The organism is Clostridium homopropionicum DSM 5847 (assembly GCF_001263795.1).
In the GTDB taxonomy this organism is placed as follows: Bacteria; Bacillota; Clostridia; order Clostridiales; family Clostridiaceae; genus Clostridium_H; species Clostridium_H homopropionicum.
The window spans coordinates 1-88,817 of record NZ_LHUR01000024.1 but is presented as its reverse complement, the minus strand read 5'-3'; the positions used below and the strand labels follow the sequence as shown (position 1 = coordinate 88,817).

Below are 88,817 nucleotides of genomic sequence, written 5' to 3'. Positions count from 1 at the left end.
GCCCACGTGTTACTCACCCGTCCGCCGCTAGGTTTGTTCCGAAGAACTCCCCTCGCTCGACTTGCATGTGTTAGGCACGCCGCCAGCGTTCGTCCTGAGCCAGGATCAAACTCTCAATTTAAAAGATTGCTAGAAATCTTTGATTTCGTGCAAGCTTTTACTCCTCAGCTTCACTGAGTGAGTTTCCTGTACTCTCAAATTTATTGACTGGCATTTATTTACCTTAATTCTGTTTAATTTTCAAAGACCAATAATAATTATGTTTTTCAACATTAGTTATTCTATAGTATTTTGTTCCTTATGTCAATATGACAAATTAATTAAATTTATTTCTAAATTTATTGCTTGTTTCAAAAGACATTTGCTATTTTAACAAATTATTCACAAAGCAATAAAATATCAACAGCTAAAAAATAAATTTAAATCACTATACTTAATTATTAGTTCTTTTTTCTACTCTTTTCTTATGCTGATACATGTGGCGATGTTGACGTTTATTTTCAATGTGTAGCTATTAATATAGCTACACATTTTTTAACAAAGTTTATAAATTAAAATATTCTGCTATTTGTTCTGAAGCATTCTCATCAAAATTACCGATAAATCTACTCATGCCTTCATGTGATTCAATATAAAATCCTTCTTCCTCAGTAACCATATCCATTTCTAATAATTCTTTTGCTGCATTACCGCTAAATACAGCATCCCACTCTTTTAGAGTAAAGAACTCTGAATAACTATCATAATCATCTTGATCTAATGTAGTATCAAATTCTCCATCATAAAAAACAACTAATTCATTATTAGTATTTGTTACTACTATTTTCTCCACTCTAGAAATAGCAGGTCCATCTAACTCATCAGTTACAATAAAAACCATAAGATCCTCTTTATCTCTAACTAGTTTGCAACATTGCACTTTCCATAGTCCTGTATCATTTTTTATCCACTTTTTATTTTTTATAATACTTTCTATTTTGCTATTCCAATCCATTTTATTACACTCCTTTATCAATTGTTCTTTTTCTCAAATTTATTATTACCCAATAATAAAAAAATAACTAAAAAGCTAATATTAAATTCTCAGCTTTTTAGTTATTTTAATTGTGAAGTCTGAATTAAAGTACATTGAAAATAAATAAAAGTAGCAAAATAATACCTATTAAAATTCTATACATAGCAAATACTCTCATTGGTCTCTTTTGTAAAAAACTTATAAATTTATCCACAACGATAAGTGCAACAATAAAGGAAACAATAAACCCAACTACTAGAGCTATAATCTGCACAGTAGCTAGAGCTGCTAAGTTAATGTCAACAAGTGATTTTAAAGTAACTCCAACCATTACAGGCAAGGCTAGAAAAAATGAAAATTCTGCAGCGGCAACTGTTGAAAGTCCTGCTATCCAAGCACCTATTATTGTTGAAGCAGATCTTGACATGCCTGGCCATATAGCTAAGCATTGAAAACACCCTATAAAGAATGCTTGCTTTATATTAACTTCATCAATTGTCTTAGTAGTAAACTTGCCTCTATATTTTTTTTCTGCAAATAACATCCAAAACGCACCTACTAGTAGTCCAGCAGTTACCGTTATAGGATTAAGCAAATTAGCTTCAATCCAATCATTAAAAGTTAATCCTAAAACGCCAGCTGGAATACATGCAATAAAGATGTTAAACCAAAACTTAAAGCCTGATTTAGGCTTTCTAGGTGAAAAGTTTTTAAAAGTACTTATAATCTTATTCCAATATAGAACAACTATAGCTAAAATAGCTCCCAGTTGAATTATAAATGTAAATGCATCTATATACTGCTTAGTATATAAGGCTGCTGGAGCCACTCCTGCTTTAAAATCAATCAAGTTTCCTACTATTATCATATGCCCTGTTGATGAAACTGGTAAGAATTCAGTGATACCTTCAACTATACCTATAATAATTGCTTTCAAAATAAATATTAAGTTTTCCATTTAACTTCACTCCCACTTCCCTACTGTCATAATAAACATAAAAAATCTATTTTAAATTATACTCTTCTTAAATGCCTCATGTCCATATTCATTAAATACTATTTATCCTTATACTCAAATATAACTTCTCTTAAAACCTTTTTACCATCTTCAGATAACTTAACACTATTGAATCCTGACTTTATATCTAAATTAAAATAGTTATTAACTAAATTAAAAGGACCATTGTTAATACTAATATAATATTTGTCTACCATAGCACTATCTTTAAAAACACCACCTAAAAGCTGCAATTTAACATCCTTATCTTTAACATTCTTTGAATTACCATTAGAAAATATCATTGTTGGTAATTTATCTTTATCTCGTTTGTTATTTTGTGCTTTAGGCGACATTTCAAATAGCTTTTTATCGTCAGTAAATATTATTGGATGTTTTAAAAGAACATTGATCGAAATTCCTTCATTTTTCCCTTTTGATAAATAGCACAAATAAGAATTACTGCTTTTGGTGCTGTAAATAGTATTATCTATTTGCATTGTGTACACCTGATAATATTTTTCCATCTTTTTATTATACTTTTTAATGTCATCTACAGAAATTATTTCTAACGAATCTAAGCCCTTATCTATTATTTCGGCTGCACTTAAAGGCGTTTTGTTATATGTAAGATATACTCCATTTGAAGGATCAATCATGACCCATTTGTTAAGTTTTGTACTCCAAATTTCGCAAATAGTAAATTGGCTTTTTCCTGAACTTGAAAACTTTTCAAATTCACCTAATTCTCCAATTCTAGAAATTATCCCAACAGAATGTGCAAAATCATTGAAAACTATGCTTATTTCCTTTTCAGAATATTCCCTTTGCTTTCTATTATCTTCTAAAATATCAAGTGCCCCTCTACTATCTTCTAGATCTTTAGAGCTCTCCTTGAATTTCATATTACTTCTTGTCCATTTCATCAACTTAACAGCTTTATCAAGTTCAGTATCAGCACCTGATACTATTTTATCTACTTTATACCTTGTTTTTATTTCATTTAATATTGCGTTATCCTCAGCACCATAATAAAGATGCAAATTACCCTCATTATACATGTTATCCCATATATTAAGATTTAATCCCACAGTTTTTTCCTTTTCTTTTAAATAAATTCCAATCATAAATCCAATAGTTATTATTAGTAATAATAAAATTATTTTTATTAACCTTCTTCTCACAGTTATCACCTACTTTTTATTAAATAAATCTTTTGTTAATAAAGTCATTTTATTCCCTGCTGTATACTACTTTTCCGTCAATTATTGTATAAAGAGTGCTAGTAAATACCTCTAAAGGGTTACCATCGAAAATAGCTAAGTCAGCATCCTTACCTTTTTCTATACTTCCAACACGATTTGAAATCCCACAAATTTCTGCTGCATTTATTGTGATTGCTTTTAGAGCCTCCTCAACTCCAAGACCCTCTTTTGCAGCAAGTCCTGCACATATAGGTAAATACTGTATTGGAATTACAGGATGATCAGTCATAATAGCTACTTTAACACCTTTTTTAGAAAGTACTCCTGAGGTTGAAAAACTTTTATTTTTAAGCTCAATTTTAGAGCGTGAAGTAAGACTAGGTCCTATTATTGCTGGTAATCTAGATTCCTTAACATAGTCTGCTATAAGGTGTCCCTCACTGCAATGATCTAAGGTTAAGTTTACATCAAATTCTTTGGCAATCCTTATGGCAGTCAAAATATCATCAGTTCTGTGGCAGTGAGCCTTCAAAGGAATTTCTTTATTTATTACTGGCATTAAAGCTTCAAGTTTGAAATTCTCTTCAAATTCTTTTCCTTCTAAAATAGCTTTATCTTTTTTAATTTTATAATTTTTAGCTCTCATCAAAATTTCTCTAAGTAAAGCAGCAGTTGCCATCCTAGTAGTAGGCATTTTTTTTCTATCTTTATAAACTCGCTTTGGATTTTCTCCGAAGGCTACCTTTACAGCAGCTGGAGAAAAAATAGTCATTTCATCTACATTTTTTCCATAAGTCTTCATTGCTACAAATTGTCCCCCTACAACATTAGCACTACCTGGTCCTGTCATTACGGTAGTTATACCTGCTTTAACAGCATCCTCAAATGCTGTATCCATAGGATTAATTGCATCAATAGCTCTTAGTTCAGGTGTAATAGGATCTGTTGCTTCATTAACATCTAATCCTTCAAATCCCATGTCCTGCTCGTACAATCCAATATGGCAATGAGACTCAATAATCCCAGGAATAACCCATCCACCACCTGCATCGATTACTGTCACTTCTCTATCTACTTTAATTTCTTCATTAACTTCTACAATCTTTCCATCATCTATAAGAATGCATCCATTTTCATAATTTTTTTCACTCATAGTAATAATCTTGCCGTTTTTTATTAATAACAATTTTATTCCCCCTTAGAGCCATCTTATTTATTACTCTTATCACATTATAATTTATTTGATTAAAAAAGACTATGTTTATAACATAATCTTTTAATAGTAGCTTTTATATTCTCTTTTTATTTCTATAAAATACAGCCAATATTATAATTAATAGAATAACTGGTAAAGAAAAAATAAATTTAAATACATTTAAAATTAGTCCTATTATTGCAAAAACAAAAGCTATTGAAAGGGCTATACCAGCTATAGGTAAAAAAATCACTCCAAATATGGCAAGCACTGCAATCATAATAATAATTGCAATCATAATCCCAAAAATTGTTCCCATAATATCTTCCCCCTATTAAATTAATTTTTTATGTATTATCAAAATTACCTTTTTATATATTCAAACAAAGGCTCCACATATACATCTTTTATCTTTGCTACTGGATAGCCTATTGATCTTGTACTTATAAACTTTCCATGAAAATCTGAACCAGCTGTTGAAATTAAATTTTTTTCTTTACAAAACTTTAAACATTCAGAAATGATTAACTGATTATGATTAGGGTGAAAACATTCAACTCCATGTATTCCAATTTCTAAAAAAATATTTAATTTTTTATCAACAGGGCTAATATCTTTTTCATAGTATGGATGAGCTAATATTGCAATTCCACCTGCTTTTTTTATAGTATTAATTACATTTTCCGTATCAGAAAATATAGGATAAAGAATATGCTTTTCTTCTGAATACAATCTATTAAAGTAATCATGTATATCTGTACATATCTTTTTATCTATCAGGTAGTTTAATGCTTTCCATCCTCCCCTTTTAGGATTATGCTTGTATTTTTCATAATCTGAAAAATCTATATCATAACCCTTATCTATTAAATATTTAATAGACTGGTTATTTCTATTCTCTAATAAATCTCTGTTGTATTCTAGTAACTTAATTAATTCAAAATTAGAATTATCAGTTCCATATGCTAATATATGATATAAGCTTCCATTTAATGTACTTGATATTTCAATTCCAGGCAAAAAGGCTATATTATTTTTTAAAGCAACCTTCTGAATTTCTTCAGTATTTTTCATTTCATCATGATCTGTCAAAGATATCAATTTTAATTCTCTATCTTTTGCTTCCTTTACTATTTCCTCCGGTGAAAGAGTACCATCAGATGCATTAGAATGTATGTGCAAATCTATTTTAGAGTCTTTATTTAAATTTATCATAATTATCCTCATTTCGTACTATTTGAGTAAACATAATATAAATTTAATAATATTTTACAAGCATTTTGTTGTAAAAAAGAATGACAATATTTTGCCATTCTTTATTATTTACTTATTTATTTCTTCGTATTCAACATCAACTATTTTTTCCATGCCTGTAAAGTTAAAGACTTGTTTTTCTGTTTCAAAGGTATCAATCTTTGAAGCTTTTTTAGAATTTAGATTCTTTATTTTGATATTTATATATCTATAAGCTTTATAGATACCTATAGATACTAAGGCAAAAGGTATTAGTATTAAAGCTCCTTTTAAGATAAGAATTAAAATAAAGAATATCCCTACAAAAGTAATCATGGATTTTAAGGTTCTTTTTATTGATAAATTGTGAGTTAAATAATCCATATTTATCCCCCTCTTAATATACAGGTTCTTTTCAGAAAATTATATCATACAAATGGGGATATATTACTTAATACTTTATTAATAAAGTATTAAATATTTATTAACGAACACATATTTATCTACAGCCTTCTGAAATACTCGTTTCTAAATCCATTTCCATTTTCAATTAAATTATCCAATTGAGCTAGAATTCTTTCTTTTTCTTCATTGAGATTGGCTGATAATGGAGCATAATTTGATGCATGATTGCTTCTGAATACACAATTTTTTACATTTAAATTTTTAATAAATTCCCTTGTTTCAACCATTACTTCCATAGGAGATAGCAGCTCTAGTTCTCCATTATTAACCTTATCATACATTGGAGTTCCAGGCTCTACTATTAAGGTTAATAAACCTAGATAATTTGGATTTATTTCACTTATTACTTTAGCTGATTCCTCAGCGTGTATTTTCCACTTTTCCTTACCACCTAATCCAGAAATTAATGTTACAGAAAGTAGAATCCCTATGTCCATAATTTTTTTTCCTGCTTCAGTTATTTCTTTTGCAGTAGCACCCTTATTTACATCTTTTAATATTTCATCACTTCCACTTTCTACCCCAAGATATATTATATCTAGTCCTTTATTCTTTAGTTTTATTAGGTCTTCTTTACTTTTTCTTAAAATATCTTGAGGAGTGCCATATATTCCAATTCTTTCGCACTCTGGAAATAGCTCTTTTATTTTAACAAGTATTTTCTCTAAATCATCAGTTTTTAATATTAAAGCATCTCCATCGGCTAAAAAAACTCTTTTAACTATTTTATAGTATTCTCTTGCCATGCTTAAATCTTCAAATATATCTTCAAGCTTTCTTATCTTAAATTTCTTATCCTTGAACATATTACAAAATGTGCACTCATTGTGGGAACACCCAAGAGTAACCTGAATTATCAAGCTATAGGCTTCACTGGGCGGTCTATAAACTGCTCCTTCATATCTCATTTGTAACAACTCCTTTAATGTTAGTCTTAAGCATACTTAATTATTAATAATAATGTTTATTTCTATGTTTGTCCATTGTAAATCATTTTAAAATTTTACTCTAAGCATTTAGGATATTTTTCTCTATCCCAAATATGGTCTTTAGAAATTATATTATCAGAAATATTAAAATAATCAAAACTCAATATATCTCTACCATCATTTGATATAGGATCATCCCATGTAGCATCTACATGATAAAGCTTTCCTTCGATATTAACTATATTCCAAGCATGAGGTATTATTTCATTACCATTATAAGCATCACCTGCAACGTAAATACATTCGATTCCCGCAGTATTTAAAAGTCTATACATTGCCTTTGCATAGCTATCACATACCCCGACTCCATTTATAAGAATTCCATAATCTAAATAGGATTCATTTGGCATATTACCACTAAATAATCTTGAATCATACTTCGAATTATTTACAATAAAATTATGAATCGCTAATTCTTTCTCTTTTTCCGTCATTTCATTCTTAATTATTTTGGATATGATTTCTTTTGATTTATCTTCAACTGTTTTCTTCATTTTTTCCATGTATTCTTTAGAATATTCATAATCCAAATTTATTATCATTGTTGCTGATTTTGAAAGATTATTAGTATAAATACTACCATTAGCTCCTTTATATCCATAGTCTAAGAGAGGATTTTCTAATAATATATCATTAATTACATCTAATTTATAGTCTTTTGTATTAAATGAAGGTATTTCTATACTAACTTCATTTTTAAAATTTGCAAGAGCATAGATTATAATATCTTTAAAGTCTTTTGTACTATTAGCAACACTACCTGGATCAACATAATTTTCTTTTAGTAAACTCTCAGACTTTTCTGTTGTAAATCTAAAGCTAACTGGTTGAGATAAGTTTTTATTGGTAACTGATTTTATATTATCATTAATAATCATAATATACTCAGTATCATATTTATAATTTTCTCTAGGTTTTACAATTATAGAATTATCATTATCTGTATATAATGTTTCTACGCTTACTTCTATTTCATTATCTTTTTCTATTACCTTTATATTATCTTTTATGGTGCTCATGTCAACAGATTTGTTAAACCTAATATTCCATATTTTATCAACAGATACATTATATTTACTTTCCCAAACTTTATAATTTGAATCTAAAGCAAAAATTGTTTGAGCTTTTAAAAAAAGAAAAACAAAAACAAAGAATATTTTAATATACTTTTTATACATTGACTCACTTCCTATCTCCACATAGTTACAAAGCTAAAATTTGAACGTATTATTATAATTATATTAACTTTAAAGGTAATTAACAATCTTTTTTAGCAGATGTAACTCATATTACAATTTTAACATCTGGTAATACCTCTTACCACATGTTAAAATTGATTCACAATACTTTTTAGGAGGAATTATAATGGCAAAAATCAAAGTTCCATACTCTAAGGAAATATGGGAAATAGAAATACCTGATAAAAACTTAGCTGGCATTTTAGAATCTAATGCACATACTTATAAGGCAAATAAATCTCAAGAAGAACTTGTAAATGAAGCTTTAGATAACTGTATAGGCAGCAAATCTCTTGAAGAGTTAGTTCATGGCAAAAAAAATATGGTTATAATAACAAGCGATCATACTCGACCTGTACCAAGCAAAATAACTCTTCCAATAATGCTTAAAAGAATACGAAAAATTAATCCTAATATTGAAGTAACAATATTAGTTTCAACGGGATTTCACCGTCCTACTACAAGGGAAGAATTAATTAATAAGATGGGAAAAGAGATTGTTGAAAAGGAAACTATAGTTAATCATATATCAACTAAGGATGAAGATATGACTTATCTAGGTAAACTTCCTTCTGGCGGAGATTTGAAAATAAATAAACTAGCTGTTGAGACAGAACTACTGATTGCAGAAGGTTTTATAGAGCCTCACTTTTTTGCAGGATTTTCAGGTGGTAGAAAGAGTATTCTTCCAGGAATTGCTTCAGCAAAAACCATAATGGCTAATCATTGTTCTGAATTTATTGCAAGTCCTTATGCAAGAACAGGAATACTTGAAAATAACCCAATTCATACTGACATGCTTTATGCTGCTAAAAAGGCTAAATTAGCATTTATTTTGAATGTTGTAATAGATTCAGATAAAAGAATAATAAAAGCCTTTGCCGGTGATAGTAAATTAGCTCATGAAGCAGGCTGCAAATTTGTATCAGAACTTGCAGGTGTAGATAATATAAAAACCGATATAGTAGTTACAACAAATGGCGGATATCCTTTAGATCAAAATGTTTATCAATCAGTTAAAGGAATGACTGCTGCTGAAGCATGCTGCAAAAAAGACGGTGTTATTATAATGATTTCTGCATGTAACGATGGACATGGTGGCAAATCTTTCTACGACAATTTGGCTAATACAAGCAGCCCAAAAGAAGTCCTTGAGAAGGTATTAAAAATACCTAGAAATGAAACTATGCCTGATCAATGGGAATTTCAAATATTAGCTAGAATCTTAGATAATTTTAAGGTTATTTTAGTTACAAATTCAATGGATCCTCAGATGGTTAAAAATATGCATATGGATCATGCTTATACCTTTAATGAAGCTCTTGAAAAAGCCTTTAAACTTAAAGGGAATGATGCAAAAATTACTGTAATACCTGATGGTGTATCCGTAATCGTTCATTAACGCTTAAGATTAATATTAACAAATTAATCTTATAGAGTTATTATTAAACTATTAGAATGATTTTATAATTAGCAGAGATAAATGTAAAGGGAGTTGGTATATTGAGGATATTTACTCTTGTAGAAAATACACTATTAGATAATTCAAATTTAATAAAAGAGCATGGATTATCAATGCTTATTGAAACTTCCAAGGGAAAAATTTTATTTGATACTGGACAAAGTGATGCATTTGTAAAAAATGCTGCTAAATTAAAAATAGACTTAAATACTATTACCCACATAGTTTTAAGTCATGCTCATTATGACCATTCTAATGGTTTAAAATTTTTATTAGAAAAAATCAATTCAAAACCTATTTTAATTGTAGCAAAAGATTTTTTTAACAATAGCAATAAGTTTTATAAATCTGTTAATACTAAAAATGGTATTGTTAATGAAGAATTAAGTTATATAGGAGTAAACTTTACTAAAGAATTTATTCAATCTAAAAAAATAGATATTAATTATGTTGAAAAGGATACACTAAACATCTCAAAAGCAATAACTGTTCACAGAAATTTCTTTACATCTAATGCCTTTGAGAGAATTAATGAAAATATGCAACTCAAATTAGGTGAAAATTTCATTGTAGACCCCTTTAAGGATGAAATTGCAATTGCAATAGAAACAAAAAAAGGTCTTCTACTTCTTGTTGGTTGTTCCCACTGTGGGATAATAAATACCATTGAAACTATTAAAAATCGTACAAATAAGAATATATATGGTGTTATAGGCGGTACACACCTTATTGAAGCTGATGAAGATAGAATTGACAAAACCTTAGAATATTTTAAAAATATTAATTTAAAATTCATAGGTTTATCACATTGCACAGGTAAAAAAGCCTTAGATATTCTTAAAATAAAATCAAACAATTATACTATTTGCAGTACAGGTAAAATATTAGATTTTACAGAAATTGAAATATCCTAAAACATGTTTTTTAAATAGATATTGCTAGTTACTATAATGTATTGTGTTTTATGAACATTTAATATATTATATATTTTATACAAAATATTATGTATATAAAGCTATAGGCATAGGGGCATCATTGTATTAATATTTTAATAAGGGGGTACATTATGAAATCCATAATAACAGTAATTGGCAAAGATAAAACCGGTATAATTGCATCAGTAAGTACTATTTTAGCTGACGCAAACGTAAATATTCTTGATATTAGTCAAACTATTCTTCAAGAATTTTTTACAATGATAATGTTAGTAGATTTATCTAAGTCATCAAAAACCTTTAATGAACTTAAAGAGATTCTTGAACAAAAGGGAAAAGAACTTGACTTATCTATTAGAATTCAACATGAAGATATTTTTAATTCAATGCACAACATTTAAAGGCAGGTGATAGCGTGATAAATCAAAATAAAATAATGGAAACAATTAAGATGATCGAAAAAGAGAAATTGGACATTAGAACTATTACTATGGGAATTTCTCTTAGGGATTGTTGCAGCTTTGATGGAGCAAAATCTCGTCAAAAGATATATGACAAGATTACTAAATATGCAGAAAATCTAGTTAAAGTTGGAAATGAAATAGAAGCTGAGTATGGAATTCCAATAATAAATAAAAGAATTTCTGTAACTCCTATAGCATTAATAGCTGAATCATGTGATGATAAGGATTATGTAGAATTTGCCAAAACCTTAGATAGAGCAGCTAGCACAGTTGGTGTAAACTTTATTGGCGGCTACTCAGCATTAGTACATAAAGGATACTCTAAAGGTGACAGAATTTTGATATCATCAATTCCTGAAGCTCTTAGTGTAACTGAGAAAGTATGCTCATCCATTAATGTTGCTACAAGCAAAAATGGTATAAATATGGATGCAGTAAAAGAGATGGGCCAAATTATTAAAAAAACTGCAGAACTAACTAAAGAACAAGATGGTCTTGGCTGTGCAAAATTTGTTGTGTTTGCAAATGCCGTTGAAGATAATCCATTTATGGCTGGAGCTTTTCATGGAATTGGAGAAGCAGAGTGTATCATAAATGTGGGAGTAAGTGGTCCTGGAACAGTAAAGTCTGCTTTAGAAACTGTTAAAGGAGAGAGTTTTAATATTGTAGCTGAAACAATAAAAAAGACTGCCTTTAAAATAACTAAAATGGGTCAATTAGTTGCTACAGAAGCTTCTAGAAGATTAAATGTACCTTTTGGAATTATTGATTTATCCCTAGCTCCTACTCCTGCAATTGGAGATAGCGTTGCTCATATATTAGAGGAAATGGGTATAGAAAGCTGCGGAGGCCACGGAACTACTGCTGCATTAGCATTGCTAAATGATGCAGTAAAAAAAGGCGGAGTTATGGCAGCTTCTCAGGTTGGAGGATTAAGTGGTGCTTTTATCCCTGTTAGTGAAGATGCAGGAATGATTGATGCAGTTTTAAAGGGTTCTTTAAATCTTGAAAAGCTTGAAGCTATGACTTGTGTTTGCTCCGTTGGTCTTGATATGATTGCAATTCCTGGAGATACAAGTGCTGAAACAATATCAGCGATAATTGCAGATGAAGCTGCAATTGGCGTAATAAATAATAAAACCACTGCTGTCAGACTAATACCAGTACCTGGTAAAGGCGTTGGAGAGATGGTTGAATTTGGTGGATTATTAGGAAGAGCTCCTATAATGCCAGTAAGTAAATACAGCAGTGCGGATTTTGTAAATAGAGGCGGTCAAATTCCTGCCCCAATTCATAGTTTTAAAAATTAATCATAAAATAGAAGCAAGCACCTTGTGTCTTGCTTCTATTTTCGTTAATAAAGTTTATTATTAATTTTTATTAAATAATAAAAATATTGAAATTTTTGGTGTTTTATTATTTATTTTTTATTTTTTAAAGGATTTTATTGTATTTCTATCGAATATGAATATAGTATTTAATATATAGTATATTTGTGGAGGTAAAATAATGCCTAATAATTATTTCGCAATTATTTATTTAATGAATATTAGTATTAATAAATACATTTATACTATATTAATAGCAATTATTTTGTCATTAATGTATTATATTATAAAATTCAAAAATATTTTTATGCATACCAATACAGGATATAATTCTAATATTAAAGAAACAAGTGAGGAAATATCTTTGTTTGATGATAAAAACAGCTTAGCAAATAGTATTCTAGATAATGCTAATTTAATCATATTAGTTTGGAAAGGTGCTGGTAACTTAATAAAATTTAATAATTATGCTGAAAAGCTTACAAATTTTAAAGAATCAGAAATGCTTGGTTCAGGCTGGGATGGTCGTTTAGTTGATAAACCTTTAAAAGCATCAATGATGTTAGGTTTTAAAGATTTAGCCAATGGAATTATTGTTGAACCTCATGAAACATATGTTTTAGATAGACTTGGTAAAAAGATAAGTGTGTTTTGGAATAATTCAGTAATTTATGAGGATAATAAACCTTCAATTTTTATAGCAATGGGAACTGATATTTCCGCACGAAAAAATGCTGAAGAAAAATTACTTAAAAGCTATAATACTTTAGAAATACTCAATGAAAAATTATACTCAGCTCAAGAAGAACTTAAAAGGCGATATAAGCAATTAGAAGAAAGTCAAAATTCCTTGAGAGAAATGGAAGAAAGGACCCGTTTAGCACTTGAAGGGTCTAAAGACGGCATATGGGATTGGAAAATAAAAGACAATATCTTTTCTTTATCTCTTCGTCTCAAAATAATGCTTGGTTTTACTGATAAAGATTTAGAAGATAAAATATCCAGCTGGATAAAACTTATTCATCCAGAAGATTTACAACTTTTTCAGCATGCAATGAAAAATCACTTAGATAGAAAAACTTCTTTTTTAAATATTAATGTAAGAATGAAAACAAAGGTTGGAATTTATAAATGGATCTTAGTTAGAGGTAAGGCTATTTTTGATGATAATAGCTCTCCTGTAAGAATAGCAGGCTCCACAACAGATATAACTAAGCGTAAAAAAAATGAAGAAACTATATACAACCTTGCTTATTATGATACTCTTACAAATCTACCTAATAGGACTTTGCTTAATAAAATGCTTGAAAAAGAGTTGACTAATTCAATATTAAACAGCAGCAAGCTTGCAATGCTATATATGGACTTAGATAACTTTAAATCTATAAATGATACCTTTGGTCATTCCTTTGGAGATAAGCTTTTAATTGAAGTTACGCGTTCTTTTAATAACCTACTTGAATATAACATGACTCTTTCCAGATTAGGTGGAGATGAGTTTATGATATTAATTCCTAAAATAAATAATAATCTTTCTGCTACTAGACTAGCTAATAAAATTTTAAAAACCCTTTATAGACCATTTAATATCAATGGCAATTCAGTTTTTGTAACCGCAAGTATCGGAATTGTAACTTATCCAGATGATGGAACTAATATCCAGTCACTGCTTATGAATGCAGATACTGCAATGTATCACGCTAAAGCTCAAGGGAAAAATAATTTTCAGTTTTTCTCAAAGGAACTTAATGATCAAATTGTAAAAAAGACAGAACTTGAGAAAACCTTAAGATTTGCCCTGCTTAATAAAAAAGAAAAGGAATTTACTGTTTATTATCAACCTCAGGTAAGAGCTGATAATAGTGAATTAATTGGTCTTGAAGCATTAGTTCGTTGGAATCATCCTAAGCTTGGCTTTATTCCGCCTAGTCAGTTTATACCTATTGCAGAGGAGACGGGTTTAATTAAAGAGATTGATGAGTATGTTCTAAGAACCGCCTGCAATCAATTAATAGAATGGCAAAGGAAGGGTTATAATATAGTACCAGTTTCAGTTAATATTTCAGCAAATCAATTTAAACATAAAAGCCTTTTTGAAAAAATACGTAATATTCTTAGCGAAACTAATTTATCTCCTCAGTGGCTTCATATTGAGATAACTGAGTCTGCTACAATAGATGATATAAACCAAACTATTAAAATTCTTAATAATTTTAAATCCATTGGTTTAAAAGTGCATTTGGACGATTTTGGTACAGGATATTCTTCTTTAAATCATTTAAAAAGCTTACCTATTAATACATTAAAAATCGATAAATCTTTTGTAGATCAAATTGCTTATCGTGAACAAGAAAAAGCAATTGCTCATACATTAATTCAATTAGCCCATAATCTAAACATGGAAGTAATTGCAGAAGGTGTAGAAACTCAAGAACAATTAGCTGTGCTACAAGCTCAGCATTGTGATGGAATACAAGGTTACTTTTTTAGTAAGCCTCTGCCTCCAGACCAACTAGAAAGTTTATTAAGCTTGCACTTTTTAGAAAGTGAAAAAAACATTGTATAATTCTATTAAATATTAATATTTTTAAATGAGAACAATTTGTTCTCATTTATTTTTTTCTATAAATTGTATAGTTTACTATGATAATGCAGATATGATAGAATATATTGATATTATAATAACATTATGGGGGTATAAAACATGACTAATGGAATTACTTTGAAATCTATAAAAATATCAAATGGAGAAACAATAGGTTATCGTGAATGCGGCACAGGTAATAAAATACTGCTATTAGTTCACGGTAACATGACATCTTCAAAGCACTGGGATGTTCTTATGGAAAATCTTCCAAACGACTATAAAATATATGCTCCAGATTTAAGGGGAATGGGAATTTCAACTTACAATAATCAAATAAATTCTATAAAAGATTTTACAGATGATATTAAAGCTTTTGCAGATGAATTGGGTTTAAAAAACTTTATTATTGCTGGATGGTCTACTGGTGGTTGTGTAGCAATGCAGCTTGCAGCAAGCTATCCTGATTATGTTAAAAAATTAATTTTAGTTGAATCTGGTGGAATTAAAGGATATCCAGTTTTCAAAAAAGATACTAAAGGTCAAATTATTCTTACAGAGTTAGTTACTACTAGGGAAGAGCTTTCAAAAGATCCATTGCAAGTTTTACCTATTTTAAACGCCTATGTGAAAAAAGATGAAGAATTTTTGAAAAATGTATGGAGGTCTACTATTTATACCCATAATGAACCATCGCCTGAAAAATTCCACGAATATATGCATGATATGATGACTCAGAGGAATCTAGTAGATTTAGATTATGCACTAATAACCTTTAATATTTCTCATGAACATAATGGTGTTGTACAAGGAACTGGAGAAGTAGATAACATTGTTGCCCCTACTCTTGTACTACAAGGAGAAAGAGATATAGTAGTACCAACTATAATGGGACAAGGAATTAAAGATGGTATAGGAGATAACGCTACTCTAGTTATGCTTCCATGTGGCCATTCTCCGCTAATTGATTGTTTAGATTTACTCATTGAAAATATTATAAACTTCACCAAATAGAGTAGAATCTATTACTTTTTTCATTAATCTTAAATACACCTTAATATTATCATAAAATTATATAAATATTTAGAAATATAACTATTTTATTCTTTACCATCTTATGTTATTATTTAATTGTTATTATTCAATTATAGGGGGTAAAGTTATGGGAAAAGACACTTTATTAAAATCAATGGAACTAGAAAATGGAGAAACTTTAGGCTATAGAGAAAGTAGCTCTGGAGAAAAAACTCTTGTTTTAGTTCACGGAAATATGACTTCTTCAAAGCATTGGGATGTATTGATTGAAGCATTACCTGAAGATATAAAAATATATGCAGTAGATCTAAGAGGCTTCGGTATATCAACTTACAATAATCCTATTAATTCTTTAAAAGATTTTTCTGAAGACTTAAAGCTTTTCGTGGATAAATTGAATTTAAAGAAATTTTTCTTAGCTGGTTGGTCTACTGGCGGTGGTGTTACAATGCAATTTACTGCAGATTATCCCGAATATGTTGAGAAATTAATTTTAGTTGAATCTGTTGGAATTAAAGGATATCCAATTTTACAAACAGACGAAACCGGTAACTTTATTGCAGGAAAGCCATATTTAAGCAAAGAAGCTTTAGGAAAGGATTTAGTTAGCATTAAGCCAATATTAGATGCTTACAACAGCAGAAATAAAGCTTTCTACAGAGGTCTATGGGATGCTGTAATCTATACTGAAAATAAGCCATCTGAAGAAAAATACGATGAGTATTTAGAGGACATGCTTACCCAAGTAAATACATTAGATGTATATTGGGCACTAATGACTTTTAATATTTCTAATGAACATAATGGTGTTGTTGAAGGAAGCGGAGACGTGGATAAGATTCAAGTTCCTACTCTAGTTTTCCAAGGAGAAAGAGATTTAGTTATACCACCTCCAACTGCTGATGAAATAACAAACGGAATTGGAGAAAATGCTTTACTTGTTAAATTACCCAGTGGACATTCTCCTTTAATTGATTGCTTAGATATACTAACAAATAATATAATAGATTTTATAAAGTAATATTTAGAGAAGCTGTAAATGCTTCTCTTCATTTTTGGTAAAAATCAACATAAAAATTGAATATTAATCTCTAATTAGGAAATAATACTTATATAAATTCATAATAGAGGTGTGATAAATTATGAGAGTTCCAAACCATATTGGTATTATTCCTGATGGTAATAGACGTTGGGCTGTTGATAAAGGTTTATCAAAGGAGAATGGATATTCTTCTGGACTAAATCCTGGCTTAATATTATATCATCTATGTAAGAAGTCTGGAGTTAAAGAGTTGACCTATTACGGTTTCACAACTGATAACACTAAGAGACCTGCTAACCAAAGGATAGCCTTTACAAAAGCTTGCATTGATGCAGTGGAGATGCTGAGTAAAGAAGATGCGGAACTGCTAGTGCTTGGAAATTACCAATCTCCAATGTTTCCAAAGGAACTTTTACCCTACACTAAAAGAAAAACTTTTGGTAAGGGAGGTATTAAAATAAACTTCTTGGTAAACTATGGTTGGGAATGGGATTTAGGAAGTCTTACCTCAAATAATAGTTCAAATAGAAAAATCATTTCCAATTGCTTAAAATCCTATGATATTTCTAGAGTAGATTTAATTATACGCTGGGGCGGCAGAAGGCGTTTAAGTGGCTTTCTTCCTGTTCAGTCTATATATTCAGACTTCTATATTATAGATGACTACTGGCCTGATTTTAATGAAGACCATTACTACAAGGCACTAGAATGGTATAATACTCAGGATATAACTCTCGGTGGATAAATTTCATATTAAAAAATTCAACCTTCATATAAAAATGAAGGTTGAATTTTTTACTCTGTTGGGATTATTTCCTATGATACCTTTTTAAAGTCTTCAATATGACTAAGAATAAATTCAATTCCCTTTTCAGTTATTGTGACTAACTTGTTTTCATTATCCTCATAAACTTCTATATAGCCTTTTTTAATTAATAAATTAAAATTAAATACTGATATTCTATTTTTATCATAATTGATACTACTTGTTCTATTTTCATATAAATATGCAAGATAGCTAATTCTATTATAAATTTCATTTAGAAATAATTCAGTAACCATTTTCATAATCTCACCCCAATTTACTGCAATGTTTATAAGATGTATTATATAATATTATTGTATTAAAAACAAGTAAATTATTTTACATAGATTTAACATAAATAAATATTGACATTTTTCTATTTAATATTAATGTATGATATTGTACTAAAAATACTCTTATTAAATTAATATGTAAAATAATGAAAGAAAATAATGAACAAAAAGATGAGAAGTATAAGTAATACTACTTCTACTTCTCATCTTTAATCATCTAAAATTTATAAATATCTATTAATAAGCTTTATCCATTCTTCAGCAAGTTTTGGTCTTACCTTAATAAGAACTATTAAAAATTTATCTAGTTGATTTTGTTTTTCTAAATACTTCAATAGAATATATGGAAATTTTACCCTTTTTGTGAAGCATTTCCTTGGATCTATAACCTTAATCCCCTCTCCATGTTGAACGAAAATATGTCTCGGAGCCATGTCTAGCCTTTTAAATCCTAATTTTTGAAATTCTTCTATTAGTTCTATTAAGTTAACAGCTAATTTTTCTGTTAGGGTATTTTTTTTTAAATAATCATCTAAGGATTTACCTCCTACATATTCTCGAAGCATATAATTATCTTTTGTTTCAATAATTTTGGGAAAATATTTACTTCCATCTACCTTTTTAAGTAAACTATGCTCATGGTAGCACTTTTTTCCATTATTAAATATTTTTAAAGCGTGTCCCTCTGGTGTTAAATAAACTTTTCCTTCACATCCTGCCCCTAAGAGTTTACATTTTTTTAAATCTATTTGAAAATATTTTTTGCTAATGTTACTCACCTCTTTAAGTGGATTGTTTAAAAATACTCTATAATATATACTATTAATCAAACTTTCTTAAGTGCTTCAATACAAAAATAAATCTGAGAGGGATAACCCTCTCAGATTTATTATGAGAATAGTGCTCTATCACTTATTAAATCATCTTCACTATTATTTTCAAATAGTTTAAATAATTTTTCTATGGTAAGTTCTTTTTTCTCTTTTCCGCTAATATCCAAAATAACATTACCATGATGAAGCATAATAAGTCTATTTCCAAGCCTTATTGCATGATTTAAGTTATGAGTAACCATTAATGTTGTAATTGATTTTTCTTTTATAATATTCTCCGTTAATTCAATTATCTTCTCTGAGGTTTTAGGGTCTAAAGCAGCTGTATGCTCGTCTAGAAGTAAAATTTCTGGATTTCCCATTACAGTCATTATTAATGATAAAGCTTGCCTTTGACCACCAGATAAAAGACCTACTTGAGTATATAACTTATCCTCAAGTCCAAGTTCCAGACTAGATAAAAGTTCCTTAAAATACGGTATATCTTTTTTATTTACAGCAAAACTTAGATCAAATTTCTTGCCTTTGTTGTATGCCATAGACATGTTTTCTAAAATAGTCATAGAAGGTGCTGTACCTTTAGTTGGATCCTGAAAAACTCTTCCTATAAATTTAGTACATTTATGCTCTGGTAATTTAGATATTTCCTTATCACCAAGCATTATCATTCCTCCGTCTACTGGTATTGTTCCTGATATTATATTTAATAAAGTAGATTTTCCAGCCCCATTACTACCTATTATTGTAATATAGTCCCCTTTATTAACTGTTAGATTAAGTTTATTAAATACTACATTCTCATTTACAGTGTTTTTATTGAATACCTTGTACAGATTTTGTATTTGAAGCAACTAGTTCATCCCCTTCTTTTTCTCTTTTCCTAAAGCTGCTAAGTTTAAAATTATTTGCCCCCAATACTGCAATAACTATTAGAGCTGTAACTAACTTTAAATCTGAAGGTGGAAGTCCTATTCTTAGAGCCCCTCCAATCGCTAATTTGTATAATATAGCTCCAATTACTGCCATAGTTGTAGCCTTAATGTATTTAATATTTTTTAGGACAGATCTTCCCAAAATTACAGCAGCAAGTCCGATAACTACTGTACCTGTTCCCATACCAACATCAGCGTATCCTTGGTGTTGAGCCATGATAGATCCGCCTAAAGCTGCTATACCATTAGAGATGCTTAGTCCTATCACTTTTATAACATCCTTATTTATTCCAAGAGAAGTAACTAACTGTTCATTATCTCCTACAGCATTTAACACAAAACCCATTTTTGTCTTCAAAAATATATCCAGTAACAGTTTAACACCAATAGCAATGATAGCAATTAATAATACAGATGGAAGTCCCTTTGTAATTGCAAACATAGTTTTAAATCCAAAGAACGGTATATTAGACTTACCCATTATTCTTAAATTTATTGAATATAAACCTATCATTACAAGTATTCCTGAAAGTAAATTGGAAATCTTAAGCTTTACGTGAAGTAAACCTGTTATAGTTCCCCCAATCATTCCAGCAAATACTGCTATTAAACAAGCTATAAATGGATTTATTCCTTTTGAGAGACATAGAGCAGTAATTGCTGCCCCTAAAGGAAAGGTTCCATCTACAGACATGTCTGGGAAATCTAATATTTTGTAAGTAATATATACTCCAAGAGACACTATAGCAAAGATAGATCCTTGTTCTAATATACTTACTAGAAAATTGATCATTATTCTACGCCCCCTGTAACCTTTACTGCCTTAGAATTAATATCATCTGGTACTTTTACACCTAACTTTTTAACTGCATCTTCATTAACAACTATTTGTCTTTCAGTAAGAATTGTAACTGGTATTTCTTCAGGCTTTTTACCGCCAAGCACTTCAACAGCCTTTAAACCTGTTTCATATCCAAGTTTATAATAGTCAATTCCTGCTGTTGCAACTGCTCCACCTTTTACTTGACCTTCTTCAGAACCAAAAACTGGTTTCTTCTTAGCATAAGCAATTTTTGTGATAGTTGGTGCTGCTGCTGCAATCATATTATCAGTTGGAATGTAAATTACATCAACTTTATCTAAAATAGAATTTAATACTTGTGGAATTTCATTACTAGTTGTAACACCTGAAGCTACAATTTCAAATCCAAAGCTAGGAGCTGCTTTTTTTGCATCCTCTACTTGAACGCCTGAATTAGCTTCACTTGTGTTATACATTATTCCTATCTTTTTTGCTGTTGGAACTAATTTTTTAATAAGTTCAAACTGTCCTTCTATTGGAAGAGCATCTGATGTACCTGTTACATTTGTTCCTGGCTTATCCATAGATTTAATTAATCCAGCCTTTACTGGGTCTGTTACTGCTGTAATTAAAATTGGAATATTTGAATTAGCCTTTTGAGTAGCATTATAACATGCTTGTGCAGATGGAGTAGCTATAGCTAAAATCATATCCACTTTATCATTTACAAACTTATCTGCAATTGTTTGAGTAGTTGGCATATCACCTTGAGCATTTTGGAAATCTATTTTTATATTTGTTCCATCTTTATAGTTTTTATCTTCTAATGCTTTAATAAAACCCTTTCTTGCTGAATCTAATGCTGCGTGTTCTACTATTTGAGTTATTCCTATTTTTACTACCTTGTCCTTTGATTCTCCTTGCTTTGAAGAAGAGCATCCTCCTAAAGCGCCTACTAATAATAATCCACTTAATAATACTGATAACTTCTTGACTACCATGCTACTTTCCCCCTTAATAAAATAAAAAACTCTCCATAAGGAGAGTTTATTTTTGTATATTTATTAAAGCAATATATAACTAATATAGTTACAAATTGCTCTTTTGCCCCTATCTCCTACTAAACTTCGATTCTACAATTTTTTTATTAAAATTTAATTCTACCTTCAACTACTTTTCTACAATATTGAAAAAATGTTTATATTATACTTTAATAAGTTATAAACTTATTAACTATAAAATTTCTTATATATTACATTAAAACATGAAATTTGTCAACTAGATATTATCCTGAGGGATTGACCTATGGCCTAGTCCAATGGCTACTTCGTTTAAGTGAAGAAGCCCTATATTCATAAATATGCATACAATTACATGGTCTCCTCCTCTTGCAATACCTATTTTACCACCTACACTTAATCCATTTGCTTTTACCGCAACCTGCATTATTGCTTCTCTTGCAGCTCCTACCACAGCTCCATCATGAATATGGCAGTCTTTAATAATATTCATTCTTTTGGATGCTACTAAAGCTCTTTCCATTATTTTATGAATAGAATCGTTGACATTTCCTCCTACATCCACAGCAGCAGTAAGTATATTTTCAGCTTTATATTTTTCATGGATAGTCTTTTCTTCATTTCTTTCTGAAGTTGCCATTTTAATAGCTGCCTTAGCCACGTCTATGCTATTTATCATAAAATTTCACCTCAATAGTACTATTTATTTTAGCTTAATTCCCTTTTCTATTTGTTCAATTTTTCCTTCTTTCATAAGTCTTCCTACAGCTCTTTTAAAAGAAGCTTTGCTAATTTTTAATCTATCCATTATCTGTTCTGGAGAACTTTTATCATTTAAAGGAAGTATTCCACCGTATCTCTCTATCTTATTAAGTATCATTTCAGCATCACTATCTATTTGCTTATATGCTACTTCTCTAAGAGATAAATCTAGCTTTCCGTCTTCTCGTTTCCTTATTACTCTACACTCAACTTCTTCACCTAATTTAAAATCTCTTGAAGCTTCACTTTTAGGTATCAGACCTTTATATTTATTGTCAACAGCAACTAATGCTCCTAATTCAGGATTTAAAGAATAAACCGTTCCCTTTACCCAATCATCTTTTTTATATGGATTATCAGTCTTTAAAAATCTTGAAATATAGGTTGTAGTAGTTAGTCTTCCTGTTTTATCTACATAAAGTCCAACTAAGTATTTTTGCCCTGGATTAACTTTATATTTCTGCTCTTTAAAAGGAAGTAATACATCTCTTTCAAGCCCCATATCTAAAAAGGCTCCAATTTTTGTAGTTTCCTTAACTTCTAATACAGCTAATTCATCAACCTGTATTAAAGGTTCTTTTCTAGTTGCTATTAGCCTATCCTCAGAATCTCTATATATAAATACATGTACCTCGTCACCAACTTTAATCTCTTCTGCAAGTTGATTATTGGGAAGCAGTATACTATCTGCATCATCACCAGTTTCTGCGTCCAAGTATGCTCCTATTTTTGAAATTTTTAGTACCTTTAAAGTTTGAACTTTTCCAATTTGGATCATGTTTATTTTTTCACCTCTGTTTATTAGTTTATGCTTTGTATTATTTCATTATAGCTATGTTACTAGTATACTACATAATTCATATAATAATATATATAATTAATTAGTAATATAAGAAAAATGCAACGCATTTTTCTTAGTCGCTAGGTTGTTGCAATAAGAGCTGATTTTTATTACACAAATCCTTTGGCGATTAGCCACTAGAGACTAGCGATTTATAAGAACTTTACGTTGTAAAATTCTTATATTATTGTATAATGAATATTAAAAAACCTTTATGGCCAAATATTGTAAATGAAAATCCGAAAGGAGGTTAGCAAATGACAAAGACAATCGCTGCTTTTTTTGATATAGATGGAACTTTATACAGAGAAGGTTTAATCACAGAAATATTTAAAAAATTTATAAAATCTGACATAATAGAATCAAAACGTTGGTACAATGAGGTTCGAAATTATTATTTGAAATGGGATAAAAGAATCGGAAACTATGATGATTATCTAATAAAGATGGCCGACATTTATACTGAAGCTGTAAAGGGGCTTCATAAAACTCAAGTAGAATTTATAGCTAAAAATGTAATTAAAGAAAAAGGTGATAGAGTATATACCTATACAAGAGATATGATATGCTGGCACAAGTCAAACGGTCATAAGGTTATAACTATTTCCGGAAGTCCTGCTGAATTAGTTCGTGAAATGTCTATAAAGCATGGTTTCCACGATTATATTGGAACTAATTATTTAATGGACGATAATGATCAATATACCGGTGAGTTAATTCCCATGTGGGATAGAGAAAATAAGCAAAGAGCTATCTCATCCTTTGTGGAAAAATATAATATTGATTTATCTAAAAGTTATGCCTACGGAGATACTGTTGGTGATTTTACAATGCTAAAAACTGTTGGAAATCCAAGAGCTATAAATCCTACCCGAGAGCTTATTAATGAACTCATGAATGATCCTTTAACAAGAGATAAAATAAAAATAATAGTTGAAAGAAAAGACGTAGTATATAAGTTAGATGCAGATAGTTTAAAAATATAACTTTATTAATTTTACTCTCTAACATATACTATTAATTAGGTGATTTTTATGTGTTATGTTTACATCCTAAAATGTTCAGATAATAGTTTATATACTGGATGGACCAATAATCTAACTAAAAGGGTAGATGTTCACTCTAAAGGGAAAGGCTCAAAGTATACAAGAGCAAGACTCCCAGTCACTCTAGTATATACTGAAGAATTTAGTGATAAAGTATCTGCTCAAAAAAGGGAATATGAAATAAAGCAATTGTCTAGAAAGGAAAAGTTGGAGCTTCTAGAAAATAATAATAAATGCAACAAAGAGATAGTAAAATAGTAGCTATCTCTTTAAATTTCACTTATTGTTTTTTAGGTCCTAATATCATTATCATATTATTTCCTTCAAGCTTGGCTGGTTTTTCCACAATACCTGAATCACCTACTTTAGAAAGAAATAACTGAAATACCTTCTCCCCTAAGTTAGTATAATTATTCTGTCTTCCCCTAAATCTTATAGTTACTTTAACTTTATTCTCATCCTCTAAAAACTTCCTAGCGTTTTTAGCCTTAACCTCTATGTCATGCTCTTCAATAGTTGGGCTAAGTCTTATTTCTTTTGTGTCAACGATCTTTTGGTTCTTCTTGTTTTCCTTTTGCTTTTTTGATTGCTCATATAGGAATTTATTATAATCCATTATTCTGCATACAGGCGGATTTGCTGTTGGAGAAATCATTACTAAATCTAATTCTCTCTCTTCTGCAAGCTTTAAAGCATCTTTTGTATTAACTATGCTGCTTTCTTCCCCATCTAACAATCTAATCTCTTTTTCCTTAATGTCTTCATTCATTGTAATTTGTTTATTAATAATGTTGCACCTCCAAATTTTTTAATTTATAATTCTATTTTTAGTATACTGTATTATGTTGAATTCTGAAACATAATTTTTCTAATTATAATATATTTTAATAGTTTTTATTACTTTTTCAATTAGTATCTACAAGGTTTATATCTTTTACTTCCCAATTTCATAGTATGATATAAAATCAAATTGTTATTTCCTTCTTGTTTTGCCTCTACTATCTCTTTTATTATTCTTTATGCTGCCTTGCTTAATATTTGATTTTCCATTAGTTTTGCTAGACTTAGCTGCTGCTTTACTATTGCGATTACTGCTGTCCTTACTTTGTTTAGTTGAAATTTTTTCTTTTCCTCTTGTATTTTTTATATTTCCTTTAACATTAGTTTTGAATTTAATGTTTTCACCACTTCGTTCTGTTCTTCTTTTTATTTCTCGCGGCTTTATTAAGCATTTTGATCCAAAACCAATAAGATCTTCTCTACCAGCTTTTATAAGTGCATCATATACTAAACTATATTTTTTAGGGTCCTTAAATTGAAGCAGTGCCCTTTGCATAGCCTTTTCTTCCTTAGTTTTTGGTACATATACTTCCTTCATAGTCATTGGATCTAATCCAGTATAAAACATAGTTGTTGAAAGCGTTCCTGGAGTTGGATAAAAATCTTGAACCTGCTCTGGCTGATAATTTGTATCTCTTAAATACTCAGCCAGCTCAATTGCAGCTGCAAGATCACTTCCAGGATGACTAGACATTAAGTATGGAATTATGTATTGTTCTTTTCTAGCCTTTTTAGTTATTCTAAAAAATTTCTCTCTAAACTTATCGTAGGTCTTTCCTGCAGGTTTACCCATATAGTGAAGTACCTTATGGGAAATATGCTCCGGTGCAACTTTAAGCTGACCACTTACATGGTGCTTAACTAGCTCATTAAAAAATGTATCATCCTTATCTTCCATAACATAATCGTATCTAATACCTGAGCGTACAAATACCTTTTTAACCTTAGGTAATTCTCTTAGCTTTCTCAAAAGTTGAAGATATTCTCTATGATTTACTTTCAAATTTTTGCAAGGACTCGGATGCAGGCATCTTTTGTTTTTACATGCACCTACTTTTAGCTGCTTTTCACAGGCAGGATATCTAAAATTTGCAGTTGGACCACCTACATCATGAATATACCCTTTAAAATCATCAAATGTTGTTATTTCTTTTGCTTCTTCAATTATTGATTCTTCACTTCTACTTTGAACTATTCTTCCTTGATGAAAGGTAATTGCGCAGAAGGAACAGCTTCCAAAGCATCCCCTAGAGCTTACAATACTAAATTTCACCTCTTCAATAGCAGGTATGCCGCCAAGTCTTTCATATATAGGATGGTAAGTCTTTGCATAAGGTAAAGAATAAACCTTATCTAATTCTTCTCTTGTCAAAGGCATTCCTGGTTTATTTTGTACAAGATACTTATCTCCATGCTTTTGCACTACAGCCTTCCCTCTAATAGGGTCTTGTTCTTCATATTGAATTCTGAAAGCTTCTGCATATTTTACTTTATCTTCAGAGACCTCTTTATAAGATGGTATTTCTATATAATCATATGCCTCATCAATATTATCTACTAAATAGCAGGTACCAGGTACATGTCTAATGTATTGTGCTTGAAATCCATCATTCATATATTTTGCTACTTCAACAATTTGTCTTTCGCTCATTCCATATACTAATAAGTCTGCTCCACTGTCAACTAAAATAGATTTCCTTACCTTATCGCTCCAATAATCATAATGAGCAAATCTTCTAAGGCTTGCTTCAATTCCTCCAATTATTATAGGTACATGCTTAAAGGCCTCTCGAATTTTATTACAATACACAATTGTTGCTCTATCTGGTCTTAAACCCATTTTTCCGCCTGGGGAATATAAGTCTTTTTCCCTTAGTTTTTTACTCACAGTGTAATGATTAACCATAGAATCCATATTGCCAGCATTAACTAAGAAACCAAGTCTAGGTCTACCCAGTTTTTTTAAATCTTCAGTATCCTTCCAATTTGGTTGAGGTATTATTCCTACTTTGTAGCCTTCACTTTCTAAAACCCTTGAAATGATTGCAGTTCCAAAGCTATGATGGTCTACATATGCATCCCCTGTTACAAATATAAAGTCAAGCTGTTCCCAGCCTCTATCTATCATATCTTCTTTACTTATTGGTAAAAAATTATTTTGCTTCATATAATACTCCTTCATTTTCTCTTAGCTGCATAAACTAAACACTAATCTATAATTATACCACTTATTATACTATAATTTCTAACTAATATTAAAAATAGATATACATAAATGAATACTCTATTAATAATTTACCAATCTTTTCAATTCCGATAATTCTTCCTCATAGAGATTTCGCCACTTACCAAGATCTATTCCATCAATTTTTATATTCAAAATTCTAATTCTCTTTAAAAAAATAACTTTATAACCTAGGGCTTTACTCATTTTGCGAATTTGTTTATTAATCCCCTGAGTTAAAATAATTCGGAATGTATCTTCGCTAATTCTACTGACAATACAAGGTCTTGTTTTAGCTTTAGAAATTTCTACTCCCTTGGACATATGTTCTATAAACAAATCATCAAAAGGCTTATCTACAGTTACAATATATTCCTTCTCATGCATATTTTCTGCTTTTGTAATTTTGTTTGACAAATCACCATCATTGGTCATAAGCATTAATCCTTGTGATGCTTTATCTAGCCTGCCAACAGGAAAAATGTAGTCTGAATGATTTACAAAACTAATAATATTGTTTTCTACTTTTTTTAATGCTGTGCAAGTAACGCCTACTGGCTTATTTAGAGCAATATAAATTTTATCCTTCACTGGAAGAGGTTTATTATCAATAAGAATAACATCTTCCAGTTCTACCCATTGACCTGGAGTACAACTTTGCCCATTTACCGTTACTCTATTTTCTGCAATTATTCTATTAGTTTCTTTCCTAGAACAAATACCTAAATTGCTAAAAAGCTTATTAATTCTCATCTAAATGTAATTTCCCTCTCATTTATAACTAAACCATATAGTCCGCTACCACTCTATCTTCCCTAACCTTACCTATAAATTCTCCAACTTTCACATGTTCAGGATGCTTTTGATATCTTTCTAAGGCATCCTCATCTTTAAACTCTGAATACAATACAACATCATAAGATTGTACTGAATCATTTATATTAATACCTACTTCTATTACCTGAATTTCATTAATTTTGCCCTTTAAATTTTCTAGCTTTGACTTAATTTCTTTTGCATTTTCAATTTTACCTTTATCTTCAGCAAATTCTTTTAATTTCCACATTACGATGTGCTTTAACATGATTTATCTTCTCCTTTTTTTGTTATATTCATGATTATAACACTAAACCCATATAAATTAGATCATAAAATTTTCCATTACTCATGAATTCTTTTCTTAAAATACCTTCTTGTTTAAATCCTAACTTTTTATAAAGATGTCTAGCACTTGTATTATCTATCCTTACCCTCAGATTAATCTTTTTTATAATCTTATTTTCCTTTGCCCACCGAATTAAGTGCTTAATTAGTTTCTTGCCTATTCCAAGGCCCCAATATTCTTTTAATACTTGAACTCCAAATTCTCCTGAATGTCTAAGTTTATTTGTGCCTCCTGCCCTAAAAGATAGGCTTCCAACAATTTTATCATTTAACAAAGCTACTAGCAAAACTGCATTATCTGTCATTGAATACATATTTATAGTATGTTCCTGAGTTTCAACACTAATATTAAATTCATCTGGTTCATATCCAAAATGCTCTGTTTCAGTGGTAACTGTTTCTAGTAACTTGTTCAGCTCCTCTGCATCTCCTATAATAGCCTCTCTAACTATAATATTCTCAATATTTTTCATTTTTATTTCCATATCCATACCCCTTTATTATTATTCTAATAAAAAGTATACTTAACAAATCATAATATTAATACTTTAAATCTTATTTATGTAAGATATTAAAAATGCCGCTCCACATAAGTGATAACGACATTGTAATTAATAATCCATTAAAATTTATTCCCCCTTATCACAATTCCCTTGTACAGCATATACGGGAGCTATATTTTTGAGCATTTCAAGAACTTCAATTTTTCCTATATCTCCTGCATGTATTATTAAGCCTGAGTCCTTAAGTGCTTCTTTAACTTCATCTCTTAGTAAGCCGTGGGTGTCAGAAATTAATCCTACTTTTATCATACTCATAATCTTGTTTTTGCCCATTCCTCAGCTTTTTTATCTATCTCTTTAATAAAACCATCCTTACCATTACAATACCCATCAATGTCATGTATAAACTTTATTGCTAGTTCTTTTTTTAATTCACTATAGCTCTTTGCTTCTTCCGGATGGGAAATCATATAATCTCTAAAATTTAAATGCCTTTTTATTTCACTATTACCCATTTCAAAAACATGTACATGATGAGTTCTATTAATTTCACCCTTAAGGAAAAATTTACGCCCTTCAATACCATATTCACCCTTTGGTATATACCCTATTTCCTTCATTTCTTCATTATAATTATCTACATCTCTAATGTTTTTCACTTCAACTAAAATATCTATTACAGGTTTAGCAGAAATTCCTGGAATTGCGGTGCTGCCAATATGATGAATTTTCACTAATTCATCAGCCATTATCTTTTTAACTTTTTCAGCTTCATCTAAGTACTTCTTTACCCAATTAAGATTATATGGTACAACTTCAATTGTTCTAATTTCACTTTGTGTACTCATTTATTGACCTCCACTTACTTTATAAAATCCTTAATTAAACTAAAATCCACATTTCTCATTAGTTACATACATGTTTATAACAATTTGGATATACTAGTTATTTTTTTAAAATATAATTTGCAATATTAAAACCGAAACTTCTATAGAAAGGCAGTGCCTCATCATTTCCATAAGCTACCCCAATACTAATATTTATTACCTGATGATCTTTAAACCACTTCAAGGATGATTTCATTAGCTTTCCACCTAGTCCAAGCTTACGGTAATTATTTTCAATATATATAGATTCTATTTCTCCTAAATTATCTTCAATTGAACTTAAACAGTATCCTATATAATTTTCTGTATCCTTATCTAAAAGCATATCAAGCTTTATGATGCCGGTTTGAGCTTTCTTATTAATTGATTCTATTCTTTGCTTAAAAGTGAATTTCTCATATTTACTCTTAAAATAAACAGATTTATCAAGATGCACTAAGTTAAGCTGTTCCCATAAGGGTTGAATAAGTCCTATTTCTGTGAAATCTTTTTCAACTAAAAATATGTTCATGAAAATTCCTCCTTGTAAAGTATGTTCTATTCTAATCATATGCACTGCACTTTACATTACTTTTTTCACTATAGCAATGAAAAAACCTTTAATTATATTATAAGTTATATTTTTACATTAAGCCATATATAAATCTGACGCTAGTTTCCTTAAACTCATCTCATCTATTATTTCATAGTAATTGTCTCTTTTTCTTATTATCCCCTTAATACAAAGGGTATTTATTGTCCTAAGTAGATGTCTATAGCTTGTACCTAAAAGCTCTGAAATCTCAGTTAAATTACCATTTAGAACTATGTTTTCTTTTGAATTATTGTCTTTCTTTTCTGCTGTAGCTAAAATATAGCTTGCTAGTCTATTTTCCAGTGGATATAGCAGATTAATAGAGCTATTCTTCGAACATCTATTTAATTTTGAACTTAAAGAACTGCATATAAATCTTAAAAATTTAGAATCTGTAAGCAAATATTTATTTACATTTTCTTTCGAGATTCCTATGCATAAACTTTCTTCAATTACCTGTACGTTTGTGGAAGCAGTTTCACAATCAATTATTTCCAAATCACCTAATATTTTGAAATTTTCATAAAAGCATAGCAATAAGGATTTACCATTACTTAGTGTTGTATACACCTTAGCTTTCCCTTTAACAAAGAAAAAAAGATACTCAATTACCTCACCATCCCTGCAAATATACTCATTTTTTTTGAAAATTATTAATTCCATAAACTGCTTCATATCATAGGTAAAAATTTCATTAATATTATATTTTGAAATATATATTTCCATTAATCTTAGACCATCTATTTTTTCCATAGCTTCTCCTATATATTAAAATTAATAATTCTTCTTGATTATGACATATGTCATAACTCCTATCAATTATTTTATGATAAATTTAATTGAAAGTTTTAAATACAAGGAGGAAATAAAATGGATAATTTACTTTCAGCCTTTATTGGGGCTTTAATAGCTATAATGATTATGATTAATGGTACTTTAGCAAATGCTTTTGGCAATTATACCTCCACTGTTGTAATTCATATTATTGGACTTATATCAATGATTTTTGTATTATTAATAAGCAAATTAAAATTTAAAAAAGTTAAAGAAATTCCCTTATATTTCTATAGTGCTGGTGCTGTAGGTGTTTTTACAGTTCTTTTTAACAATTTAAGTTTTGAAAAACTTGGAGTTTCTATTACTCTAGCTTTAGGTTTACTTGGACAATCTGTATCATCTATAATAATAGACCATTTTGGATTAATGGGAATGAAGGTCATGAAATTCGAAAAAAGAAAACTTTTTGGTCTTATATTAATTATATTAGGAATATTAGTTATGACTATTTTTTAGGAGGGCTTATGTAATGTTTTATATATTTATTTCAATATTAGCCGGTGTTTCTGTTGTAGTTTCTAGAATAATCAATTCAAACTTAGCAAAAATCATAGGAATTTTTCAAGGTACCTTTTTTAATTATGTAATTGGATTAATTTTTTCATTAATGTTTTTATTTATAAGTAAAGAAACTATACAAATATCTAATGTAAAACCACACTCAATACCTTCATGGGCTTACCTTGGAGGGCTTGTGGGTGTATTAGTTGTAGTTTTATCCAGCTATGTTACCCCTAAAATATCTGCCTTTTATTTAACTTTGCTCATTTTCATAGGACAATTATTTTTTGGAATAATTATCGATTTCCTTACATTAGAAAAATTATCTTTAGGAAAAATTATAGGAGGAATTCTAGTGTTACTGGGTTTAATTTATAATTTGATGCTTGATAAAAAGCAAGAACTGCCTTAATTCTCATATTACTTCATACCTTTCTTTTGTTAATGACTCTACAGCATTATCAATATCTTTGTCTTTAATAAGAATATAATCTGTATCATAAGTAGAAACAGCGAATATACTTATCCCCTTTTGGGCTAATATCGTGCTTATTGAAGAAAGAATTCCTATCAAAGAAAAATCCAATGGTCCTTGAATCTTTAGAATCCTCCAATCTTTTTCGCATTTTATTTCACTAGGTATATACTCTTCAGAGCATACTATTGATAACTCATCTGATGTTTTAGTTATAGAGAAAAAGTCACTCTCTTTTGCCCACTTTGGGATTGTTTCAGTATTATCCAATCTGCAAACTCCATAGCTTTCTTTTAATAATTTTAGTGTTAGTATTTTATCTGACATTTTTATTTTCTTCCTTTCCTTGTTACAAATGCTTAACCAAAACTTTTTATTAATTATTATATCAACTTTACATTTTAAATCAAATTGCATAAAAGAACAGCACAGTCAAAGCTAACTGTGCTATCCTTTTATAAATTGATTACTTCAAAGTCTTGTGAAAGCAAATCAACAACAAGCATTTTATTTCTTAAGGTATCTTTCTTATTAATTAATATTTTAACTGCTTCACTAACCTGAATAGAAGCAATTAATGCAGGTGTAAAAGAAGGATTCCCAAGAGTTTTTTCTATACCCTTTTGGTCTTTATCTTCATATATAACATCTAGAGTTCTATCTCCTGGAAATATGCTAGTAACTTGTCCATACCATCCACCTATAGCTCCGTGCACCAGTGGTATTCCTGCTTTCTCACAGGCATCTTGAAGTAGTAACCTGGTTTCTATATTATCAAGAGCATCAATAACCACATGATGACCTTCTATAATATCTAGAATATTGTCTTTGTTAATAAACTCAGGAACGGCTGTTACTTCAATTAAATCATTAACATCCTTCATTCTATCCCTTGCTGTCTCAGCTTTGTTTTTGCCCATAGTCTTATTACTACTAAGGATTTGTCTATTTAAATTAGACTCACAAAAATTATCTCCATCAACTGCAGTTATATGTCCGATACCAAGTCTCCCTAGCATTTCAATGACATATCCCCCAATGCCACCACAGCCAATTACACAAACGCGAAAATCCTTCAATCGTTCATTTTCTTCTACTGACAGTGTCTTAATATTTCTTTCATATCTACCCATATCAGCCACCTCCTACTGGTGGGAAAAGTGATACTACGTCTCCATCTTTCAAAATTGTAGTTGGCTTGCCATCTCTACCATTTATCAATAAGATAGCTACTTCGTTTTCATCAATATTAAGTTTATTAAATATATTTCTAGGAGTTACTTCATCTTCATTTATTTCTAAGAATAATTTTTTTTCTCTTCCCTCTCTAAAATATGCGAATAGCCGCACTTCTATTTTCAAGGTTTTCCCCCTCCCAATTATTCAATATATTCTTCAAGCCCTAACTTTTTCAATGTTTCTTCTGTTGGGATACCTTCCTTACTCCATCCTCTTACTTCATAATATTGTGGAAGTAATTCACTTAGTTTGTGAACATATCCCTTTGTAGGCCCTTCTGGAATAGGATCTTGAAGTAATCTCTTTGGAAGAGTATCTTGTGAACTATCTATTCCAGCTTTTAGGTTGAATATTTTTTCTAAAGTCCATATTCTATCTCCAGCAAGCATTAGAGAGTCTCCATCAAATACATCTCCTACAACTGAATTATACATATCTACATAGTCTTGTACTCCAAGACCAAAGGTAGTAAAAATACATAATCCTAAAGAATCTATTACTGCTGTCAAATCGTGGAAAACTCTTGCATAGGCTGCTTTGCCATCAAGAGATAATCTGTCAAGTTTTTCTGGGTATCCAAGTATTTCAGGATTTATCATATATCCTTTAATATGGCAGCCACCTCTGTTGTTAACTGCATAAGTTATACCATGTCCTTGAACTCCTCTTGGATCATATGCTGGAAGCTCTTGTTTCTTAACACTCATTGAAAGCTCAGGTACTCCATAAGATTCACATAATCTATAGGAACCATCTGCAAGTTTATCTCCAAAGCCTTCTCTCAATCCCATTTTTCTTGTCCATCCAACAACAGCTTCAGCATCTCCCCAATTTAGAGATAATCCATCAGCAGCTATATCCTCATCTTTTATATATCCTTTTTCATAAAGTTCCATAGCAGCTGCAATTGTTGCTCCTGCTGAAATTGTATCAAGTCCATATTCATTACATAACATGTTTGCTACATTTACTGCATTTATGTCATATACATCACAGTCTGATCCAAATGACCATAGAGTTTCATATTCGGGACCTCCACATTCAGTACCATCATCAAGCTTTACCCATCTTCCGCAAGCAATTGGACATCTGTAGCATGGATTCTTTCTCACAAGGCAATCCTTAGTAAGAGTTTCTCCACTAATCTTATCTGCTTCATCAGTATAAGCTTTCTGGAAATTTCTAACTGGGTGTATTCCATTTTCATTTATAATATTTACAAGTATTGCTGTTCCGTAAGTAGGAAGTCCTCCTCCTGCTACTGGATCATTTCTCAATGTTTTAATTTTTTCAGCTGATATCTTCTTAGCTTTTTCTTCATCAAATAAATTTACTTTTCCTGAGCCTTTAACTACTATCGCTTTTAGGTTTTTAGAACCCATTACAGCTCCTACTCCGCCTCTTCCAGCTGCTCTATCTACGTCATTCATAATAGCAGCCATAAGAGAAAGTCTTTCTCCAGCAGGTCCTATACACATTACTTTAGCTTTAGGGTCAGTTTCTTTTGTTAAAATTTCTGTAGTTTCTAAGGCAAGTTTACCCCAAACATGCTTTGCATCTCTGAATTCTATTTTGTCGTCAACTATGTTTAAGTAAACAGGTGTTTCTGATTTTCCTTCCAATATTATCATGTCAAAGCCTGTATTCTTAAACTCCGCTCCCCACTTACCTCCTGAGTTTGATATTCCTATAGTTCCAGTTAAAGGTGCCTTAGTTACAACCATATACCTTCCTCCAGTTGGCATAGGTGCACCTGTAAGTGGACCAGTAACAATCATAAGTTTATTTTCGGGAGATAGTGCATCAACCTTTGGATCTATTTCTTCTAATAGTGTTTTAACACCTAAACCTCTAGCCCCGATAAATTTCTTTGCTTTATTTTCGTCTAAAGGCTCTACTTTATAGGTTTTGTCTGTTAGGTTTACTCTTAAAATTTTTCCATTATAACCGTACATATTGTAATTCCCCCTTATATATAATATTGTCTTATGCTAAATATATAAGCAACTTGTATGCCAATAAAAGATCCTTTGAAAATAGCAGGTTATACTATATATACTTATTTTCAGTTCCATTTTAGATCATTTTTATGTTCCACAATAGAACTAAGTTCCACGTTGTTACACTATAAAGAATGCTGCTTTATTTTTCTATACAATGTATTTCTTCCTATGCCAAGGGCTTTTGCTGCTAGTGATACGTTCCCTTGATATTTATCTAATACTTTTTTAATATGAATTTTTTCCATAGCCTCCAAGCTAATATCAGGAGCATCTAAACTTGAAATTTCGGCTTCTTTATCAGATTTATTTTTTATATCACCATACATCTCAAAAGCTTCAAAACTTTCGTAATTTATCATTAGTTCGATTATATTTTCTAGTTCTCGAATATTTCCTGGCCAATCATATTCTATAATCTTTTGAATATAGTCTTCAGGTATTTCTACTTTTCTTTTATTCAAATGCTTAGAAGTTTTATTCATAAAGTATTCTATTAATATAGGGATATCGTCTTTTCTTTCCCTTAATGGTATTAAATATAAAGGCAGTACATTTAATCTATAGAATAAATCTTTTCTAAAATTCCCCTTCTCTACTTCCTCTTCTAGATTCTTATTGGTAGCAGCAATTATTCTTACGTTTACAGGAATCTGCTTAGAGCTGCCTACTCTATTGATTACACCTTCTTCTATAACTCTAAGAAGCCTAATCTGCATATCTAGAGGCATTTCACCTATCTCATCAAGGAATATAGTACCTCCATCAGAAATTTCAAATTTACCTGAATAGCCTCCACGCTTTGCCCCTGTAAAGGCTCCTTCATCATATCCAAAGAGTTCAGACTCAATTAAATTTCTTGGTATAGCTCCACAGTTAACTGCTATGAATGGCATATTTTTTCTATCACTATAATTGTGTATGGACTGAGCAAATACTTCCTTGCCTGTGCCGCTTTCACCTGTTATAAGAATAGTAGATCTGCTGTCAGCAATTTTTTTAGCATAATCTATAGTCTTGACTAACTTCTTGTTCTTTCCAATAATCTTATCAAAGGTATAAATAGCTTGACCACAAAGTATTTTAGCAGCACGTTTTCTACTTTTATGCAAATCTGAAAATACACAAGTTATCTCAACAATTCTCATTTTTGAATCGTAAATTGGATATACACTTAAGTTTAACTGAAGTCTATTTTTTCTTGCATTTACATATACATCTTCATCCTGAAAAGTCTTTTTATTGTATATTTCATCTACAATTTCATGCCAATCCTGAATTAAATCCCACATTTTTCTTTCTTTCATTTCAGCTTCCGTAAAGCCAAAAAGCTCTGTGACATTTTCATTCATTGTCTTTATGGTACCTGACAAATCTGATGTCAATATGCCTTTAGGTAAACAGTTAAAAATGCTCTCCATATTCTTTTTTGAAGCTTCTAAAGCCATATTATAGCTATTTGACTCTATCATACTTTCAATAGCATTAGCAGCTGCTACTACCATACCCAATGTATGTGGATGAATTGTTTTACTATAACCTGTTATATCTAGAACTCCTATTATTTCACCGTGAACATTTTTTATTGGTGCTGCAGAGCAAGTCCATCTATGATATGCCTTAATGTAATGATCATTTCCTGATATTTGAATAGGGATGTTTTCATTTAAAGCAATACTCATGGCATTGGTTCCAATATTTTCTTCATTCATATAGGCTCCAAGTATCATTTTAAGTTCAAAAGCTTCCTTTAATATTTCTTGATCCCCAATAACATTAAGAATACACCCTTCACCATCTGTAAGCACAACAAAATAATTAGATCCTTTAACTATTTGATAAAGCTTATTCATAAAAGGTGTAGCAACTATTATTAGCTCTTTATTATCATTTATTTTCTTTAAGACATCTTCATCTTTTATGATTTTTTTACTATAAACTAAATCTGGGCTTAACCCTAAATTATAGCATTTCTCGTGAGACTTTAATAAAAGACTCTTATCATATCTTAAAATATCTTTTTTCATAATACCTTCCCCTCTTTGAAAAGTTGAGAACTGTCCCCTTAAATTCCCCTTAAATAACTTGAATTTCATCCCCAGACTTAATCCAACCCTCTGTTAAAATTTTTGTAAAAATTCCTTCTTTAGGCATTATGCAATCTCCAGTAAGTTGTCTAATTTGGCAGCCTACATGACACTGTTTTCCAATTTGAGTAACTTCCATAATTACTTCTCCAACTTTAAGTTTAGTTCCTACAGGTAATTCATATAAGCATATCCCTTCAGTTGTTAAATTTTCTGCAAATTTTCCGGTACATAAACCTTCCATCCCAAGATTTTTCATTTTCTCTATGCTTTCATTTCCAAGAAGACTTACCTGCCTATGCCAATTTCCTGCATGTGCATCTCCTACAAGACCATGGTTTTCTTTGAAAAATCCTTTTTCTATTGGGTGTTTAATCTCGCCTTTTTTCTCACTAATGTTAACTGCTATTACCTTTGCCATATTATCTCTCCCTTTCAAATAATCCTGATTTGCCGCCGCTTTTCTTTAATAGCATTATATCTGAAATTACCATTTCCCTATCTATGGCTTTACACATATCATATATTGTTAGTGCCGCTATACTTACTGCTGTCAGAGCTTCCATTTCGACTCCTGTTTTTCCAGTATTCTTCACAGTAGCAGTTATATCTATTTTATTATTTTCAAAGTCAAGTTTAAAACTTATATCTGAGCCACTTATCATAATAGGATGGCACATGGGTATTAGATTAGGAGTATTTTTTGCTGCCATAATACCAGCTACTTGAGCAACAGCTAGCACATCTCCTTTAGAAATTGTTCCTTCTTTTATTTTATCAAGGGTACTTCCTTTCATATTGATGGACCCAAAGGCAACTCCTTCTCTTGCTGTATCTTCTTTGCTGCTTACATCTACCATCTTAGCTCTTCCTTCTTCATTTATATGAGTTAATTCCATTTTCACCCTCCTACCTGATACATCATCTTTTTACTGTTGCTTTTTCCTTCTTCTATAATTTTGTGCTCTGATGGCTTTTTATAAATAGCTTCTTTAATCTTATCTAAGATAATAGTATCTTTATCTGTATATTCTTTTACGCTTATTTCAGTTTCTGAATGTAAACAAGGTTTTAAAGTACCTGCTGAGGTTAGCCTAATTCTATTACAGTCACTGCAGAATTTACAGCTCATAGGAGTTATAAAACCTATATTCCCCTTTGCTCCATTTAGCTTATATAATGCAGCTGTACTGCTTTTATCAGTTTCGATTGGTATCAAGTTGCTATATCTTGACAAAACTTCTTCAGAACTAATAAAGCTTTCTTTATAAATTTTTCTGCCTTCACCAATGGGCATCAATTCTATAAATCTAACAGATATAGGATTATCCTTTGTTAAATTTATAAAATCATCTATCTCATCGTCATTAATTCCTCTCATAATTACTGTATTGATTTTTACAGGTTCTAAACCAATAGAGAGACACTTTTCAATACTTTCAAAAACTTTATTTACATCTCCACCTCTAGTAATTTTTTTAAATTTTTCTGGATTTAATGAATCTAAGCTTATATTTACTCTTTTTAGTCCAGCCCTTTTCAACTCCTCTGCCATGTCGTATAAAAGCATTCCATTAGTTGTAATAGAAATATCCTTTATAGAAGATATCTTTGAAGTAAATTCAATTAATTTAATTATATCTTTATATAAAAGAGGTTCTCCTCCTGTAAACCTGATTTTGCCTATTCCAATAGAAGCAGCTGCCTTAATAATATTACAATTTTCCTCATAACTCATGTTGCTTTTAAGAAACTCTTTTTCATTCTCCTCTGCAGGCATACAGTATATACATTTTAGATTACACTTATCTGTAAGAGATACTCTCAAATAATTTATTTTTCTTCCGTAATTATCATTCATTGGCCTCTCCTGCCTTTACAGTAAAATAATATTTCCTGCTTCACTATAGTCATATCCTCCAAGGTAATCTAATTTTTCCTTAAATTCATGACTTTTTATTACCTTAATAAACTCCTTAATCATTGGCTTTTCCAAAAACTCCCGAGGAATTGCTATATCATATTCCTCGTTACATACAGGGATAAACTCTAATCCCATCATAATTGCAGCAGAGTAAATTCCAAGACCACAGTCTGCATCTCCATTCGCAACGGCAGCGGCAACTCCTAAATGAGTGTATTCTTCTCTCGAATATCCTTCTATTTCTCTAGGATTAATATTTAACCGCTTAAGATTATAGTCAAGTAGAAGTCTAGTTCCTGCACCTCTTTGTCTATTTACAAATTTCAATTTTTTGCTCCATATATCACTTATGGAAGCAATTTTATTTGGATTTCCTTTAGGTACCATAATCCCTTGTATTCTCTTGACGCATTTTATTAATGCTATGTCTTTATCTTTAAGATACTTTTTAATATAGCTCTTATTGTATTCTCCAGTTTCCATATCAAGCATGTGTATTGGTGCTATATGAGTTTCACTATTTTTCAATGCCATTATGCCTCCCATGCTTCCTACATGAGCTGATGACAAATAGTATTCCTTGTTTTGCACATGAATCAAATCTGCTACAATGTCTAGAATTGGATCATGACTTCCTATACATACTATTGTATTATTTATCTCATTTTCATCCTTTAAAAGCTTTACTTCTACTTCTGTGCCTGACTCTATTCCTTCAATATTCTGAGGAACCTCTAGTATTCCATCTGCCCTAACAAGAGACATTATTGCCCCAGCACCTCTATTAAGTGGTGTGACTATTAACTTTTCTCCTACCTTACCTAGCTTTACCCTTACAAACTCAAGGTGTTTAAGAGAAGACATAATTCTTCTTGATAATACTCCCTTTATTATTTTATATTCATAATTTTTCTCTCCAGAAAATTCTTCTATTATTCTCCGTACAAACTGTTCCATTATTATATAAGCTGAAACAGGATATCCTGGTATTCCAATAACTGGCTTATTATCTATTTTCCCTAGGATAACTGGTTTTCCTGGTTTTATGGCTACTCCATGTATATATACTTCACCAAGCTCTCCAATTACTTTAGAAGTAAAATCTTCTCTTCCTGCTGAAGAACCAGCATTTACGAGGACTATGTCACATTCTTCTACGGCTTTTTTTATTGTAGTCTTTATTATTTCATAATCATCTTTTACAATAGAATATCTTCTAGCAATTCCACCATACTGAAAAACCTGTGCTGCAAAAGTTCTGGAATTAAAATCTATTATGTCACCAATTTTCAAAGGGGTGGTTCCTGGTTCAACTAGCTCTGTGCCTGTTGGAATTATTCCTACCAAGGGTTTTTTATACACCTCTACACTATTTACTCCTCCTGCTAGCATAGCTCCTATATCAACAGGTCTTATTTTGTGACCAGAGGGTATTATAAGAGAATTTTCTACTATATCCTCCCCTAAAGGCCTTATATTTTGAAAAGAGGCTGCACTTTTATATATTTCAACTTTATTGTCAGCTAATTTAATTAAATCTTCTACCATTATTACACAATCATATTCTTTTGGAATTGGATCACCTGTATCAACAACAATATAATCTTTTCCCTCCTCAAGAATTTTGTGATTTTTTTCATTAGCGCCTAAGGTTATTTCATTTTTTAAAGCAATTCCATCCATAGCAGAAGAATTATAAAAAGGAGAAGATATCTCAGAGTATATAGGTTCAGCGGTTATCCTATCTATTGATTCTTCTGATTTTATACACTCTTTACTTTTTTCTATATTTATTTTACTAAAGTAAAATTCAAGTGCATCTTCAAATTCATAATTTGAAAGGTAAATGTTCTGGCTCATATTAGCACCTCCCTAAAATCTATATACAAGAACTCTTTCTCCCTGCCTTATTCCCTCAAGGTTTTTATCTATTTTTATAAATCCGTAGGCTTTTGAAAAGCCGCTTATGATTCCTGATTTTGATAGTACCGGTGATGCTATTATTTCATTTTCATTCCATGTTAAGGTAACTGGAAGGTACTCTTCTCTTCCCTTTGCACTGTGATAATTCATACTAAAGTTACATACTGTAGGGAAAATCTCTTCTGTAAATCCTTTCAGCTTATCAATACAGTATTTCACCATAACCTTATATACAATGGCTGCTGAAAGAGGATGACCTGGCAACCCAAATACTATCTTATCACTAATCTTTCCAATAATAGTAGGCTTTCCTGGCTTTATTGCTATTCCATGTACAAGTACTCCCGGCTGTCCAAGGCTGTTAATTACATCTATAGTTGCATCTTTTTTCCCAACAGAGCTTCCTCCTGATATAAGAACAATATCTGCTTCATCAATCGCCTTATTTACCGTATCTTTCAAAAGCTCAAAATCATCTTTAATAACACCGTAATTAATAGGTTCACATCCATCTTCTATTGCAAAAGCCTGCATAACATATGAGTTAATATCCCTAACCTCTCCCATTTTAGGTTCTTCTTTTGGATCTACTATTTCGTCACCTGTAGATATTACTGCAATTTTAGGCCTTTTGCACACTTGAACCTGCATCATTCCAAGGCTGGACATAACTCCAAGCTCATAGGCCCTTATCTTCCTGCCTTTTTTTATTATGCATTCTCCTTTACTTATATCTTCACCTATTTCTACAACATTTTCTCCATGAGCATTGGGTTTATTAATAAGAACTGTATTACTATCCATTTTTTCTGAATACTCCACCATTACTACAGAATCAGCTCCATCGGGCAGCATTCCCCCAGTTGGAACATAGACACATTCTCCTGGAAAATTAATATTTGTGCTGGGCTCCTTCCCCATTAATACTTCTCCCTTATAATCCATAATTGCAGGAATACTTTCACTTGCTCCAGCAATATCCCTAGAGTTTACTGCATATCCGTCTACAGTAGACCTTTTAAAATGAGGAACGTTTATTTCTGATATTATGTCATTATATATTATTCTTTCCAAGCTATCCATTAGATTTACGTATTCACTCTTAGGACCTAATTTAAAATTCACATCAATTAATTCTTTTGCCTTATCTACTGATATTACATTGAATAAATCCATGGTACACCTCCTTAAGTTTTAGAATTTTATTTAGCGCATTCAGATGCCTGCCCTAATAAAATTTCTATTCCGTGAGGTATGGCTGGTAACACAGCTTCTAAATTTTCAACAGCCCCCCTAGGACTTCCTGGAAGATTTATTATAAGAGTGTTTTTTCTAATCCCTGCAGTTCCTCTTGAAAGGACTGCTTTTGGTGTAACTAATAAGGATTTTGCTCTCATAGCTTCTCCAATACCAGGTACATACTTCTCAATTACTTTCTTTGTTGCTTCTGGTGTAACATCTCGTTTAGAAAATCCAGTTCCTCCATTTGTAATTATAAGATTTACTTGTTCACTGTCTGAAAGCTTAATAAGTTCATCAGCTATAATATCTATTTCATCAGGTATTATTTTGTAATATTCTATACTGTATTCTTCTTTTTCTAATAATTTTTTTAGAGCACTTCCTGTTCCATCCTCTCTCTCTCCCTTTGATCCCTTATCGCTTATGGTGATAATAGCTGTCTTTATCATTTTTTTCTCCTTTCAAATTTACTTTTTTGCCTAAATTAAACAGTGATTGAATAGTATTTTTATTTAATAGCTATTTTATTTAATAGTAATCTTAGCTTTGGATTTGTTGGATTCTTAAATATGCTGTTCTTTTCACCCATTTCTAATATTCTGCCCTTATCCATAAATATTACTTCATCAGCTACTCTCTCAGCTTGATATAAATCATGAGTTACTACTATTATTGTTTTTTTATCATCCATAATATCTTTAATTAAAGTTTCAGCTTTTATTGTACTTTCTATATCCATACTAGCTGTAGGCTCGTCTAAAATTACAACCTCAGTTTCTTGTATTACCGTTCTTAACATAGCTACCTTTGCAGCTTCTCCTCCAGATAGCCTTTTTCCGTTCTTATTTATAATTTCACCTATATCAAAATATTTGGCGTAATTTTCAAACCTTAGTTCAATATCATTCAAGGACATTTGTCTAAATTTTAGTCCCATTATTATATTTTCTTTTGCAGAACAATTAAATAAATATGGATATTGCATCATCAATGAAATATTATTTTTTTCACTGATGAAGTTTTTACCATTATACTTAATTTCTCCTTTAGTTAATTTACAAGTACCGGCAATACAGTGAAGCAAAGTGCTTTTCCCACTGCCATTTAGCCCTAAAATAGCATATATTCTACCTTCTCCAAACTTAATATTCTCTACTTCTAATGCTTTTGTTCCCTTGTATTCTTTTAATGCACTTACAACTTCTATTTTCATAAGCTCTCTCTCTCTCTCCGAATAAATGAAGTAAACCATTTACTATAAAAGATATAGTAAGTAACACTATTCCTATTATTAATGCTTCGTTAAAATTTCCTTTTCCTGTTTCAAGGGCTATATAAGTTGTCATAACTCTAGTAAAGCCCTTTATATTGCCTCCAACAATCATAACTGCTCCAACTTCTGATATTGCCCTGCCAAAGCCTGCTGTAATAGCTGATAATAATTGAGTTTTATTTTCTTTTATTATCATAAGAAATACTTCTTTCCTATTTGCTCCCAAGCTTGTACAAGTATTTTTTATTATATCTCCGTTTTTAGATATTATGGAAACCGTAAGTCCATATATTATTGGTATTATAAGTAAGGTCTGAGCGATAATCATTGCCGTAGGGGTAAATAATAATTGAAAATTACCTAAAGGTCCTCTTCTTGATAAGAAAATGTAAACCACAAGTCCCATAAACACTGGCGGTATACTCATCAAGGTATTTGTGATGTGAACTAATACTCTCTTGCCTTTGAAATTCATTAAAGCGGTAGGGATGCCAAGAAGCATACCTACCGTTGATGCAATTAAAGTTGATGATATAGAAACATACAGTGACATTAATATTACCGGAAAAATTTCCTTTAAGATTAATATATTTAAAAGTTTCTCTTCCACAAGCTCACCTGTCTTCCGCAAACTCACCTATTTTTTTACATTAGCATTAGGAATAAATAATGATTGACCATATTTTTCTTTACCGTATTCTCCTATAAACTTTTGACCTTTTTCAGAGACCATCCAGTCTATAAACTCTTTAGCTTCTTTTTCTTTAATTTTATTCTTTTCTGGATTTATCATAATAACTCCGTATTGATTGTACAGATCTTTACTCTTTTCTGTTACTATTTCTAACTGAAGTTTATCTTTCATTGATAAGTAAGTTGCTCTATCTGTAAGTGTGTAGGCTTTCTTTTCATCTGCCATTTGAAGTACTGCTCCCATACCCTTACCTGCACTAATATACCAATCTCCCTTAGGTTCTATAGCTGCATTCTTCCATATGCCTTTTTCTTTAGTATGAGTACCTGATTCATCACCTCTTGATATAAATGGAGCCTTGCTACTGCTTATTAATTTAAGAGCTTGCAAAGCATCGTTAGGCGCTTTTTCTTTTATCTTTACAGGATCTTCCTTTGGTCCTACAAGAATGAAATCGTTATACATAACGTCGTACCTGTATAATCCAAATCCATTCTTTATAAATGCCTCTTCCTGAGCTTTAGCATGTACTAAAAGACAATCTGCATCTCCATTTTGTCCAAGTTTTAAGGCTTCTCCAGTTCCTTTTGCCACTACCTTAACATCTATTCCAGTATCCTTTTTAAATTCTGGAAGCAAATAATCCAAAAGTCCTGAATCTTGTGTGCTTGTTGTAGTTGCAAGTATCATACTTCTTGCTTCCTTTGTAGAAGTATCACTTTTACTACTGTTGCTATCAGCTTTACTGCATCCTACCAAGCTTAAAGCAAGTAGTACGCTTAATAAAATTGTGCCTTTTCTTTTCATAACTTCCTCTCCTCTTTTGAAAATTAATTGATTTGTTCAAATTTTGATACAATTCTGATTTATAATTATATATTAAACCTTTTATTGTATCATTTCAATACATCAAAAAAGTTTTTATTATATTTTAAATATATTTTCACCAAAATGGAACAGCCATTGTGTACTATCTGAATACATTTTATCCTATTAATTATAATATTCTTGTCTATTGGTAAAAAAAGAAAAAATATACCCAATCGTTTTTTATTTTCAAGATTGGATATATTTCTATATTTTTATATGTATATATTCGTATTTCAACATTTTAATTAGTTTACTATAATATTAATATTTCAAAAATATTATTTTCTAAAAGCATATATTATTATTTCATCATAATATTTACCTTCTTTAAATATTTCATCTTTCAGTACTCCTTCAACTTGGAAGCCGCACTTCTCATAGCACCTTTTAGCCCTTAGATTAAATGAAATAAAATTCACTTCCTTTCTTTCTATTTTAATTAACTCTATCAAATATATAAGACTTAATTACTGCTAAATATTCTCTAACATAATAATTTGGTATTAAAATAAAATGCAAATCTGATGGAACTGTATAAATATCCTTAAGTCCAACCTGTGCAGCTAATTGTTTAGCTCTGAACATATGAAAATTTGTTGTAACAACAGTAATTTTTATAGCTTCTCTTGTATCAATTTTCCTTATAATATCTCTTGAATATTGAAAGTTTTCAGCAGTATTTGTTGACTTTTCTTCTTTTATAATATACTTTTCCTCAACTCCATTTTGAATTAAAAATCTTTTCATAGCTTCTGCTTCTGTAATACTTTCCCCAGTACCTTTTCCACCAGATACAATAATTTTAGTATCTGGATGTTCTCTTAAATACTCTAAAGCTTTATTCATTCTTTGAGTTAGAGTTAAAGACATGGTTTCTCCTCTTAAACCTGCTCCTAAGATAAGTAAATAATCACTTTTTTTAAAACCTTTATCGCTGCCATAATAAATTATTAAAGATTCAATTATTAAGAATGATGTTATTACAATTGTAATCCCCAGATAAAATGCTGGTTTAAGCCTTTTAAACATCTTCCAAGAAAATGTAATTGAACCTCTCTCAACTATACTTAAAAATAAAAAAACTGCCCCAGCTAATGCCCAAAATAGTGAAAAACTAATTATTCCACCAAAGCCAATAAGTATTATGTAGTATAATATACACAAAATTGATAAGCTAATATAAACTTTACTCTTAATATTCCTCATATTGTACCTTTTCCTTTACTTTTACTATTCTTTCCATGTCTTTTGCCTATTTAAAATCTTATATACATTATACTTAATATTCTCCACTCCATTTAATTATCCTTTAAATAATAAAAAAACAGCCTCATGGCTGGTAATTTCTTATACTACTTTTAAATTATGAGTTCCACAATTGCTCTTATCTTTCAGTTGATTAATAACATCTAAATCAATATTGCTACAACCAAGCAAGTTTTTTACTCCACCATATATACCATGAAAATCTGAACCACCAGTCTCAATCAAATTGAACTTGCTACAATAAAATTTGCAAACTACCTTATCCCTTTCTGAATGAGATGGATGTTCAACTTCTATGCCTTTTAACCCTACTTTTACTAAATTCTCAATTGAGTCATAATTATCAAATACTCCTGGATGTGCAAGTACAGGAACTCCACCTGCTAACGAGATGGCCTTTATAGCTTCATTTACATCTAAATATTTCATGCCTCCATTTAAATTTAATTGGAGCATTCTATCGTAAATATAATTAGGACTGTCCCCTCTATATCCTTTATCTAGTATTGCTTGCATTATGTGTTTTTTATTTACACAAGAGCTGCCTCGAGCATAATTCTTAACTAACTCCCAGTGAATATCATATCCTAACTCAATCATATGTTTTACAATACTTTTCGAAAGTTCATTTCTCATTTTAATTATTGGTTTGCATAAAGAATTCAGTAAACTACTTTTAGGATCTATATAATATCCTAATATATGAACCATTTTATTTGTCAAATAGTCAAATGCTGAGATTTCTATTCCCGGGATTATTTCTATTCCAAGCTGCTTACCAATACTTATTGCTTCATATATAGCTAATGTGGTATCGTGATCAGTTATTGCTAGATATTTTATTCTTCTTTTTTCTGCTATTTTTAATATTTCATAAGTATTCATTGAATTATCTGATTTATTGGTATGACAGTGTAAGTCTATCATTTTATATTTCATCCCCTTTTTAAACTTCATGTTAAACTTAATGCCTTTCCACATAACATTATTATATTGTTTTATTGTTGATTTTGCTTTAAACCTATGTTAAATTTGGGGACAGTTCTCAATTTTTAATTGATTTCGGTGATTAAAAATATAGAATCTTGTATATAATTCATTTTAATATATTACTTATTCTGAAGGAGGAATTAAGATTGCCAAGATCTGCTAGAATTAAATTATCAAATGGTATTTATCATATAATGGCAAGAAGTATATCAGAGGTTAGCTTATTTAGATGTGACAGAGATAAAAATGTTTATCTAAAATATGTTAAGAAGTATAAAGCTGCTTTTTCCTTTAAAGTTTATGCCTATTGTTTGATGAGCAATCACGTTCACTTTTTGATTGATTCAAATGGTTCCGATATTAGCAAATTTATGCATTGTATCAATCAATGCTACTCACAATATTTCAATAGAAAATACAATAGACATGGACATTTATTTGGCGATAGATTTAAAAGTAAACTTGCAAATACAGATGATTCAGTAATAAATATTTCTGCTTATATTCATAACAACCCGAAAGATATAAAAGGCTATTTAAACTGCGTTGAAAATTATAAGTACTCCAGCTTTGGAATATATTTAGGTAAATTTAAAGACATTTTCTCAATATTGGATAAAGATTTTATACTGAATTACTTCAAAAATGATCCCTTTCAATCACTTTCAAGATATAAGTCCTTTGTTAAATCAAGAATTGGTATAAATGAGAAAATTGATTTAAATAGCATTCCAAAAGACTATGAACCACATTCAGAGTATAAAAGTTACAAAAAAACTTTAGTTAGGGACTTTTCACCTAAAGAAATCGTTGAGTTTGTTTCTAAAAATTACAGCTTTGATAAACAGCATTTAAATATAAAATTCAAAAGAACATCTTCAATCTTTAAGAGTATTTGTGTATTTTTAATGAGAAATCTTTGTGATATGAAGCTGGTAGATATGACTAGCGTAATAAATAATTTAACTTTATCTTCTCTATCTCAGCTAAGTGATAAAGGGTATAAATTAGTCACAGATAATTCCAAATACATTAGTGCTATTGATGATTTTATAAAATGGAACGAGTCTAGCTTAAATAAACCTTGTCCTAATCCTTAATCAAAAACTAACATATATTTTTATAGCTTTAAACGTAAACAAGCTTTATAATTTTAAAATTATAAAGCTTGTTTTTACGTATTTTTCTCATATATATTCTTTTTTACATATTAGGTTAGATAATTTTTATCTGTGGCAATATGCATAAAAACTTGTGAACCGTCCCCTTTTTTTCTTTAATAAAGAAGTCTAAAATCTGGAATTTTTATAGATTCATTTCCCTTACCCTTCTCAATTTTTTCGATAATAGCTTTTACATTGTTGTAATTTTCATTTATTACTCTTTTGGTATATTCATCTGTATCCTTATTTATCCCTGCCACTGCTTTCTTTAAATTATAGTATCCCCTATTAAAATCATTAGTGTATATTATGTAATAGCAGCCTGCATTATTTAAGGTTAAAATATCATTTTCGTCGTACTTAAATGCTTCTCTTATCTCTTTTATGCCTTCTTGATGTTTTCCCATATTAAGGTAAATAGTTCCCAATGTTCTATGATACTTCAAAGAACTTCTGTTTAACTTTATACAATCCTTAAGAGCTTGTACAGCCTCATTGTCTTTTCCATCATTGAAATATAATAAAGCCATGTTGTATTTAATTTCAGGTTCATTTGGATTAATAAGGCTAGCTAATTTATATAGATCTATTGCTTTACTTATTTTATTTGCTATATTTCCATAGTAGTTTGCAGTGTTAATTAATATATTATAATTGTATGGTTCCTTCTCTATTGCAGTTTGATAATACGTACCTGCATTCTGTGATTTATCTATTGATTTTAAAATTTCCGGCATTAAGAAAGCATAATTATCAGGATAGTTTTTATTTTGTTCAATTGATTTATTGCAGTTATCTATAGCTTTATCAAAATCACCGTTTCTTAAATATAACCATCCAGCACTATGAAATGCTCTGTAATCTTTTTTATTTTCTGTTATTATTTGCTTGATTAACTTATCTGATTCCTCTACCTTATTTGAGTTTTGAAGAACAGCTGCCTTTATTAATTGAATTTCTATCTTTCCAGTATCTTTGTTTTGCAATTCATTTATTAATTTTTCAGCTTTATCATTAGTTGTTGAATTTAATGAATAAATTTTGGCAAGCCACATCTTATATGCTGTTTCATTTGGATTTTTAATTGAAAGGTCACTTATGGCTTTTAAAATTTTTTCCTTATTATATAAAGATTCTTGAGCCAAAACATCATAAATTTTATATTCATCCTTATCCATATCATAAGCTTTCTTCAACTGATTTAAGCCTTCATTTATGTCTCCAATTATCAGTAGCATTCTAGCGTTTTCTGCTACATCATACGGGGACTTAGTATCTACTGGATAATTTTTAATTAGCTTAACAGCTTGGTCTCTTTTATTGTTTGCAATATATAAAGCTATCATAGACTTTATAACTTCTTTGTTTTGAGGATTAATTTTTAACGCTTCTTCTCCATATTTAAAACTATCACTTATACTTCCATTAAAAAGACTATCTAACATTAATTTACTTAATACTTGTTCCTGCTTTATATTTGAATTCTTAACGCTATTAATGTATTTATTATAATTATCATTGTCTCCTTTTAAGGCATAAATTTGGGCAATTCGAATATTTTTCAGACTCTCTTCTGAGCCATCTTTAGAATTACTTATTTTTATTTTTAAATACTCTTCTATAGCCTTATCATATTCTCCATTAAAAAGGAATTTATCTCCTTTCTCTTTTAACGCTGAATTATATTTATTTATTCTATTAGGATTATTTATCCAAAACACTAATATAATTATCAGAGCACACAGTAATGTAATCAAAAAATATACCGTTCTCTTAGTATTAAACTTATAAAGTTTATCTATTAGTTTTTGAAAAATATCTGAATTCATAATTTCACCTTCTCTCTTAAACGTTTCAATTATCATTCTATCAAACTTTATATTAAAAATCTATAAATTTACTTCCCTAAATATTTTACGTTCTGTTTAGAGTAGATCAAGAATGAAAATTTTTATTTAATAGACATTATATGATAATTCTATTAAAATATTGTAGTAAGATATTAGGAGGTCGTTATATGCAAAACAGAAAAAGAAAGCGTTCTAGGAAAATAAAGAAACGTAGACTATTTATGCTCTTATTAATAATCTTTTTAGTTATTTCTTTACCTTTTGCTATATATATGTTTTCTAGTAAACATACTACTTTTTCATTATTCTTAAACTTGTTTAAGGGTAAATCTCAAACTTCAAACCTCATATTAAAAGATGCGGAACCTGAAGATAATACAAAAATGATTACACCTAATAAGAAAGTTGATACAGAGAAAAGCAGCCAGAAACCTACTTATACAGAGATTCTATTAAGTTCCACTGGAGATTGTACTTTAGGAAGTGATGACAAATATTCTTATGAAGATTCTCTTCCCCACGTCTTAAAGAAAAATAATAATGATTATTCATATTTTTTTAAAAATGTATACTCCATATTTAGTAGTGATGATATTACAACAGTAAATTTTGAAGGTACTCTTACAAATTCTTCTACAAAAGCAGACAAGCAGTTCGCATTTAAAGCTCCACCTGAATATGCAAAAATTTTATCCTCTTCAAGTATAGAGGGAGTAAACTTATCGAATAATCATATCTTTGATTACTTAAATATTGGTTTTAAAGATACAAAAGAGGCTTTAAAAAAAGAAAATATAAAATACTTTGGAGAAGGTAATACATGGATTGAAGAAGTTAAAGGTGTAAAACTAGGATTTTTAGGGTATAAAGGCTACTATAATAGCAAAGAGCTGCAGAACAAAATAAAGAATGATATCTCAGAGTTAAAGTCTAAAAACTGTATCATAATTATTAACTTCCATTGGGGCGATGAAGGCAGTTATGAGCCTAATTCAACTCAAAAATCTTTAGCTCATTTTGCTATTGATAATGGTGCAGATCTTATAATCGGCCATCACCCTCATGTTCTTCAAGGAATAGAAAAATATAAAAATCGAATTATTTGTTACAGCATGGGTAATTTCTCTTTTGGAGGAAATAAAAATCCTAGCGATAAGGATACAATGATCGTTCAGGTTAAATTTAAAACCCAAAATAGTATGCTTAAATCTTATGATCTAAAAGTTATCCCTTGTAAAATTTCTTCAGTTAATTATATAAATGATTACAGACCTACTCCTGTTTCAGGAAATAAAAAAGAAGAATTATTAAACAAAATAAACAATTTATCTAAAAATTTAGGGTTCAAATTAGATGGTAACTTTTATAATATTCCTATAAACTAATAAAATATGCTTATTTAAATTTAAAATTTTACGTCATATATTAATCAAATAATCCATAATTTTTATTATTAATAATAAGAATTTATGGATTATTTGATTTTTAGTAATAAATAATGTGGAAATTCATAGTATTTAAAAGAAAATATATAATATGTAAAATATTCCCATCATCTTTCATACATGATAAAATTGTGTTACAGCCATTTGCATAATTTTTGTAAAATAGTACATAATTCTATAATAAGGCGGAGGTGTATTAAAATAAGATTTATTTCTTTATTAGGAATAGTTACTTCAAAGTTACTAATTTTTATTTCAAATAAATTATATAAAGGTGGCACAAACTTTCCTGGAAAAGTTGCTCTTAAATTTGATAAAAATATCCTATCAAAAATATCAAAAAACTATACTGCAATACTTGTAACAGGGACAAATGGCAAAACTACCACAACTAATATGATATATTCAATATTAAAAAATAGTGGAATTGGTGTTATTTCAAATAGCACTGGTGCTAATTTATACACTGGTATAATATCTTGCTTTTTAAAGAATTATTCATTCTTTTCTAAAGCAAAAAATACCTATGCTGTTATTGAAGTTGATGAAGCTAATTTAAAATTTGTTACAAAACATGTAAAGCCCGAAATGATCTGTATTACAAACTTATTTAGAGATCAACTTGATAGATATGGAGAGGTAAACACTACATTAAGTAAAATAGTAGAAGGTATTAAAAATACTCCAGAAACTATCTTAGTTTTAAACGGAGATGAACCTTTACTTGGTAAAATGGACTTACCTAACAAAATTCTATATTACGGTTTTTCATCACCTGCAAGCAACTCAAACAAGACAAGTGTTAATCTTGACTCTAAGTTTTGTAAAGTATGCAGTGAGCCTTATATATATAACTTTACAATTTACAACCATTTAGGAGATTATTATTGTCCAAAATGCGGTAACACAAGACCTAAACTTGATTTTTCCGTAAACAATATACTTAATCTTGATAGCAATGGATCTTGTGTTTTAATCGATAATAAAAAATTTTTTATAAATCAAGCTGGGACCTATAATATCTACAATGCTTTATGCGCATTTTCTGTTAGTAAACTCCTAGGAGTAAAGGATAAATTTATTTACGATTCTCTAAAAACCTTAGATTCTAAATTTGGGCGACAAGAATTAATTAAAATAAACGATAAAAATGTAAAAATTATTTTAGTTAAAAATCCAGCAGGTTTTGACGAAGCATTAAACTCTATTAATTTGGATAAAAAGAGTAAAAGCTTAGCCCTATTACTTAATGATAATTATGCTGATGGCACTGATGTTTCTTGGATCTGGGATGTTGGTTTTGAGAACCTTGATAATAATACTATACAACACATAATTTTATCAGGAATTCGCTTATACGATTTAAGTATAAGGCTTAAGGTAGCAGGATTTAATGAAAAAAGATTTTCATTATGTGATGATTACGATTCTCTGTTGGATAGAATCTCGAAAGGTAATGATTCAATGATTTATCTATTAGCAACTTACACTGCTATGACAAGCTTTAGAAAATTTCTAAATAATAAGGGTTATATAAGTAATTTGTGGTAGCAACCTTTAAAAGTAATATAATAGTATAAAAATTTATAAATATGATTTTAGTAGTAAGATTGAGGTGATATCTTGGAATTAAATATATGTCATATGTATCCTGATCTATTAAATGTCTATGGTGATGTTGGAAACATATTAATTCTAAAATACAGATGTGAAAGTCGAGGCATTAAAACTAATATTTCTCATGTATCTTTAAATGATGAATTTAAACCCGACAAGTATGATATAGTTTTTTTCGGTGGTGGCCAAGATTCTGAACAAAGTTTAGTATCTAAAGATCTAAAAAGTACAAAAAAGAGTAATATAATTAATTATATTGAAAAAAATAAAGTATTCTTATCTATTTGCGGAGGATATCAGCTTTTAGGAAAATATTACGTTACCTCTGATGGAAAAGAAATTGAAGGTTTAAATGCATTAGACATATATACCAAAAGCAGCGGAAAGCGCTTTATTGGAAATACTGTAATATATAATAAAGAATTTAATGAAACATATGTTGGCTTCGAAAATCATTCTGGTAAAACCTATATTGGTTCTTTAAAACCTCTAGGAAAGGTTCTTGCAGGTTACGGAAATAATGGAGAGGACGGTTACGAAGGATGCATTTATAAGAATACCTTCTGTTCTTATTTCCACGGATCCTTATTATCTAAAAACCCTGAGTTAGCAGATAGACTTATAAAGTTAGCTTTAGAGAACAAATATGGAAAGTTCCTACTTCCACCACTTGATGATACTTATGAACTAAAAGCAAAAAAGTTTATTATAAACAGAGAAGGCGTTCAATAAACTAGACAATAAAAAAGTCAGTAAAATTTAATTAATAAAAAAATTTTTACTGACTTTTTTACTTTTCCCTGTATTCAGTATTTACTAGATTTAGTCTAATAATTTCTTTTAAATCCTCACTAGAGATGTTATTTAAAGCTCTAAATTCCCAACCTGAATTTTTATAAAACTTAATTATACTTGGTAATGCATCAACAGTTGTTTGCTTATAATAGGAATCATGCATCAATACAATCAATACTTTATTCTTCCCTAATCGTTTACTTTGACTTATGACGTTATTTCTAATATCTATGCTAGACATCTTCTCTCTAATAGAATCATCAGAACAAATATTCCACTCAACGTAGTAAATATTCCTATTTTTCAATCCTTCTTTGATTTCATTTAGAATTTGAGGGCTAATTCGCTTATTCTTAATACCCCCTGGAATTCTAGTAAAAGGAATTGGTTTTTCTTTTGTAACTTTTTCTATTGCCTGGATGCATTTCTCTAAATCATCTATATAACTTTTTGAATTACTATATATTAATTTATAATCATGTGAATAACTATGCGGTGCTATGGCCATTTTGTTTTTATGTAATTCTGTAATTATTTCTGGATATCTTACAACAGAGTTTCCTGTTACAAAAAATGTCGCCTTAATATTGTTCTCGTTTAATATTTTAATTATTTTCTTTGTATTATTTATAGATGGTCCATCATCAAAGGTAAGATATACTGTTTTCTTTTGTGTTTTCTTAATATTATTATTATTAATATTATCAATGCTGGCTATTTTAGTATTATCATTAGATGATATATTTAATTCTTTTTGAAAATTCAATGGAATTTTTGATTGTTTTCTATAAATACTATTCACAGATTTATATATCAAAAACACATTTATATTAAATAAAAAAATAATTGCAAATATATATATCAACTTTCTATTTCTTATACTCATTATCCCACCTTCTTTATGCACTTTTAAATTGATCTTTATCAAAATCCCCTTTATTGGTTTTAATCTTATTCTTAAATCCTTTTACTTGTAATATTACTTTTACTATTAGAATGTACTTTAAGCTTAAAATAAACCAATGTAATTTAATGAATCACAGGCAAAAAAGGGGACAGTTCTCAATTTTTATTTTTATTAAAAATTGAGAACTGTCCCTCATTTTTTATACCTTTAAAGTTAAATTACCATTTTCAACTGTAACAATTATATTGCATCCATCAAAAGCTTCACCTTTTATAATCATTTTTGCAATGTTAGTTTCTAATGCTTTAGATATATATCTCTTTAAAGGTCTAGCTCCATAAACAGGATCATACCCTTCTCTTGCCATTAGCTCTTTTGCTTCTTTTGAAATTTCAATTGTGATGTTTTTTTCTTTTAGTCTATTTTTAATGTCTTCCATAAAAATATCAATTATTTTTTCAATTTCTTTTCCTGTAAGAGGTTTAAACATTATTATATCATCTACCCTGTTTAAAAATTCTGGTTTAAACCTTAATTTCATTTGATTTATGATTTTTTCTCTGATATTTTCATCTATTCCTTCAGCATTAGTATTTGCTAGAAGATAATCACTTCCAATGTTAGAAGTCATGATAATTATACAATTTTTAAAATCTATAATCTTACCTTTATTATCTGTCAGTCTTCCATCATCAAGTATTTGAAGGAATATATTAAATACGTCATCATGTGCTTTTTCTATTTCATCAAACAATACAACGCTATAAGGTTTTCTTCTTACAGCTTCAGTTAGTTGTCCTCCCTCTTCATAACCTACATATCCCGGAGGAGCTCCTATCAATCTAGATACAGAGAATTTCTCCATATACTCTGACATATCAATTCTAATAATATTATTCTCACTATCAAATAAATTCCTAGCTAAGGTTTTTGCAAGCTCTGTTTTTCCAACTCCTGTAGGCCCTAAGAAGATAAATGATCCAATTGGCCTATTAGCGTCTTTCAAACCTGCTCTAGCCCTTAATACAGCATTTGCAGTTGATGTAACTGCTTCATCCTGTCCAATAACTCTAGTATGAAGTTCCTCTTCAAGTCTTAATAACTTTTCTCTTTCACCTTCCACAAGTCTTGAAACAGGTATTCCAGTCCACTTTGAAATAATTTCAGATATTTCATACTCAGTAACTTCTTCTTTAAGAAATGCATTTTCTCCATTTTCCTTGAGGATTTCTTCCTTTTCCTTTATACGTTTATCTAAGTCTGGAATTATTCCATATCTTAATTCAGCAACCTTATTTAAATCATATTCTCTTTCTGCTTTTTCAAGTTTACCTCTAGCATTATCTAACTGTTCCTTTAAATTTCTAACTTCAATAATACTTTGTTTTTCTTTTTCATATTTTGATGTCATTTCCTTGTCTTTTTCTTTTAAATCACTAAGTTCCTTTTCCAAATTTTTCAATCTTTCACTTGAGGCTTTATCTTTTTCTTTAGAAAGAGCTTCTTTCTCAATTTCTAATTGGAAAACTCTTCTCTTCACTTCATCAAGTTCTGTAGGAAGACTATCTATTTCAGTTCTTATCATAGATCCTGCCTCATCTATTAAGTCAATTGCTTTGTCTGGCAAAAATCTATCTGTTATATATCTTTGAGATAGCTTAGCTGCAGCTACAATTGCGGAATCATGTATTCTAACTCCATGATGAATTTCAAATCTTTCCTTTAATCCTCTTAGAATTGAAATACTATCTTCAACAGTAGGCTCATTTACGATTACTGGCTGGAATCTTCTCTCTAAAGCCTTATCCTTTTCTATATATTTTCTATATTCATCAAAGGTTGTAGCTCCTATGCAATGCAATTCACCTCTAGCCAGCATTGGCTTAATTAAATTTCCAGCATCCATTGCACCTTCAGTTTTACCTGCTCCAACTATTGTGTGTATTTCATCAATGAATAATATTATTTCACCTTCACTGCTCTGAACTTCCTTTAATACAGCCTTTAATCTTTCTTCAAATTCTCCTCTATATTTTGCTCCTGCAATAAGTGAGCCCATGTCCAGTGAAAAAATTATTTTATTTTTAAGACCTTCTGGAACATCTCCTCTTATTATCCTCTCAGCAAGTCCTTCAACTATTGCTGTTTTACCAACTCCAGGTTCGCCAATTAGAACAGGGTTATTCTTTGTCCTTCTAGATAAAATTCTAACTACTCTTCTTATTTCTTCATCCCTTCCAATAACAGGATCAAGCTTATGTTTTTTTGCCTCTTCCACTAGATTTCTTCCATACTTTTTCAAAGCATCATAAGTTCCTTCTGGATCTTGGGTATCTACTTTTTGATTTCCTCTAACTTCTGATAGCATCTTCAAAAATTCACTTTTATATATATTAACTTTTTTAAGTAGATTTCCTACTACTCCTTTTTCATCTATATCCATTATGGCTAACATTACGTGCTCGACACTTATAAAGGAATCCTTAAAGTTTTTAGCATACTCTTCTGCTTTAATAAATACTTCTTCAACTCTTCTAACTAGATAAACACTAGAGTTTTTAGCTCCTTCACCTAATACCTTTGGCATTTTATCAAGTTCTTCATGAGTTAATTGCTTTAATACCTTAACATTAGCTCCCATTCTTGAAAAAACATTTGGTATCAAGCCATCATCTTGAGAAAGTAAAGCCATAAATAGGTGTATTACGTCAATTTGTTGATGATTGTACTTTACAGCTACAAGTTGTGATTCATTTAGTGCTTGTTGAACTTTTGTGGTTAATCTCTCATAATCCATACTCTCACCTCTCTAAAATTATTATTTAGTCGTAATAATATTATTTGATTATTGAGAAATTTTATTGTTTACCATATTATAACTCTATTTTACATTTTAATAAACAATCTTACATTCTAATTTGTAAAAATTAAAAATTAGTTTATAAATGTAGTGAATAATTGAGAACTGTCCCTAAAAATTAATAAAAAAACAAAAGCACAAAAGGCTTTTGTTTTTTACTTTTTTAATATAAATATCATAACATTTTATAACTTTTTTTGAATATTTATTGCTAGCGTAAAATATTTTAATGATTCCTTTATGGAGCCTATATCATAATACATATTACCCATTTCCATATATCTTTCATATATTTGTCTCTTTGAACCAAATTTAGCTAAAGCATCAAGAGATAAATTCATGTACATTTCCGATGATAGTAAATCGTTTTGCTTTTTTAAAATCTTTGATTTTAAATAATAGGACTTTTCAATAAACTTTAAATTATTTAATTTTATAGAGATATTTAATACATCCTCTATAAGTTCTCTAGCTAAATCTACAGTCTCATTATTCACAAGTTCCTCAATTATTAACAGCATAAAATTAACGAATTTTTCTTCATCTTCTTTTGGAAATATATCTATTGCATTTTTTATATATTCAATAGCCTTACTATTAGCATTCATCTCAAACATATTAGTAGCATAATTAAAAATAGCTTCAGCTTTATATTCATTGTTATTATCATCATACATTTCGTTGGACTTTTTCTCATAAAACTCAAATTTTCCATTGTCCATTCTTAGCGATAATAATGCCATCATATGATACATCTTTGCTTTTTTCAACTTATCTTCTATATAAGGAAAAATTTCATTTAAATTAATAGCTATTTCGTAAGCCTTTTGATAATTTTTTAGCATTAGGTTACATAAGGCTTCTCCAAAAATACTTTCACCAAGCATTATATAATTTTTTTCTTCTGAGTCTTTAATGCTTTTTATTACATTATTAAAATAATTAGCTGATTGAAAATATTCTTCATTTTGATAAAAAAATCTAGCAACATCCATATAATAAATTAGTCGTTTACTTTTATCACTAGAATTATTGCATAGATCATAGTATTTACCCAGCATCTCTTGAATGCGTTTTACATCATTTACTTTTAATAAATAATCAAAAATTAAATGCATTATGTAGAAGGATAATTCATAATACTCATATCTCTCAGCCATTTCTAAATTATATTCTAACTTTTCTTCATAATCTTCTACATCAGGGTTGCTTAATAGCTTCTCGAGGTTTGTTTTTATTTGATCTTCAACAGACTTTTCAAGATATTCTAAATTAATATCTAATTTTGAAGATAAATATTTTAGAACCCAATCTTCTGGAGCAATTTTACCGTTTTCTATACAACTCAGTTTAGAAACAGAAATTTCACTTCCACAAACATCTTTAAGCGTCAGTCCCTTGTATATTCTTGTTCTTTTGATCTTTTCTCCAATAGATAGAACTTCCATATAAATCACCTATCCAATACCCCACTATTTCAAGATACCTAGTTTTTTAAATGTCTCAACACCTTCACTTAAAAACTTAGCTGCTTCCACATCTTTACCATTATCGATATAAAACTTACCAATTAAAATAGAAACTTCAGCAATTTCATTTTTTAGTTCTGCAGCTTTTGCATAATCTAAAGCTATCATTAGCGTATTTTCCGCTTCTTGCCTATTTTCTTCTATCATATCAATTCTATATTTTAACAAATAATAATTATATAAGGTTAATTCATTTCCATTATCCTTATTGTCCATAATTTCTTTTAAAATTTCTTTTGCACTGTAAATATCTTTTATTTTGATATAGTTTTCACAAATATTTATAAGCGTTTCTATATAATTTATATCTTTATTTTTCATTCTCAGTTTCTTAGCTTTATTTAAATGGACAAATGATTCCTCTATATTATCGAATTCTGCAAAAAGTTTACCTAAATTATTTTCTATTTCAGCAATATAAATATAATCATCAATTTCTTTAAAAAGTTTCAGTGTTTTTTGTGAATATTTTATCGCAGTATCCATTTCACCCTTTTTGCTGTATTCCTGCGATAATAAAAGAAGTGATTTTGCATATTCTTTCTTGTTATTAATTTTTTCAAATTTTGAATTTGCCAAGTAAGAATAATTAATAGCCTTATCTAGTTGTTCTAATTTGTAATAAGTTGAAGCAATATAATAATATATCTGACCTATTATGAAATCATTCCCAATTTCACTATCTTCATACACCTTCTCAGCTTGGTGAAAATAACTACAAGCAGAATGATATGCATGCATTGCAAACGTTATTGTTCCAAGCTTTAAAAAAGTACTTATTATCTCTTCATAACGATTTTCTTTGATAAAAATTACATTAGCAGATAAAAAGAATTGCTGTGCAAGTCCTAAGTCACCTTTTAAAATATATATTTTACCTCTTAAATATATATTCTTAGCTTTTCTAAATTCTAATCCATACTTCTCAGCATAAAATAATGCATTTTCAATATATTGTTCTCCTAAACTCAATTCATTATTCAATATATGTGATTCAGCAATATTTTCAAAATATGTACATATTTTTTCTGCTTGTGTCTCCTCTGACTCCATTAAATATTCTATAGAAATATTAAGAGAATCTGCTAAGTACTCTAACAAGTCCATACTTGGATTGGATTTTCCTGACTCAACTAAGCTTATTTGTCCTGGAGTAATTCTATCCCCTGCTAAGTCTTTCAAAGTCATATCTAATTCTTTTCTTCTTCTTTTTATTTTCTCTCCTAAAGACAATATTTCCATAAAAACCTCTTCCTTTGCCAAGTTCTAGTTATTAGGTTTAATAATATTTAACAATTCACTAAATTTCTTTTATATTATACCATATTCTACTCTTTATCTGCAAAAAGAATTTTAAATTTAGAAAATTATCGCAAAAAAAGAAAGAAAAACATTTATTATTAAATGATTTCCTTTCTTTTTTCAGTTCTTTGTTAAATCTACATCATATAATCTCTAAGATTTTCAAAAACATCTCCGGCCCTATTCATGAACATTTTACTATTTCTTCTTAGCATTTTTCTAGTTCTTCTGCTCATTTGAGGAACCATCATCATACCAGCTGTTGCTCCTATAATTGCTCCTGTTGTAATTCCTTTTATAAAGCCTCGCATTATTTGTACACCTCTTTATCCTTATAATTTTAAATTTTACTTAACTATAAAAGTAAAATCTTCACTAATAGGTTGTGCATATAAATAAAACTTAAACAACATTTATAAAAAAATTTATATTTTTTTGTTTAGCACTATTGGCATACTACAATGTTTTCTATTAATTCTTCGCCAACTATATCTTTAAAAGCATTTTTAATATTATTATTTAATACTTTAATGCAATTACTTTTTAAATATTTTTTAGTTTCTCCCTTTAGATTGACATTTATTGCAGCTTTAGCAAATTCATCTGTAATTTCATTAAATAAGTTTCCAGTATGACTATTTACCTTAATAAAATTTATATTTATTCCATTTTCCTTTATTAATTTATTGTACTTATCATAATACCTCTTTGATGATTCCTCTTTTCTTTCCCATTCACCAGTGGCATGATAGCATACACCTACATAATCATGTAGAATAATTATATCCTTATAGCCCTTTTCAATGGAATACTCTATTGCCTTTATAGAAGCCTCAAGCTCACCAGCTATTTGCCTAATTGCCTTAAAGCTATTATCTTCAGAAGCACCATTTTTCACTTCAATAATTACTTCCTCCTTTACTGCAACAAAAGCATAAGAATATCTTTCAGTTAACTCATTGTAGCTGCCATCTACATAAAAAAGAGGAATATCCTTAGGATACTCATCTTGCTGTTTTGTTACCATGCTAGCACCTGCATTTAAATATTCCTTTGCCTGTAAAATATTCGAGAAGCTTTTATATTTTGATCCTTTAGCTCCCTTTACGTATTTAACACATTCATCCCATGTATCTACAATCATATTTTCTACTCTACACTTATTTTGAAAGTCAAACCCTTCTTTAATTGCATAAAACTTTTTCGCCATTTTCCTATCCTCTTTATATTATCTTTTCTTTTTTCTCTTTTTGATAAAAATTGCTGCACCAAACAATATCCTTATAGCATTCTTTCTTCCTATTGTCTTCTCTATATTTTCTCCTACTTCTCCTACTTTTTTAATAATTTCAGAACTTCCTTGCCAATTATCCAATATAACTTCTTTAGGTATATCTTCTATAATTCTCTCCAGCAAGATTAATCCTATTCCTAAATCATCACTTTTCCCTAATATCGGTATAAAATCAGGGATTACGTCATATGGTAATGCTAAATAAGTGATAACTGTGCCTATCATAACTTTAGTTTTCATTGAAACTCTATTATCTTTCATCAACCTGTATAAAAGTATAGTTATATCCGGCAAAATCATAATTATTTCTGCTATATTGTGATATTTATTTGGAATCTTATTTATAGTTTCTTTTCTGAATTTATAATAACCTTCATTTTGTTTTTCTTTTATGTCAATAATTTGAGAACTGTCCCCTATCTTTTCATCCTTTTGTATTGATTCATGAGAACTGTCCCCAATTTTTTCTTTTAATTCATTAAGTGATAGGGCTTGTTTACTTTCGGTATAACTTAAATTTCTTAATTCAACTTCAAGTCCTCCCTTTAGCATTGTTATATGTGTAAGATAGAATTCTACAAAAGGTATGTATTTGCACAACAGATTAAAATCTACTAATATGTTTCCTGCCTCAAAGGTTATCCCCATATTTGTTAGTTTTAATAAAGGTTTTTTTAGAATAAATCCTAGAAGTTTTATGGCTATTGGTAAAATTCCCACCTTTAAATTTAATAATTTTAATTTAAGTTTGTTATTTTCTATAGCAATTATCATTAAATTTGCTATAAAATTTAACTTAATGCCTTTTATAAAGTTTCCCTGAATCTTTATAAAATCACTTATACTTATTTCTGTTATTTTTATTTCATCAATTTTTAAATAGTCGCTTATTATGCTTAATATATCTTTTTCTGTTAGTCTTACTGTAACATCAGAAATATTCATATAAAATCGCGCTCTTTATCTAGGCTTGACCTTCTAAGAGCCTCCCCCTTTCAAGTAGAATATTTTTACATCTAATCTAAAGTATACACAAATTTTTAACTTTACACAATAAATCTTTCTATCTGCCCTTTTAGCATAAATTACATTAGCAATATTTATGAGGTTTGTTGGACATAGTTCATAAATTTTAATATAATGAGCCTAGTTGACCAAGTGACAAGTAAATTTTATAGTAATACCTTAATGGGAAAGGATGATACAGTGAAGAACAAGATTAAAAATAAATATATCTTATTAGCAGTTATTACAATGTCACTTTCTATTATTCTAATGTTACTTACAAACTTTGTATATAAGGTAGAAAAAGCTAAAACATATGCCCAATTCAAGGATGATTTTAATCACAGTTTAGTAGAAAAAATTTACTATACCAATTCACCAAAAATGCAAGTACAATTAAAAGATGGTACAATTTACGAAACTGATAATCCAAGAAGCTTACAGCTAAAAGAAGATGCTTTAAAAAACGGTATTGAAGTTTCTGAACAGGGTTATATTTCCCCCGTAGAGATTCTTCCAATGGCTCTTTTTGGTATATCTTTAGTTCTTTTTATCACCATAGCAATTAAAAATTCTAAGATTACTTCCAAAGGAATTCGTTCAGTTGATTCGCTTGATGCAGCTGAAATAGAAAATTTAGGCTTTACCTTTAAAGATGTAGCCGGCAATGAAGAAGCAAAGGAAAGTGTAAAAGATATAGTTGATTTTCTAAAAAATCCTGAAAAATATAATGCCTATGGGGCTAGAATGCCTAAGGGCGTAATTTTATATGGGGAGCCTGGAACAGGTAAAACCTTACTTGCTAAATCCGTTGCTGGAGAAGCAGGAGTACCTTTTTATGCTATGTCTGGCTCTGATTTTGTACAGGTTTATGTAGGAGTTGGTGCCAGCAGAATTCGTCAATTATTCAAAAAAGCTAAAACTCATGGAAGAGCTGTAATATTTATAGATGAAATTGATGCCATAGGCAAAAAAAGAGATGGTTCCTCTACTGGCGGTTCAGATGAAAGAGATCAAACTCTAAATGCACTATTAACTGAGATGTCTGGCTTTAACGAGAAAGAAGGAATTGTTGTAATGGCTGCAACAAATAGATTAGATATGCTTGATCCAGCATTGCTAAGACCAGGAAGATTTGATAGACATATAGAAGTAAATCTTCCTGATGTATCAGCTAGAGAAAAAATTCTTAGCTTACACTTAAAGAATAAGCCTCACAAGGATATAAGTATAAAAGAATGGGCACAAAAGACTTCTATGTTTTCGGGAGCTAAATTGGAGCACTTAGTGAATGAAGCTGCTATTTTAGCCTGCAAAGATGAGAGCGAAAGTATTTCTAATATTCATTTTGATAAAGCATTCTCTATTGTACTTGCTGGATACGAAAAACAGAATAGAGATCATATAAGAGAAGTTGATAGAAAGATTACTGCTTACCACGAAGCTGGACATGCTTTAGTATCTTCAAGAGTTCTTCCACAGGATAAGCTTTCAAAAGTAACTATTATACCTACAACTAATGGCGCAGGTGGATATACCTTAAGCATTCCTGAGGATAAAATGTATCAAAATAAGGATTATCTTCTAAAAAGAATAATGGTGCTCTTAGGCGGAAGAGCTGCTGAGGAAATTATTTTTGGAAAAGAAAAAATAACTACTGGAGCATATAGCGATCTTAAGCATTCTACAAATCTTATTACAAACATGATCACTGCCTATGGAATGGGAGAATCTTTAGGTTTATTAACTCTATCAGAAGTAGGAGAACTTTCAGTATCTATAAAAGATTCTATAGTAAAAGAATGTAAAAAGACAATTGACAGTCTTTACGCAGAAACTATAAATCTATTAGTTGAAAATAAAAAAGCATTAGAAGCTATGACTTGCAAATTATTAGAAAATGAAACAATTTATCACGATGAAATAAAAGAAATATTAGATTCTATTCAGTAACCCTTATTTCTAGATATTTAATTAGTAGTATAAGAAAGTTGCGACGCAACTTTAAAAAGAAATTGCTAGTCTCTAGTCGCTAATAGCTAAAGTAATGTGCGTAATAAAAATCAGCTCTTATTGCAACACCCTAGCGACTAGAGATTGGTGATTAGCTACTAAGAAAAATGCTCCGCATTTTTCTTAATCACTGACTGAACATTTTTTCTATAGCCTTTTATTAAAATTTATAATCAATAAGGTTACAATCAATCCTGCTGCTAGTCCACCAAGGTGGCCAAAGTTATCTATATTAGGAAGTATAAATCCAATAACTATATTAGTAAATATTACTGAAACGATATTTCCTATCATAGCTTTATTAGCCTTATATCCCATCTTTAAGTTGTATATTAGTATTGCTCCTAAAAGTGCAAATATAGCTCCAGATGCACCAACGGATACTGCCTGTGAAAAAAAATAGCTCGCTAGTGATGAGGATATTCCTCCAATAAAATAGATCAATATAAATTTTAACTTTCCAAAGGCTCTTTCAACCATTGTACCTAAAAAATATAAGGCATACATATTAAATCCAATGTGAACTATTCCCCCATGTAAAAACATAGCGCTGATTAATCTATAGTATTCTCCATTTCCAATAAGTGTATTTTCCTTTGCACCTAAATACAATAAAACACTAGTGTTACTTTCAAAAATGCTTCCTGAAAGATATGCAGTTAATAAAAACATTATTATATTTGTTAAGATTAATATGCTGGTGATAACCGGCACCTTAACAGCTTTCTTTTCTCTTTTTATTCTCTTAAAATGTTCCATTATCCTCTCAATAATCACGGCATTCTCTCTAGCAAATTCAGAACAATACACAATCTTATACTGATTCTTATCCACTACAATTATTTCTTCTTTAGATTGCTCTGATAAAATACTCCAATTAATATTTTCTTTATTTTTAATATAAAATACCTTTATTATTCTAACATTTTCATACCTATGCTTGTTATATATATAGTCAGTATCTAGTTCACCATTTTCACTCAAATCTAAAAAAACCATATATTCATTATAATTTTCTCCTAATCTAGATACTCCCCAAAAAGATTGTCCTTCCCTTTTGGAATTAAACTCTTCTATATTATATCTATAATATTGGCAAAATATATTTATTGTTTCTTTTATTAAATTCTCTTTACTCATTAGATACCTCCATATATATAATAAAAAACCTAAAAATTTTTAGGTTCTAAAAATCTTTAGGTGTTTTTTATACTACTTTTTTAACTACAATATCTAAATGTTTTAGCAAATCAATTTCATAGAAAGGAATTGGCGCCTTAGTCTCTGCATCGTATAGTATCCTTAATATCGGTCTATCTGGGAATCCTAGATTTTGCCTTATTACATATCCCTCTATGTCATTTGAAAGCTTTACGCAGCATCCTAGTGGATATACAGAAAATGTATCTTTAAAGCCTTCAACCATTTTTTCATCAAACATGGTTCCATTGCCAGCTAATATAAGTTCATATGCATCATTGGGGCTAAATTTATTTCTATAACTTCTATCACTGCTAATAGCATCATAAACATCACAAATGCACACAGCTTTACCGTACCTTGAAATCTGGTTTCCTTTTAATCCATAGGGGTAACCGCAACCATCAATTCGCTCATGATGCTCAGCTACTGCCTTTAAAACTATTTCAGAAATGCTCATATTTTTCTCAAGAATTTGTTTGCCATAAATAGGGTGTTTTTTCATTTCAAGAAATTCTTCTTCATTTAGAGGTGCTCTTTTATTTATAATCTTTTCAGATATTTTTGTTTTTCCAATATCATGCAATATAGCACCCTTACCTAACTCTTTAAGTTCATCATCTTTGAATTTTAAAGATAGACCTAAAAAAGCTGCCATAATTCCAGTATCAATACAATGAACATAGGTATAATTGTCATGGGTTTTAATATCATGCAAACTTAAATTAATATCTCCAGAATCTATTATATATTCAATAAGGTTTTCTACAACTCTTAAAGAATTCCTTGCATCTCTTTTACTATTTAAATTGTTTATATTCTTAACAATCTTATCCATGTTTTTCATGGTAACTTGCTTTAACTTTATTAGTCTTTCATCCTCTACCATAACGTCGTCAAGTCTGTCATCTTCTATATATACATAAAGAACACCTAATTCTTTCAATTTATTAATATATTGATTTGTAAGTGTAATCCCAGCTCTTAAAAGTATGCTTCCCTCATTGGTTAAAATACTTTTCCCCAATACCTCATTTTCCTTAACCCTATTTATAAATTCTAATCTCATACAACACCTCATTAAAAAGTTACTAGCTAGACTCTTAATGTAAAATTTGCTATGACTATAGTATATTACTTATGGTTAAATTTAGTTTAATGACATTTTAATATTTTACGTTAAAACATCATTATTGGCAAGCCTTTTAATAATTTGTTTAAAATTTATAAGGTTCTTTCTAACATATCTAAAAGCTCATTAAATCTACTTATGGTATCTTCAATTGGCTTTGATGTTGTCATATCCACTCCTGCCTTCTTAAGGATATTTATTGGATAATCTGAACCTCCACTTTTTAAGAAACCTTTATATTTCTCTAAAGCTTCTTCTCCCTTTTCTAAAATTGCCTTTACAAATGAATTGGCAGCTGAGTATCCAGTGGCATATTGATAAACGTAAAAGTCATTATAGAAATGAGGTATTCTTGACCATTCCATATCTATTTCTTTATCTACAATAATGTCTTCTTCAAAATACTTAACATTTAAATCATGATATATCTGACATAATTCATCACTAGTCAAAGGTATTCCTTGATCGATTTTTTCATGAGTTATCTTTTCAAACTCAGCAAACATTATTTGTCTAAAGACAGTAGTCCTTATCTGTTCTAATTGAGTATTTATTAAATATAATTTTTTAGTTTCATCCTTTTCATTTTCAATAAGATAGTTTATTAGCATGTTTTCATTTACAGTAGAAGCCACTTCTGCACAAAATAATGTATAATCTGCATATATATACGGCTGCTCTTTTCTTGAATAATAAGAATGAATAGAATGACCCATTTCATGTGCAAGAGTAGAAACATCATTAAGTTCATAATTGTAGTTTAAAAGAACATAAGGCATTGTATCATAAGAACCCCAAGAATAAGCGCCTTTTCTTTTACCTTTATTCTCATAGATATCTATCCATCTATTATCTATTCCTTCTTGAAAAATGCTTAAATATTCTTCTCCAAGTGGCTTTAACGCTTCCTTTACAAGCTTCACTGCCTCATCAAATTCTATATGCATTTTAGGCGTATCTATAACAGGTACGTATAAATCGTACATGTGCATTTCTTTTAATCCTAATAATTTTTTCTTAACTCTTACATATCTATGAAGGCTTTTTATATTATCATTTATAGCCTTTATTGAATTATCATATACATCTAATGGTATATCATTAGGTTTTAAAGAGCTTTCAATGGAACTGCTATAATTTCTTCTCTTAGCTAAAAAAGAAAAGTTTTTTATAGAAGAAGTTAAGGTGGTTGCTATAGTATTCTTAAACTTTTCATAGGCTCCAAATAATGCTTCAAAGGCTGCTTCCCTTACTTTTACATCCTTTGATTTTATGAATATAGAGTAATTTCCCTCTGTAAGTTCTACTTCATTTCCTTCTTCATCTTTAATAGTTGGGAATGTCATATCTGCGTTTGAGAGCATACCAAAAATACTAGAAGGAGCATTTAATGCATCTGAAACAGCTGCTAACATTTCTTCCATCTGCAGGCTTAAAGTATGTGGTTTTCTTTTTAGAATTCTATTTATCAAGAATTCGTATTTTTTTAGCTCAGGAAGCTGAGCTAATACTTTCTCAAAAGTACCTTCTGGATAAGATAATATTTCAGGCATAAAAAAAGCTGACATTTCTCCAAGCTCTGCAAAATAAGCTTCAATTTTATTTTTTACTGCTTGATTAACATTATTTGTAGTATCCTCATCAGCCTTTAGAAAAGCAAAAACTAATAGTTTATCGCCAAGCCTCGAAATTTCTTCATCTAGTCTCAAAAATTCCAACAATTTAACAGGGATATTTAGCTTTCCTTGAAACTCTCTTAATCTAGGAGCCATTTCTTTTAACTTTGCAAAGTCCTTTTCCCATTCTTCAGTATTTACATATACTTTTTCCACATTCCATTTATCTAAAGAATTAATTTCTTCTCTTCTTTTTACCATTTTAACTTCGCCCACAGCATACACTCCAATCCTTATTAGTAAGAATTAAATTATTCTAAATAATCAGCCTTCTTTTCAACAGCTTCATCCATAGCTTTTTCAATTTCTGCTTTTATTATTTCACAAAGTTCATTTAGCTTTTCAGTCATATCTCTATGTTCTTCAATATATTCTAATTTAATTATCCAAGTTGGATTAAACTCATCATCTTTCTCTTCTATTTCATATCCCTTTTCTTCAAAGGCCTCTAAGTCAAATAAATCGTATATTGCAGTATACTCCCATTCTTCAACGTCTTTATTTGTATCAAAATATACAATTACCTTATTTTCCTTATCACTATAGTAGAATTTATTTATATATTCAGCCCCTTCGCCTACTTCATAACTTCCAAGCTCTCCTACAAATTTATTATTTTCATCTAATTCCATCAAAACTAATGCTGCAAAATCCAATTTTATCCCCTCTTCCATCTTATTCTCTATAAATTATATTATCATATATTGCTATTAAGGTAAATTGAAACTATGCCATCCAGTATATTTATCAATATGAGAAAATTGCCATGCAACTTTAAGAAAAATACGACGCATTTTTCTTAAGTAACCAGTAACCAGTGACCAGTTGCCAGTAGGATTAATAAAACTGGTTACTGGGAATTGGTTACTGGTTACTAAGAATTTTACGTCGTAAAATTCTTATATTACTAATCAACTGCCCTTTAAACTACTTCTTGCTTCTTTGAATCTAAAAATTTTATTTCCTGGGCAATGACCTCTGAAATATATCTTTTCTCTCCATCCTTAGTATCATATGATTTTATTTGAAGTCTTCCAATAACACTTATCATACTACCTTTTTTAGTGAACTTAGCTAAATTTTCCGCTAATTTTTCCCATGCTACAATAGGTATAAAATCTACTACTTTTTCACCCTTATGATCCAAATATCCTCTATCTACTGCTAATTTAAATGCTGTTACATATTTATTATTTTCATTGACCTTCTTTAAATCAATATCCTTTGTTATTCTTCCAATAAACATTACTTTATTCATTTACTCTCCTCCAATAAATTATAATTTTTTATAAATTATATCCATATTGGAGTTTCCTAAACTATTCTTATAAAAAAATCATCTTTAATCCAAATAAAATTAAAATTATCCCTGCTACGTAATCCGCATACTTTGAAAATATATTTATCTTCCTTAAATAAGAAGACATTATAAATGCAAGAGCACAAATAATAGTGGTGACAATACCTATGAATACAGTAGTTAATAAAAGGATCTGAATATTTTTTAAGTTATTAAGAGCTGTGAAGCCTACCACTGCCGCATCGATGCTTACTGATATTCCAAGGATTAAGTACATTTTTTTATCTAATATTACTTTATTATTGCTTTTTTCCATGCCTTCTTTCAGCATCATTATGCCCACGATAATTATTACTATGCCTCCAATTAATTTAGGAATCACCAATATATACGTATTAAATAAATATCCTAGATAAGCTCCTAGAAAAGAAAGAGCAAATTGAAAAAATCCAAAGGAAGCACATAACATTATTTTATTTTTACCTTTTAGAGCTGGGTTCAATCCTAAACTTAAAGCCACTCCAAAGGCATCAAGAGCTAGTGCAAGAGCTATTATAAAAAGTGAATATATACTAATACTAACCATCTCCATAAAAAATCCCCCATATATTTTTATATTTTGTGCAATATATAAAAATATATGAGGGAATTATTTCTTAAATTCCATAATTATCTTTAATTTTAAGAGCATTTTCTAAATCTATATTACTTAAAACTTTAGTTTTGAAATTCTTTTTTTCCTGAGGTGATAAGGTTTTATAAATATCCATTACCTTGTCCATATCATTCCAAAAATTATAGTCAGAATCAGTTTTAATATTATTTATAGCAGAAGACATTATACTAATCATTTGCTTTTCTTTGGATGTAGCTAAATTACCTTGAAGTCCATTTAGGTCTTCATATATTTTATTTAGTGAATCTTCACTTTCTTTAGCTTCGTTTTTAGAATCTCCACTTGTGTTATTATTTGTTTTTTCATTATTAGAAGTATTTTTAGTAGAATCTTTAACTTGACTACTGTTATTTGCTTTGTTTTGTGATTCCTTCGCTATTTGTGCCTTAACTTCCTGTTCTAATTTACTTATAGCTTCACTAGTATTCTTAATTAATTCGTTGGTTTCTCCCTTTGATACAATAACAAATTTCCCCTCAATTAGTTCAATACTGTTAAATTCAAAAGGAATTATCCCTTTACCTACAACAAGACTTCCTTCTTCTTCTTTTATTTTAGAACCAAATTTATTTTTAACTAAATTCATGACGTATTTCTTAGGTAAAGATATTTTTCCTATTTTAAAGTAATCTGGAGTAAACCATAAGCTATCCTCTTTAAATTGAAAATTACCCTTGGTAGAAAAAAGCATTGAAAAGCCTTTATATTTTATAGGGATTAAAGCAGTTACCTTTTCTCCATTTACATTAACATTAAGGCCTCCAATTATTAAGCCTCCTTTATTGATTCCTTCCTTTAAGTAAGAAGAAGCTAAAGCATTTATATCCTTTTCTTCTAGAATCATTACCCCTTTATTATTAATAGACTCTAACATAACTCCCATTAATGCTTTAAAAGAGTCCTCACTTTTATAACTTTTATAGTTTCCTTTAGAAAAAATTAACCAAGATGTTACTATTAATAATGCTATTACAACTGATAGTATTTTTACATTTCTATTTTTTAAAATTTTATTCATTTCTTTATTCTCCTATAATTTATAGTACAATTTTATCATTATTTTAGTCTTAGGTAAATAAAATAACCTGATTAACTATATTTACCACATCAACTCAACTGTAGTATACTATTTATAGTAAAATAGAAGGTTATTTTTGTAGTTTGTAGAATAAAATAATATATATTTACTTTTTACTTTGAAAGGGGACTTACATATGTCAGTTAAGAAGGCTGTAATACCTGCAGCAGGACTAGGCACAAGATTTTTGCCTGCTACAAAGGCTCAACCCAAGGAAATGCTTCCAATAGTTGATAAACCAACTATCCAGTTTATAATTGAAGAGGCAGTAGCTTCAGGAATAGAGGAGATTTTGATAATCACAGGAAGAAATAAACGTGCAATAGAGGATCATTTTGATAAATCTATTGAGTTAGAATATCAGCTTCAACAAAGTAATAAAACTGAATTGTTAGAAATGGTTCAAGGTATTTCTAACATGGTAGATATCCACTACATTAGACAAAAGGAGCCTAGAGGCTTAGGTCATGCTATTAGCTGTGCAAAAGCTTTTGTAGGCAATGAACCCTTCGCTGTTATGCTTGGAGATGATGTGGTCGACAGCACTGTACCATGTCTTAAGCAGCTAATGAATTGCTTTGATGAATATAAAACAAGTATTTTAGGAGTTCAAGAAGTTCCAAATGAAGAGGTTTGCAAGTATGGAATAGTTGAAGGACTTCATATTGAAGATAGAGTATATAAAGTTAAAAACCTAGTTGAAAAGCCAGCAGTTGAAGAAGCTCCATCAAATGTGGCCATACTTGGTAGGTATATTATAACACCAGAAATATTTAATATATTAGAAAATACCACTCCTGGAAAAGGCGGAGAAATTCAACTTACAGATGCTCTTAAGACATTAATTCAAAGAGAAGCCATGTATGCTTATAAGTTTGACGGAAGAAGATATGATGTAGGTGATAAGCTAGGCTTTTTAGAAGCTACTGTTGAATTTGCCCTAAAGAAAACAGAGTTAAAGGAATCTTTTCTAAAATATCTTAATAAATTATTGACTTTACAAAAATAGATTCACATATTTCAACTTTCTCCCTAGGTATAATATTTTGAAAGTTTATCCATAATGTAAGATAACAAAATAGTTATTGTACTTTGGGAGGATTAAAATTAATAATGCGATACGTTTTTGTATTTATTTTTATTTTCTTTGCAGTAATTGTTATTATAACAACCCTAGCTCTATGTAAAGCTGCTGGTAAAGATAATAAGTAAGATAGCCCAAGTCAGCCCATGTGGATAATTAAAATTATTCCGCATAGACTGACCCTTTATTTTTTTATCTATGTCTATTTAATGCTTCTTCTCTAGGCACTGGTTTACTGAAATAAAATCCTTGAACCTTATCACAAGAGAATTCTTTAAGATACTCATTTTGCTTGTTTGTTTCAACTCCTTCAGCAACAATGCTGTACCCCATTTTGTGGCCTATCATTATGATATTTTCTACTAAAGATTTCCCTTCTTTATCCTCAAGATCATCTATAAAGCTTTTATCAATCTTTAACATATCAATAGGAAGCTGCTTTAAATAACTTAAAGAAGAATAGCCTTTTCCAAAATCGTCTAGAGCAACTTTAATCCCTTCAGCTCTAAGCCTATTCAATTTTTCACATATACTTTCGTAATATTCAATACATATTGATTCAGTAATTTCAATAACTAAATATTGAGGATTAAGTTCAACTTCTTCAAGTATATTTAGGACACTTTGAACAAAATCCTGTTGGATTAACTGCAATACTGAAACATTAACAGAAATACAACAATCCTTATTTCCTTGATTATGAATCTCTTTAATAAAATTGCACGCTGTCTCTAGTACCCATGTACCAATTTCAATGATCATGTGATTTTCCTCAGCAATTTTAATAAATCTTAAAGGAGAGACAAAGCCAAGTTCAGGACTATTCCATCTGATTAATGCTTCAAATCCAACTGTTCTTTCTAAATTTATATCCACTTGCGGCTGATAATACAATTCAAACTCATCATTTTCTATTGCATTCCTTAAATGTTTTTCAATTTTTACTCTTTCAATCAATTCCTTGTCCATAATTTCATCAAAGAAAGTATATCTATTTTTACCACTTCCTTTAGCTGAATACATAGCTAAATCCGCTTTCTTAAGGAGCTCATCCATAGAAATTCCATTTTTAGGCCAAACTGCTATACCAATGCTAATTGTCATTTGAATAATACTTTCTTTAATATCAAAGGGTTGATTTATAAGATTCATAATCCCTTTAGCAAAATTCTCAATTTCATCACAATTACTTATATTTTTTATGCAAAATATAAAAGAATCTCCACCTACTCTGATCAAACATTTATCTTCATCAACTAATGTTTTTAATCGTTCTGATATGGCTACAATAAAGCTGTCACCAAAGGCATGCCCCATCGTATCATTTAAATATTTAAAATTATCTACATCAATATGAAATAGCGCCCTAAGTTCATTAATACCATTTTTGATAACAAAATCATTTTTAATTTTGTTGTACATATATTCTCGGTTTGGCAGCTTTGTTAGATAATCTGTATAGGCAAGATTTTCAAGTTTCTCTTGGTATCTCTTTATCTCTGTAATATCTTTATGAGAACCCACTAATCTATAAGGTTTACCCTCTCTATCAAACAAGGTTTTTCCTACAGATTGAATCCAAATATACTCTCCATTTACAGCTCTAATTCTATACTCAATTTTGAAAAGCTCCGTTTTATTTTTCCAATGATTTAATATAGTGTCGTTTACCTTTTGAACATCATCAAGGTGTATTAAATCTCTCCATACCAAAGGATTTCTTTCTTCTTCCTCATCATATCCTAAAAATTCATACCACCTATCTGAAAAATAACTTTTATTATCTATTATATCCCAATCCCAAATAGCATCATAAGAGGCCTCTGTAATTAATTGATAGAATTCCTTACTCTTTCTTAAGTTAGCCTCACTTAGTGAAAGTTCTTCATACTTTTCCCGCAGTTCCTCTTCAAGTGAAGAAATTTCCTCAAAGGACGCTTCTAAATCTTTATAGCTAGTTTCTAGCTTTTCCTCATTTTCAATTCTTTCAGTAATATCGATTCCCATAAATACAATTTCATAATCTTTGTTCAATCTAATAACGTTTATCTTAAAAAGAAATTTGTGTCTAATTTCACCAACAATAAAGGATAAATTTTGCTCACTTTTTATAGTATCTTTTCTTTCTACCTTTTGTAAAACATCTTCAATTAAGCTTAAAAATTCACTGATATTAATAATATCTTCATAAAGCTTTCCAATGAAGTCGACATATTTTATTCCCATGATTGTTTCCGCGTACTTATTCAATTTAATGATTTTTCTGCCTTTATTTATGGCAAAAATAAAAATATTTGCCTCATTTAATATAGTATTAGAAAATTCCTGTTCTTTTCCAATTTTCTTTCTCAAATGCTTTATATATTTACCAATAATAAAATAACCTATTAATATTATTATACTAATTAACAGAAACATAAATATTACTTTTCTTTGTTGCCTGTCTCTGTAAATATCCGAATGAGTAAAAAAGTACTTTTGATATACTTCCTCATAAACCCCTGACTTAATTAATAGCTTTAAGCGATTGTTAATATAATCAACCAATGGCTCGTTGCTTTTTGAGATTGCATAAGCTAACTTTGTAGGAAATAATTCTTGCTGCTGATGAATTATATCATCCTTCAAACCTTTTTCTATAATAAGATAATTAATAACATCCTGGTTTTCAAATAACACATCTATTTTTCCACTTTGCAGTGCATCAAGTGCTGAACTTGGGCTTTCATAGGTCGTATAATTATAAATTCCTAATGAATTTCTCAGTAATTCTTCTGAATACTGTTTATCTCCCACACCTATCGTAAAATTTTCCATATTATCTATATTAATCTTTTGAAAATTATTTCTTGTATAAATAGCACAATATAGAGTAATTATAGGATCAGAAAAAAGCACTTCCTTTTTTCTTTCGTCATTTACGGCAAGCATTCCACATGTATCTATTTGTCCATTTTTCAATCTTTCGTAAACTAAATCAAACTTATCATTAGAATATTCTAATGAATAATCATCGTTTCTAAAAATTAAATTTGTAAGACTTATATCGAAGCCTGTATATTGCCCCTTATTAATATATTTATATGGAGGATAATCAATTTCGCCTTGATATTTAACTACTTGCCTTTCTGCTATAGCTTTTTCTGGGAAAATACCTATAATAATTATAATAAATAGAAGTATCTTACTTGCCTTTTTCCATACTTTACGCCCCATGTAAGCACCTCCCATTTCATAGTTTTGTAACTATCTTTGCCCCTTCAAGATAGCATGCAAAACATATAATAATTATATATATTTTAACATATTTTTTGTATTTTCGTGTAGAACATTCTAAATTTTCTTACTTTTATATAGTTTTTACTTTTTTTATTAATTTTTTAATTAAAATCATTCCAAATAATCCTCCAGAAGTATCTATCGTAACATCTCTAAATCTACCTTCTCTGCCTGGAACAAAAATCTGGTGAAATTCATCACTACAAGCATATAAAAAGGTTATTATAAGGGCAAAAAATAAAGCCTTTCCTTTTGTGATTTTATTACCATCAATATTATGGTTTCTAAGAGCATTAAATAAAAGCATATATAATATAAAATACTCTGTGAAATGAGCTATTTTTCTTACAATAAAATTTGAAAGCTTTCCAAATGCACTATTTAAATCTATCCCCAAGTTATTTAGTATTTTAATAACTAATCCACTTTTCTCATCTGATACTGCGGCAGGATCACTTGAAAATGCAAATATTACTAGCATCCAAATTAGAACCAATATCCAATTTAAATATTTATGTATATTTTTCATTTAAACTCCTTTCTAATCTTTCAGAGTTAAGGCCCCTAGATTCTGTACCAGGGGCCTTAACTTTGTTATTTCTTACTATTTTATCTTACTTTTAACTCGTTTTGCTCTAGCAACATCAACATAATTGTAGACTTTGCTTATAAAGCTAGCTTTTTCTTCTGGAGACAAGGTTTCATAAATTCCCATAACACGGTTCACATTTGGCCAATAATTATAGGAGGGATTGGAATCTAGGGTTGCAATAGTACTATTCATAATAGAAATTATTTGACTTTCCTTTGAAGTTAACTCCTTGCTACTTGAAGATGATTTATTATTTGAACCACTTACATTCTTTTCTCCACTTGATGTATTTTTATTACTATTAACCTGTAATTCTTCTTTCTCCTTTGCATCTATTGCTTTTATTGCCTTATCTGCTTTATCAATGATTTTTTTAGTATTGTCATTAACCTTAGCTATAAGATTTCCATCTATTATTTGAAGAATTTCAATCTTACTTGAAAAAAGTTTTTTATTTAATACTAGGCTGTTCTCTTCAATCTCTATCTTATTTCTAAAGGACTCTTTAATAAAACTAAAAACTTTACTTTTTGGAACAGAGATACTTCCTGCTTTAAAATACTCAGGATAAAAAACCATATTTCCTTCATTAATTTGGAGTTTTCCTTCTGTAGAAAGCACTAAAGGCAAAAATTTATACTTCACAGGTATCAATAAATTTATTTTATCTTCTTCTATATGTACATTTAAACCCTTGATAGTAAGATTGCCTTTTTTTATTCCTTGATTAAAATAACTAGCTCCTATCGAATTTATTTTTTCCTCATCTATTTTGATTGTATCATCTCCACTTGAAGCTTTTAAAAGCAAGTCTACTAAAGTTCCAAAAGATTCACTAGTACTATATTCCTTGTACCCATTTTTATTAAATAAGCCAGCCAAGAAAATAGATATAATTATAATTATAGAAATTAAAACTATTATAATATTTTTTCTTTTATTCCATATATTCATCAATTTCATCACCTTTTTTATTATAGACTATGTTTTAATAGAATTATTTTCTATATTATTCGAAATCAACAATTTCTTAAAACATAGCCTTATTATATCAAAAGCTTTAGTGTCAATACAAATTTTATTGTTTGACGCTATTTTCATGTATTAATTCTTGTTTAACGAGAAAAATATTATTGCAATAATAATTAATTATAATAAGGAGACTTTTGTTATGGCAAAAAAAGGTATGAAACGCCCTGATGAGGATGAATTTCAACAAAAACCTAAAAGGAAAAAGCCTAAAAAGGATGATCCAAGACAGGTTCCAGAAGTTAAATAAAAAATAACCAGTAGTTTATGAGCTACTGGTTATTTTTAAAATTTTTAACTTTCCTACATGCTTATACTTCCATATGCTTCTTCAGCATGTTCAGAAACATCTAATCCAACTTGTTCTTCTTCTTCACTAACTCTTATCTTTATAAATAAACTCATAACTTTTAAGATAATAAATGTTACAATTGCTGCAAATGCTACTGTAGCTATTATTGCAATTAATTGAACTCCTAGCAAATGAACATTTCCATAAATTAGACCATCAGCACCAGCTGAATTTACAGCTTTTGAAGCAAATATTCCGGTTGCAATTCCTCCCCAAATTCCTCCAACTCCGTGACATCCGAAAGCATCTAGGGCATCATCATATCCAAATTTTGACTTCATCACTGTTACTGAAAAGAAACATATACTTCCGCCGATAAGACCTATTAAAATTGATGATATCGGAGTTACAAAGCCTGCACCTGGAGTAATTGATACTAGTCCAGCTACGGCACCACTGGCAACACCTAAAGAAGTAACTTTCTTTCTTGCAAGCAATTCACATAAGCTCCAGCCTATAGCTCCTGCTGCTGCTGAAGTATTAGTTGTAATGAAAGCATTTAAAGCTATATCATTTACTGCTAATGCACTTCCAGCATTAAATCCAAACCATCCAAACCATAACAATCCAGCACCTAATACAGTAATTGGTAAATTATGCGGAACTATTGCTCCTAATTTTTTTCTCTTTCCAAGAAATAAAGCAATTACAAGTCCCGAAATACCAGAACTAATGTGAACAACATTTCCTCCTGCAAAGTCTAAAGCTCCAAGATTTCTTAACCAACCACCAACGCCCCATACCCAATGAGCAACTGGATCATATACAAAAGTTGTCCAAAGTAAAATAAAGATTGCATATGCTATAAACTTCATTCTTTCTGCTAATGCCCCTGAAATTAATGCAGGTGTTATAATTGCGAACATAAGTTGAAATAACATAAATACTTGATGTGGAATATTTGCTGCATAATCTGCATTTGGCTCAAATGTAACTCCACTTAAACCTAAAAATTGAAAATTTCCTAAAAGTCCTTTTATATCTGTTCCAAAACATAATGTATACCCAATTAATATCCATTGAATTGAAATTATTGCCATAGCTCCATAACTATGCATAGTAGTACTTAAAATATTTTTCTTTCTAACCATTCCTCCGTAGAATAATGCCAAGCCTGGTGTCATGATGAAAACTAAAGCAGTTGAAAAAATCATAAATATAGTATCTGCTCCATTAATGCCATTCATTAGTAATCCCCCCGTTTTAAATTTTAAAATTAATACTCACACATCGTTTAATTTTAAATATTATTAATAATCTGTACTTAATTTTATCATATTAATAATATTTGTCAATGTTTATTGTGTATCTATTAATTTTTTACCTTGTTTTGCCATATATTTGGTAAATTGTTATTAATCGAATTCTCCACATTATTACATATTTCAACTATTATTTACATATTTATCGAGCTGTTGTATAATTAATTACTAAGGAGTGATTAAATGAAAAACAAGCGATTCAGTAATCCATTAAGACTTATAATTTTCTTATTACCTGTTTTGGTTTTTATTATTGCTTTAGGTTCTAATATGGATACCAATTTAAATAGTAATAGCAATTTAACAACAGGTATTAATCAAACAGAAAATAAGGATGTTATTGATAAAAATAATTTAAAAATAACTGACGTTTCAGCAAATAATACTGAAGAAGATGGAGCTAAAGTCACTGGAAATCTAAAAGTACATTTTATTAACGTTGGACAAGCTGATTCCATACTTATTCAGCAAGGGGAGCACAACATGCTAATTGATGCTGGTAATAACTCTGATAGTGATTTAGTTTTAAATTACCTTAAAAATCAAGGAGTAAACAAGTTAGATTACGTAATTGGAACACACCCGCACGAGGATCACATTGGTGGACTTGATGTAGTTGTTAAAAATTTTAGTATAGACAAGATTTTTTTGTCTAAAGTTACTTCAAATACTGCAACTTTTAAGGACGTTATAGCTTCAATAAAGGATAAAAAACTGAATATTACTACCCCTAAGGTTGATACAAGCTATAATTTAGGTACAGCAACTTGGACAATCCTTGCACCAAATTCTGCAACCTACGATGAAATAAATAATTATTCTATAGTAATTCGTTTAAAGTACGGAAACAATAGTTTTATGTTTACAGGAGATGCTGAAAGTATTAGCGAAGGTGAAATTCTAGAGAAGCAACTAGATCTTAAATCTGATGTATTGAAAATAGGCCACCACGGCAGTAGCAGCTCTACATCAAATTCATTTTTAAATAAGGTTAGTCCAAAGTATGCAATAATTTCTGTTGGAAAGAATAATGATTATGGTCATCCTCATAAACCAACAATGGAAAGACTTAAATCTAAAGGAATTACAGTATATAGGACAGATGAATGCGGTACCATCATAGCTACAAGCGATGGAATTACAATAAGTTTCAATACAAAACCTGGAAGTTATTCATACAGTAGTAGTGCTAGCCAAACTTCAATTACTAATAATTCTTCATCAGCTACTAATAGCAGCGGCTCTTCATCTGGAACTATTTCTAGTTCAAAAGTTACAGTTAGTAAACCTTCAACAGAAAGCATCAGAACAGTTTACTATGTTCCAAAGGGCAAGTCATATCATTTTAATAAAAATTGCAGAACACTATCAAGAAGTAAAACTATTTTATCTGGAGCTTTAAGTGATGTAATTAATCTAGGGTACTCTGACCCATGTGATGTATGCGTAAATTAGGAGGTAAAATAATGAAAGTAATAATTGATAGATTTGAAGGTTCATACGCAGTTTGTGAAAAAGACAATAAACAAATGATAAATATTCCTATAGCTTCCATACCTCCAGAAGCGAGAGAAGGGACTATCCTTATTATCAAGGATGGCAAAATTACTATAGATTTCGAAGAAACAAATAGAAGAAAAGCAGAGATAGAAGAACTTACTAAGGATTTATGGCAATAAATTAAAGTCATAGCTTGCATTATAAGCATCTATGACTTTTCTCTTTTCTCCGGTGCCAGGCACCTTAACCTTTCTTTTTATACTCTTTTATATTTAAGGAATCCATCCACTATATTTAATTCTATTGCACCTGTTTCATTTAAATATTCTACATAGGATCTTAACATTTTCTCTACAACATTATACCTATGTATGGTTTTTACTCGAATATTAAAACTTTTCATAACAGCCTTCATAATGTCTTCCATTGTCATATACCCATCTATTAAGCTGTATACCATTGAAGCTCTTTCTTTATAAAAATTTATATTATCAGTTATGAGTTTAGTAATGTCATTATACATACCTTTGTGTGCTACAACGTATTTACTGCATTTTAAATCATATAGTTTCTTTTTACATTCTAAATCCTCTTTTAATATATAAGCATAGGGAATTTTTACTCCCTTCATAACTTCATCACTTATTAGGGAATCTCCAAGATAAGCAACGTCGTCAGGAGTGATAATACATATGTGAGCAGGGCTATGTCCCGGTGTATGAATGATTTTAAATTTAATACCACACAAATATATTTTATCTTGATTATCAGGAATCATTATATCCGTTTCACAAACCATATGCCCAAAATGCTCTTCAACATCTGATAAGGTTTGACTGCTATAATAAACCTTAAGATTAACTACAGAACTGCAGACCAAAGCCTCATAGGCTGGCATGGCTATTACGCAATTATATTTATTCTTGAAATATGCATTGTTTCCTACATGGTCTATATGTGCATGGCTGCATAATATGCCGGACACTCTAAAATTATTTTTTTCTAAAAGTTCATCTAGTCCCTCTCTTTCCCCTTCAGCCCAACCTGAATCAAGAAGGATAATTTCCTCATCATTAATTTTATAAAAAGGTATGTATGTCATTCCTGTATCAATATAAAATGTATTTCCTCTTACAGGCTTTATCTCCATATAATCACCTCCAAAACTTCATGTCATTTTACTTAAGCTCTATAACTTACTAAAGGCTTTTCTCCTTTCTCCGGTGACAGGCACCTTACTATTTAAATCCATCTCTATGATTCTTGTGCCAATTCCATGCAGTCTCAATTATTGTTTCTAAAGAGTTATATTTAGGCTCCCAACCAAGAATATTTTTAGCTTTATCACTTGAAGCTACTAATATAGCTGGATCACCAGCTCTTCTTTTTGCAATTTCAGCTTTAATTTCGCAACCTGTGACCTTTCTTGCAACTTCGATTACTTCTTTTACTGAAAAGCCTTTTCCGTTTCCTAGATTATATATGCTGCTTTCTGCACCATTTTTTAATTCTTCTAAAGCCAGTATATGGGCACTAGCTAAATCTGTTACATGAATATAATCTCTAATGCATGTACCATCTTCAGTATCATAATCATCTCCGAAAATCATAATTTTATCTCTTTTACCTAATGCTACTTGAAGAATTAGTGGAATTAAATGAGTTTCTGGAGAATGATCCTCTCCAATCTTACCACTAATATGAGCACCAGCAGCATTAAAATACCTTAATACTGCGTATTTTATACCATATGCCTTCTCACACCATTTTAATATTTTTTCCACTGCAAGCTTAGATTCTCCATAAGGATTTGTTGGAATTGTCTTATCTTCTTCTAAAATTGGAATACCTTCTGGTTCTCCATAGGTTGCTGCAGTTGAAGAAAATACAATATAATTAACCTTATGTCTTCTCATTGCCTCTAGTAGATTCATTGTAGAGCAAATATTATTTTCAAAATACTTCAATGGCTCCTCGGTACTTTCTCCTACCAAAGAGTATGCTGCAAAATCAATTACTGAATCTATGTTGTTTTCAGTAAAAATCTTATCTAAAACTTCACTGTCTCTTAAATCTCCTTTATAAAACTTTCCCCCTAGAACTGCTTCTCTATGGCCTTTTTCAAGGTTATCTAAAATTATTACATCCTTATGATTCTCTATAAGCTCAGCTACTGTATGACTTCCAATGTAGCCCGCCCCCCCACAAACTAATATTGACATTTACTATCCCCCTTGTATCAACAAATAAAACACCTATCTACTATTATAGCATATGTGTCCATTTTTGTTATAATAACCATGAAGATTCTTTGAAGGTGGCTTAAATTAAAGGTACCAGGCACCAGAGAAAAGAGATTTATTAATTCTCCATTCTCCGGTGCCTGGCACCATCTCACCATCTTAAAATTCTATTTTCACTGACTTTTCATTACTTTTAAAGTAAGTATCTGTAGCTTTGATTTGGAAGTATATGGTGTATCCATTCCAATCAGAAATATCAAGCAAGTCATTGTTACCCAGAGTGTAATCTTTAACAACTACATCCCCATTCATAACTTTATAGGATACATAATCTGGAACAATTTGTTGTGTTGTCTTATTTACAGTATCTATGGTAAAATTCTGAACTTCCGGTCTTTGTGGAACCATTACTTCATAAATTTCACTTGAGAAATCAGCATTTGTTGCCCTTAATCTAATATAAATATTAGAACCTGAAGTAACCGGTAAAGGTCCACCATTCGCATTTTTTATAGTTCCAGTAAAAGTCACATCTCCTGAATATTCATATCTGCTATCAACATAAGCATCTGAATCTGCTAGAACAGTCTCATTTTCAAAATCTACTCTAAAGTTACCAGATATTCTTGGTCTAGATGGAACAGTAAGCTTTGTTGTAAGACTTGGGAAAGAATTATATCCTGCCTTGTATCTGAAATATACGTCTTTACCCGGAATAAGTACTAAGGTTTTACCTTCTCCTACAGTTTTGCCAGTTATAAAATCTTTATCATAGGAATACTCAATATTTGAAGATACTGGCTGCATTGTTTTTTCTTCTGAATAATTTATGGTGAACACAGGACCTGCGTTTACAGCAGCTGGTACATATAATTCACTTGATTCTCCTACAAAGTTATTTTGTGAGGCTTTTACTCTGAAATACAAAGTTTTAGGACTAATTCCTGGATATAACAGTAACTTAGTTCCTTGCCCGGCAGTAGTACTTGCAAAAGTATCTGTTTCTGAGATTTCTACAGTACTTGGGACCACTTGATTTGTGGTAGCATTGTTATAATCTATGGTGTAAGCTGGTGCCTTCGGTCTTGCTGGTATTTTTATTACTTGTGTTTGGCTTTCAAATTGACCATCTGCTATTGCCGATTTTTTAAAGTAAATATTTTTACCTAAATAATCAGACATATTGATATCAATTCCATTTCCTTTTATAAAAGTTCCAGTTTCTCCAATTTTATATTCATCTACTACAGATTTAATATTTTCATTTATAAAATCTATTGCATAAGTTGGTGCACTAGGTAATGCTGGTATCTGCAATTCTTGTACTACTCCTGAAAAAGAATTGGAAGTTGCTTTAACTCTAAAATACAATTTCTTATCCCTTGTATCTGGATTTAAATTAACATAGGAAACACCATTTCCAGCAACCTTTCCCTTTGTAAACTTAATATCTTGGGCATATTCATCAGTAACTTCTAGTATTTCCTTAGTTGATTTGTTTTCATAGTCGATTGAATATGAGGTTGCAGCTGGCCTTGCGTCTATTACTAAAATTAATGCCTCACCTGGAAATAAGCTTGATGTACCCTTAAATCTAAAGAAAAGAGTCTTAGTGGTATTACCTGGATCTAAAACCAGTTTTCTTCCATTTCCACTGAATACTTCTCCTTTAAATTGTGAATCATAGCTGTATTCTACAGTTGTAGGTACTACTTGATTTGTAGTTTCATTAATATAATCAATAGTATAGGAAGGAACTCCTGGCACTTGTCCATTTACAGTTAATTTTAAAGTCTCTCCTTTAAAGTTTTTCTCCGTAGCCTTGACTCTAAAGTAATAATCTGTATTTTCTTCTAATGCTACTTCTTGACCTTCTCCAATATTATAGCCACTAATAAAGCTCTCATCTTTTGCATATTCTGTTGTAGTAAGAATTTTTTGTGTAGTAGTTCCAGTTAGATAATTTGCAGTAATTACTAGCTTAATTGGTCTTTTAGGTACTTTTAATTCAAAGCTCTTACTTGGCATAGCACCGGTTGTTGCTTTATATCTAAAGTAAATTGAAGCTCCTGTATCTGCATAAATGCTTAAGTCTAGCTTTGCTCCACTGCCAGAAACCGTTGTTGAAAAAGTTTTACTAGTTGAATATTCTATAGTACTTGGAATTACTTCAACAGTTTTCTCATTTAAATAATCTATTGTAAATTTAGGAGCAGCTGCTTCTTTAGATATTTCTATTAATCTGTAATTGTTAGGGGCTCCCTTTTCTCTAATACAAATAACTTTTCCAGGCACTAATGTTGAGACAATAGTTTCTGTATCTGTGCATGCTTCAAAGGTTCCTAAGAGTCCATTAGTTGAATTAAAGCTATACTCCATATTAGCAGTGGTTCCTAGAAGTTTGTTATTTAAAAAATCTATAGATACATTATCTAATACTAACATTTGTTTAATTTTAATCTTTTCTTTTAAGACAGTTTGAAATAAACTTTGATTTTCAATTAATTGCTGTAGTGTATATGGTTTACCCCCATTAGATTTATCTACAATCTTAAAAGCTTCCTTTGGAATTTGGAGTTTAGACTTAAACACTTCAGCTTGCAGCACATTATCGCTGCTATCATAAGCTGTAAAGGTTAAGTCATAATCATAATCAACGTCACTTTTATCAATAAGAAATCCAGCATTAAAAACAGTCTTGCCGCTCTTAATTATCTTATTTGCATCGCTTTGCTTAGTAATAAGTCCCCCATTTGCTTCTAGTTTAACATTAAGTCTACTAACACTTTCATTTTTATTAACATCAATACTTATTACTCCAGCTTGTCCTGATATTTTGTTACTGGTAATACTTATATCAGTTATGTATTTTCCCTCTATATAAATATTAATATTTTGTGGGGAGGTAACTTGTAGTAGTTCCTCAAGGGTTGTCCCTAAATCCTCAAAGTACTGCCAATCTTCAGCTGCAGAAGCATTTCTAATATTTATCCCTAGTAAAAATACTAAGCTAAAAATAAATATTATTAACTTATTATTTATAATAAATTTTTTATTTATCATTTTCCATCCCCTTATTTATTTATAGTATAATCCGTTTCATCTATAAGGTTATTATCGGAATCATAAGTCTTAATTTTTAGCTTATCTCCAATCTTTTTACCAATAATATTTGAGTTATATTCATTATTTCCTTTATATTTTGCTTCCTCATTATCAACATAGACTTTGTACACTTTTGATGAGGTTTTAATATTAACAGCTGTAAATAATGAATTCACTGAGGTTATTACTTCATTAATTGAATCCTTCTTACTCTTTAGATCAATTTTAAACTCATAAAAAACAGGAATATTTAATTGTTTTCCCTCTTCATTTTCAATCTTATCCTCAATAAATAACTTGTAACTTTTTAAGTCTTCATAGGGTTTACTAGGAGATATCTTAATGGTTTTGCTATCATTTAGTGCTGAGGAAGTTGTTTCTAGCTTATTGCCATTTTCATCCTCAATAAAAATATTATAATTATTAATAGTGCTATCCTTAATTTTATGGCTAAAGCTTATAAGCCAAGATTTATTTACATCACTAATAACCAAAGGTTGTCCCCACGATTTAAATTTTAATGTATCTGTTTTGCTGAAGGCTTCTTTAGAATTAGATAGTACAAAAATGCATACTATAAGCACTATTTTAGCCAACTTATAATTTTTCTTAAACACTAACTTACACACTCCCTATAATCAGAAATATTCCCTATAAGTATTTTCGCAAATTTCCGTCTATAATTTATTATATTATACCAAATTACTTATTCTTTGGCACTAAAAATTTAGCAATAAAGCGATATGGGGGCAGCCCCCTGGAAACTATGCCCAGGGGCTGCCCCCGTCAGTTATACTTTATTTAATATTATTGATGTGAATTCTTTTAAATCATCTATGTGATTTTCAATGATTTCTTCCACTACCTTAAGGTTAATTGCTTGATAATTGTGAACTACTATATTTCTAAATCCAACCATATTACGTCATTCCCCATAAACGCTCCCCCTCTGTCTAATTCCTTCTAATATTTCGGCTCTCTCTTCATTTAATAAAGCGTAGTCTTTAAAGGCATACATTTCAAAATACATTCTTCTAGTATCATCATTGCAATATATAACTTTACCTTTACCAACAACTTGTGCCTTAAAAACTGTTGAGGCATTTTCCAAATTTATCAAATCCACTTCTTTCTTTAATATGTCGGCTAATTCTTGAGCTGTAATAAATAATTCATATTCACTATATTTTTTGTCAGAGATAAATGCAATATCTATATCACTATCTTCCCTAAAAACCCCATCTACACTTGAGCCAAAGATATATATTATAAAGGGTTCTATCTTTTTTTGTTATTTTTTCTATATATGAATTATCTATGTTCATAGAAATACGCACCTCGTACTTTTTTAAATATTTATATATTTATATCTTGAGTAAACAAGAGCGTCACCGCCCAAGCTCCTCTACAAAACCGTACGTGCCCTATTAAGGCATACGGCTTTTCACATCATATTTCAATCATATATAGAATAAGCTAACGCTTATTGTCGGTTC

The 88,817-nt window shown here is 29.8% G+C and carries 87 protein-coding genes and 1 rRNA gene; 20 read left to right on the top strand and 68 right to left on the bottom strand.

Annotated elements, in window-relative coordinates:
- The 10 genes from CLHOM_RS11060 to CLHOM_RS11015 form a co-directional block, all read right to left on the bottom strand.
- Nucleotides 1-121: ribosomal RNA gene (locus CLHOM_RS11060) — 16S ribosomal RNA — on the bottom strand; the annotation flags it as partial.
- Between the two features lie 423 nt (nt 122-544).
- The gene (locus tag CLHOM_RS11055) at nt 545-994 is read right to left on the bottom strand and encodes a hypothetical protein (protein WP_052221756.1); all 450 of its coding nucleotides are present in this window, start codon (nt 992-994) and stop codon (nt 545-547) included.
- 124 nt (nt 995-1,118) lie between these two features.
- Entirely contained in the window at nt 1,119-1,973 is an 855-nt protein-coding gene (locus tag CLHOM_RS11050; protein WP_052221755.1) for an undecaprenyl-diphosphate phosphatase, read from the bottom strand.
- Between the two features lie 98 nt (nt 1,974-2,071).
- On the bottom strand, nt 2,072-3,196 hold the full coding sequence (locus tag CLHOM_RS11045) for a hypothetical protein (protein WP_052221754.1): 1,125 nt from the start codon (nt 3,194-3,196) through the stop codon (nt 2,072-2,074).
- 49 nt (nt 3,197-3,245) lie between these two features.
- Nucleotides 3,246-4,403, bottom strand: coding sequence for an amidohydrolase (locus CLHOM_RS11040; RefSeq protein WP_052221753.1), 1,158 nt, complete (start codon nt 4,401-4,403; stop codon nt 3,246-3,248).
- Nucleotides 4,404-4,506: 103 nt separating this feature from the next.
- Entirely contained in the window at nt 4,507-4,731 is a 225-nt protein-coding gene (locus CLHOM_RS11035; RefSeq protein WP_052221752.1) for a hypothetical protein, read from the bottom strand.
- 44 nt (nt 4,732-4,775) lie between these two features.
- The gene (locus tag CLHOM_RS11030) at nt 4,776-5,627 is read right to left on the bottom strand and encodes a PHP domain-containing protein (RefSeq protein WP_052221751.1); all 852 of its coding nucleotides are present in this window, start codon (nt 5,625-5,627) and stop codon (nt 4,776-4,778) included.
- A 108-nt stretch (nt 5,628-5,735) separates the two neighbouring features.
- Complete coding sequence (locus CLHOM_RS11025; RefSeq protein ID WP_052221750.1) at nt 5,736-6,029, bottom strand: hypothetical protein; 294 nt, start codon at nt 6,027-6,029, stop codon at nt 5,736-5,738.
- Nucleotides 6,030-6,148: 119 nt separating this feature from the next.
- Nucleotides 6,149-7,018, bottom strand: coding sequence for a radical SAM protein (locus CLHOM_RS11020; protein WP_052221749.1), 870 nt, complete (start codon nt 7,016-7,018; stop codon nt 6,149-6,151).
- Between the two features lie 95 nt (nt 7,019-7,113).
- The gene (locus CLHOM_RS11015) at nt 7,114-8,277 is read right to left on the bottom strand and encodes an Ig-like domain-containing protein (protein ID WP_052221748.1); all 1,164 of its coding nucleotides are present in this window, start codon (nt 8,275-8,277) and stop codon (nt 7,114-7,116) included.
- 187 nt (nt 8,278-8,464) lie between these two features.
- Here CLHOM_RS11015 and larA point away from each other — a divergent pair, with 187 nt between their 5' ends.
- The 8 genes from larA to CLHOM_RS10975 all read left to right on the top strand — a co-directional run bounded on the left by larA (nt 8,465) and on the right by CLHOM_RS10975 (nt 17,932).
- Nucleotides 8,465-9,739, top strand: a complete 1,275-nt coding sequence (gene larA / locus CLHOM_RS11010) for a nickel-dependent lactate racemase (protein ID WP_052221747.1) — start codon at nt 8,465-8,467, stop codon at nt 9,737-9,739.
- 101 nt (nt 9,740-9,840) lie between these two features.
- Nucleotides 9,841-10,713, top strand: a complete 873-nt coding sequence (locus tag CLHOM_RS11005; RefSeq protein WP_052221746.1) for an MBL fold metallo-hydrolase — start codon at nt 9,841-9,843, stop codon at nt 10,711-10,713.
- Between the two features lie 152 nt (nt 10,714-10,865).
- Entirely contained in the window at nt 10,866-11,135 is a 270-nt protein-coding gene (locus CLHOM_RS11000) for an ACT domain-containing protein (RefSeq protein ID WP_052221745.1), read from the top strand.
- A gap of 17 nt (nt 11,136-11,152) precedes the next feature.
- Complete coding sequence (locus tag CLHOM_RS10995) at nt 11,153-12,508, top strand: PFL family protein (protein WP_139205666.1); 1,356 nt, start codon at nt 11,153-11,155, stop codon at nt 12,506-12,508.
- A 199-nt stretch (nt 12,509-12,707) separates the two neighbouring features.
- On the top strand, nt 12,708-15,092 hold the full coding sequence (locus CLHOM_RS10990; protein WP_052221743.1) for a sensor domain-containing protein: 2,385 nt from the start codon (nt 12,708-12,710) through the stop codon (nt 15,090-15,092).
- Between the two features lie 138 nt (nt 15,093-15,230).
- Nucleotides 15,231-16,124 carry an intracellular short-chain-length polyhydroxyalkanoate depolymerase gene (gene phaZ / locus CLHOM_RS10985; protein WP_052221742.1) on the top strand — a complete coding sequence of 298 codons (894 nt, stop codon included), beginning with the start codon at nt 15,231-15,233 and terminating at the stop codon, nt 16,122-16,124.
- 148 nt (nt 16,125-16,272) lie between these two features.
- The gene (phaZ, locus tag CLHOM_RS10980; RefSeq protein WP_052221741.1) at nt 16,273-17,166 is read left to right on the top strand and encodes an intracellular short-chain-length polyhydroxyalkanoate depolymerase; all 894 of its coding nucleotides are present in this window, start codon (nt 16,273-16,275) and stop codon (nt 17,164-17,166) included.
- A 121-nt stretch (nt 17,167-17,287) separates the two neighbouring features.
- Nucleotides 17,288-17,932 carry an undecaprenyl diphosphate synthase family protein gene (locus CLHOM_RS10975; protein WP_052221740.1) on the top strand — a complete coding sequence of 215 codons (645 nt, stop codon included), beginning with the start codon at nt 17,288-17,290 and terminating at the stop codon, nt 17,930-17,932.
- Nucleotides 17,933-18,003: 71 nt separating this feature from the next.
- Here CLHOM_RS10975 and CLHOM_RS10970 read toward each other — a convergent pair whose 3' ends face one another.
- The 7 genes from CLHOM_RS10970 to CLHOM_RS10940 all read right to left on the bottom strand — a co-directional run bounded on the left by CLHOM_RS10970 (nt 18,004) and on the right by CLHOM_RS10940 (nt 23,411).
- Entirely contained in the window at nt 18,004-18,255 is a 252-nt protein-coding gene (locus CLHOM_RS10970) for a helix-turn-helix domain-containing protein (protein ID WP_052221739.1), read from the bottom strand.
- 254 nt (nt 18,256-18,509) lie between these two features.
- On the bottom strand, nt 18,510-19,115 hold the full coding sequence (locus CLHOM_RS10965) for an RIO2 family protein (protein WP_052221738.1): 606 nt from the start codon (nt 19,113-19,115) through the stop codon (nt 18,510-18,512).
- Nucleotides 19,116-19,174: 59 nt separating this feature from the next.
- Nucleotides 19,175-19,969: an ABC transporter ATP-binding protein gene (locus CLHOM_RS10960; protein ID WP_052221737.1), complete on the bottom strand. Its 795-nt coding sequence runs from the start codon at nt 19,967-19,969 to the stop codon at nt 19,175-19,177.
- Nucleotides 19,932-20,840: an ABC transporter permease gene (locus CLHOM_RS10955; protein WP_052221762.1), complete on the bottom strand. Its 909-nt coding sequence runs from the start codon at nt 20,838-20,840 to the stop codon at nt 19,932-19,934. The genes CLHOM_RS10960 and CLHOM_RS10955 overlap by 38 nt, the downstream gene beginning before the upstream one ends.
- A gap of 2 nt (nt 20,841-20,842) precedes the next feature.
- The gene (locus tag CLHOM_RS10950) at nt 20,843-21,853 is read right to left on the bottom strand and encodes an ABC transporter substrate-binding protein (protein ID WP_052221736.1); all 1,011 of its coding nucleotides are present in this window, start codon (nt 21,851-21,853) and stop codon (nt 20,843-20,845) included.
- A 277-nt stretch (nt 21,854-22,130) separates the two neighbouring features.
- Nucleotides 22,131-22,550, bottom strand: coding sequence for a HutP family protein (locus CLHOM_RS10945; RefSeq protein WP_052221735.1), 420 nt, complete (start codon nt 22,548-22,550; stop codon nt 22,131-22,133).
- 24 nt (nt 22,551-22,574) lie between these two features.
- The gene (locus CLHOM_RS10940) at nt 22,575-23,411 is read right to left on the bottom strand and encodes a CvfB family protein (RefSeq protein WP_052221734.1); all 837 of its coding nucleotides are present in this window, start codon (nt 23,409-23,411) and stop codon (nt 22,575-22,577) included.
- Between the two features lie 320 nt (nt 23,412-23,731).
- Between CLHOM_RS10940 and CLHOM_RS10935 the strand changes: the two genes are divergently transcribed.
- Complete coding sequence (locus tag CLHOM_RS10935) at nt 23,732-24,460, top strand: HAD-IB family hydrolase (protein ID WP_052221733.1); 729 nt, start codon at nt 23,732-23,734, stop codon at nt 24,458-24,460.
- 48 nt (nt 24,461-24,508) lie between these two features.
- The gene (locus tag CLHOM_RS10930) at nt 24,509-24,778 is read left to right on the top strand and encodes a GIY-YIG nuclease family protein (RefSeq protein ID WP_052221732.1); all 270 of its coding nucleotides are present in this window, start codon (nt 24,509-24,511) and stop codon (nt 24,776-24,778) included.
- A 22-nt stretch (nt 24,779-24,800) separates the two neighbouring features.
- Here the strand turns inward: CLHOM_RS10930 and infC are convergent, their stop codons facing one another.
- From infC to CLHOM_RS10885, 9 genes are all read right to left on the bottom strand, one after another.
- Nucleotides 24,801-25,289, bottom strand: coding sequence for a translation initiation factor IF-3 (gene infC / locus CLHOM_RS10925; protein ID WP_052221731.1), 489 nt, complete (start codon nt 25,287-25,289; stop codon nt 24,801-24,803).
- Between the two features lie 204 nt (nt 25,290-25,493).
- The gene (locus CLHOM_RS10920; protein WP_052221730.1) at nt 25,494-27,527 is read right to left on the bottom strand and encodes a YgiQ family radical SAM protein; all 2,034 of its coding nucleotides are present in this window, start codon (nt 27,525-27,527) and stop codon (nt 25,494-25,496) included.
- Nucleotides 27,528-27,647: 120 nt separating this feature from the next.
- Nucleotides 27,648-28,337: a pseudouridine synthase gene (locus tag CLHOM_RS10915; RefSeq protein WP_052221729.1), complete on the bottom strand. Its 690-nt coding sequence runs from the start codon at nt 28,335-28,337 to the stop codon at nt 27,648-27,650.
- A 28-nt stretch (nt 28,338-28,365) separates the two neighbouring features.
- Entirely contained in the window at nt 28,366-28,668 is a 303-nt protein-coding gene (locus CLHOM_RS10910) for a Dabb family protein (protein WP_052221728.1), read from the bottom strand.
- A 34-nt stretch (nt 28,669-28,702) separates the two neighbouring features.
- Complete coding sequence (locus CLHOM_RS10905) at nt 28,703-29,233, bottom strand: GNAT family N-acetyltransferase (protein ID WP_052221727.1); 531 nt, start codon at nt 29,231-29,233, stop codon at nt 28,703-28,705.
- A 144-nt stretch (nt 29,234-29,377) separates the two neighbouring features.
- Nucleotides 29,378-29,566: a metallophosphoesterase family protein gene (locus CLHOM_RS10900; protein WP_175478678.1), complete on the bottom strand. Its 189-nt coding sequence runs from the start codon at nt 29,564-29,566 to the stop codon at nt 29,378-29,380.
- Nucleotides 29,563-30,099 (bottom strand): GrpB family protein, encoded by a 537-nt coding sequence (locus CLHOM_RS10895; RefSeq protein WP_052221725.1) that lies wholly within the window; start codon nt 30,097-30,099, stop codon nt 29,563-29,565. Before CLHOM_RS10895 ends, CLHOM_RS10900 begins: the two co-directional genes overlap by 4 nt.
- 97 nt (nt 30,100-30,196) lie before the next feature.
- Complete coding sequence (locus tag CLHOM_RS10890) at nt 30,197-30,649, bottom strand: GNAT family N-acetyltransferase (protein ID WP_052221724.1); 453 nt, start codon at nt 30,647-30,649, stop codon at nt 30,197-30,199.
- Between the two features lie 117 nt (nt 30,650-30,766).
- Nucleotides 30,767-31,465, bottom strand: coding sequence for a cyclic nucleotide-binding domain-containing protein (locus tag CLHOM_RS10885; RefSeq protein WP_052221723.1), 699 nt, complete (start codon nt 31,463-31,465; stop codon nt 30,767-30,769).
- Between the two features lie 117 nt (nt 31,466-31,582).
- On the opposite strand from CLHOM_RS10885, the gene CLHOM_RS10880 reads away from it, so the two are divergent.
- Both CLHOM_RS10880 and CLHOM_RS10875 read left to right on the top strand, forming a co-directional pair.
- Nucleotides 31,583-32,005, top strand: a complete 423-nt coding sequence (locus CLHOM_RS10880) for a DMT family transporter (protein WP_052221722.1) — start codon at nt 31,583-31,585, stop codon at nt 32,003-32,005.
- Nucleotides 32,006-32,018: 13 nt separating this feature from the next.
- Complete coding sequence (locus CLHOM_RS10875; RefSeq protein WP_052221721.1) at nt 32,019-32,462, top strand: DMT family transporter; 444 nt, start codon at nt 32,019-32,021, stop codon at nt 32,460-32,462.
- Nucleotides 32,463-32,465: 3 nt separating this feature from the next.
- Here the strand turns inward: CLHOM_RS10875 and CLHOM_RS10870 are convergent, their stop codons facing one another.
- The 17 genes from CLHOM_RS10870 to CLHOM_RS10795 form a co-directional block, all read right to left on the bottom strand.
- Nucleotides 32,466-32,852, bottom strand: a complete 387-nt coding sequence (locus CLHOM_RS10870; RefSeq protein WP_052221720.1) for an ACT domain-containing protein — start codon at nt 32,850-32,852, stop codon at nt 32,466-32,468.
- A gap of 128 nt (nt 32,853-32,980) precedes the next feature.
- Complete coding sequence (locus tag CLHOM_RS10865) at nt 32,981-33,658, bottom strand: HesA/MoeB/ThiF family protein (RefSeq protein WP_052221719.1); 678 nt, start codon at nt 33,656-33,658, stop codon at nt 32,981-32,983.
- 1 nt (nt 33,659) lies between these two features.
- Nucleotides 33,660-33,887: a MoaD/ThiS family protein gene (locus CLHOM_RS10860; protein ID WP_052221718.1), complete on the bottom strand. Its 228-nt coding sequence runs from the start codon at nt 33,885-33,887 to the stop codon at nt 33,660-33,662.
- Nucleotides 33,888-33,904: 17 nt separating this feature from the next.
- The gene (locus tag CLHOM_RS10855) at nt 33,905-35,719 is read right to left on the bottom strand and encodes an aldehyde ferredoxin oxidoreductase family protein (protein WP_052221717.1); all 1,815 of its coding nucleotides are present in this window, start codon (nt 35,717-35,719) and stop codon (nt 33,905-33,907) included.
- A 170-nt stretch (nt 35,720-35,889) separates the two neighbouring features.
- Nucleotides 35,890-37,791: a sigma-54-dependent Fis family transcriptional regulator gene (locus CLHOM_RS10850; RefSeq protein WP_052221761.1), complete on the bottom strand. Its 1,902-nt coding sequence runs from the start codon at nt 37,789-37,791 to the stop codon at nt 35,890-35,892.
- A 49-nt stretch (nt 37,792-37,840) separates the two neighbouring features.
- A complete protein-coding gene (locus tag CLHOM_RS10845) occupies nt 37,841-38,272 on the bottom strand; it encodes an MOSC domain-containing protein (RefSeq protein ID WP_052221716.1) in 432 nt (143 codons plus the stop codon).
- A gap of 1 nt (nt 38,273) precedes the next feature.
- Nucleotides 38,274-38,750, bottom strand: a complete 477-nt coding sequence (moaC, locus tag CLHOM_RS10840; protein ID WP_052221715.1) for a cyclic pyranopterin monophosphate synthase MoaC — start codon at nt 38,748-38,750, stop codon at nt 38,274-38,276.
- 2 nt (nt 38,751-38,752) lie between these two features.
- Nucleotides 38,753-39,712, bottom strand: coding sequence for a GTP 3',8-cyclase MoaA (moaA, locus tag CLHOM_RS10835; RefSeq protein WP_052221714.1), 960 nt, complete (start codon nt 39,710-39,712; stop codon nt 38,753-38,755).
- A gap of 15 nt (nt 39,713-39,727) precedes the next feature.
- The gene (locus CLHOM_RS10830) at nt 39,728-41,635 is read right to left on the bottom strand and encodes a molybdopterin biosynthesis protein (RefSeq protein WP_052221713.1); all 1,908 of its coding nucleotides are present in this window, start codon (nt 41,633-41,635) and stop codon (nt 39,728-39,730) included.
- 12 nt (nt 41,636-41,647) lie between these two features.
- Nucleotides 41,648-42,874 carry a molybdopterin molybdotransferase MoeA gene (locus tag CLHOM_RS10825; RefSeq protein WP_052221712.1) on the bottom strand — a complete coding sequence of 409 codons (1,227 nt, stop codon included), beginning with the start codon at nt 42,872-42,874 and terminating at the stop codon, nt 41,648-41,650.
- A gap of 26 nt (nt 42,875-42,900) precedes the next feature.
- A complete protein-coding gene (gene mog / locus CLHOM_RS10820) occupies nt 42,901-43,389 on the bottom strand; it encodes a molybdopterin adenylyltransferase (RefSeq protein ID WP_052221711.1) in 489 nt (162 codons plus the stop codon).
- A gap of 59 nt (nt 43,390-43,448) precedes the next feature.
- On the bottom strand, nt 43,449-44,153 hold the full coding sequence (locus tag CLHOM_RS10815; RefSeq protein ID WP_052221710.1) for an ATP-binding cassette domain-containing protein: 705 nt from the start codon (nt 44,151-44,153) through the stop codon (nt 43,449-43,451).
- The gene (locus CLHOM_RS10810; protein WP_423230638.1) at nt 44,083-44,766 is read right to left on the bottom strand and encodes an ABC transporter permease; all 684 of its coding nucleotides are present in this window, start codon (nt 44,764-44,766) and stop codon (nt 44,083-44,085) included. Before CLHOM_RS10810 ends, CLHOM_RS10815 begins: the two co-directional genes overlap by 71 nt.
- Nucleotides 44,767-44,850: 84 nt before the next feature.
- Nucleotides 44,851-45,714, bottom strand: a complete 864-nt coding sequence (locus CLHOM_RS10805) for an ABC transporter substrate-binding protein (protein WP_052221709.1) — start codon at nt 45,712-45,714, stop codon at nt 44,851-44,853.
- Nucleotides 45,715-46,055: 341 nt separating this feature from the next.
- Nucleotides 46,056-46,196, bottom strand: a complete 141-nt coding sequence (locus tag CLHOM_RS18350) for a GNAT family N-acetyltransferase (protein ID WP_139205663.1) — start codon at nt 46,194-46,196, stop codon at nt 46,056-46,058.
- Between the two features lie 16 nt (nt 46,197-46,212).
- On the bottom strand, nt 46,213-46,983 hold the full coding sequence (locus CLHOM_RS10800; protein ID WP_052221708.1) for a YdcF family protein: 771 nt from the start codon (nt 46,981-46,983) through the stop codon (nt 46,213-46,215).
- 141 nt (nt 46,984-47,124) lie between these two features.
- The gene (locus CLHOM_RS10795) at nt 47,125-47,970 is read right to left on the bottom strand and encodes a PHP domain-containing protein (RefSeq protein ID WP_052221707.1); all 846 of its coding nucleotides are present in this window, start codon (nt 47,968-47,970) and stop codon (nt 47,125-47,127) included.
- Between the two features lie 209 nt (nt 47,971-48,179).
- Between CLHOM_RS10795 and CLHOM_RS10790 the strand changes: the two genes are divergently transcribed.
- A complete protein-coding gene (locus tag CLHOM_RS10790; RefSeq protein ID WP_052221706.1) occupies nt 48,180-49,133 on the top strand; it encodes a transposase in 954 nt (317 codons plus the stop codon).
- Nucleotides 49,134-49,309: 176 nt separating this feature from the next.
- On the opposite strand, the gene CLHOM_RS10785 is transcribed toward CLHOM_RS10790, so the two are convergent.
- Nucleotides 49,310-51,025: a tetratricopeptide repeat protein gene (locus tag CLHOM_RS10785; RefSeq protein WP_052221705.1), complete on the bottom strand. Its 1,716-nt coding sequence runs from the start codon at nt 51,023-51,025 to the stop codon at nt 49,310-49,312.
- 188 nt (nt 51,026-51,213) lie between these two features.
- On the opposite strand from CLHOM_RS10785, the gene CLHOM_RS10780 reads away from it, so the two are divergent.
- The 3 genes from CLHOM_RS10780 (at nt 51,214) to CLHOM_RS10770 (ending at nt 54,840) form a co-directional block, all read left to right on the top strand.
- Nucleotides 51,214-52,431 carry a CapA family protein gene (locus tag CLHOM_RS10780; RefSeq protein WP_052221704.1) on the top strand — a complete coding sequence of 406 codons (1,218 nt, stop codon included), beginning with the start codon at nt 51,214-51,216 and terminating at the stop codon, nt 52,429-52,431.
- A 204-nt stretch (nt 52,432-52,635) separates the two neighbouring features.
- Entirely contained in the window at nt 52,636-54,042 is a 1,407-nt protein-coding gene (locus CLHOM_RS10775) for a MurT ligase domain-containing protein (RefSeq protein ID WP_423230637.1), read from the top strand.
- A 72-nt stretch (nt 54,043-54,114) separates the two neighbouring features.
- Complete coding sequence (locus CLHOM_RS10770) at nt 54,115-54,840, top strand: type 1 glutamine amidotransferase (RefSeq protein ID WP_052221703.1); 726 nt, start codon at nt 54,115-54,117, stop codon at nt 54,838-54,840.
- Between the two features lie 58 nt (nt 54,841-54,898).
- Here CLHOM_RS10770 and CLHOM_RS10765 read toward each other — a convergent pair whose 3' ends face one another.
- From CLHOM_RS10765 to CLHOM_RS10740, 7 genes are all read right to left on the bottom strand, one after another.
- Nucleotides 54,899-55,789, bottom strand: a complete 891-nt coding sequence (locus tag CLHOM_RS10765; protein ID WP_052221702.1) for a polysaccharide deacetylase family protein — start codon at nt 55,787-55,789, stop codon at nt 54,899-54,901.
- Nucleotides 55,790-56,009: 220 nt separating this feature from the next.
- Nucleotides 56,010-58,607 carry an ATP-dependent chaperone ClpB gene (clpB, locus tag CLHOM_RS10760; RefSeq protein WP_052221701.1) on the bottom strand — a complete coding sequence of 866 codons (2,598 nt, stop codon included), beginning with the start codon at nt 58,605-58,607 and terminating at the stop codon, nt 56,010-56,012.
- A 248-nt stretch (nt 58,608-58,855) separates the two neighbouring features.
- Nucleotides 58,856-60,118 carry a helix-turn-helix domain-containing protein gene (locus tag CLHOM_RS10755; RefSeq protein WP_052221700.1) on the bottom strand — a complete coding sequence of 421 codons (1,263 nt, stop codon included), beginning with the start codon at nt 60,116-60,118 and terminating at the stop codon, nt 58,856-58,858.
- 24 nt (nt 60,119-60,142) lie between these two features.
- Complete coding sequence (locus tag CLHOM_RS10750) at nt 60,143-61,441, bottom strand: helix-turn-helix transcriptional regulator (protein ID WP_052221699.1); 1,299 nt, start codon at nt 61,439-61,441, stop codon at nt 60,143-60,145.
- Nucleotides 61,442-61,638: 197 nt separating this feature from the next.
- A complete protein-coding gene (locus tag CLHOM_RS18160; protein WP_074782928.1) occupies nt 61,639-61,812 on the bottom strand; it encodes a YtxH domain-containing protein in 174 nt (57 codons plus the stop codon).
- Between the two features lie 134 nt (nt 61,813-61,946).
- Nucleotides 61,947-62,711, bottom strand: a complete 765-nt coding sequence (locus CLHOM_RS10745; protein WP_052221698.1) for a ribonuclease H1 domain-containing protein — start codon at nt 62,709-62,711, stop codon at nt 61,947-61,949.
- 18 nt (nt 62,712-62,729) lie between these two features.
- Nucleotides 62,730-63,740 carry a YkvA family protein gene (locus CLHOM_RS10740; protein WP_052221697.1) on the bottom strand — a complete coding sequence of 337 codons (1,011 nt, stop codon included), beginning with the start codon at nt 63,738-63,740 and terminating at the stop codon, nt 62,730-62,732.
- A 309-nt stretch (nt 63,741-64,049) separates the two neighbouring features.
- Between CLHOM_RS10740 and CLHOM_RS10735 the strand changes: the two genes are divergently transcribed.
- Entirely contained in the window at nt 64,050-65,753 is a 1,704-nt protein-coding gene (locus tag CLHOM_RS10735; RefSeq protein ID WP_242846766.1) for an ATP-dependent metallopeptidase FtsH/Yme1/Tma family protein, read from the top strand.
- Nucleotides 65,754-65,960: 207 nt separating this feature from the next.
- Here CLHOM_RS10735 and CLHOM_RS10730 read toward each other — a convergent pair whose 3' ends face one another.
- From CLHOM_RS10730 to CLHOM_RS10700, 7 genes are all read right to left on the bottom strand, one after another.
- Nucleotides 65,961-66,953 carry a rhomboid family intramembrane serine protease gene (locus CLHOM_RS10730; RefSeq protein WP_052221696.1) on the bottom strand — a complete coding sequence of 331 codons (993 nt, stop codon included), beginning with the start codon at nt 66,951-66,953 and terminating at the stop codon, nt 65,961-65,963.
- Nucleotides 66,954-67,020: 67 nt separating this feature from the next.
- Nucleotides 67,021-68,082 (bottom strand): HD-GYP domain-containing protein, encoded by a 1,062-nt coding sequence (locus CLHOM_RS10725; RefSeq protein WP_052221695.1) that lies wholly within the window; start codon nt 68,080-68,082, stop codon nt 67,021-67,023.
- A 155-nt stretch (nt 68,083-68,237) separates the two neighbouring features.
- Nucleotides 68,238-70,022, bottom strand: coding sequence for an oligoendopeptidase F (pepF, locus tag CLHOM_RS10720; RefSeq protein ID WP_052221758.1), 1,785 nt, complete (start codon nt 70,020-70,022; stop codon nt 68,238-68,240).
- Nucleotides 70,023-70,072: 50 nt separating this feature from the next.
- Nucleotides 70,073-70,477, bottom strand: coding sequence for a DUF6762 family protein (locus CLHOM_RS10715; protein ID WP_052221694.1), 405 nt, complete (start codon nt 70,475-70,477; stop codon nt 70,073-70,075).
- Nucleotides 70,478-70,743: 266 nt separating this feature from the next.
- Nucleotides 70,744-71,079, bottom strand: a complete 336-nt coding sequence (locus tag CLHOM_RS10710; RefSeq protein WP_052221693.1) for a single-stranded DNA-binding protein — start codon at nt 71,077-71,079, stop codon at nt 70,744-70,746.
- A gap of 67 nt (nt 71,080-71,146) precedes the next feature.
- A complete protein-coding gene (locus tag CLHOM_RS10705; RefSeq protein WP_052221757.1) occupies nt 71,147-71,698 on the bottom strand; it encodes a manganese efflux pump MntP in 552 nt (183 codons plus the stop codon).
- A gap of 79 nt (nt 71,699-71,777) precedes the next feature.
- Nucleotides 71,778-72,815 carry a hypothetical protein gene (locus CLHOM_RS10700; protein WP_052221692.1) on the bottom strand — a complete coding sequence of 346 codons (1,038 nt, stop codon included), beginning with the start codon at nt 72,813-72,815 and terminating at the stop codon, nt 71,778-71,780.
- A gap of 196 nt (nt 72,816-73,011) precedes the next feature.
- Here CLHOM_RS10700 and galU point away from each other — a divergent pair, with 196 nt between their 5' ends.
- Nucleotides 73,012-73,884: a UTP--glucose-1-phosphate uridylyltransferase GalU gene (gene galU, locus CLHOM_RS10695; RefSeq protein ID WP_052221691.1), complete on the top strand. Its 873-nt coding sequence runs from the start codon at nt 73,012-73,014 to the stop codon at nt 73,882-73,884.
- 267 nt (nt 73,885-74,151) lie between these two features.
- Here galU and CLHOM_RS10690 read toward each other — a convergent pair whose 3' ends face one another.
- The 4 genes from CLHOM_RS10690 to CLHOM_RS10675 form a co-directional block, all read right to left on the bottom strand.
- Nucleotides 74,152-77,175 carry an EAL domain-containing protein gene (locus CLHOM_RS10690; protein ID WP_052221690.1) on the bottom strand — a complete coding sequence of 1,008 codons (3,024 nt, stop codon included), beginning with the start codon at nt 77,173-77,175 and terminating at the stop codon, nt 74,152-74,154.
- A gap of 133 nt (nt 77,176-77,308) precedes the next feature.
- Nucleotides 77,309-77,767, bottom strand: coding sequence for a VanZ family protein (locus CLHOM_RS10685; RefSeq protein ID WP_052221689.1), 459 nt, complete (start codon nt 77,765-77,767; stop codon nt 77,309-77,311).
- Between the two features lie 75 nt (nt 77,768-77,842).
- The gene (locus CLHOM_RS10680) at nt 77,843-78,784 is read right to left on the bottom strand and encodes a hypothetical protein (RefSeq protein ID WP_052221688.1); all 942 of its coding nucleotides are present in this window, start codon (nt 78,782-78,784) and stop codon (nt 77,843-77,845) included.
- A 378-nt stretch (nt 78,785-79,162) separates the two neighbouring features.
- The gene (locus tag CLHOM_RS10675; RefSeq protein ID WP_052221687.1) at nt 79,163-80,398 is read right to left on the bottom strand and encodes an ammonium transporter; all 1,236 of its coding nucleotides are present in this window, start codon (nt 80,396-80,398) and stop codon (nt 79,163-79,165) included.
- A gap of 258 nt (nt 80,399-80,656) precedes the next feature.
- Here CLHOM_RS10675 and CLHOM_RS10670 point away from each other — a divergent pair, with 258 nt between their 5' ends.
- Complete coding sequence (locus CLHOM_RS10670) at nt 80,657-81,928, top strand: ComEC/Rec2 family competence protein (protein ID WP_052221686.1); 1,272 nt, start codon at nt 80,657-80,659, stop codon at nt 81,926-81,928.
- An 11-nt stretch (nt 81,929-81,939) separates the two neighbouring features.
- Complete coding sequence (locus CLHOM_RS10665; protein WP_052221685.1) at nt 81,940-82,152, top strand: DUF3006 domain-containing protein; 213 nt, start codon at nt 81,940-81,942, stop codon at nt 82,150-82,152.
- 77 nt (nt 82,153-82,229) lie between these two features.
- On the opposite strand, the gene CLHOM_RS10660 is transcribed toward CLHOM_RS10665, so the two are convergent.
- The 6 genes from CLHOM_RS10660 to mntA form a co-directional block, all read right to left on the bottom strand.
- A complete protein-coding gene (locus tag CLHOM_RS10660) occupies nt 82,230-83,123 on the bottom strand; it encodes an MBL fold metallo-hydrolase (protein WP_052221684.1) in 894 nt (297 codons plus the stop codon).
- 88 nt (nt 83,124-83,211) lie between these two features.
- Nucleotides 83,212-84,195, bottom strand: a complete 984-nt coding sequence (galE, locus tag CLHOM_RS10655; protein WP_052221683.1) for a UDP-glucose 4-epimerase GalE — start codon at nt 84,193-84,195, stop codon at nt 83,212-83,214.
- A gap of 180 nt (nt 84,196-84,375) precedes the next feature.
- Nucleotides 84,376-87,279: a hypothetical protein gene (locus tag CLHOM_RS10650; RefSeq protein ID WP_052221682.1), complete on the bottom strand. Its 2,904-nt coding sequence runs from the start codon at nt 87,277-87,279 to the stop codon at nt 84,376-84,378.
- Nucleotides 87,280-87,290: 11 nt separating this feature from the next.
- Complete coding sequence (locus tag CLHOM_RS10645; protein ID WP_052221681.1) at nt 87,291-87,938, bottom strand: Ig-like domain-containing protein; 648 nt, start codon at nt 87,936-87,938, stop codon at nt 87,291-87,293.
- A 173-nt stretch (nt 87,939-88,111) separates the two neighbouring features.
- Nucleotides 88,112-88,240 carry a HepT-like ribonuclease domain-containing protein gene (locus CLHOM_RS17920; RefSeq protein ID WP_082204403.1) on the bottom strand — a complete coding sequence of 43 codons (129 nt, stop codon included), beginning with the start codon at nt 88,238-88,240 and terminating at the stop codon, nt 88,112-88,114.
- A 6-nt stretch (nt 88,241-88,246) separates the two neighbouring features.
- Nucleotides 88,247-88,603 carry a type VII toxin-antitoxin system MntA family adenylyltransferase antitoxin gene (gene mntA / locus CLHOM_RS10640; protein WP_052221680.1) on the bottom strand — a complete coding sequence of 119 codons (357 nt, stop codon included), beginning with the start codon at nt 88,601-88,603 and terminating at the stop codon, nt 88,247-88,249.
- Nucleotides 88,604-88,817 lie beyond the last annotated feature (214 nt).

What these genes read in the sequence shown, in the direction of transcription:
- CLHOM_RS11055 (WP_052221756.1), bottom strand. Translation starts at nt 994, where the DNA reads ATGGATTGGAATAGCAAAATAGAAAGTATTATAAAAAATAAAAAGTGG.
- CLHOM_RS11050 (WP_052221755.1), bottom strand. Translation starts at nt 1,973, where the DNA reads ATGGAAAACTTAATATTTATTTTGAAAGCAATTATTATAGGTATAGTT.
- CLHOM_RS11035 (WP_052221752.1), bottom strand. Translation starts at nt 4,731, where the DNA reads ATGGGAACAATTTTTGGGATTATGATTGCAATTATTATTATGATTGCA.
- CLHOM_RS11030 (WP_052221751.1), bottom strand. Translation starts at nt 5,627, where the DNA reads ATGATAAATTTAAATAAAGACTCTAAAATAGATTTGCACATACATTCT.
- CLHOM_RS11025 (WP_052221750.1), bottom strand. Translation starts at nt 6,029, where the DNA reads ATGGATTATTTAACTCACAATTTATCAATAAAAAGAACCTTAAAATCC.
- CLHOM_RS11020 (WP_052221749.1), bottom strand. Translation starts at nt 7,018, where the DNA reads ATGAGATATGAAGGAGCAGTTTATAGACCGCCCAGTGAAGCCTATAGC.
- CLHOM_RS11015 (WP_052221748.1), bottom strand. Translation starts at nt 8,277, where the DNA reads ATGTATAAAAAGTATATTAAAATATTCTTTGTTTTTGTTTTTCTTTTT.
- larA (WP_052221747.1), top strand. Translation starts at nt 8,465, where the DNA reads ATGGCAAAAATCAAAGTTCCATACTCTAAGGAAATATGGGAAATAGAA.
- CLHOM_RS11000 (WP_052221745.1), top strand. Translation starts at nt 10,866, where the DNA reads ATGAAATCCATAATAACAGTAATTGGCAAAGATAAAACCGGTATAATT.
- CLHOM_RS10990 (WP_052221743.1), top strand. Translation starts at nt 12,708, where the DNA reads ATGCCTAATAATTATTTCGCAATTATTTATTTAATGAATATTAGTATT.
- phaZ (WP_052221742.1), top strand. Translation starts at nt 15,231, where the DNA reads ATGACTAATGGAATTACTTTGAAATCTATAAAAATATCAAATGGAGAA.
- phaZ (WP_052221741.1), top strand. Translation starts at nt 16,273, where the DNA reads ATGGGAAAAGACACTTTATTAAAATCAATGGAACTAGAAAATGGAGAA.
- CLHOM_RS10975 (WP_052221740.1), top strand. Translation starts at nt 17,288, where the DNA reads ATGAGAGTTCCAAACCATATTGGTATTATTCCTGATGGTAATAGACGT.
- CLHOM_RS10970 (WP_052221739.1), bottom strand. Translation starts at nt 18,255, where the DNA reads ATGAAAATGGTTACTGAATTATTTCTAAATGAAATTTATAATAGAATT.
- CLHOM_RS10950 (WP_052221736.1), bottom strand. Translation starts at nt 21,853, where the DNA reads ATGGTAGTCAAGAAGTTATCAGTATTATTAAGTGGATTATTATTAGTA.
- CLHOM_RS10945 (WP_052221735.1), bottom strand. Translation starts at nt 22,550, where the DNA reads ATGATAAATAGCATAGACGTGGCTAAGGCAGCTATTAAAATGGCAACT.
- CLHOM_RS10940 (WP_052221734.1), bottom strand. Translation starts at nt 23,411, where the DNA reads ATGATCCAAATTGGAAAAGTTCAAACTTTAAAGGTACTAAAAATTTCA.
- CLHOM_RS10935 (WP_052221733.1), top strand. Translation starts at nt 23,732, where the DNA reads ATGACAAAGACAATCGCTGCTTTTTTTGATATAGATGGAACTTTATAC.
- CLHOM_RS10930 (WP_052221732.1), top strand. Translation starts at nt 24,509, where the DNA reads ATGTGTTATGTTTACATCCTAAAATGTTCAGATAATAGTTTATATACT.
- infC (WP_052221731.1), bottom strand. Translation starts at nt 25,289, where the DNA reads ATGAATGAAGACATTAAGGAAAAAGAGATTAGATTGTTAGATGGGGAA.
- CLHOM_RS10920 (WP_052221730.1), bottom strand. Translation starts at nt 27,527, where the DNA reads ATGAAGCAAAATAATTTTTTACCAATAAGTAAAGAAGATATGATAGAT.
- CLHOM_RS10915 (WP_052221729.1), bottom strand. Translation starts at nt 28,337, where the DNA reads ATGAGAATTAATAAGCTTTTTAGCAATTTAGGTATTTGTTCTAGGAAA.
- CLHOM_RS10910 (WP_052221728.1), bottom strand. Translation starts at nt 28,668, where the DNA reads ATGTTAAAGCACATCGTAATGTGGAAATTAAAAGAATTTGCTGAAGAT.
- CLHOM_RS10905 (WP_052221727.1), bottom strand. Translation starts at nt 29,233, where the DNA reads ATGGAAATAAAAATGAAAAATATTGAGAATATTATAGTTAGAGAGGCT.
- CLHOM_RS10900 (WP_175478678.1), bottom strand. Translation starts at nt 29,566, where the DNA reads ATGAGTATGATAAAAGTAGGATTAATTTCTGACACCCACGGCTTACTA.
- CLHOM_RS10895 (WP_052221725.1), bottom strand. Translation starts at nt 30,099, where the DNA reads ATGAGTACACAAAGTGAAATTAGAACAATTGAAGTTGTACCATATAAT.
- CLHOM_RS10890 (WP_052221724.1), bottom strand. Translation starts at nt 30,649, where the DNA reads ATGAACATATTTTTAGTTGAAAAAGATTTCACAGAAATAGGACTTATT.
- CLHOM_RS10885 (WP_052221723.1), bottom strand. Translation starts at nt 31,465, where the DNA reads ATGGAAAAAATAGATGGTCTAAGATTAATGGAAATATATATTTCAAAA.
- CLHOM_RS10880 (WP_052221722.1), top strand. Translation starts at nt 31,583, where the DNA reads ATGGATAATTTACTTTCAGCCTTTATTGGGGCTTTAATAGCTATAATG.
- CLHOM_RS10875 (WP_052221721.1), top strand. Translation starts at nt 32,019, where the DNA reads ATGTTTTATATATTTATTTCAATATTAGCCGGTGTTTCTGTTGTAGTT.
- CLHOM_RS10870 (WP_052221720.1), bottom strand. Translation starts at nt 32,852, where the DNA reads ATGTCAGATAAAATACTAACACTAAAATTATTAAAAGAAAGCTATGGA.
- CLHOM_RS10865 (WP_052221719.1), bottom strand. Translation starts at nt 33,658, where the DNA reads ATGGGTAGATATGAAAGAAATATTAAGACACTGTCAGTAGAAGAAAAT.
- CLHOM_RS10855 (WP_052221717.1), bottom strand. Translation starts at nt 35,719, where the DNA reads ATGTACGGTTATAATGGAAAAATTTTAAGAGTAAACCTAACAGACAAA.
- CLHOM_RS10850 (WP_052221761.1), bottom strand. Translation starts at nt 37,791, where the DNA reads ATGAAAAAAGATATTTTAAGATATGATAAGAGTCTTTTATTAAAGTCT.
- CLHOM_RS10845 (WP_052221716.1), bottom strand. Translation starts at nt 38,272, where the DNA reads ATGGCAAAGGTAATAGCAGTTAACATTAGTGAGAAAAAAGGCGAGATT.
- moaC (WP_052221715.1), bottom strand. Translation starts at nt 38,750, where the DNA reads ATGGAATTAACTCATATAAATGAAGAAGGAAGAGCTAAGATGGTAGAT.
- moaA (WP_052221714.1), bottom strand. Translation starts at nt 39,712, where the DNA reads ATGAATGATAATTACGGAAGAAAAATAAATTATTTGAGAGTATCTCTT.
- CLHOM_RS10830 (WP_052221713.1), bottom strand. Translation starts at nt 41,635, where the DNA reads ATGAGCCAGAACATTTACCTTTCAAATTATGAATTTGAAGATGCACTT.
- CLHOM_RS10825 (WP_052221712.1), bottom strand. Translation starts at nt 42,874, where the DNA reads ATGGATTTATTCAATGTAATATCAGTAGATAAGGCAAAAGAATTAATT.
- mog (WP_052221711.1), bottom strand. Translation starts at nt 43,389, where the DNA reads ATGATAAAGACAGCTATTATCACCATAAGCGATAAGGGATCAAAGGGA.
- CLHOM_RS10815 (WP_052221710.1), bottom strand. Translation starts at nt 44,153, where the DNA reads ATGAAAATAGAAGTTGTAAGTGCATTAAAAGAATACAAGGGAACAAAA.
- CLHOM_RS10810 (WP_423230638.1), bottom strand. Translation starts at nt 44,766, where the DNA reads ATGTCACTGTATGTTTCTATATCATCAACTTTAATTGCATCAACGGTA.
- CLHOM_RS10805 (WP_052221709.1), bottom strand. Translation starts at nt 45,714, where the DNA reads ATGAAAAGAAAAGGCACAATTTTATTAAGCGTACTACTTGCTTTAAGC.
- CLHOM_RS10800 (WP_052221708.1), bottom strand. Translation starts at nt 46,983, where the DNA reads ATGAGGAATATTAAGAGTAAAGTTTATATTAGCTTATCAATTTTGTGT.
- CLHOM_RS10795 (WP_052221707.1), bottom strand. Translation starts at nt 47,970, where the DNA reads ATGATAGACTTACACTGTCATACCAATAAATCAGATAATTCAATGAAT.
- CLHOM_RS10785 (WP_052221705.1), bottom strand. Translation starts at nt 51,025, where the DNA reads ATGAATTCAGATATTTTTCAAAAACTAATAGATAAACTTTATAAGTTT.
- CLHOM_RS10780 (WP_052221704.1), top strand. Translation starts at nt 51,214, where the DNA reads ATGCAAAACAGAAAAAGAAAGCGTTCTAGGAAAATAAAGAAACGTAGA.
- CLHOM_RS10765 (WP_052221702.1), bottom strand. Translation starts at nt 55,789, where the DNA reads ATGAGTATAAGAAATAGAAAGTTGATATATATATTTGCAATTATTTTT.
- clpB (WP_052221701.1), bottom strand. Translation starts at nt 58,607, where the DNA reads ATGGATTATGAGAGATTAACCACAAAAGTTCAACAAGCACTAAATGAA.
- CLHOM_RS10755 (WP_052221700.1), bottom strand. Translation starts at nt 60,118, where the DNA reads ATGGAAGTTCTATCTATTGGAGAAAAGATCAAAAGAACAAGAATATAC.
- CLHOM_RS10750 (WP_052221699.1), bottom strand. Translation starts at nt 61,441, where the DNA reads ATGGAAATATTGTCTTTAGGAGAGAAAATAAAAAGAAGAAGAAAAGAA.
- CLHOM_RS18160 (WP_074782928.1), bottom strand. Translation starts at nt 61,812, where the DNA reads ATGCGAGGCTTTATAAAAGGAATTACAACAGGAGCAATTATAGGAGCA.
- CLHOM_RS10745 (WP_052221698.1), bottom strand. Translation starts at nt 62,711, where the DNA reads ATGGCGAAAAAGTTTTATGCAATTAAAGAAGGGTTTGACTTTCAAAAT.
- CLHOM_RS10740 (WP_052221697.1), bottom strand. Translation starts at nt 63,740, where the DNA reads ATGAATATTTCTGATGTTACAGTAAGACTAACAGAAAAAGATATATTA.
- CLHOM_RS10735 (WP_242846766.1), top strand. Translation starts at nt 64,050, where the DNA reads ATGTCACTTTCTATTATTCTAATGTTACTTACAAACTTTGTATATAAG.
- CLHOM_RS10730 (WP_052221696.1), bottom strand. Translation starts at nt 66,953, where the DNA reads ATGAGTAAAGAGAATTTAATAAAAGAAACAATAAATATATTTTGCCAA.
- CLHOM_RS10725 (WP_052221695.1), bottom strand. Translation starts at nt 68,082, where the DNA reads ATGAGATTAGAATTTATAAATAGGGTTAAGGAAAATGAGGTATTGGGG.
- pepF (WP_052221758.1), bottom strand. Translation starts at nt 70,022, where the DNA reads ATGGTAAAAAGAAGAGAAGAAATTAATTCTTTAGATAAATGGAATGTG.
- CLHOM_RS10710 (WP_052221693.1), bottom strand. Translation starts at nt 71,079, where the DNA reads ATGAATAAAGTAATGTTTATTGGAAGAATAACAAAGGATATTGATTTA.
- CLHOM_RS10700 (WP_052221692.1), bottom strand. Translation starts at nt 72,815, where the DNA reads ATGAATAAAATTTTAAAAAATAGAAATGTAAAAATACTATCAGTTGTA.
- galU (WP_052221691.1), top strand. Translation starts at nt 73,012, where the DNA reads ATGTCAGTTAAGAAGGCTGTAATACCTGCAGCAGGACTAGGCACAAGA.
- CLHOM_RS10690 (WP_052221690.1), bottom strand. Translation starts at nt 77,175, where the DNA reads ATGGGGCGTAAAGTATGGAAAAAGGCAAGTAAGATACTTCTATTTATT.
- CLHOM_RS10685 (WP_052221689.1), bottom strand. Translation starts at nt 77,767, where the DNA reads ATGAAAAATATACATAAATATTTAAATTGGATATTGGTTCTAATTTGG.
- CLHOM_RS10680 (WP_052221688.1), bottom strand. Translation starts at nt 78,784, where the DNA reads ATGAATATATGGAATAAAAGAAAAAATATTATAATAGTTTTAATTTCT.
- CLHOM_RS10675 (WP_052221687.1), bottom strand. Translation starts at nt 80,398, where the DNA reads ATGAATGGCATTAATGGAGCAGATACTATATTTATGATTTTTTCAACT.
- CLHOM_RS10670 (WP_052221686.1), top strand. Translation starts at nt 80,657, where the DNA reads ATGAAAAACAAGCGATTCAGTAATCCATTAAGACTTATAATTTTCTTA.
- CLHOM_RS10665 (WP_052221685.1), top strand. Translation starts at nt 81,940, where the DNA reads ATGAAAGTAATAATTGATAGATTTGAAGGTTCATACGCAGTTTGTGAA.
- CLHOM_RS10660 (WP_052221684.1), bottom strand. Translation starts at nt 83,123, where the DNA reads ATGGAGATAAAGCCTGTAAGAGGAAATACATTTTATATTGATACAGGA.
- galE (WP_052221683.1), bottom strand. Translation starts at nt 84,195, where the DNA reads ATGTCAATATTAGTTTGTGGGGGGGCGGGCTACATTGGAAGTCATACA.
- CLHOM_RS10650 (WP_052221682.1), bottom strand. Translation starts at nt 87,279, where the DNA reads ATGATAAATAAAAAATTTATTATAAATAATAAGTTAATAATATTTATT.
- CLHOM_RS17920 (WP_082204403.1), bottom strand. Translation starts at nt 88,240, where the DNA reads ATGGTTGGATTTAGAAATATAGTAGTTCACAATTATCAAGCAATTAAC.